The sequence below is a fragment of the Hymenobacter ruber genome (assembly GCF_054783255.1).
In genome coordinates, this window is the sequence record NZ_BAAGQX010000002.1 from 1 (window position 1) to 115,343 (window position 115,343).

Annotated in this window: 82 protein-coding genes and 1 tRNA gene; 44 read left to right on the forward strand and 39 right to left on the reverse strand. The window is 61.8% G+C overall.

Going from position 1 to position 115,343, the window contains the following annotated elements:
- Positions 1-973 precede the first annotated feature (973 nt).
- The 5 genes from ACYVM5_RS00770 to ACYVM5_RS00790 all read right to left on the reverse strand — a co-directional run bounded on the left by ACYVM5_RS00770 (position 974) and on the right by ACYVM5_RS00790 (position 5,928).
- Positions 974-2,242: an adenylosuccinate synthase gene (locus ACYVM5_RS00770; protein WP_460616275.1), complete on the reverse strand. Its 1,269-nt coding sequence runs from the start codon at positions 2,240-2,242 to the stop codon at positions 974-976.
- 107 nt (positions 2,243-2,349) lie between these two features.
- Entirely contained in the window at positions 2,350-2,700 is a 351-nt protein-coding gene (locus ACYVM5_RS00775) for an STAS domain-containing protein (protein ID WP_460616276.1), read from the reverse strand.
- A complete protein-coding gene (locus ACYVM5_RS00780; protein WP_198077036.1) occupies positions 2,697-3,167 on the reverse strand; it encodes a Fur family transcriptional regulator in 471 nt (156 codons plus the stop codon). The genes ACYVM5_RS00775 and ACYVM5_RS00780 overlap by 4 nt, the downstream gene beginning before the upstream one ends.
- A gap of 228 nt (positions 3,168-3,395) precedes the next feature.
- A complete protein-coding gene (locus tag ACYVM5_RS00785; protein WP_460616277.1) occupies positions 3,396-3,689 on the reverse strand; it encodes a CHY zinc finger protein in 294 nt (97 codons plus the stop codon).
- Between the two features lie 40 nt (positions 3,690-3,729).
- Positions 3,730-5,928 carry a RelA/SpoT family protein gene (locus ACYVM5_RS00790; RefSeq protein WP_460616278.1) on the reverse strand — a complete coding sequence of 733 codons (2,199 nt, stop codon included), beginning with the start codon at positions 5,926-5,928 and terminating at the stop codon, positions 3,730-3,732.
- Positions 5,929-6,068: 140 nt separating this feature from the next.
- Here ACYVM5_RS00790 and ACYVM5_RS00795 point away from each other — a divergent pair.
- The 3 genes from ACYVM5_RS00795 (at position 6,069) to ACYVM5_RS00805 (ending at position 8,419) form a co-directional block, all read left to right on the forward strand.
- A tRNA-Leu gene (locus ACYVM5_RS00795) sits at positions 6,069-6,150 on the forward strand.
- Between the two features lie 88 nt (positions 6,151-6,238).
- Positions 6,239-7,561 carry a trigger factor gene (gene tig, locus ACYVM5_RS00800; RefSeq protein WP_460616279.1) on the forward strand — a complete coding sequence of 441 codons (1,323 nt, stop codon included), beginning with the start codon at positions 6,239-6,241 and terminating at the stop codon, positions 7,559-7,561.
- A gap of 141 nt (positions 7,562-7,702) precedes the next feature.
- Positions 7,703-8,419, forward strand: coding sequence for a ClpP family protease (locus ACYVM5_RS00805; RefSeq protein WP_277881541.1), 717 nt, complete (start codon positions 7,703-7,705; stop codon positions 8,417-8,419).
- A gap of 451 nt (positions 8,420-8,870) precedes the next feature.
- Here ACYVM5_RS00805 and ACYVM5_RS00810 read toward each other — a convergent pair whose 3' ends face one another.
- A complete protein-coding gene (locus tag ACYVM5_RS00810; RefSeq protein ID WP_460616280.1) occupies positions 8,871-9,545 on the reverse strand; it encodes a GNAT family N-acetyltransferase in 675 nt (224 codons plus the stop codon).
- A gap of 350 nt (positions 9,546-9,895) precedes the next feature.
- Positions 9,896-14,095, reverse strand: a complete 4,200-nt coding sequence (locus ACYVM5_RS00815; RefSeq protein WP_460616281.1) for an ATP-binding protein — start codon at positions 14,093-14,095, stop codon at positions 9,896-9,898.
- Between the two features lie 403 nt (positions 14,096-14,498).
- On the opposite strand from ACYVM5_RS00815, the gene clpX reads away from it, so the two are divergent.
- Both clpX and ACYVM5_RS00825 read left to right on the forward strand, forming a co-directional pair.
- Positions 14,499-15,722, forward strand: coding sequence for an ATP-dependent Clp protease ATP-binding subunit ClpX (clpX, locus tag ACYVM5_RS00820; RefSeq protein WP_198068029.1), 1,224 nt, complete (start codon positions 14,499-14,501; stop codon positions 15,720-15,722).
- A gap of 140 nt (positions 15,723-15,862) precedes the next feature.
- On the forward strand, positions 15,863-16,207 hold the full coding sequence (locus ACYVM5_RS00825) for a hypothetical protein (protein WP_460616282.1): 345 nt from the start codon (positions 15,863-15,865) through the stop codon (positions 16,205-16,207).
- Positions 16,208-16,379: 172 nt separating this feature from the next.
- Here ACYVM5_RS00825 and ACYVM5_RS00830 read toward each other — a convergent pair whose 3' ends face one another.
- The 5 genes from ACYVM5_RS00830 to ACYVM5_RS00850 form a co-directional block, all read right to left on the reverse strand.
- On the reverse strand, positions 16,380-20,627 hold the full coding sequence (locus tag ACYVM5_RS00830; protein WP_460616283.1) for an IPT/TIG domain-containing protein: 4,248 nt from the start codon (positions 20,625-20,627) through the stop codon (positions 16,380-16,382).
- Positions 20,628-20,836: 209 nt separating this feature from the next.
- Complete coding sequence (lpxB, locus tag ACYVM5_RS00835) at positions 20,837-21,949, reverse strand: lipid-A-disaccharide synthase (protein WP_460616284.1); 1,113 nt, start codon at positions 21,947-21,949, stop codon at positions 20,837-20,839.
- 116 nt (positions 21,950-22,065) lie between these two features.
- Entirely contained in the window at positions 22,066-22,482 is a 417-nt protein-coding gene (locus ACYVM5_RS00840) for a 6-pyruvoyl trahydropterin synthase family protein (protein ID WP_460616285.1), read from the reverse strand.
- 84 nt (positions 22,483-22,566) lie between these two features.
- Positions 22,567-23,568 (reverse strand): FecCD family ABC transporter permease, encoded by a 1,002-nt coding sequence (locus ACYVM5_RS00845; protein WP_460616286.1) that lies wholly within the window; start codon positions 23,566-23,568, stop codon positions 22,567-22,569.
- Positions 23,568-24,476: an ABC transporter substrate-binding protein gene (locus tag ACYVM5_RS00850; protein ID WP_460616287.1), complete on the reverse strand. Its 909-nt coding sequence runs from the start codon at positions 24,474-24,476 to the stop codon at positions 23,568-23,570. Before ACYVM5_RS00850 ends, ACYVM5_RS00845 begins: the two co-directional genes overlap by 1 nt.
- Before the next feature lie 79 nt (positions 24,477-24,555).
- On the opposite strand from ACYVM5_RS00850, the gene rfaD reads away from it, so the two are divergent.
- Entirely contained in the window at positions 24,556-25,524 is a 969-nt protein-coding gene (rfaD, locus tag ACYVM5_RS00855) for an ADP-glyceromanno-heptose 6-epimerase (protein WP_460616288.1), read from the forward strand.
- Positions 25,525-25,683: 159 nt separating this feature from the next.
- Positions 25,684-27,051, forward strand: a complete 1,368-nt coding sequence (locus ACYVM5_RS00860) for an FAD/NAD(P)-binding protein (protein WP_460616289.1) — start codon at positions 25,684-25,686, stop codon at positions 27,049-27,051.
- A 53-nt stretch (positions 27,052-27,104) separates the two neighbouring features.
- Here the strand turns inward: ACYVM5_RS00860 and ACYVM5_RS00865 are convergent, their stop codons facing one another.
- The 4 genes from ACYVM5_RS00865 to ACYVM5_RS00880 all read right to left on the reverse strand — a co-directional run bounded on the left by ACYVM5_RS00865 (position 27,105) and on the right by ACYVM5_RS00880 (position 30,722).
- Positions 27,105-27,383 carry a hypothetical protein gene (locus ACYVM5_RS00865; protein ID WP_460616290.1) on the reverse strand — a complete coding sequence of 93 codons (279 nt, stop codon included), beginning with the start codon at positions 27,381-27,383 and terminating at the stop codon, positions 27,105-27,107.
- A gap of 167 nt (positions 27,384-27,550) precedes the next feature.
- Positions 27,551-28,558, reverse strand: coding sequence for an MDR/zinc-dependent alcohol dehydrogenase-like family protein (locus tag ACYVM5_RS00870; protein WP_460616291.1), 1,008 nt, complete (start codon positions 28,556-28,558; stop codon positions 27,551-27,553).
- 162 nt (positions 28,559-28,720) lie between these two features.
- Positions 28,721-29,596, reverse strand: a complete 876-nt coding sequence (locus ACYVM5_RS00875; protein ID WP_460616292.1) for a rhomboid family intramembrane serine protease — start codon at positions 29,594-29,596, stop codon at positions 28,721-28,723.
- Positions 29,597-29,873: 277 nt separating this feature from the next.
- Complete coding sequence (locus ACYVM5_RS00880) at positions 29,874-30,722, reverse strand: hypothetical protein (protein ID WP_460616293.1); 849 nt, start codon at positions 30,720-30,722, stop codon at positions 29,874-29,876.
- A 152-nt stretch (positions 30,723-30,874) separates the two neighbouring features.
- Here ACYVM5_RS00880 and ACYVM5_RS00885 point away from each other — a divergent pair, with 152 nt between their 5' ends.
- Positions 30,875-31,165 (forward strand): hypothetical protein, encoded by a 291-nt coding sequence (locus ACYVM5_RS00885; protein WP_460616294.1) that lies wholly within the window; start codon positions 30,875-30,877, stop codon positions 31,163-31,165.
- Between the two features lie 132 nt (positions 31,166-31,297).
- Positions 31,298-33,112, forward strand: coding sequence for a glycoside hydrolase family 10 protein (locus ACYVM5_RS00890; RefSeq protein WP_460616295.1), 1,815 nt, complete (start codon positions 31,298-31,300; stop codon positions 33,110-33,112).
- Between the two features lie 119 nt (positions 33,113-33,231).
- On the opposite strand, the gene ACYVM5_RS00895 is transcribed toward ACYVM5_RS00890, so the two are convergent.
- The 3 genes from ACYVM5_RS00895 to ACYVM5_RS00905 form a co-directional block, all read right to left on the reverse strand.
- A complete protein-coding gene (locus ACYVM5_RS00895) occupies positions 33,232-34,482 on the reverse strand; it encodes a hypothetical protein (RefSeq protein WP_460616296.1) in 1,251 nt (416 codons plus the stop codon).
- Between the two features lie 68 nt (positions 34,483-34,550).
- Entirely contained in the window at positions 34,551-36,104 is a 1,554-nt protein-coding gene (locus ACYVM5_RS00900; RefSeq protein WP_460616297.1) for a SusD/RagB family nutrient-binding outer membrane lipoprotein, read from the reverse strand.
- Between the two features lie 48 nt (positions 36,105-36,152).
- The gene (locus ACYVM5_RS00905; RefSeq protein WP_460616298.1) at positions 36,153-39,311 is read right to left on the reverse strand and encodes a SusC/RagA family TonB-linked outer membrane protein; all 3,159 of its coding nucleotides are present in this window, start codon (positions 39,309-39,311) and stop codon (positions 36,153-36,155) included.
- Between the two features lie 490 nt (positions 39,312-39,801).
- Here ACYVM5_RS00905 and ACYVM5_RS00910 point away from each other — a divergent pair, with 490 nt between their 5' ends.
- From ACYVM5_RS00910 to proC, 5 genes are all read left to right on the forward strand, one after another.
- Positions 39,802-43,005, forward strand: coding sequence for a SusC/RagA family TonB-linked outer membrane protein (locus tag ACYVM5_RS00910; protein WP_460616299.1), 3,204 nt, complete (start codon positions 39,802-39,804; stop codon positions 43,003-43,005).
- 89 nt (positions 43,006-43,094) lie between these two features.
- Positions 43,095-44,417 (forward strand): RagB/SusD family nutrient uptake outer membrane protein, encoded by a 1,323-nt coding sequence (locus ACYVM5_RS00915; RefSeq protein ID WP_460616300.1) that lies wholly within the window; start codon positions 43,095-43,097, stop codon positions 44,415-44,417.
- Between the two features lie 111 nt (positions 44,418-44,528).
- A complete protein-coding gene (nagB, locus tag ACYVM5_RS00920) occupies positions 44,529-46,448 on the forward strand; it encodes a glucosamine-6-phosphate deaminase (protein ID WP_460616301.1) in 1,920 nt (639 codons plus the stop codon).
- 206 nt (positions 46,449-46,654) lie between these two features.
- Entirely contained in the window at positions 46,655-47,836 is a 1,182-nt protein-coding gene (locus ACYVM5_RS00925) for an acyltransferase family protein (protein ID WP_460616302.1), read from the forward strand.
- Between the two features lie 178 nt (positions 47,837-48,014).
- Positions 48,015-48,815, forward strand: coding sequence for a pyrroline-5-carboxylate reductase family protein (proC, locus tag ACYVM5_RS00930; protein ID WP_460616303.1), 801 nt, complete (start codon positions 48,015-48,017; stop codon positions 48,813-48,815).
- A gap of 28 nt (positions 48,816-48,843) precedes the next feature.
- On the opposite strand, the gene ACYVM5_RS00935 is transcribed toward proC, so the two are convergent.
- The 3 genes from ACYVM5_RS00935 to ACYVM5_RS00945 form a co-directional block, all read right to left on the reverse strand.
- The gene (locus ACYVM5_RS00935; RefSeq protein ID WP_460616304.1) at positions 48,844-49,245 is read right to left on the reverse strand and encodes a GxxExxY protein; all 402 of its coding nucleotides are present in this window, start codon (positions 49,243-49,245) and stop codon (positions 48,844-48,846) included.
- A gap of 80 nt (positions 49,246-49,325) precedes the next feature.
- Positions 49,326-50,951: a 3-(methylthio)propionyl-CoA ligase gene (locus tag ACYVM5_RS00940; RefSeq protein WP_460616305.1), complete on the reverse strand. Its 1,626-nt coding sequence runs from the start codon at positions 50,949-50,951 to the stop codon at positions 49,326-49,328.
- A gap of 77 nt (positions 50,952-51,028) precedes the next feature.
- Positions 51,029-53,998, reverse strand: coding sequence for a glycoside hydrolase family 3 N-terminal domain-containing protein (locus ACYVM5_RS00945; RefSeq protein WP_460616306.1), 2,970 nt, complete (start codon positions 53,996-53,998; stop codon positions 51,029-51,031).
- 394 nt (positions 53,999-54,392) lie between these two features.
- On the opposite strand from ACYVM5_RS00945, the gene ACYVM5_RS00950 reads away from it, so the two are divergent.
- The 10 genes from ACYVM5_RS00950 (at position 54,393) to ACYVM5_RS00995 (ending at position 72,140) form a co-directional block, all read left to right on the forward strand.
- Complete coding sequence (locus ACYVM5_RS00950) at positions 54,393-56,609, forward strand: T9SS type A sorting domain-containing protein (protein ID WP_460616307.1); 2,217 nt, start codon at positions 54,393-54,395, stop codon at positions 56,607-56,609.
- Positions 56,610-57,151: 542 nt separating this feature from the next.
- Positions 57,152-58,012 (forward strand): T9SS type A sorting domain-containing protein, encoded by an 861-nt coding sequence (locus tag ACYVM5_RS00955; protein WP_460616308.1) that lies wholly within the window; start codon positions 57,152-57,154, stop codon positions 58,010-58,012.
- 185 nt (positions 58,013-58,197) lie between these two features.
- A complete protein-coding gene (locus ACYVM5_RS00960) occupies positions 58,198-58,746 on the forward strand; it encodes a hypothetical protein (protein WP_460616309.1) in 549 nt (182 codons plus the stop codon).
- Positions 58,747-58,988: 242 nt separating this feature from the next.
- A complete protein-coding gene (locus tag ACYVM5_RS00965) occupies positions 58,989-60,800 on the forward strand; it encodes a DUF885 domain-containing protein (RefSeq protein WP_460616310.1) in 1,812 nt (603 codons plus the stop codon).
- A 198-nt stretch (positions 60,801-60,998) separates the two neighbouring features.
- Positions 60,999-62,786 carry a DUF885 domain-containing protein gene (locus ACYVM5_RS00970; RefSeq protein WP_460616311.1) on the forward strand — a complete coding sequence of 596 codons (1,788 nt, stop codon included), beginning with the start codon at positions 60,999-61,001 and terminating at the stop codon, positions 62,784-62,786.
- Between the two features lie 130 nt (positions 62,787-62,916).
- The gene (locus ACYVM5_RS00975; RefSeq protein ID WP_460616312.1) at positions 62,917-65,172 is read left to right on the forward strand and encodes a M3 family metallopeptidase; all 2,256 of its coding nucleotides are present in this window, start codon (positions 62,917-62,919) and stop codon (positions 65,170-65,172) included.
- Positions 65,173-65,342: 170 nt separating this feature from the next.
- A complete protein-coding gene (locus tag ACYVM5_RS00980) occupies positions 65,343-67,682 on the forward strand; it encodes a S9 family peptidase (RefSeq protein WP_460616313.1) in 2,340 nt (779 codons plus the stop codon).
- A 146-nt stretch (positions 67,683-67,828) separates the two neighbouring features.
- Positions 67,829-69,847: a S9 family peptidase gene (locus ACYVM5_RS00985; RefSeq protein ID WP_460616314.1), complete on the forward strand. Its 2,019-nt coding sequence runs from the start codon at positions 67,829-67,831 to the stop codon at positions 69,845-69,847.
- A gap of 52 nt (positions 69,848-69,899) precedes the next feature.
- Complete coding sequence (locus tag ACYVM5_RS00990) at positions 69,900-71,396, forward strand: M28 family peptidase (protein ID WP_460616315.1); 1,497 nt, start codon at positions 69,900-69,902, stop codon at positions 71,394-71,396.
- Positions 71,397-71,501: 105 nt separating this feature from the next.
- Positions 71,502-72,140, forward strand: coding sequence for a flavin reductase family protein (locus ACYVM5_RS00995; RefSeq protein ID WP_460616316.1), 639 nt, complete (start codon positions 71,502-71,504; stop codon positions 72,138-72,140).
- Between the two features lie 80 nt (positions 72,141-72,220).
- On the opposite strand, the gene ACYVM5_RS01000 is transcribed toward ACYVM5_RS00995, so the two are convergent.
- Complete coding sequence (locus ACYVM5_RS01000) at positions 72,221-72,559, reverse strand: hypothetical protein (RefSeq protein ID WP_460616317.1); 339 nt, start codon at positions 72,557-72,559, stop codon at positions 72,221-72,223.
- A gap of 112 nt (positions 72,560-72,671) precedes the next feature.
- On the opposite strand from ACYVM5_RS01000, the gene ACYVM5_RS01005 reads away from it, so the two are divergent.
- Complete coding sequence (locus ACYVM5_RS01005; protein ID WP_460616318.1) at positions 72,672-73,820, forward strand: esterase/lipase family protein; 1,149 nt, start codon at positions 72,672-72,674, stop codon at positions 73,818-73,820.
- Between the two features lie 76 nt (positions 73,821-73,896).
- On the opposite strand, the gene ACYVM5_RS01010 is transcribed toward ACYVM5_RS01005, so the two are convergent.
- Positions 73,897-74,196, reverse strand: coding sequence for a hypothetical protein (locus ACYVM5_RS01010; protein ID WP_460616319.1), 300 nt, complete (start codon positions 74,194-74,196; stop codon positions 73,897-73,899).
- A 98-nt stretch (positions 74,197-74,294) separates the two neighbouring features.
- Positions 74,295-75,905, reverse strand: a complete 1,611-nt coding sequence (locus ACYVM5_RS01015; protein WP_460616320.1) for a hypothetical protein — start codon at positions 75,903-75,905, stop codon at positions 74,295-74,297.
- Positions 75,906-76,024: 119 nt separating this feature from the next.
- Between ACYVM5_RS01015 and ACYVM5_RS01020 the strand changes: the two genes are divergently transcribed.
- Positions 76,025-76,441: a thiol-disulfide oxidoreductase DCC family protein gene (locus ACYVM5_RS01020; protein WP_460616321.1), complete on the forward strand. Its 417-nt coding sequence runs from the start codon at positions 76,025-76,027 to the stop codon at positions 76,439-76,441.
- 330 nt (positions 76,442-76,771) lie between these two features.
- A complete protein-coding gene (locus ACYVM5_RS01025) occupies positions 76,772-79,240 on the forward strand; it encodes a reprolysin-like metallopeptidase (protein WP_460616322.1) in 2,469 nt (822 codons plus the stop codon).
- A 21-nt stretch (positions 79,241-79,261) separates the two neighbouring features.
- Here the strand turns inward: ACYVM5_RS01025 and ACYVM5_RS01030 are convergent, their stop codons facing one another.
- A complete protein-coding gene (locus ACYVM5_RS01030; RefSeq protein WP_460616323.1) occupies positions 79,262-80,506 on the reverse strand; it encodes a serine hydrolase in 1,245 nt (414 codons plus the stop codon).
- On the reverse strand, positions 80,506-81,621 hold the full coding sequence (locus tag ACYVM5_RS01035) for a mandelate racemase/muconate lactonizing enzyme family protein (RefSeq protein WP_460616324.1): 1,116 nt from the start codon (positions 81,619-81,621) through the stop codon (positions 80,506-80,508). Before ACYVM5_RS01035 ends, ACYVM5_RS01030 begins: the two co-directional genes overlap by 1 nt.
- 249 nt (positions 81,622-81,870) lie before the next feature.
- Between ACYVM5_RS01035 and ACYVM5_RS01040 the strand changes: the two genes are divergently transcribed.
- Positions 81,871-83,397, forward strand: coding sequence for a DUF2271 domain-containing protein (locus ACYVM5_RS01040; protein WP_460616325.1), 1,527 nt, complete (start codon positions 81,871-81,873; stop codon positions 83,395-83,397).
- Positions 83,387-84,058 (forward strand): PepSY-associated TM helix domain-containing protein, encoded by a 672-nt coding sequence (locus ACYVM5_RS01045; protein ID WP_460616326.1) that lies wholly within the window; start codon positions 83,387-83,389, stop codon positions 84,056-84,058. Before ACYVM5_RS01040 ends, ACYVM5_RS01045 begins: the two co-directional genes overlap by 11 nt.
- A gap of 74 nt (positions 84,059-84,132) precedes the next feature.
- On the opposite strand, the gene ACYVM5_RS01050 is transcribed toward ACYVM5_RS01045, so the two are convergent.
- Positions 84,133-84,699: a hypothetical protein gene (locus tag ACYVM5_RS01050; RefSeq protein ID WP_460616327.1), complete on the reverse strand. Its 567-nt coding sequence runs from the start codon at positions 84,697-84,699 to the stop codon at positions 84,133-84,135.
- Between the two features lie 502 nt (positions 84,700-85,201).
- On the opposite strand from ACYVM5_RS01050, the gene ACYVM5_RS01055 reads away from it, so the two are divergent.
- Positions 85,202-85,660 (forward strand): hypothetical protein, encoded by a 459-nt coding sequence (locus tag ACYVM5_RS01055; RefSeq protein WP_460616328.1) that lies wholly within the window; start codon positions 85,202-85,204, stop codon positions 85,658-85,660.
- Between the two features lie 117 nt (positions 85,661-85,777).
- Positions 85,778-86,107, forward strand: coding sequence for a hypothetical protein (locus ACYVM5_RS01060; RefSeq protein WP_460616329.1), 330 nt, complete (start codon positions 85,778-85,780; stop codon positions 86,105-86,107).
- 3 nt (positions 86,108-86,110) lie between these two features.
- On the opposite strand, the gene ACYVM5_RS01065 is transcribed toward ACYVM5_RS01060, so the two are convergent.
- The 4 genes from ACYVM5_RS01065 to ACYVM5_RS01080 all read right to left on the reverse strand — a co-directional run bounded on the left by ACYVM5_RS01065 (position 86,111) and on the right by ACYVM5_RS01080 (position 90,052).
- Positions 86,111-86,428 carry a putative quinol monooxygenase gene (locus tag ACYVM5_RS01065; RefSeq protein WP_460616330.1) on the reverse strand — a complete coding sequence of 106 codons (318 nt, stop codon included), beginning with the start codon at positions 86,426-86,428 and terminating at the stop codon, positions 86,111-86,113.
- 219 nt (positions 86,429-86,647) lie between these two features.
- Complete coding sequence (locus ACYVM5_RS01070) at positions 86,648-86,887, reverse strand: hypothetical protein (RefSeq protein ID WP_460616331.1); 240 nt, start codon at positions 86,885-86,887, stop codon at positions 86,648-86,650.
- A gap of 195 nt (positions 86,888-87,082) precedes the next feature.
- Entirely contained in the window at positions 87,083-87,466 is a 384-nt protein-coding gene (locus tag ACYVM5_RS01075; RefSeq protein WP_460616332.1) for a hypothetical protein, read from the reverse strand.
- A 111-nt stretch (positions 87,467-87,577) separates the two neighbouring features.
- Positions 87,578-90,052, reverse strand: coding sequence for a glycoside hydrolase family 31 protein (locus ACYVM5_RS01080; protein WP_460616333.1), 2,475 nt, complete (start codon positions 90,050-90,052; stop codon positions 87,578-87,580).
- A gap of 217 nt (positions 90,053-90,269) precedes the next feature.
- On the opposite strand from ACYVM5_RS01080, the gene ACYVM5_RS01085 reads away from it, so the two are divergent.
- From ACYVM5_RS01085 to ACYVM5_RS01105, 5 genes are all read left to right on the forward strand, one after another.
- On the forward strand, positions 90,270-91,664 hold the full coding sequence (locus tag ACYVM5_RS01085; RefSeq protein WP_460616334.1) for a glycosyltransferase family 4 protein: 1,395 nt from the start codon (positions 90,270-90,272) through the stop codon (positions 91,662-91,664).
- A 75-nt stretch (positions 91,665-91,739) separates the two neighbouring features.
- The gene (locus ACYVM5_RS01090) at positions 91,740-92,210 is read left to right on the forward strand and encodes a YdeI/OmpD-associated family protein (RefSeq protein WP_460616335.1); all 471 of its coding nucleotides are present in this window, start codon (positions 91,740-91,742) and stop codon (positions 92,208-92,210) included.
- Between the two features lie 174 nt (positions 92,211-92,384).
- The gene (locus ACYVM5_RS01095) at positions 92,385-94,256 is read left to right on the forward strand and encodes a glycoside hydrolase family 13 protein (protein WP_460616336.1); all 1,872 of its coding nucleotides are present in this window, start codon (positions 92,385-92,387) and stop codon (positions 94,254-94,256) included.
- Between the two features lie 93 nt (positions 94,257-94,349).
- Positions 94,350-95,648, forward strand: a complete 1,299-nt coding sequence (locus tag ACYVM5_RS01100; RefSeq protein WP_460616337.1) for a hypothetical protein — start codon at positions 94,350-94,352, stop codon at positions 95,646-95,648.
- A gap of 353 nt (positions 95,649-96,001) precedes the next feature.
- Positions 96,002-98,440 (forward strand): glycoside hydrolase family 2 TIM barrel-domain containing protein, encoded by a 2,439-nt coding sequence (locus ACYVM5_RS01105; RefSeq protein ID WP_460617429.1) that lies wholly within the window; start codon positions 96,002-96,004, stop codon positions 98,438-98,440.
- Positions 98,441-98,481: 41 nt separating this feature from the next.
- Here ACYVM5_RS01105 and ACYVM5_RS01110 read toward each other — a convergent pair whose 3' ends face one another.
- Positions 98,482-100,530: a 1,4-alpha-glucan-branching protein gene (locus ACYVM5_RS01110; protein ID WP_460616338.1), complete on the reverse strand. Its 2,049-nt coding sequence runs from the start codon at positions 100,528-100,530 to the stop codon at positions 98,482-98,484.
- Between the two features lie 146 nt (positions 100,531-100,676).
- Here ACYVM5_RS01110 and ggt point away from each other — a divergent pair, with 146 nt between their 5' ends.
- A complete protein-coding gene (gene ggt / locus ACYVM5_RS01115) occupies positions 100,677-102,428 on the forward strand; it encodes a gamma-glutamyltransferase (RefSeq protein ID WP_460616339.1) in 1,752 nt (583 codons plus the stop codon).
- 214 nt (positions 102,429-102,642) lie between these two features.
- Here ggt and ACYVM5_RS01120 read toward each other — a convergent pair whose 3' ends face one another.
- Together ACYVM5_RS01120 and ACYVM5_RS01125 are read right to left on the reverse strand one after the other, a co-directional pair.
- Entirely contained in the window at positions 102,643-103,014 is a 372-nt protein-coding gene (locus ACYVM5_RS01120) for a hypothetical protein (protein WP_460616340.1), read from the reverse strand.
- 103 nt (positions 103,015-103,117) lie between these two features.
- The gene (locus tag ACYVM5_RS01125; RefSeq protein ID WP_460616341.1) at positions 103,118-104,188 is read right to left on the reverse strand and encodes an NYN domain-containing protein; all 1,071 of its coding nucleotides are present in this window, start codon (positions 104,186-104,188) and stop codon (positions 103,118-103,120) included.
- A gap of 334 nt (positions 104,189-104,522) precedes the next feature.
- Here ACYVM5_RS01125 and ACYVM5_RS01130 point away from each other — a divergent pair, with 334 nt between their 5' ends.
- On the forward strand, positions 104,523-105,059 hold the full coding sequence (locus ACYVM5_RS01130; protein WP_460616342.1) for a GNAT family N-acetyltransferase: 537 nt from the start codon (positions 104,523-104,525) through the stop codon (positions 105,057-105,059).
- 23 nt (positions 105,060-105,082) lie between these two features.
- On the opposite strand, the gene ACYVM5_RS01135 is transcribed toward ACYVM5_RS01130, so the two are convergent.
- From ACYVM5_RS01135 to ACYVM5_RS01145, 3 genes are all read right to left on the reverse strand, one after another.
- Positions 105,083-105,724: a phosphatase PAP2 family protein gene (locus ACYVM5_RS01135; RefSeq protein ID WP_460616343.1), complete on the reverse strand. Its 642-nt coding sequence runs from the start codon at positions 105,722-105,724 to the stop codon at positions 105,083-105,085.
- Between the two features lie 42 nt (positions 105,725-105,766).
- Positions 105,767-106,510: a phosphatase PAP2 family protein gene (locus tag ACYVM5_RS01140; RefSeq protein WP_460616344.1), complete on the reverse strand. Its 744-nt coding sequence runs from the start codon at positions 106,508-106,510 to the stop codon at positions 105,767-105,769.
- Positions 106,511-106,597: 87 nt separating this feature from the next.
- Positions 106,598-107,623, reverse strand: a complete 1,026-nt coding sequence (locus ACYVM5_RS01145) for a YncE family protein (RefSeq protein ID WP_460616345.1) — start codon at positions 107,621-107,623, stop codon at positions 106,598-106,600.
- A gap of 184 nt (positions 107,624-107,807) precedes the next feature.
- Between ACYVM5_RS01145 and ACYVM5_RS01150 the strand changes: the two genes are divergently transcribed.
- From ACYVM5_RS01150 to ACYVM5_RS01175, 6 genes are all read left to right on the forward strand, one after another.
- Positions 107,808-109,268: an alpha-amylase family glycosyl hydrolase gene (locus ACYVM5_RS01150; protein WP_460616346.1), complete on the forward strand. Its 1,461-nt coding sequence runs from the start codon at positions 107,808-107,810 to the stop codon at positions 109,266-109,268.
- 135 nt (positions 109,269-109,403) lie between these two features.
- Positions 109,404-109,997, forward strand: coding sequence for a nitroreductase family protein (locus ACYVM5_RS01155; RefSeq protein ID WP_460616347.1), 594 nt, complete (start codon positions 109,404-109,406; stop codon positions 109,995-109,997).
- A gap of 97 nt (positions 109,998-110,094) precedes the next feature.
- Entirely contained in the window at positions 110,095-111,231 is a 1,137-nt protein-coding gene (locus ACYVM5_RS01160; RefSeq protein ID WP_460616348.1) for a redoxin domain-containing protein, read from the forward strand.
- Between the two features lie 14 nt (positions 111,232-111,245).
- Complete coding sequence (gene gloA2 / locus ACYVM5_RS01165; RefSeq protein WP_460616349.1) at positions 111,246-111,635, forward strand: VOC family protein; 390 nt, start codon at positions 111,246-111,248, stop codon at positions 111,633-111,635.
- Between the two features lie 167 nt (positions 111,636-111,802).
- Complete coding sequence (locus ACYVM5_RS01170; RefSeq protein ID WP_460616350.1) at positions 111,803-113,146, forward strand: alpha-amylase family protein; 1,344 nt, start codon at positions 111,803-111,805, stop codon at positions 113,144-113,146.
- A gap of 55 nt (positions 113,147-113,201) precedes the next feature.
- A complete protein-coding gene (locus tag ACYVM5_RS01175; protein WP_460616351.1) occupies positions 113,202-114,167 on the forward strand; it encodes an aldo/keto reductase in 966 nt (321 codons plus the stop codon).
- Positions 114,168-114,257: 90 nt separating this feature from the next.
- Here ACYVM5_RS01175 and ACYVM5_RS01180 read toward each other — a convergent pair whose 3' ends face one another.
- A complete protein-coding gene (locus tag ACYVM5_RS01180) occupies positions 114,258-115,280 on the reverse strand; it encodes a transglutaminase-like domain-containing protein (RefSeq protein WP_460616352.1) in 1,023 nt (340 codons plus the stop codon).
- Positions 115,281-115,343: the final 63 nt, after the last annotated feature.

The window sequence follows — 115,343 nt, forward strand, 5'->3', positions numbered from 1 at the left end:
TAGGCCTGCCGCTAGCGTTCATCCTGAGCCAAGATCAAACTCTCCATTGTAAAATTCTTCTACACCCATCCGAAGATGAGCTGATGTCGAGTGCTGACCTTGCTCACATATTGACATTATGGTCAAATTCGTTTCGCTTGGTTTGTTTCACTGTGTTTCTTCCGAAGAAGAAGCAGCAAGTAAAACACTTACTATTTTGTCTATTTCCGTCATTCAAAGAACGTGTGATACTTCCATTTGAAGTATCAGTGTGGGTTGTTTTTCAACCCGTTGTCGTTACAATTGCAGCGCTTTGTTCGTTTTGGGAGTGCAAAGGTAGCAATTTTTTCTGACTTTCAAAGTTTGAAGCGAAAAAATTTTAAATATTTTTCGCTCTGCTTTTCAAGTTTAGGCGCTTCCAGTTGAAGCGGGTTGCAAAGGTACGGCGACTTTTTTTGCTTTGCAAGGGATTCGAGAAATAAATTTCGAAGCTTGCGAGCGTGGCGAGGGATAGACAAGCTATTCCGGGCGGGAGTTCCGTGGCCTTTCAAATTGATTTGAAAACCTGCGTTTCCAGTTGCCCTGTGGTCCGTTTGACGTTTTGGGACTGCAAAGGTAGGAGGACTTTTGGGGGCGGCAAGGGGTCTTGTACGAAATAGATGAGAATGGGGTTGTAAGTAGCTGATTGATGGGTTGAAAAAATTCGTATTCGCCACTGAGAATGGCTAGCTGGTGGGTGGCAATGCGGAATATGAGGTGAGATGGACCATCCTGAATTGGGGTTTTAGCGGATTTCAAAAAGGGCTGAATATGGCTTGGGCTGTGTTTTGGGGTAGGTTGATTCCCTGATGAGGATTGATACTGAATGTAGGGTGGTGGTGCATTTACATGCAGAAAGCGCCGTGAAAAGGTTTTGCCAGAGTGGCAGTCCCTTATTCACAGCGCTTGTGGGGAGGAGTTGGGTGTATTGTTTACTTACCCTACAGTAGATAGACTAGCGGTGGAGGGTGCTGATGCGGTCAGGGCCGACGCTGACGATGCTAATGGGAACTTGCAGCTCTTTTTCGAGGAATTCGAGGTAGGCGACGAGGTTGGGAGGGAGTTGGGCGGCGTCGGTAAGGGTGGTGAGGTCGGAATTCCAGCCGGGGAGGGTGACGTATTCGGGGGTGACGGTGGTGAGCTCGCCGGGGTCGGGGAGTTGGGGGGTGCTGGTGCCGGTGGCGGTGTGGTAGTGGGTGCAGGCCTGGATTTCGGTGAAGCCGTCGAGGACGTCGGCTTTCATGAGGTGGAGCTCGGTGACGCCGTTGAGCATGATGGCGTAGCGGAGGGCGGGCAAGTCTATCCAGCCGGTGCGGCGGGGGCGGCCGGTGGTGGAGCCAAACTCGCGGCCAGCCTGGCGGATTTGCTCACCGACTTCGTCGTGGAGCTCGGTGGGGAATGGGCCGCTGCCGACGCGGGTGCAGTAGGCTTTGGTGATGCCGTACACCTTATCAATATGACGGGGGGCGATGCCGAGGCCGGTACAGGCGCCGGCGGCGATGGTGCTGGACGAGGTGACGTAGGGATAGGAACCGAAGTCGATATCTAATAAGGAGCCCTGGGCGCCTTCGGCGAGGATGCGCTTGCCTTGGGTGAGGAGGTCGTTGAGGAGGTATTCGGTGTCGATGAGCTGGAGAGTGCGCAGGAATTCGACGGCGGAGAAGAAGTCGGCTTCGAGGGCTTCAATTTCGAGCTCCTTATTATGATGGGCGGCGATGGCGGCGTGCTGGGCTACGGCTTCCTGGTAACGCTGTTGGAAATCGGGCAGGAGAATATGACTGACGCGGAGGCCGACGCGGCCGATTTTATCAGAATAGGTGGGTCCGATGCCTTTAAGGGTGCTGCCGATTTTGGTGTTGCCACGGGCTTCTTCGCTGATGCGGTCGAGGGCGCGGTGCGATGGAAGGATGAGTTGGGCTTTCTTGGAGATGTAGAGGTTTTTGGACCAGTCTACTCCCCTATCGGTGAGCTTTTGGAGCTCCTGGCGGAAGACAACGGGGTCGAGGACGACGCCGTTGCCGACGACATTGGTGATGTGTGGGTGGAAAATGCCGCTGGGAACCTGGTGCAGGACGTGCTTTACACCGTCGAAGAAAAGGGTGTGGCCGGCATTGGGGCCGCCCTGGAAGCGGGCTACAGCATCGTAGGTCGGTGCGAGGACGTCTACGATTTTGCCTTTGCCTTCATCGCCCCACTGGAGGCCTACTAATACGTCTACTGGCATGTGCTTGTGTGAAAACCTCACCCCTGGCCCCTATTCAAAAGAGAAATAGCCGAGCGGTGAATAATTAAAAATTGATTTGTTATCGGCTAGGACAAAAAAATGGCCGCCTAAATGGCGGCCGGGGTAAGCTGTTGGCGGGCGGTGGCTTCGTCGGGCGAAACGGTGAAGATGTTATTCAGCTTCGTGATGGCCAGCATCTTCTTGGGATGGTCGGCGGGGTTGATGAGGACCATTTCGCCGCCGCGGCTGCGGAATTTGGTGAGGAGTGAAACGAGGACGCCGATGCCGGTGCTGTTGATGTAGCGGATTTCGGAGAGGTCAACGGCGCACTGGTTGAGTTCTTCGCCGAGGTGCTGGTTGACGGATTGGAGGAGTTGGTCGGTATCGGGGCTGCCGATGAGGTCGCCGTTGAGGCGGACGAAGAGGATGCCGTTGTCGACGGTGCTGGTGGTGGTCATGCGTGGGGGTTTCGGGCGGCGGCCTGAGCGCGACAGTCGCCGCAGATGCCGTAAAGATTCAAAGAATGGTGCAAGATATGGAAGTTCAGCAGGTCGCCGACCATGGTTTGAATGCCGTGAATGCGGGGGTCGCAGAATTCCACCACTTTATGGCATTCGGTGCAGATGACGTGGTCGTGCTGGCGGTAGCCGTAGCTCTTCTCGTACTGAGCGAGGTTGCGGCCGAACTGGTGTTTGCTGACGAGGCCTTGCTCAACCAGGAGGTCGAGGGTATTATAGACGGTGGCGCGGCTTACTTGCAGGCCGCGCTCCTTCATGCCGGCGTAGAGTTCTTCGACGTCGAAGTGACCGGAGCGAGCGTAGATTTCTTCGAGAATGGCGTAACGCTCGCCGGTTTTGCGCAGGCCCTTATTTTCGAGGTGGGCGGTGAAGAGCTTGCGAACTTCGTCCAGCTTATCAGTATTCAGCGTGGCCTCGGAGGCCGGGCTGGGCGTGTGTTTGGCGGCGTAGCCGGTTTCGGATGAGCCGCCCGTACCCTGGCCGGCCGCATCGGCGGGGGCAATTGGGATAGAAACGTCGGGTGATTTACTCACTGTATATATAAGGTGTAAGTCGGCTGGACAAAGGTAGGGCCGTTCTGGCGGGTCACCTCACCCTTTGCCATTCTTCCTGAGGTGAGAGCAGAGCGTGTTAGGCTACTGCTCAAAATATAGATGGTAGTGATTGGCGCAACCGGGATTGAAAGCGGCTTGGCAATTCGGGCAGGTGCTGTCACAACTTAAGTAGCTGGCGATGCTTAAAGTTTGGTGGCAGTTGCCGCAGTAAATGGCCTGGGCTTGAAATTCGGTTTTGGACCAGACTTGGGCGGGATGGTCGGCGGCTTCATTGTGGCACTGGATGCAGGCGTAAAATTCGCCGCAGCATTTGTGTTGGATGGCGATGATGTCGCGCTCGGAATGATAGTGGGCGCACTGGGTGCGCTCGTTCACGCGGGTACCGTGGATGGTGATGGGTTGGGGGGCTTTCACTCTACGAATCGAACCGCTCAACCTGCAGTACGCCATCTACTTTTTTGAGGCGCTGGATGAGCTTGTTGAGGTGGTCGGTATCGTTGACAAAGACCATAATCTGGCCTTCGAAGAATCCATCGTCGGCGGTGAGCGAGATAGAACGCATGTTCACCTTGAGGCTGGTGCTGATGATGCGCGTGACGTCGTTGACGAGGCCCACGCGGTCGGAACCTTTGAGGCGGACGCCGGCGAGGAAGGCCAATTCGAGCTGGTCGGTCCACTTGGCGCGCACAATGCGGTTGCCGTAGTTCGACATGAGGTCGACGGCGCGGGGGCAGCTGGTGCGGTGGATGATGAGGCCCTGGTCGGTTTCGAAGCCGAACACGTCGTCGCCGGGAATGGGATTGCAGCAGCGGGCAATGCTGTAGTTGAACTTGTCGGTGTGCTCGCCGACTACGAGCATATCGGGACGCACGCCACGAATTTTCTGCACCTCGTTCTCGAAGGTTTTGGGCTCCAGGACAGCCGGCAGCGGCTTTTCGGAGGTGAAAAGCGACTCGCGGATGGCGCGGCCGTCAATCTGTCCCACAGCCAGGCGGTAGTAGAATTCCTGGGCGCTGGGCGCGTTGAAGTAGGCCAGCAGGCGGTTGAAATTGTCCTGCGTGAAAGGCACTCCAATAAGCTCTAGGCGTTTTTCGAGCAGGAAACGGCCGTCTTCGGCTTTGGCACGCTTGTCGTCGCGCAGAAAATCCTTGATTTTGGAGCGGGCCTTGGTCGTGATGACGTAGTTGAGCCACTCCGGCGTGGGGCGCTGCTTGTGCGAAGTCAGGATTTCGACTTGGTCGCCGTTGTGCAACTGGTAGCTGAGGGGCTCCAGCTTCTGGTTCACCTTGGCCCCAAGGCAGTGGATGCCGATTTGGGAGTGAATGTCGAAGGCAAAGTCCAGCGCCGTGGCTTTGTCGGGCAGAATCACCAGCTTACCCTTGGGCGTAAAGGCGTAAACTTCCTTCACGAACAGGTTCTGGCGGAATTCGTCCATAAATTCCAAAGCACTGGAATTGTTGGATTCCAGCATTTCTCGCACCTTGTTCACCCAACCTTCGAGCGAGCTTTCGGGCTGAATGCTGCCGGTGTCCTTGTATTTCCAGTGCGCGGCGTAGCCTTTCTCAGCAATGTCGTCCATGCGGCGCGAGCGGATTTGCACCTCCACCCACTGGCCGGCGCGCGACATGACGGTGGTATGCAGGCTTTCGTAGCCGTTGGCCTTCGGTGTGCTCACCCAGTCGCGCAAGCGGTCGGGGTTGGGCTGGTAGAAGTCCGTGACAATGGAGTACACCTGCCAGCAGGCGGCTTTTTCCTGCTCCGGCGGCACATCCAGAATTACGCGAATGGCAAACAAATCATACACCTCATCGAAGGTGATGTTCTGCTTCTTAATCTTCTTGAGGATGGAATAGATGCTCTTAGGGCGGCCTTTGATTTCATATTCAAATCCCTGCGACTTCAACTCGTCGTCAATCGGCTGCACGAATTCTTTGATAAAGCGGTTGCGTGCCGCCTGACTCTGGCGCACCTTGGCTTTCAGCTCATTATACGTCTCGGTGTCGGTGAATTTGAGGTACAAATCCTCCAGCTCACTCTTTATAGTATAGAGGCCGAGGCGATGAGCCAGCGGTGCGTACAGATACAGTGTCTCCGAGGCAATTTTCAGCTGCTTGTGGCGCGGCATCGAATCCAGCGTCCGCATATTGTGCAGGCGGTCAGCTATTTTAATGAGGATGACGCGCACGTCTTCGCTCAACGTGAGTAGCATCTTGCGGAAGTTCTCGGCCTGTTCGCTGGTGCCGTACTCAAATACGCCCGAAATCTTCGTCAGCCCATCAATAATGCGGGCTACTTTGGTGCCGAACTCGCGCTCGATGTCGGAAATCTCGGTGGGCGTGTCCTCCACTACGTCGTGCAGCAACGCGGCCACGATACTAGTCGTCCCCAGTCCGATTTCCTCCACCGCAATCTGTGCTACCGCCAACGGATGCAGAATATAGGGCTCGCCCGACTTACGGCGCATCTCCTTATGCGCCTCTAGGCTCTGATTAAAAGCCTTTTTGATAAGCTTGGTATCGCCATCTTTTAGGTACGGCTTGGCGGTGCGCAGCAGGCGGCGGTAGTGGCGCAGGATTTCCTGGCGCTCGGCTTCGGGAGAGATTACGGGAGGCATAATGGGTAAAGTAACAACGCTGGGGCGGAAAAGGTGGCCCCGCCAAGCCCTTCGACACGAGTTATACATAGACTTTGCACACAATGGTTTTCCCGAGTACCTTTGCGGGCCCGTAGCAAACGGCTGTGGCGCCCCATATTGCGGATATGGCGAAATTGGTAGACGTGCCAGACTTAGGATCTGGTGCCGCAAGGCGTGTGGGTTCGAGTCCCTCTATCCGCACTTTTATTTGATGCAGGCCTTCAGTCGTATAGGCTGGAGGCTTTTTTTTCAACCTTTCAATCTGGCCGGCAGCAGCTGGCTCCCTGTTTTGAACATTACTCTCGACAAGAACGACGAGCAGCTGACCGGGCTGCTGACCGTGAACCTGACCGAAGCCGACTACGCGCCCACCGTCGACAAGCAAATCAAAGAGTACAGCAAGCGCGCCCAGGTGAAGGGCTTCCGCCCCGGTATGGTGCCTGTGGGCATGGTGCGCAAAATGTACGGCAAAGGCATTCTGGGCGAGGAAATCAACAAAATGCTGGGCAAAGCGGTGGACTCCTACATCAAGGAGAACAACATCAAGCTGCTGGGTGAGCCCCTGCCCGTGCCGAGCAACGTCGATTTCGACACCGACAAAGACTTCGCTTTCCAGTTTGAGCTGGGCTTGCTGCCTGATTTCTCGCTGCCCGCCGACTTGGCCGTGGAGCGCCACCAAGTGAGCCTCGACGACGAGACGCTGGCCCAGACCAACGAGCAAATTGCCCGTCAGTACGGCGAGACGACCAACCCCGACGAGTCGGAAGCGGGCGACTACCTCTTCGGCAAGCTGAAGAAGGCTGGTGAAGAAGGCGAAGGCCGCACCATCCTGCTGCCCATCGCCAAGGTGACCGGCGACCAAGCCCAGTTCATCGGCAAGAAGGCTGGTGATGTGGTGACGTTTGACTTGCAGGCTGCTTTCAAGAACGACGCGGCTTCGATTTCGAACTTCACCGGCCTGAGCAAGAAAGAAGCTGAGGAAGCTACCGGCGACTACGAGCTGAGCGTGGAGAAAGTGAACCGCACGGCGGCCCCGGAAATGAACCAGGAGCTGTTCGACAAAGTGTTCGGCCCCGAGGCAGTGGCTTCGCAGGAAGAGTTCGATGCCAAAGTGCGCGAAACCATCCAGCAGAACTACGACCGCGAGAGCGAAGGCGCGATGAACAACAGCATCGTGGAGCAGTTGGTGAACAAAACCGACATCAAAGTACCCACGGAGTTCTTCAAGAAGTGGCTGGTGCGTGCCAACGAAGGCAAACTGACGCCCGAGAAGGTGGAAGAGCACTACTCCGACTACGAGAAGGAGCTGAAGTGGAGCATGATTCGCAACAAGGTGGTGGAAGAAGCCGGCCTGAAGGTGAGCAACGACGAGATTGTGGACCGCACGCTCGACAAAATCATGGGCCAGTTCAACATGCCGAACATGCCCGACGAGATGCGCGAGTCGATGCGCAGCTACGCCAACGAATACCTCAAGCAGGAGAACGGCAAGAACTACGTGAACGAGTACGAGGCCATTCTGGCAGAGAAAGTGCTGGAAAACCTGCGCGGCAAAGTTGTTGTTACGGACAAGCCCGTAACGGCCGAAGAATTCCGGACCCTGCACAGCTAACCCCTGCGCAACCCGATTTTTGGAAAAGCCCTTACGGAAACGTAGGGGCTTTTTTGTTGGGTTTCCAGCAACATTCGCTTTCTTCGTCCGTCTTACTAACCTCACCCGTGCGAGCGCAGGCCCGCACCCCATTTTTCTCCAATGAATCCATTACTGAATAGACAAGAATTCCGCAAGTTTGCCGTGAAAGGCCAGGGACTGAGCGGCCTGGGCGTTGACCAGTACCTGAACCACATGGAAGGTCAGGTGCGCAACGGCATGATGCTGCCCACCAACATGACCCGCTCGGTGATTGAAGAACGTCCGCAGAACTTCCGTGAAATCGACGTATTCTCGCGCCTCATCATGGACCGCATCGTGTTTCTGGGCACGGCCGTGGACGACTACATCGCCAACATCCTGACGGCCCAAATGCTGTTCCTGGAGTCGGCCGATGCCAAGAAGGACATTCTGCTGTACATTAACTCGCCCGGTGGCTCGGTGTATGCCGGCCTCGGTATATACGACACGATGCAATACGTGAACCCCGACGTGGCCACGATTTGCACGGGTCTGGCGGCTTCGATGGGCGCGGTGCTCCTCGCGGGCGGTGCTGCTAACAAACGCTCGGCCCTCCCCCACGCTCGGGTGATGATTCACCAGCCTTCGGGTGGTGCGCAGGGTCAGTCGTCGGATATCGAAATCACGGCGCGCGAAATCCTGAAGCTGAAGAAGGAGCTGTATGACATTCTGGCGCAGCACACCGGCAAAACCTACCAGGAAATTCACGACAACTCGGACCGCGACTACTGGATGCGTGCCGATGAAGCCAAAGAGTACGGCCTGATTGACGAGGTACTGGAGAAGAAGAAGGCTTAATCACGGATTCAGTCGGATTTCTTCGGATTTCACGGATTTTGTAGCCGACAAAAAAGCCCCTGCTGAATCAGCAGGGGCTTTTTTTGTCGGCAGATTTTTAGGCGCTGATAACAGCAAGCCGGAGCCGGACGGGAGCCGCATAATGGCCAGCCGGGCGCGATGGCTGGAGCGGGGTAGCGGTGAAAACCCACCCCGTACCCCAGGCCGGCGTGACGGTGGAAGCTAGAAATACTAATTGCAGATGTTGGGCTTGTGATTCCATGAGTGAGAGAAAAAAGCGTGACTTGCGCCATAAGTTTTTTTACTTGGTTGGCCTTAGCCTTGCGAAACCCTGCGGGCACCGCAGCACAAAGACAAGTCACTTAGTGTCAGATAAAACAGGACGTAAAAGTTTGTTCTCAATGGAAAGGGCAGTGCAACGTGTAGTAGTGGGGAAGCAAATACGACCAGTTTAGGCATGGCCTTCGCGCATGAGGCCCCAGTTGACGGGCGCTTCGGCGTCGTGGCCGGCAGAGCATTGGCCCGTGGTCTGGAAACCCAGCCGCTGAAAAAAAAGCAGGACTTCGGACCGTTGGGCATCGAGGTAGCACGGCGCGTGCGTGGCCTGCATGGCGGCCAGCGTAGCCTGCATCAGGCGGCGGCCCAAGCCATGGCCCCGGGCGGCGGGGCGTACGGCCAGCGCCAGCAGGTAGTAGTGGCTGGTGGCGGTGAGGCTCTGGCGGCGCAGCCACGCCGAGGCCACCAGAAAGTGCCGCAGCCGCTGAAACCCGGCCCAGTCGAGCCGCCACAGGGCAGCGGGCAACAAGCCCATGCGCAGCAACCGCCGCAGCGTAACAGCCGGATGGCTGGGCCCGAGCCACACGGCAATGGCGCTGGCATCGGCATTGGTATACACGCGGCCGTAGCGCAGGCCGAAGCGTAGCAACTGTTCCAGCAACCATATTTTCTGGCTTTTGGCATCGGGACCGGTGCAGCAGTATTTCAGTACGGGATGGTCGGCGCAGGCGGCTTCGAGCAAGGCCGTGGCCCACACCATATCGGCAGGCTCGAGGCGGCGGGCGGGCAGGGTCATTGCGGGGTGCATTGGCGCAGCGGCAATGAACGGGCGTGGTGAGGAGACGGGCATGAGTTTTTCCGGGATAGTCTCAAGAATAATTGCCGCTTACATTTCCCTTGATTGAGGGCAGAATGCGATGGTAAGTCCGGCCCGGCTATACGGATGTAGGCAAGCGCACCAAGAAGTGAGTAGCATTTTTTCATGGGGAAGTATTAATCACCAACCAGGCGGTGGCTGGTACGGTCAAAGCACGTTCTTCCCTCATCAGATGCGTTGCGCCGATGTTGCAAATGCGTTGGCTAACGTTGCAACACGTGCATAAACGTTGCAGAAAACGCCTATTTCATAAAACAGGCTTCGAATTATGCTACCCCGACCGCCCACGCAGTTGACAAGCCTATTATTTACAAGCCGATAATCTATTGAATTTTTCCAATAGAAATTCCCGCTTTGGCAACCTCGTCCCCTACTCCTACCCCCTGCCGAGCTACCGCGCTGGGGGGCAAGCCAAACTGCCGCGAGAAGGCAGTGGAAAAGGCAGCCGGACTACCAAACCCCACCTGGTACGCCACTTCGGCTACCGTGCCTACCTGCGCCTGCAGGAGCGCCAGCGCCCGGTTTAGTCGCGTGGTGCGGAGGCTCTCGCCCGGCGACTGCCCGGTGAGGGCCTTGAGCTTGCGGTGAATCTGGGTGCGGCTCAGTCCGATATCGGCCCCGAGCTCGTCGACCCCAAAAGATTCATCGGCCAGGTGGCGCAGCATCGATTCGCTCACTCGTCGCAAGAAATCCTGGTCGAGGGAAAGCTGGCCGGCAGCGGCGGCGGCATGCGCCGCCGCTTGCTCGGGCTCTAGGCTGGCCAGCGGAGCGGCAATGGGTGTCGCCGGAGCCACGGGGGTAAAATGCGCCTGCACCTGCCGGCGCAGCGCCAGCAGGTTGCGCACCTGCGCCCGCAGCTCGCGCGGGTTAAACGGCTTGGCCAGGAAACTATCGGCACCGGTTTCGAGGCCTTCGAGCTTGGCATCGGGGCCGGATTTGGCGGTGAGCAGCACCACCGGAATGTGGCTGGTGGCTACGTCGGCCTTCAGTTGGGCGCATACCTGGTAGCCGTCCAGGCCGGGCATCATCACGTCGCTCACCACGAGGTCGGGCACTTCGGCTCGAGCCAGGGCCAGGCCGGCATCGCCGGTGGCAGCCAGCAAGAGGCGGTAGCCAGCCGGAGCCAGCGTCACGCGGATAAATTCGCGCACTTCGTCATTATCTTCGATAACAAGCACAAGGTCGGGCTCAAAAGCACCCTGAGCTGGCGTATCAAATACCTGGCTATTAGAAACATGCTGTGGTAACACCTCTGTATAAGCGGGGCTGTGCGTGGTTGTGCCGGCAATTGAATACGGCGCCTCATGGGCCGCTGCGGTGGGCAGGCCGTGCGGCAATTGCACAGTGAAAGTGGAGCCAGCGCCCGGCTGGCTAGCAACGGCTACGGTGCCACCGTGCAGCACGGTGAGCTCGCGCACCAGCGCCAAACCAATGCCAGTACCAGTAGGCCGGGCCTCGCTGCCGGGGCTGCGAGCCTGAAAGAAACGGTTGAACAGGTAGGGTAGGTCTTCGGCGGCGATGCCCGGGCCGGTATCCTGCACGGCAATGCTGACACCACCGTTGGGGGCGGCAGCCGTGGCCGGCATCTCGGTTACCGCCACGGTTACGCGGCCATTGGCCGGGGTGAAGTGCAAGGCATTAGCCACCAGATTGGTGAGAATTTCGTCCAGCTTGCCCGCGTCGAAAACCAATGGCACCGGCTGCGCGGGCACCTGGCATTCCAGAACAATCTGCCGTCTGTCGGCCAGCACAGCAAAGGACGAAACTAGCTGGCGCACGGCCACCGCGACATCGCCCGGAGCCAGCGCCAGATGCAAGGCTCCAGCCTCGAGTTTGCTTAAATCGAGCAGCTGATTGATGAGGGTGAGCAGCTTGCGGGCATTGCGCAGCACTAGGCCGCCCTGGCGGCGCACGGCGGGGTCGGCCGGGTCGGTGGCCAGCACTTCGGCCGGTCCCAGAATGAGGGTGAGCGGGGTGCGAAACTCGTGGCTGACATTGGTAAAGAAGTCGGTTTTCACACGGTCCAGCTCCTGGAGGTGTTGCAGGGCCTGGCGCTCCAGCTGGCGGTCGGCCCGTTCCCGTTCCCGGTCGCGGGTGTAGGCGCGCACCCCGTACATTATGCAGGCAAAGCCGATGGCATACAGCAGGTAGGCCCACCAGGTACGCCACCACGGCGGCTGCACACTGAAGGCAAACACGGCTGGCTGCGGGCTCCACAAGCCGTCTTCGTTGGCGGCCCGCACCTCAAACTGGTAATCGCCGGGCGGCAGGTTGGTATAGGTAGCCGAGCGCGCCGCCGATGGGCCATTCCACCGCTGCTCGAAACCTGCCAGGCGGTACTGGTAGCGCACACGGCCGGGCGTGGTGAGGCTGGTGGCGCCGTAGTCGAAGGTGAGGTAATTGAGGCGGTGTGGCAGGCGGGCGTTGGGCAGCAGCACCGTGTCGTGCATGAACAAGCGGAGGCCGGTGAGCTGAGGACGCGGCGGCACGCGGTTGGGATGCGCCCCGGCGGGTGTGTAGCGCATCACGCCGGCCACGGTGCCGGCCCATAGCACACCGTTGGGCTCGGCCAACACGGCATTGATGCCGGTTTCCTGGCCAATGAAGCCTTCTTCGTGGCCAAAAAAATCCTGGCGACCGGTAGCGGGCGTGTAGCGCAGCAAGCCCCGGGTGGTGCCCAGCCAAACGGCTCCGCTGGCGTCGCATTGCACAAAGTAGGGGTTGTTGACGTGAGCGCCGGGAATATCCTGCAAAGCCACCCGGCGCAGCCCGGCGACAGGGTGCGCGGGGTCGTAGCAAAACATGCCTTCGCCAAAACTACTGAGCCACAACTGCCCGCGGCCGTCTTCGCTCATCGAAAAAATACTGAGGGGCTCGGCCCCGGCCGGCCGGGGGGCTACTGCGCGAAACCGCAGGCCGGGCAGCGCGCCCGGACGGGCCGGGCCGGTTTCCTGCGCTTCGAGCAAGCCGGAATTTTCGGTGCCCAACCAGATGGTGCCGGTGTGGCTGCGCAGCAGCTTCATTACGCGCCGCGCCCCGGCCAGGGTGGGGCCCACGTATTGCTGGTGCTGCGCGGTGGCGGGGTCATATACTATCAGGCCCTGGGTTTCGGTGGCCAGCCAGATGCGGCCGTGCCGGTCTTCGGTCAGGCTGGCTACCGTAGCGTCGCTCAGCTCCGGGATTTGGGCATTCAGCGAAACCCAGCGGGCCTGCCGGGGCTTCCAGATAGCGGTGCCGCCCTTGGTAGCACCGGCCCACACGTCGCCGTTGGCCCGCTCCAGCACGGCCCGGATGATGTTGTACGTATCGGGCTCGCGCTGGGGCAACACCTGGCAGCGAGTGGCCGGAAACGGCCCGGGATGCAGCAGCGCCAGGCCGTTGTTGGTTCCCACCCAATAGTCGCCGCTGGTCCCCCTGGCGCGGGCCAGGGCGTACACTTTGGCACCGGGCAACCCATCGGTGGTGCCGAACAAAGCAAAACGGGCATCGGGCGGGTACTGGGTCAGGCCGTTGGCGGAGGTGGCCCAGAGGTTGCCTTCGCGGTCGCGCAGCAGGTCGCCCCGGCGGTAGCTGTGGCTCACCAGGCCGGTGCCCGGCAGGCAGCGGGCTACCGGGGCCGTGGCCCGCTCCAGATAACTGAGGCCTTGGCCCGTGAGCGCCCACACCCGGCCGGCCGGGCCAGGCTCGGCCACGATTCGTAGTACTTTATCAGAACACAAACCCTGAGCGATGGTGTATTGGCGCACTCCACCGCCAGCGGCGGGAGTGTCGAGCACAAACAGACCGGCGCGCTCGGTGCCCACCCACAGGCGGCCGTCGGGCGCGGCATTCAGTCCCAGTACCGGCCCGGTGGTGAGGGCTGCCGCCAGCGGCCCAGGCAGCGCCCGAGGCTGGCCGGTGGCTTCGTCTACCAGCAGCAGCCCCTGGTCGGTAGCAACCCAAAGGGCCCCGGCCGGCCCCAGGGCAAGGGCATTGATGGCCGGCGGCTGCCCGCCCGGGCCAACGGGTAGTGGCACTCGCTGCACCAGTGGTACCGCGGGCCAAGTGCCTTGATTCTGCCCTTTGGGCCAGTACAGGCAGTACAAATCGCCGCCCCCGGTGCCCACCCACACCCGCTGCCGGGCGGCGGTGTTGCGAACCAGAATGGCGCGCACATCGGTAGGATAACCCACAACGCGGGGCGTTACGCGCTGCACACGCTCGGAGGTGGGGTTGAAATAGCAAAGGGAGCCGTCGCGCATGCCCATCCACAGGCCAGACGCCGGGCCAGGGTCGGCGGCCAGGGCCGTTACCCGCGTGTTGGGCATGCCCGATTGGGTAGTGAGCGAATGGAAAGCGTGGCCATCGTACCAGGCCGCCCCAACCTCCGATACCAGCCACAGCCGGCCCAGGCCATCCTGCGCCAAGGCGCTCACGCTGGTTTCGGGCAGGCCCTCGGCCAAGCTGAAGCTGCGCGAAGGCAGGGTCTGGCCCACGGCGGCTAAGCTGAGCAGTACGGCCAGGCAATTCAGCGCGGACCTCACCAGCCACCGAAAACGAGTGTACTCAAACCCCATATTAGCACCTTTTAATTCAGGAATCCAAATATGGTAGATTGCCAAATATATAGACGAATTTTGGAATTGGCTAACGGTAGTCAGTACCCATAAGCAAATGCGCGGCTGGCCTATCCGAAGCAACCATTAGCCTGCTCATTGAGTCGTTTAATCCTCGTACCAAAGCTCGTTCGGTAGTTGCCTGCCCGCTCCAAAGGCAGTAGCGTCTACTGTCTAATGTGCCCGATTCCGGGGATTGATGCGCGGCTGCGCAGCGGGCTCATGCGGAGGCGATGGCACCATTTTTCTACCCGCCGACGTTGGGCATGTCGTATCTTTGAGCCCGCTTGTTCTAAAACTTGCTCCTCCACCCTACTCTATTCCTCCCTCCGTGGCCGAAATATCCTGTTCCTTTTGCAATAAGAGCAAGCGCGAAGTCGCCGTCATGATTTCGGGCATCAATGCCCACATTTGCGAAAAATGCGTGGGCCAGGCCCAGCACATCCTCGATGAAGAGGCCAAAGCCCAGGACGCCAGCAAGCAGCCCAAGTTTAACCTCATCAAGCCCAAAGCCATTAAGGAGCACCTCGACCAGTACGTGGTGGGCCAGGACGAAGCCAAGCGCGTGATGGCCGTGGCCGTGTACAACCACTACAAGCGCCTGATGCAGAAGCCTCAGGACGACGAGGTGCAGATTGAGAAGTCGAACATCATCATGGTGGGCGAAACCGGCACTGGTAAGACTTTCCTGGCCCGCATGCTGGCCAAAATCCTGCAGGTGCCCTTTTGCATTGCCGATGCCACGGTGCTGACGGAGGCCGGCTACGTGGGCGAAGACGTGGAGAGCATCCTCACCCGCCTGCTGCAAGCGGCTGATTATAACCTCGAAGCCGCCGAGCGCGGCATCGTGTACATCGACGAAATCGACAAAATTGCCCGCAAGAGCGACAACCCTAGCATCACGCGCGACGTGAGTGGCGAAGGGGTGCAGCAAGCGCTGCTGAAGCTGCTGGAGGGCACCAACATCAACGTGCCGCCGCAGGGCGGCCGCAAGCACCCCGAGCAAAAGATGATTTCGGTGAATACCGAGAACATCCTCTTTATCTGCGGCGGCGCGTTCTCGGGCCTCGACCGCATCATCAAGAGCCGCCTGAACACCAAGCCAATGGGCTTTGCCAAGACGAACCTCGACGAGCAGGTGGATACGAAAAACTTCCTGCGCTACGTGTCGGCCCAGGACATCAAGAGCTTCGGCCTGATTCCGGAGCTGATTGGCCGCTTGCCAGTGCTCACCCACCTCAACCCGCTGGACCGCACCACGCTGCGCATGATTCTGACCGAGCCCAAGAACTCGCTCGTGCGCCAGTACAAGCGCCTGTTCGGCATGGAAAACATCGAGCTCAGCTTCACGGATGATGCGCTGGAATACATCGTGGAGAAGGCCGACGAGTACCGCCTCGGCGCGCGCGGCCTGCGCTCCATCTGCGAGAGCATCATGACTGATGCCATGTTCGAGATGCCTTCGGAGGAAGGCTCCGACGCGCTGCAAATCAACCTGAGCTACTGCCGCAGCAAGTTCGAGAAATCGCCGCTGCGGCATATGCGGGCAGCGTAGTTTTTTGGTACTGGATATTCAGTACTGAGTAGTCAGAATCTGACAATGGGAAGTTCGGTTTGGGCCGGGCTTCCCATTTTTGTTATTTCACTTGATACGCCAGCAGCATGGGTTTCTTCTCGTTTCTATTTAGCCGGCCCATGTTCATCGGCGACGCTATTTTTGGCCGACTTCAGCGGGAAAATCTGGACAAACGCACAGGCATTGCGTGGTTTGTCACCGAAGAACTGATTTTCGAGCCAACTGGCAACTTCATTGGATGCTACATCGATGCCACGGAAGCAGGCCTGACTCCGGAACAACAGTCTTTTTATCGGCACATTGAGCAGTGCTACGCAGAGTTGATTCCGCATCTTATTCCCATTATAGAAGCCGAGTTTCAGAATTGGCGACCAGATTTTCACATTAATGACTTTGCCACTGAGTTCTGTCTTACAAGCATTTCCATTCCAATAATAGATAAACAGTCACAACCTATTATGTGAGATTAGACCTTCGAAACCGTTCATGATGCCAACCACATGCTGACGTTCTACATGAGCGGAGATGATGCACTGCCCGGCATGCACTTGGATGATTTCCAATCGTGCATAAAAAAGGCCCGCCAATTGGCGGGCCTTTTTTATGCACGATTGGAAATCATCCAATCAAATTCAATTACTCCACCACCACGCGCTGGATGCTGGGGGCACTGCCTTCCGTTTGCACGGTGAGCAGGTAGGTGCCGGTAGCCAGGCCGTTGGTGGGCAGTTCAGTAGTGCTGCCGCTGAAGGTACGGGTAGCTACTAGCTGGCCCAGCACGTTGCGCAGGGTGATGCTGGCCTTAGCAGCCGGAGCCGTGAGGGCTACGTGCAGCGTGGCTTTGCCCGCTACCGGGTTGGGCCACACGCTGAACTCGCTCTGGTTAGCCCGGGCGGTGGCCAGGCCGGTGGTCACGGTGTACACGTTGGTGGTGGTGTTGGGGCCGCCAGCCGTCGTCACCACTACGTTGCCGGTGGTGGCACCGGCAGGCACGAAGAAGGTGATAGTGGTGCCATTCACAACAGTGAAGTTTGTAATGGCTACACCGTTCAGGGTGAGCGAAGTAGCACCCGTCAGGTTGGTGCCGGTGATGGTCACGTAAGTACCAACAGCCCCGGTGGAAGGCGTCATGCTGGCGATGGTGGGCGCCGGCGGCACTACCGTGAACAGTACGCCGTTGCTGGCACCGCCGGCAGTCGTCACGATGACGTTGCCGGTGGTGGCGGTGGCGGGCACTACAGCCGTCATGCTGGTGGCGCTGGTCACGTTGAACGAGGTAGCTGCTACGCCATTGAAAGTAACGCTGGTGGCACCGCCAAAACCAGTACCGGTGAGGGTAACCGTGGTACCGGTGGGGCCGCTGGGCGGCGCAATCCGGCTGATGGTGGGCACGGGCGTGGTTACCGTGAACAGCAGGCCGTTGCTGGCAATGCCATTGCCGGCGTACACCACTACGTTGCCGGTGGTAGCGCCATTGGGCACGGTCACGGCAATGGTCTGGGCATCAATTACCGCAACAGAAGCCGTGGCCACACCATTGAAAGTCACGCGCGTAGCACCAGTGAAGTTGGTACCGGTCAGTATCACCCCCGAGGCGATGGGGCCGGCGTTAGGCGTCAGACTGATGAGCGTGGGCGTGGGCGGCGGCGTGGCGCAGGTGGTGCTAAGCACAAAGTTGCCCGCTGCAATGGCGCCGCTGCCGCGGTAGCCGCTCACAAACACGTAATAGGTGGTGCCGAAGGCCGAGCTAAACGTAACCGTTGAGGCCAGCGAATTGGCGGAGCAGGTAGTAGCATCATCATTGGCACCCACGCAGGTGAACGCACCGCAAGTGCCCGAGTACACGAACAGCTTGGTGTCGAAGTTGGTAGCAGCATTGCAGGTCGATACCGTGATGTTGGCACCCGTGCCTACAATGCTGTAGAACACACCCGCACCATCCACGCTGATGGCCGTGCAGCTGCCCGTGGGGTCACCGGTAGCAGTAGAGCCAACGGTGGTGCCGGTGACCGACTGACCACAGGTCAGGGCAATGGCGCTGGAGCAGGCATCGTTCACCGGCGGCACCGTGAATGCCGTGGTAGAAGTGCCCGTGCCGCCCGGCCCGGTCACCGCAATAAAGCCGTTGGTAACCCCGGCCGGCACCGTCACCGTAATCTGGGTGCTCGAGTTCACCGTGAAAGTGGGAGCCACAGTGCCGTTGAAGGTCACCTGCGTAGCACCGGTAAAGTTGCTGCCGGTGATAACCACTACGGTGCCTACCACGCCGTTGGTCGGCGTGAAGGACGTGATAATCGGGGCTGGAATCACAACGAAGTTGGAGGTCGAGACGCCGGTGCCAACAGGCGTAGTAACGGCAATGGGACCGGTAGATGCACCAGCCGGCACGGTGGCCGTAATCTGGGTGCTCGAAACCACCGTGAACGTAGTTGCAGCAGTGGTATTAAACTTCACCTGCGAAGCCAGCGTGAAGTCGGTGCCGGTGATGGTGACCACCGTGCCCACCGGGCCGGTTGTGGGGGTGAAGCTAGTGATAACGGGCGGTGCGCCCACCACAAACGGCGTAGCCGAAGTAGCCGTACCGGTTGGGGCCGTAACCGTGATGGGGCCAGTGGTGGTACCAGCGGCTACGGTAGCCGTGAGCTGCGTAGCCGAAACCACCGTGAAGCTGGCGGCCGCCGTGCCGTTGAAGGCCACGGCCGTAGCGCCCGTGAAGTTCGAGCCCAGCACCGTTACCACCGTGCCAGCCAGGCCGCCGGTGGGCGTGAAGCTGGTGATGGTGGGGCCGGGAGCCGGCGTAGTGATGGTGAAGTTGGTGTTCGAGATGTCGAAGAAGTAGTTATCGGCAGCTTCTACCATGATGCGCGCCTGGGTCTGGTTGGCCGACAGGGTTGGGGCGATTACTACGGCCGAACCATTGTTAGGCACGGCGGTGGCCAAGGTGGTCGGGTAGGTCAGGCCGCCATCGAGGCTGAGAAGAATGTTGACCGTGGCGCAGCTAACGGGGGCATTGGTGGTGCCGGCCACGTCCCAGGTCACGGTTTGGGCCGCGCCGCCCGTCCAGGTTACGGCCGTGTTGGGGGCCTGCACCACAAAGGGACCGGAGGCGCTGCTCACGTTCAGGTTCACCAGCGAGCTGTAGTTCACGCCGCCGATAATGCCGGCGGGGCCGCTGTGCTCGTCGCGAGCCGTGCAGCGGAACGACAACGTGCGCGTTACGGTGGGCAGGCGCTCGCCGATGACAGTAGTATTGTTCACCAGGTCGGTCAGACGCGGGAAATAGCGGGTGCCGCTGGTCAGAGGCACGAAGGAGCGGAACAAGGGCACGTTCTGGCCGGCCACTTGAGCATCGTTAGGGGCTTGCTGAGCGCCGAGGTCCAGCTCTTCCCACATGTAGGTCAGGGCATCGTTTTCGGCATCGGTTGCCGTGGCCGTCAGTTTGAAAGGCGTACCTACGGGCAAGGTTTTGCCGCCGGCCGGAGCCGTTACCACAGGGGCCGTGTTGCCGGTAGCCGTGGCCGTGCTGCACGTAGTGCCATCGATGAACGCCCGCATTTCCTGGTAGTTACCGGTGTGGAAAGTCGGGTCCGAGTGTGGCTGCAAGTCATTGCTTGCCAAGCAGATACCCGCATAGGCCATGATGGTGGTGCCCGAACCGGGCTCCCAGGCCGTGCTGGCATTGCGGTTGCCGCCGGCGCAGCTGCCCGCATTCCCATTAAAGGGGTGATTGCCGGCAAACTGGTGGCCCATTTCGTGGGCTACGTAGTCGATGTCGAAGGCATCGCCCACGGGACTGGGCGAGCCCGTTACACCCTGGGCTTTGCGCGTGCCGCACACCACGCCCAGGCCGGCAATGCCGCCACCGCCGGTGCTCACAACGTGGCCAATGTCGTAGTTGGCAGTGCCGATAATGGCATTAATGTTCGACTGGTTCTGCGTCAGCATAGCAGCACCGTCGTTGTTGGTATAGGTCGTAGGCGGCTGCGGGCCGGTACCGCTCAGGAATACCAACTGGCTGTTGTTAGCAACCAGCACCATGCGCACGGCCAGCTCTTTTTCGTACACGCCCACCACGCGGTTCACGGTGGCTACTTCGCCGGCGATTACGCCGGCGGTAGTATTACCCTTCGTGAGGGCGTATTCTGGCGTGTTGGCCAGCGCCAGACGGTAGGTGCGCAGCTGCGGGCCGGTAGAAAGGGCCGTGGCGCTGCTGCCTGCAGCGGCCGTCGCCAAGCGAGTAGCGGCAGCCTGCTTATCAGCAGGAGTCAATTGAAAATCACAGCTGGGGATAGGACCGGCGGCAGCCGCCGCCCGGTTCATGTCCGTCTTGTAGAAGGCCAGGTAGTGCCGGGTATCGGCCCGGGTGACGGGGTCGATGTAGAAGCTTTTGCCCGCGCCAGTCAGCACCTGGGCGTGAAAGCCCTGAGGCGACAAATCGAGGCGTACCGAAGCCGAAGCATCATCCAGGCCCACGCCGGCGTAGGTCTTGATGGCCGGAAACTGGGCGGCCAGCGCAGGCTCCATAATGGGGGCTTCGCGCAACGCGAAGCGGCCGGTGCTGCCGTTGGGCAACGGCAGCGCCAGCACCAGCGGCGCAGCATCGGGCCGGGTTTCGAGCGGGGCCGTGGCCAGAGCCGCCCGCAGGCCGTTCACGTCCAGCGTGAGGGGTTGCGAGTGGAACAGTGCCGCCGAAAGTGGCGAAGCTGCCGCCGCGCTACGGGCTTCGGCATCAGTCTGAAAAAATTGGGGAGTAGCCTGTTGGGCCTTGGCCCCAAAGGTCAGGCCCAAGGCTAGCAGTAGGGTGCCTACCCGGCCACGGCTGCTACCAGCAGCAACGGTTGCGAGCCGTTGGGTGTTCGGCCAGCGAAAGTAAGGTTGTGTCATTAAAAGAGGGGTTGGTATAGATGGAGTAAATCTAAGGAATAACGCGTATTTCTCCGGCCGTTTAGTCGGCTAATCAGCTGATTTAGTCGACAATTCTATCCCTAACTGACGACATCCAATCTCAGTGCAGCTTCCAACGCCCCGTAAACACAAAAAAAGCCCCTGAAAATACCAGGAGCTTTTTCACAATAATTTGGCAATCCATAAGGTTACTTGTCCCGCAGGTAGCTCACCATCAGCTCGGCGGTTTTTTTAGCGGCCTGGTGCTGGCCTAGCTTTTCGCGTAACTCGGCGTAGCCAGCTTTCATGCGGCCCAGGTAGGCGGGGTCGGTGAGCAGGGTGCGCAGCTCGTCGAGCAAGTTGCGGGCCGTGAAATCACCCTGAATCAGCTCTTTCACCACCTCGCGGCCGGCAATCAGGTTTACCAACGAAATGTAGGGCACCTTGATGACCATCTTGCCGATGGCGTAGCTCAGCGAGCTGGTGCGGTAGCACACAATCTGGGGCACGTCGAAGAGGGCGGTTTCGAGCGTAGCCGTGCCACTGGTAACGAGGGCCGCCGTGGCGTGGCTAAGCAGGTCAAACGTCTGGTCGAAGACGAAGCGGATACCGTTGCGGTGGAAGTGCTTGTAATAGTTAGGGTCGAGGTTGGTAACGCCGGCCACCACAAACTGATATTCCTGAAACCCTGGCAAAATAGCAACCATCTCGTGCAGCATTTCCTCGATTTCCTGCTTGCGCGAGCCCGGCAGCACGGCAATAATGGGCTTATTAGGCTCGAGGCGGTTGCGCTCGTAGAAATCGGTGGTGGGCTGAAACTCGGCCACAGCATCGGCCGTGGGATTGCCGGTGTAGTCGACGGGATAGTTGAATTTCTGATAGAATTCCGTCTCGAAGGGCAGAATGACGTACATCTTATCGACGTAAGCCTTCACCTTTTCGACGCGCCCCTGGTTCCAGGCCCATATTTTGGGAGAGATGTAGTAGAACACCTTAATGCCCTGCTCTTTGGCAAATTTTGCCATCCGCATGTTGAAGCCGGCGTAGTCCACCAGAATCAGCACATCGGGCTTATAAGCCAAAATATCGGCCTGGCACTGCTTCAGGTAGCCTCGGAATTTGAGGATGCTGGTGGCCGCTTCCAGAAAGCCCATGATGGCCAGGTCCTGGTAGTGGCGCACCAGCTCGCCGCCTTCGGCCTGCATCATGTCGCCGCCCCAGTAGCGGAACTGCGCATCAGCATCCTGTCCGCGCAGCTCGCGCATGAGGTTGGCAGCGTGGAAATCGCCCGACCGTTCGCCGGCTATTAGGTAGTATTTCAAGGTATTATGTCATCCTGAGCGCAGCGAAGGACCTTATCACGTCCGGGCCGCATTAAGAAAGTAACTCTGGCGAAAGCAGCCGTGATAAGATGCTTCCTTCGTCAGCATGACACGCGTTAGCTGCCGTAATATTCCACGAAGTTGCGCGGCGTTTCGTAGAGTTTGATGCAGTGCAGCTTGGCCGGGGTGATGGCAGGCAGCTCGCGCTCGATGATTTGCCAGAAGGCGATGGCCAGATTTTCGGTGCTGGCCATTTGGCCGGCCATGAACGGCACGTCGAGGTTGAGATTTTTGTGGTCGACCTGCTCGGTAATGTGCGTGCGCAGCAGGTCGGACAGGGCCTTCAAGTCGACCACGAAACCGGTTTCGGGGTCGGGTTCGCCCTTCACCGTCACGATGAGGTCGTAGTTGTGGCCGTGCCAGTTGGTGTTGGCGCAGGGGCCGAACACCTCGCGGTTGCGCTCCTCGCTCCACTTGGGGTTATAGAGCTTGTGGGCGGCGTTGAAATGTTCCTGGCGGCTGATGTATATCATTCTAGTTGTCAGTTGTTAGTTGTCAGCTGTTAGTGTTAGTAGGATGCCACACGGCTCTAACAACTGACAACTAACAACTGACAACTAAGTAGTTTTCCGCAGCAAATATACGAAGAAGGGTACCCCGAACAGGGCCGTGACCAGCCCCACCGGCAGCCCGGCCGGCGGGTAGAGCAGCCGGGCCAGCAGGTCGCAGGCCAGCAAAAAGGCCCCGCCCAGTACCGCGCACACCAGCAGATTGTAGCGCCCCGTGGTGCCCAGCAGCCCCCGCGTGAGGTGCGGCACCAACAGGCCCACGAAGCCCACCGGCCCGCACAGCGCCACCACGCCACCCGTGAGGCCGGCCGCCAGCAGCACCAGCAGCCAGCGCCGCCGGGCCACCGGCAAGCCCAGCGCGGCGGCCCGCTCCTCCCCCAGCAGCAGCAGGTTGAGGTCTTTTTGCAAAAAGGTTAATACGAACAGGCTGATGCCCAACGCAACGGCCGGATACGGCAGCACGTCCCACCCGGCCCGCTCAAAGCTGCCAAACGCCCAAAACACCACACTGCGCAGGCTGCCCTCGGGCGAGGCCAGGAAGGTGAGCAGGCTGCCCACAGCCGCCGCCAGCGCCCCCACCGCCACCCCTGCCAGTAGCAGCGGTGCCGGCAGAATTTTGCCGCGCCGGGTGCCCAGTGCCACCACCAGCAACGTGGCCGCGAAAGCCCCCGCCAGGGCCGCCACCGGCGGCAAATACACGCCCATCAGCGTGAGCGAGGGCACCAGTACATATGCCGCAATGGCCCCCAGCGAGGCGCCGGAGGCCGTGCCCAGCAGGTAAGGGTCGGCCAGCGGGTTGGTGACTAAGGTTTGGAGCAGATAGCCGCTCACGGCCAGGCTAGCCCCGGCCAGCAGCGCCAGCAGCAGGCGCGGCAGGCGCAGTTGCACCAGCACCAGCTGGGCGGGGTCGGCGGGGTTGTAGTGCCGGAAGGTGTTCAGGATGAAGGAATACGACGTGGAGTAGCTGCCCACGCGCAGGCCCAGCACCACCAGCGCCAGCGTGAGCAGCAGGCCAATTATCAACCACAACGCAGGACGACGAACCGGCATCAACGAACGGGAATGGGCGGTTTGGATGGGCCCTGGTTTAGCAAGCCATGCAACTCCCGCACCGACTCGACCACGCGGGGGCCGGGCCGCTCCATGAGATTGCCGGTAATGGGGAACACGCGGCGGTTTTTATACGCGTTGATGCGCTTCAGCTCGGGGTAATTTTTGAAAAAGGTGCTGTCCAGTTTTTCAAAGGTGCCGCCCAGCAACACGTCGGGATTCAGCTTGAGCACGTACTCGCGGGTGAGGGCCGGGTAGGGCTGCGGAAAAGTCTCGGTAATGGCATTGCGACCGCCGGCGTAGCGAATCTCATTGGTGAACAGCGTATTCTGACCGTAGCAGTAAATGGGGTCGAGCCAGGTGATGGCCAGCACTTTAGGTGTTTTGGCGGGGCGGGCGGCCGCCAGCGTGAGCTGCCGGAGCTGCTGCCGGAGCGAGTCCGTCAGGTGCCGGGCCTGAGCGGAGCGGTCCAATAACCGGCCCACGTCGTCGATACCCTTGAACACGTCCTCGACGCGGCGGTAGCGCTGGAAATACACCGGAATGCCCAGGTCCTGAAGGCGCTTGGCATCATCGACGGAGGTGATGCCTTCGATGGTGAAAACCACGTCGGGCTTCAGCAGCACCAGCTTTTCCAGGTCGAGCGGGTAGTTATTCACCACCGGCTTGCGGTAGACGGCGGCCGGATAATCGTCCTGCGGCACGCGGCCCACGATGGTGGCGGTATCGGCCACGGCAAACAGCATTTCGGTCATGCTGGGGGCCAGGGCCAGCACCCGGCGCGGGTGGGCGGGTATTTTCATAGACCGGCCCAGGTCGTCGCGCACTTGCACAGTACCCGTTTTCCCGGCTTCAGATTGGCAACCCAGCAGCAGGGCCAGGGGTAAAAGCAGCAACAGAACACGCATGGCGCAAAGGTAGGCGGGCAGCCCCACGGCCCGGCGCGCCGGTTTACCTTTGCTCACCTCCGCTTCAATCTCCGCTCCTATGATAGTAGTCACCGGCGCGGCCGGCTTCATCGCCAGCTGCCTAGTTTCCCGCCTCAACGCCGCCAATTTCAACGACATCGTCGTGGTGGATAATTTCTCCATCGAAAAGAAGCTGCCCAACATCGAAGGCAAAAAGCTGCGCGAATACGTGGACCGCGAAACATTTTTCGACTGGCTCGATGCCAACCACGAGCAGGTGGAATTCATTTTTCACCTCGGGGCCCGCACCGATACCACGGAGATGGACCCGGCCGTCTTCGATGTGCTCAACTTGAACTATTCCAAGCGCATGTGGCAGGCATGCGTGAAGTACAATCTGCCGTTGGTCTACGCTTCCTCGGCCGCGACTTATGGCGACGGCACGCTGGGCTACACCGATAAAGATGAGGCGCTGTTCCCCCTCTATCGCCCGCTGAATCCCTACGGCGACTCGAAAAACGACTTCGACAACTGGGCGTTGCAGCAGGAGGAAAAGCCGTATTTCTGGGCGGGCTTGAAGTTTTTCAATGTCTACGGACCCAATGAGTACCACAAGGGCCGCATGGCATCGGTGATAATGCACGCCTTCCACCAGATTCAGCAATCGGGCTCGATGATGCTGTTCAAATCGCACAACCCCGACTACACCGACGGCGGCCAGATGCGCGATTTCGTGTACGTGAAGGACGTGGTGGAAGTATGCTTTTTCCTACTGAACCACCGCACTCACTCCGGCATTTACAACCTGGGCAGCGGCCAGGCCCGCACCTTCCTCGATTTGGCCTTGAACACGTTCAACGCTCTGGGCCGCACGGCCGATATCCAGTTCCGGGACACGCCGGAGGATATCCGCGATAAGTATCAGTACTTCACCGAGGCCGATATGAGCAAGCTCAAAAGCATCGGCTACGACCGGCCGTTTACGCGCCTGGAGGATGGTATCCAGGACTACGTGCAGAACTACCTTGTGCCGGGGCGGTATATGTAATTCTCTGGAACGTCATGCTCATCTGGCGTCCGCGAAGTCGAAGCATCTCGCGTGTGGCAGTAAATCAATCGATTGGGTTTACTCTCTCGGTAGAGATGCTTCGACTTCGCTCAGCATGACGTTCTTTTACTCCGCTCTATATTAATCCTAACTCCGCCTGTGCCCCACCTTGCTCGTCCCGTTATTACCATTGTGGGCGGCGGCTTCGCGGGCACGGCGCTGGTGTTGCAATTGCGGCGGCAGCCCGCACTGGCGGGGGCCGAAATCCATCTAATTGAGCCGCGCGAGGTGCCCGGCCCCGGCCTGGCCTACACCGCCCGCCGCCCCGAATACCTGCTCAACGTGCGTCCCGGCGGCCTCAGCCTGTACCCGGACGAACCCAACCATTTTGCCGACTGGCTGATAACCCAGCCCGAAAGCGCCGCCGGCCTGCCCGAATTCGCCTCCCGGGCGGCTTACGGCCGCTATCTGCGGGAAGAATTGGCGAAAGAATTAGTCACGGCCTCTGTGCGCTGGCACCAGACCACCGCCGTGGCCGCTCCGCTCCTGCCTGATGGCCGCCGCGCCGTGCAGCTGGCCGATGGTACGACTATCAGCAGCGACATTGTGGTGCTGGCGCTGGGCAATTTCCCGCCCCCGCCCCCCACCGGTCCCGACCAACGCTACCTCCAGCACCCCGGCTACCACGCCGACCCGTGGGCTGTGGGCAACCTGCGCCGCATTGGTCCCGATGAGGACGTGCTGCTCATCGGCTCGGGACTGACGGCGGTGGACGTGCTGCTGGCCCTGCGCCAGGATGGCCACCGGGCGCCCATTACGGTGGTGGCCCGGCACGGGCGCTGGCCCTCGGCGCATGGCCCGGTCATGGCCGCTTATCCCAGCTTTTATCCCGAGCTGGCGCACGAAACCACGGTAACCGGTGTGGTGGCGGTGTATAAGCGGCACCTGAAAGCCGGCGCCGCGCAGGGCCTCGACTGGCGGGCGGTGCTGGATTCGCTCCGGCCCGACCTCGGCCGCATCTGGGCGGCGTGGCCGCTGGCGGAGCAGCGCCGGTTTCTGCAGCATCTGGCGGGCTTATGGGCGGTGGCCCGGCACCGCAGCCCACCGCAGAATGCGGAGGCAGTGGCCGCGCTCACGGCCGCTGGGCTGGTGCAGCTGCACATTGGCACAGTGCGCGAGATTCTGCCCGAAGGCAACCGGCTACGGGTGGGAGTTCGATGCCACAGCCCGGATATCTGCTGGCACACCGCCGACCACGTTGTCAGCTGCGCGGGGCCGCTGCTGGACTATTCACGCATTGCCGACCCGCTTGTGGTGAGCCTGCGAGAGGCCGGCGACCTCACTCCCGACCCATTGCACCTCGGCCTGCTGACGGATGCCCACGGCGCGCTGCTGAACGCGACAGGCGCGGTTTCGCCGGGCCTGTTCACGCTCGGCCCCAGCCGTCGGCCGGCTTATTTTGAGTCGACGGCAGTGCCGGAGCTGCGGCAACAGGCAGCAGCGCTAGCAGCACACCTGGCGCAATAAAAAAGCCCTCAAAATAAAATTTTGGGGCTTTATAGGTCGGCTTGGGCTTGTGGTTAGGCGGCCATGTTTTGCTGGCCGGGATATAGCGGCAGCACGGTGGCTTCGTCGGCGAAGAAAGACGAGGCAGCGGAAGTAGCTGCGGGCGCGGCAGCCGTGTCGTTGGCATGATGGCGCAGGGCACGCATCAGCAAATAGCGGTATTTCTCGGCATCGGCCACGGCTTGCTCAATGGCATTCAGCGCGGCATCATAAGCCACCACGGGTTGCAATTCGCGGCGCGGGCGGCGGGCTTCAAACACTTGGTTTTCGAGGTATTCGGCGGCGGACTTCATGGCGAAATTGGCTTGTTTGGACTCGTCTTTTAGCGTACTGTATTAACCCAAAAACCTGCGTTTTCATTCCAAAAAATGCAGGTTTTACTGCTTTTATAACACGCAAAACGGGGGCTCGGATTCAGTGAATCCGAGCCCCCGTTTTATCGGTTCGGCCGACTTAATTATCAGGCAATTTTCAGCACTACTTTGCCGAATTGTGCGCCGGCATCGAGGCGGCGCAGGGCGGTTTCTCCTTCGGCCAGCGGAAAGACCTCATCAATCACCGGCACCAGCTTCTTCTCGCTCACCAGGGTCAGCATTTCTTCAAAATCCTGTTCCGTCCCCATGGTGGAACCCAGGATGCTGAGCTGCTTCCAGAATACTTTGGCGGGCGGCACATCGGGGATGCTACCCAGCGTGCCGCCGTAGAACACGATACGGCCGCCAGGCGTGGCCGCGTCGAGCAGCGCCCCGAAGGCCGCCCCCGCCGCGCTGTCGATGATGACATCGAACGCGCCGCCGGCTTGCTGGGTGAGGATTTTTACCCAGTTTTCGGCGTTGTAATTGATGCCGCCTTTGGCTCCCAGCGCTTGGGCGCGGGCTATTTTCTCTTCGGAGCTGGATGTTACCCACACCTCGGCGCCCCGGGCCACGCATAATTGCACGGCTGTGATGGCCACGCCGCCGCCCACGCCGGTCACCAGCACCCGCTCGCCGGGCTGCACCTGGGCGCGGGTGAAGGCCGCCCGGTAGGCGGTGAGGCCCGCCAGTGGCAGGGCCGCCCCCTGCTCATAGCTAAGGTGGGCCGGCAGCGGGCGAATGTATTGGGCCGGCAGGGTGATGTATTCGGCAAACGTGCCGGGGTCGGGCATACCGAGGACCACAAAATCGCGGGCCTGGGCGCGGGGATTATTGCCCCAGCGCAGGCCGGGGTTGATGAGGACGCGGGTGCCCACGGCCGGCGCATCGGCAGGCACGCCGGAGCCGTGAGCGGCTACTTCGCCCGCGCCGTCGGCCCCGAGGGTGCAGGGCAGCTTGATGCCAGCATACTTGCCCTGCTGGATGAACACGTCGCGGTGGTTGAGGGCGGCGGCGTGCAGCTTCACGAGGATTTCGCCGGGGCCGGGCGTGGGCGTGGGCACCTCGCGCACGGCGGCGGGCTGGTGGATGGCATCGAGCTGAAGTGCTTGCATGGATAGTTTTGGGGATTTTGATTAATGGCGAACGTTAAAAGAACGGTCATGCTGAGCGTAGTCGAAGCATCTCTACCGCACAAGTGATTCAATCGTTGCAACGCAGCGGTAGAGATGCTTCGACGGCGCTCAGCATGACGTGCTTATACCAGTACAACTCCGCTATAACACCTCCGATTTCTCCCCGCCCTTCAGCCCGATGAATGCCAGTGGGCCGGCGATGAACAAGCCCGTAGCCAGCCCGCCAAGGTGGGCTGCGTTGTCAATATTGCCGGTGAGGCCGGAGAGCAGGTTGCTGAGCACCAGATACAATACCAGGCCCAGCATGGCGCGGCGGTCGGACTTATCGAGCACCAGCTTCTTGCCAATGAGCAGGGCGAGCAGCAAGCCGTAGAGCCCGAAGATGGACCCGCTGGCTCCCACGGAATTAATGCCTTGGGCATTCCACCACAGGCTGGCCAGGCCGCCACCTACGCCGCAGGCCAGGTACACCAGCAGCAGGCGCAGCGGCCCTACCCGGTCTTCCACCAGCAGGCCCAGCAGCCAGAGCGAGAGGATGTTCAGCAGCAGGTGCGAGAGGCCGGCGTGCACAAACATGTAGGTGAGCAGCCGCCAGGGCTGGCCGTGCAGCGTGAGGTCGGTAACGTTGGAACCCCAGCGTATGAGCTGCGGCCCGGTGGGGTCGGAGGCCGACACGCCGCTGAGCACCATCAGGCCGAATATCAGCAGGCAGGCATCAATCAGCAGTGGGGTGGTTAGGAAGCGGCGCGACGGGATGAGCAGCCCGCGCAGCAAACTGCCCAGCAGCTGCGGCCAGGTTTCGGCTTCGGGTTTGGCGGGTGGCGGCGCGGGGCGCGTGGTGTCGGGCAGCAGGCCGCGCCGGTTGAGCTCGGCCACAGCGGCGGCTCCCACGGCGGGCGGGTAGCGGGCCGAGTTCTGGGCCAGGTACAGCAGCTCGGCTTCGGGCTTCTGGGCGAAAAGCTGGGCGGCCAGCGCGGCCGTGGAGCCGGGGACGTGGTCGGGGGGAGATGATTCCATGAGGAGCCGGACGCGGCAAGGAGTGCGCCAGCTTCCCCAACCGGCCAATTTGCCAGATGTTGGAGATGGGACGGCGAGACTCCCCTCCTTGGTAAGGAGGGGATGCCGGCGCGCAGCGACGGCTGGGGTGGTGGCACCACAGGGTGGCGTTGGGCGTCATTGAGCGACAACCAACTGGAAATAGCTGCTCAACGTGGCAGCCGCCAACAACCACCCCCGTTTCAGCTTCGCTGAAACATCCCCTCCTTGGTAAGGAGGGGAGTCCTGCCCTACCCGCCTACAGCCGCACCCGGCGCACGATGGTATTGTAGGGCTGGCCCGTGACCGGCGATTTCGGCAGCAGGCCCGAGAGCAGGTCGCTCACATCGGCGGCGCGCTTGCGGGTTTGGTCGTTTTCGTAGCTCTGGGGATTGTTGGCCACAATAAGCAAATCATTCAGACCTTCCTGCTGCTGCCGGGCCACGCGGGTCATGATGTCGAGGTGGTCGCTCATGGCGGGGCCGAACTTGTAGCTGTAATTCATCGCCTTATTCCACTGCTCCCAGGTGGATTCTACCGCCTGGATATGACCCGGCAGGGCCGCGTCGAGCTGGCCCCGGCGGGCCTGGTTCATTACGTATTCGGTCTGGGTTTCGGCCGTCCAGAAGCGCTTGGCCAGCTCGCGGTACTGGCGCAGGGGCATGGCCTCCTGGGCAGCAGCGGCGCGCTCGGCGGCCGGAATGCGCTGCACCTGCCGCTGCACGCTGGCCACCACGGCCGGCCCGAAATCGGGGATGGTGGAGGTGGCGACTTCCGTGAGGCGAGGTGGCGCTTTGGGCTTGGCCGGGGCGGTGGCGGCAGGTGCAGCGCTGTTTTTGTGGTTAATAAAATAGAAGAAGCCCAGGCTCAGAGTTAACACCACGATGATGCCCAGCACCAAAGGGTTAGCCTGCAAACCACGAGCTGCCGGTGCGTCCATTGCTACCGGTGCGGCGGGCGCGGGCTGGGGCAGGGCCACGCCCCGACGGCGCAGCTCGCGGCGGGCTTCGGCCACAATGTCGGGCTGGTAATGGTCGGGGTTTTCGACGAAGAACCGTAGCTCATCATCGGTTTTTTGATGGTAGAAATCGGAAATGGAATCAGCCATGACAGGCAAAAAAATTGAGTGAAAAGGAAACCTCCTGGCAAGATGGCAAACACCGCGCAATTGGCCGCGCCCAACCGTGCGAGCTGCCCGCCGTAAACCCGCCTACGAGGCTGCTACTACGCCTCCGCCATCCTTCATATTCCCTCACGACCATGCCCGACCCCACGCAAAACCCCACCGACCCGCAGCCCGACTACGCGCCCTCGTCCAGCACGCCCGACGAGACGTCGGAGCAGGATTCGACCACCAGCCCCACTCCCGATAAGGCGCCTGATGAGCAACCCCGCACGGGTACCACCATCCCCAGCAGCACCCAGCAGAACATGGGCGACGGCGCCGGTATTCGCGGCGACTACGGCGACGCGAGCCAAACCAACGGCCTCGAAGGCGGCCCCGATACGCCCGACCAGCCGATGACCGATACCGAACTGACGGGCTCCTAAGGCAAACCAAAATCAACAATGAAGAACGGTCAGGCTGCGTGCAGCCTGGCCGTTCTTCATTAAGCAGCAACCAGACTGCGGGGCTTAATGGCGTAATTTGCGGCAATTATTCCTGCTGCTGATTTCCCCTTGATGCGTCGTTTCCTTTCCGCTGGTCGGTTTTTGTTTTTCCTGTTGTTGCTGAGTGGCGTCAGCGGCTTGCTGCCCGCTCTGGCCCAAACCGAGGCCGACTCCACCGAGGCACTGCCGCCTCCCAAGCGCGAGTTGCGCGGCATGTGGATTGCCACCGTTGAAAACATCGACTGGCCCAACCAGCGCGGCGAGGCCCCCGAGCAATACCGCCGCGACTACCGCCGCCTGCTCGATGCCGGCCAGCGCGCCGGCCTCAACGCCGTGTTCGTGCAGATTCGGCCCGCGTCAGATGCTTTTTATAAGTCGGACCTGGAGCCCTGGAGCAAGTGGCTGACCGGCGTGCAGGGCAAGGCCCCGGCGGGCGGCGACGACCCCCTGCCCTTCCTCATCACCGAGGCGCACCGGCGCGGCATGGAGTTCCACGCCTGGTTCAACCCCTACCGCGCCACCATGGATTCGGTGACGCGCCGGCTGGCCCCGAACCACCCGTACCGCCAGCATCCGCAGTGGTTTTTGCGCTACGGCGGGCAGTTGCTCTACAATCCCGGCCTGCCGGAAGTGCGAACGCACATCACCCGCGTGATTATGGACGTGGTGCGGCGCTACGACATCGACGCGGTGCATTTCGATGATTATTTCTACCCCTATCCCGACCCGGGCAAGGTGTTTCACGACGAGGCCGCCTTCCGCGATTTCAACCCCGACAGCTTGAAAAAGCTGGGCGACTGGCGGCGGCAGAACGTCAACATCCTCATCCACGACCTGCACGACAGCATCCAAAGCGCCAAGCGCTGGGTGAAATTCGGCATCTCGCCGTTTGGGGTGTGGATGAACAAGTCGAAGGACTTCCCGCAGGGGTCTGATACGCGGGCCGGACAGCCTTCCTATTCGAATTTGTATGCCGACACGCGGCTGTGGCTGGAAAAGGGCTGGATTGATTACGTGGTGCCGCAGCTTTATTGGAGCACCAATTTCCGCCTCTGCCCCTACCCCGTGCTGGTGAAATGGTGGGCCGAAAACCACTTCGACCGCCACCTTTACATCGGCCACGGCACCTACCGGATGCTGGAAAGCACCCGCTCCGACACTACCTGGCGCAACGCCCGCGAGCTGCCCCGCCAGATTCGGACCAACCGCGCCACCGACGGCGAGGCCATCGGCAGCGTATTCTTCTCGGCCAAATCGGTGCTTACCAATCCGCTCCATACCACCGATTCGCTGCGGCAAGACCTGTTCCGCTACCCTGCCCTGGTGCCGGCCATGCCCTGGAAAGACGCCACTCCGCCCCTGCCCGTGACCAACCTCACGCTGCGCCGCCTCAGCCACTACGTGACCCTGAACTGGCAGTCCGGCCCGCCCGCCGCCGACGGCGACGCGGCCACCTACTACGTCCTCTACCGCTTCGAGCCCACCGAGGCCAGCACGCCCAACGACCCGCGCCGCATTCTGGCGCTGCCCCGGCCGGCCCCCGGCTTCCCCGCCACCTACGTGGACACCACGGCCGTGCCCGGCCAGGCCTACGCCTACTACGTGACCGCCGTGGACCGCCTGCACAACGAGAGCCGGCCCATGCGCGTCATCACCACCGGCCAGCAGTCGGCAGAGCTAGCCCTGGGCCAGGCCCCTGGCGGTGTACGTCCTCCGGCGGCTCCGCCCGTGGCCGCGCAGCCCGCCCCGGCCACCCCGCGCCCCAGCATTCGTCTCAACACCCCGGCCGATAAACCCGAGGCTTCAGCCCCGTTCTCGAAAGTCAAAATCAAGGAGAAGCCCGCGAAGAAAAAGGGCTTCTTTGCGCGGTTGTTTGGCGGCGGGTAGCAGACAGATATGAGCAGCATTGGCAGGCTATTGTTTCCCCAATAAAAACTACTGTCAAATGAAAAGAGGCCTTCCCCGCGCGGTGAAGGCCTCTTTTCATTTGACAAAAGCGTTGGCCGCTACAGCGACCGGTACTCAAACCGCACCCGGGCGCTGGCCCCGGCGCTGCCGGGCTTCACACTCAGAATGCGCAGGAGCATCACCTCCGCGCCGCGCACTTTCACGGCAAACACGTCGTTGGCCGCCACCGCTCCCACGTCGGCCAGGGCCAGCGTGGGGTTCAGGTAGAGGGCCGTGGCGGTGGTATTCACGCTGGGCGAAGTGTAGAACCCGGCTGCGAGCTGCGCCGCCGACAGGCGGTAGAAGCGCGTAGTGTTGGCTGCCGACAGCGTGACGCTACTACCGGTGCCGCTCAGGAATAGGTCTTTGGCAGTGGCGGGGTTGGCGGCGGGCTCAATGAGGCCGGTGCGCAGGTTGAATGCCAGCGAGTCGAGCGTCACGCCGGGGCCGCCGGCGATGCGGCCGGTGCGCAGAGTGGCCAGCGGCGTGGGGTTGGTCACGTTGATGGGCGGGGCCGTGATGGTGAGCGTCTGCACGGCGGCGTAGGCCTCAAAGATGAAGGTGACGGGCTGGCCGTTGGATTTGGGCGGAATGGTCACATCCACGGTGCGGGCGTTGGCTGCGCCGGTGGTGGGCGTGCGAATCACGCTGGCCCGCACCCGCGGCTGCGTGCCAATGCGGTAGAAGGTGGTGAGGCTGTCCACGCCTTTGAAGAGCAGGCCCGTGGCTGGCGGCACCGGCACGGCACCCAGCCCGCCTTTGTTGATGACAATGGGGTAGCCAATAACGTCGCCTTCACTCTGGGCCGTGGCCGTGAGGGCATTACGGAACACGGGCACCACGGGCGTGGTGGCAAATTCCAAGGTGGCCGGCGCGGCCACTGTGTAAGTGAAGCGGCGCAGGCGCTTGCCACCGTTCTGGAAGTTCAGGGTAACGTCAACGCGCACCAGTACGCCGTTGGGGGCGGTAGCAGGCACCACGTAGGGCAGCGCCTGCACCAGCAGGCCGCCGGCGGCATTGTAGGTGCCGTTGGCCGCGTAGGTGCCGGTCACGGTCGAGTCGGTTTTGCCCACCACCTGGTACACGGTCACATCGCGCAGTTGGTCGGCCTCGGCAAAGGACACGTAGAGCGGCACGGCATCGCCGGGGGCGTAGCGCGTGGCCAGTGGTACACGGGGCAGGCCCAGTCCCGCAAAGCCGGGCTCAGAATCGAGCTTGTAGTAAGTATCCAGCTCCTTTTTACAGCTGCCCAGTAGCAGGCCCAGCAGCGGCAGCACCAGCAGCAGGGTTTTCATTGAAAAATATCTCATATAACGGGAGGTTAAAGTCGTGAATGGGGAATGACATTGCGAACGCAGCGCCTTGGGGAATTCCGCCGCTAGGGGCGGTCGAACCACAGGGGCTTGGTGGCGTAGTCTTCGTTGGTCGTTGCGCCAGCATCAGCAAAAAGAGCGGCCACGGCGTTGGGATTCACGGCGACTTCGGTGGCACCGGGCAGCAGGCGGCGCGGGAATTTGCCGGGGGCCAGGGCCAGCGGAGGCGTGCTGCCGGTGTACTTCGGAAACATGAGGTTGACGTAAATGGCCGTGCTGAAATCCAGGCGGCGCATATCCGACCACGAATCCGGGTTCAGGAACATGGCGATGTACTTCTGCTCCATGATGGAACGCAACGTGAGCGCGGCCTCGGTCTGGGGCACAGCGGCGCTGGCCAGGTAGGCGTTAATCTGGGCATCGGTGATGAAGGGGAACGTGACGGTGGGCGGCGAGTAGGTACCGCCGCCGCTCATCTTCTTCATGTGCGCCCGGATGCCTTCTTTGAGGGCGGCCAGGGCGCGGGGCAGGTTGTTGGCCCGGAAAGCAGCTTCGGCCTCGATGAATTTGAGTTCGTGGTAGGTGATGGCCTCGAAGTAACCCAGGTCGCGGGCGTACCAGCCGCCGTAAAAGTCGGTGAGCGTGGAGCCGGGCGTGAGGTTGGCCGTGGTGCTGGTACCCACGCCGGGGTCGGTACCGGTGCTGTTGGTGGGTATCATCACCCCAAAGCGCGGGTCGACCACGCCCGAGAACGTGGTCCCGTTCAAGTACTTCACGATGTTGGCCGAGTAGGTAGCGCCACCGAAGTTGCCCCGCGTCACCCCGTAAATGTTGGTCGTGTTCGAGAGCGGGGCCACGGCCACCTGGAAGTTAATCTGGGCATCATCGGCCGACGAGGTGAAGGCTTTATCGCACAGCGCCAGCACGGCAGTGGGGTTGTAGCTGGTCTTTTTGGTGAGGTGCTGGGCCTGCCGGGCCTTCAGGGCGTAGGCTAGCCGACCCCATTTGGCAGGGTCGCCTTTGTACAGAATGTCGCCGCTTTCGCTGGGCGAGGTGCTGTAGAAAGCGCGGAATTCGGCGCTGGCGGGCTTGGCCATTTCCACCGCCCCCTCGTCGCAAAGCTGGTTGATTACGCCATAAATCTGCTCCTGCGGGTCGTATTTGGGCGTGAAGTTCGCCCCGCCCTGGTAGGCTTCGGAGTAGGGAATGTCGCCGAGCATGTCGGTGGCGTGGGCCAGCAACAGTGCCTGCATGATTTTGCCAGCCCCCACGTAGTAGGGCGAGCCTTCTTCCTGCGCCGACTTTATCATGCCCGGGATGTTGCCACCGGACTGAAAGTAGCTGTAGTTGAAAGTGTTGGTGCTGTTGGCGTTGGTCAGCAGAAACTGGTCGGCCCCGGCATTGGCGGTGCGGCTGGCCACGTACTGCGTGAGGTAAGGCAGGCGCAGCGAGGTAAACATCTGGGTCTGGATGCCGTTGGAAATAATGCCCGGCAGCAGGAAGTTGGGCGTCGAGACGACGGGGTTGTTGGGGTTGTTGTTCACGTCGAGAAACTTCTCGCACGCGGTGAGGGCGCCGGTGCTTAGCAGCAGGCCCAGCCCGATTATATATCGTTTCATTGGATGAGTAGTTAGGAAGTTGGCTTTCATACGAAGCAGCGCCAAGCCTTAAAAATTCACGCGCAAGCCCATGTCCACGCCACGCGTGCCCGGAACGTTGCCAAAATCGAAGCCGTTCGAGCCGCCGCCGCGCACGCCGGCACCGGCCGCCGCCGTTTCGGGGTCGCCGCCGGTGTACTTGGTTAGCAGCACCAGGTTGCGGCCGGTCACGCTGAACTCCACGCCTTTAATGAAGCCGGTGTGGCTCAGCAGCGTGGCGGGCAGCGCGTAGCTCAGGGTCACGTAGCGCAGGCGGGCCCACGAACCGTCCTCCACGAACACGGTGCCGATGCCGCTCAGGGTGCTGTAGTAGTTCTGGGTCAGCTCCACCGAACGGGTGTTGGGCGCGTAGGTGGGGTTGCCGGCGGCATCTTTGCCGGTTACTACCACGCCGTTGAACACCGCCTGCTTATAGCGGTCGAGGGTGCGCAACGAGGTGCCCACGCCGGTTTGGTACTGGTCGTTGCCGTTCACCACCACACCGCCTTTGCGGAAGTCGAGCAGCGCCGTCAGCGACAATGCTTTGTAGGTAAAAGTGTTGGTGAGTTGGGTGGTGAACTGCGGGGCGCGGTTGCCAGCATACACAGTGGGCGGTGCAGCCGTGCCTGTGGGGTAGCCCGTTGAGGCAATGATGGGCATGTTGTAGTACTGGCTGTTGGGGTCGGTCACGCGCACGAAGTCGGTGGCAGCCAGGCCCGTGATGGCGCGACCGGGGAACGCGCCGCCTTCGTGCACGTTGGTGATGAAGGCATCCGATTGCAGCACCACGGTGAGCGGGTACGGCAGTTCCTGCACAATGTTGGTGTTGTGGTAAAAGTTGGCCGTGATGTCCCAGGTGAAGTTTTTGCCCTTCACCGGCGTGCCGGTCAGCGAGATTTCCTGGCCTTCGTTGGTCACGATGCCGCCGTTGATGTACTGCAGGATGAAACCGGCCGACTGACTCACGCGGGGCGCGATAATCTGGTCCTTGGTGCGCGAATAATAGTAGTTGAAATCCAGGCCCAGCCGGTTTTTCAGGAACTGCAGGTTGATGCCGGCTTCGTAGGTGCGGGTGCGCTCGGGGCGCAGCAGCGGGTTCGAACCAAAGAAGTCGTTGCGGAAACCGCCGCCGATGTAGGTGTTTTGCGTCAGGGCCGACTGCACGCGGTAGGGCTGCGTGTCCTTGCCCACCTCGGCCACCGAGGCGCGCACCTTGCCGTAGTTCAGGATGTTGTTCTGCTCCAGGCCCAGCGTTTTGGTGAACTCATAGCCCAAACCGGCCGAGCCGTAGAGGAAGCCTTTGCCATAAATCTTGTTCTCGTCGGGGCGCGGCAGGGTCGAGGACTGGTCGTAGCGGCCCTGCAATTCCACGAATACCTGGTCGAGCAGCGTCACGCTCAGGCGGGCAAAGTTGCCGATGAGGTGACGCTTGGAGTCGCGCTGCAGGGCGTTGCGGTTCACGGTGTTGTTCAGGCCCACGAAGTTGGGGTTCTGGAACACGAGGCCGAGGTAGTCCACGGCCTGGTCCTTGTTCTCCTCAATGGAGTTGCCCAGCACCAGCGAAGAGCCAATCTTTTCGCCGAAGCTATGGTTGAAGGTGGCCAGCGTGGTGGCTGTCAGCAGGCGGAACTGGTCCACGGTTTCGGCAATGCCGCCGTTCTGGTTGCTTACCTGCGAGGTGCCCACGGCCCGCACCGACGTATTGCGCGAGGTGTACAAGTCGGTACCGATGTTGTGGCTCAGCGTCACCCATTTGAAGGGCTTGAAACTGAGCTGCACATTGCCGATGAAGCGGTTGGTACGGTCGGTCTGCGGGTTGTTGTAGACGGTCCAGTACGGGTTGTCGGCGTCGGCATCGATGCCATTGCCGGGGGCCAGCAGGCGGCGGCGGGTGCCGTCCGGGTTGAGGTAGTTGCTGGCATCGTCATCACGCGGCCAGTTTATCAAGCTCAGCAGGAAGCCACCCGACGACGTGCCGGCCGTAGTCAGCAGGCCTTGTCCCTGCAACGGCCGCAGGCCGCCCGAGGTGAGGTATTCGGCCGAACCGCTCACGCTGAGCTTGGGCGAAATAGCCGCCGTGCCCGACAAGCGCACCGTGCTTTTGTCGTAGTCGCTCTGGGGCACCACGCCGTTTTGCTGCAGGTTGGAAGCCGATACGAAGAAGCTGGCCTTGTCCGAGCCGCCCGACATGTTCAGGAAGTTCTGGAAGGCGTGGCCTTTCTGGAAGAAGTTGCCCACGTTGTCGTACACCGGCTCGCCGGGCGCAAAGCGCGGGCCCCACGACTGGCGCGTGGTGAGGTCGGCCAGGCCGTTGGAGCCGCGCTTGTACTGGTCCTGCATTTTGGGCAGGCGGCTCACCTCATCCACCGAATACTGGGTGCGGTAGTTGAGCGTGGTGCGGCCGGCCGCGCCTTTTTTGGTGGTGATAACCACGGCGCCGTTGGCGGCGCGCAGGCCGTAGAGGGCGGCAGCGGCGGGGCCTTTCAGCACCGTCATGCTTTCGATGTCCTCGGGGTTGAGGTCACCGGCGCGGTTGGCAGCGCCCACCGAGCGGCCCAGCAAGCCGTTGAACTGCGAGCCCGCGCCGGGCGCGGCGCTTTCCTGAAACGAGCTGTTGTCCATAATCATCCCGTCGATGACGAACAGCGGCTGGTTGTCGCCGTCGAGCGATGTGCCACCCCGGATAACGATGGCCGCGCCTTCGCCCGGCGAGCCGCCCGAGGAGGTGATGTTCACGCCGGCCACCTTGCCTTGCAGCGCGTTCACGATGTTGGTCTGGCGCGAATCGATGATGTCCTTGCTCTTCACTTCCTGCACGGCCGTCACCAGCTCGCGCTTATTCTGGGCAATGTTGTAGGCCGTCACCACCACCTCGTCGAGGCCGGTGGTACTTTCCTTCAGCGCCACGTCGATGCTACCGCTGGCATCCACCGTGCGCTCCTGCGACGTGTAGCCGATGAAGCTGAAGACGATAACCGCGCCCGGCGCGGCCGATACCGAATAGCGGCCGTCGGAGCCGGTGGTGCTGCCGGTGGTGGTGCCTTTCACGAGCACGGTCACGCCGGGCAGCGGGCTTTGGTCGGTGCCCGAGGTGACAATGCCCGACACGGTCCGGGCCGTCTGGGCCCAGCCGGGCGTGGCCAGCAGCAGGCCCAGCAGCAATAGCAATAGCCAGTATGTTTTCTTCATGGAAAATGGGATTAGGGTGAGAAATTGGGGGTGAGAGTCAATGAAAAGGCCGGAACCCGGCGCGGCGCGCGTTCAGGTTCCGGCCCCGGGCAAAGGCGGCGTGTGGCAACAACAGGCAGCTGCGCAAGACACAATAATCAGGAGAAGAAGGGTGGGAATGGAAAGGAGGCGTCAAATGTGCGAAATATTCAGGTAACATTCATCGAAAATCACGCGGCTGGAACGGCAGCAATTAGCACATTCTATTTCATAATTATTTACTTTTCAATATTTATCAGCACTATATCTACCCTCATTTCATGCTGATAATCAGAACAGACCATTTCGAACCGCTGCCCACGCCGTGCCCGGGGTGCTGCCAGCCCGCCCATGACGCGGGCCGGACCAACCAAAAACCATCTGGCCAGCAGCCTCACCGGGCTTAGGTAAAGATAAAGTTTTCACGATATTAGCCACCGCATCCTCACACTCACCTAATCTCCTCTTTCCCATGCGAAACACCTACTCATTGGGTAGCCCGAGCCTCCGCTGGACCGGGTTGCTATTCTTGATGCTGCTGGTGGCCCTCACGGCCGGCGCCCAAACGGCGCAGCGCTACACCCTGCAAGGCCGCGTGACCGACGCCGGCGGGCAAGGCCTGCCCGGTGCCACCGTGCTGCTGAACGGTACGACGCTCGGCGCTTCCACCGGGGCCGATGGCGGCTACGTGCTGGACGCCAGCATCGCGCCGGGCAGCTACACGCTCACCGTGTCGCTGATTGGCTACGCGGCGGTGTCGAAACCGCTCACGCTGGGCGCTAGTACTACCGTGACCACCGACGTGGCGCTGACGGAAGCGCGCCAGAAGCTGGACGAAGTGGTGGTGGTGGGCTCCACCATCAGCGCGCCGAAGCGGGAGCTGGGCAACGCCATCAGCACGGTGCGGGCCGAGGATTTGGCCCAGAGCGGCTCGGGTGGGCTGTTGAACTCCTTGCAGGGCAAGGTGGCCGGCGCGCAGATTACCCAGAACTCGGGCGACCCGGCCGGCTCGCTCTCGGTGCGGCTGCGCGGGGTGCACTCCCTGCAGGGCTCTTCGGACCCGCTGTATGTAATTGACGGCGTGATTGTGAGCAATGCCAGCACCAACGTGTCGCAGCTGGCGCTGAGCAACGACGTGGGCCAGGCCAACGTGGGCCAGAACCGCCTGGCCGACCTCAACCCCAACGACATTGCCAGCCTCAATATCATCAACGGGGCGGCGGCGGCGGCCCAGTACGGCTCACGCGCAGCCAACGGCGTGGTGCTCATCACCACCAAGCGCGGGCTGAGCGGCGCGGCGCGGGTGTCGGTATCCACCAGCTTTAATATGAATGAACTGCGGAAATCGGTGCCGGTGAATACCTACGGCAAGCAGTTCGGCTTTGCCGGGCTGCGGCTGTACACCATCGGGGCGCCCACCGCGGCCCAACTGGCCGCCAACCCCAATGTGACAACCACGACCATTAACCGGGCTGGCACGCCCAATTTACTGGCCACCAATTTGGTAGATGTGACGCGCTATAACTACTTCGACCAGATTTTCCGGACTGGCTACGGCACCGATAATGCGGTGTCGGTGTCGGGTGGCTCGGAGCGCACCCAGTATTATGTATCGGCCAATTACCTGAAGAATGAGGGCATTATCAAGGGCACCGATTTTACGCGCTACAACCTGCGGGCGCGGGTCGACCAGCGCCTCACGAACTGGGCCAAGGTATCGGCCGGCCTGAGCTACGTGAACAGCTTCTCGAACGAGAAGGCCAACGGCAACGTGTTCTACAGCCCGATTAACTCCGTCAACATCACCAACAACATCTACGACATCACCCAGCGCGACGCCTCCGGCAACCTGCTGGCCGTGGAGCCCACCCGCGTAAACCCGCTCTCGACCATTGAGGACATGAAATTTACGCAGAGCGTGAACCGCACCGTGAGCGACGTGCAGGTGAACCTGACCCCGTTCAAAGGCTTTTCGGCCGACTACGTGCTGGGCGTGGACGCTTACTCGCAGGTGGGCCAGAGCTACATCCGGCCCTACCCCTACCAGGCGGCGGCCGGATTGCCCGCTGCCCGCTACCCCTTCGGCTTCGCGGCCAACGGCAATAACGCCGTTATCCAACTGAACTCCGACATTAACCTGGGCTATGAGTACCAGTTCAGCGAAAATTTGAAGCTGAACCTGCGCGCCGGCTACAGTTACCAGTATGCGCAACAGGACTATACCACCACGCAAGGCCAGAACCTGGCCCCGTTCATCACCACGGTGTCGGGGGCGGGCAGCACCACCATTACTTCGGCCTACAACCTCGACCGCTACAACCTGAGCGGCTACTACGGGCAGGCCACCATCGGCTTCCGCAACCTAGCGTTTCTGACGGGCGCGGTGCGGCGCGACCGGTCTTCGAAGTTCTCGTCCTCAGAAACCAACCAGGTGTACCCCAAGGTGAGCGGCTCGCTGGTGGTGTCGGACTTCAGCTTCTGGCAAAACAGCACCTACGCCAACTCTTTTAATAGCCTGAAGCTGCGCGCCAGCTACGGTGAGGCCGGCAACCTGACCGGCCTCAATTCCTACGACCGGTTCTACCAGTTCAGCCCGGTGGGCTTTTTGGGCAAGAACACCATCACGCCGGGCACGCAGCTGGCCAACCCTGCTGTGAAGCCCGAGCGCATGGCCGAGCTGGAAGGCGGCGCCGACCTGGCTTTCCTGAGCGACCGCCTCACGCTGGGCGTCACGGCCTACTACCAGAAAATCAGCGACCTGGTGGTGCGCCGCAACCTGGCTCCAAGCTCGGGCGGCTCCAGCATTGTGAACAACGTAGGCACGATGGAAAACCGGGGCCTGGAAATTTCGCTGGGCGCCGTGCCTGTGAAGTCGACGGATTTCACCTGGGACGTGTCCTTCATTTTCAGCCGTAACCGCAACAAGGTGCTGAGCCTGCCCGGCTCGAACGGCAGCGTGCAGGCCATTTCCATTGATAACGCGGCCGGTGCGCCGGTGTATTTGCTGGAAGGCCAGCCAGCGGGCGTTTTCTATGGCTCGGGCTATGCCCGCAACCCCGATGGCTCGCTGCTGCTCACGCCCCAGGGCTTCGCGCAGGACGAGCGCACCGTGGGCCAGGCCGTGGGCGCGGTGGGCTTCACGCCGGCCCGCAGCAGCGACGGCCAGCCGCTATACGGCGGCACCTCCACCATCGCCAACGTGCTCATCGGCAACCCCAACCCGAAATGGACGGGCTCCTTCAACACCAACCTCACTTACAAAAAGCTGGGCCTGCACGTGCTGCTCGATGCCGTGCAGGGCGTGAGTGTGTTCAACGCCGACAAGCGCACCCGGCAGGGCGTGGGCCTCGGCGACATGGCCGAGCAGGAATTGCGCGGCAGCATACCGCGCGGCTCCATCTTCGCCATCTACAATACCCAGGAATTCCGCGTGGATGATGGTTCCTACGTGAAGCTGCGCGAAGTGGCGCTGAGCTATGCGCTGCCCACGTTTACGAAGTTCATCACCTCGCTGAACCTGTCATTGGTGGGCCGCAACCTGTATTCGTGGGACAAATACAACGGCTTCGACCCCGAAACCAGCGCCGGCGGGGCCTCGGATTTGCTGCGCGCCATTGACTTTGGCAATGTGCCAATTCCGCGCACTTACCAGGTTAAGCTGGCGGCTACATTCTAGGTGTAGCGCGGACTTTGTAGTCCGCGTGTGAGCCGTTCTGTCGCGGACTACAAAGTCCGCGCTACTTCCCACTTCCAGAATTCAACCTCATGAAGAAAATACTCACCCTCGCAGCCCTGGCCCTCGCGCTGGGCAGCTGCAACAAAGAATACCTGAACCCGAGCACCGCCAGTCAGCAGCAGGTGGTGACTTCCTCCGATGGTCTTATCACGCTTTGCAACGGCTTGCAGGCGCGCTACAGCACGGGCGGCTTCCTCAGCGTGCTCTATAACACGGTGGCGGCCGGCGGCCTCACCACCCGCGAGCTCAGCATCCTCAACGTGGGCAATATCGAGGAGTACAACGTCAGCCTCGGAGCCGGCAACCTCACCAACAGCAACGGCGTGGTGCGCAACCTCTGGACGCAGGCCAACCTGGTGAAATCCAACGCCGACCTGGTGCTGGCCAACGCCGGCAACGCCCCGGACGCGGGCACCCGCAGCGGCATCGTGGCTTACGCCAGCATTTTCCGGGCGCTGAGTATTGGCACGCTGGCGCAGTATTTCGAGCAGATTCCGCTGGCCACGCAGGAAAGCGCGCCGTTTGTGCCGCGCGTGGATGCGCTGCGCAACGCCGTGGCCCAGCTCGAAGCGGCGGCCACGCAACTGGCCGCCACGCCGGTTTCGGCTGATTTCAACGCCAAGATTGTGCCCGGCATCGACCTGCCGAATACCATTCAGGCGCTCATTGCCCGCTACAGCCTGGAGGCTGGCGACTACGACAAGGCTCTGGCCGCGGCCGGCCGCGTCGACCTCACCAAACGCTCGGTGTTTAACTTCGACGACAACACCCGCAACCCACTGTTCGAGACGTCTTTCGGGAACAAAAACGTATTCGAGCCCACCAACACCAGCCTGGGCCTCACCGGCGCGCTGGCCCCCGAAACCGGCGACAAGCGCCTGCCCTTCCTGCTGCGCATCACCCCGCCGCCAACTACGACGCAGAACCTGGGCACCGGCTTCTACACCGCCAACAGTGCGCCCATCCCGGTGTACGTGCCCAACGAAATGCTCCTGATTCGGGCCGAAGCCTACGCCCGCAAAAACGACGTACCCAATGCCGTGACGGAGCTGAACAAGGTGCGGACCAGCACGGCCGCCGCCGCTACCACCAGCACCGGCCTGCTGCTGGCCCTGCCCGGCGCGGCCCTGCCTCCCTATTCTGGCCCTCTCACGGTTGCCGACGTGCTCACCGACATCCTTCGCAACCGCGATATTGAGCTGGCCTTCCAGGGCTTCCGCCTGGCCGACAGCCGCCGCTTCGGCCGCCCCGCGCCGGGCACCACCGGGGCCGAGCGCAACCGCAATTTCTTCCCCTACCCCCGCGTAGAGCGCGAAAACAACCCCGCCACACCCGCCGACCCGGCCATATAAACATGTGGTGTAGAGACGCGTATTTGCGCCTCGTCGTTGAACGGCACCACCTGTGCGGCCTAACAACGACGAGACGCAAATATGCGTCTCTACTCCCTCTTTCCACCACCCATGAACCCGCCCAACTCCCACCCCGCCCCCATCGCCACCACGGTTTATGCTGATTCGGAGCAGGCTTCGGTCGCCGTAGCCGGCCAGATTGCCAACCTCATCCGTGCCCGCGCCGCCGAGGGCCGCCCCTGCGTGCTGGGGCTGGCCACCGGCTCCTCGCCCACCCGCGTGTATGAGGAACTGGTGCGCCTGCACCGCGAAGACGGCCTGAGCTTTCAGAACGTTATCAGCTTCAACCTCGATGAATATTACCCCATGGCGCCCGACTCGCTGCAGAGCTACGTGCGCTTCATGCGGGAGTATCTATTTGACCATGTTGATATAAAGCCGGAGAACGTACACATCCCCGATGGCACCGTGCCGCCCGAGCAGATTGCCGACTTCTGCCGGCACTATGAGGAGCAGATTCACGCGGCGGGCGGGATTGATTTGCAGCTGTTGGGTATCGGGCGCACGGGGCACATTGGCTTTAATGAGCCCGGCTCCGGCCCGGCCTCCCGCACCCGTCTCATCACCCTCGACCACGTGACGCGCACCGATGCGGCTTCGGATTTTTACGGCGAGGAAAACGTGCCGCGCCGCGCCCTGACCATGGGCGTGGGTACCATTCTCGAAGCCCGCCGCATAGTGCTGCTGGCCTGGGGCGAGGGCAAAGCCGCCGTGGTGAAACGCATGGCGGAGGGCGAAATCACCGACACTGTGCCCGCTACCTACCTGCAGCGCCACCCCAATGTGGAAGTGGTGCTGGACGAGGCCGCCGGAGCCGAGCTTACCCCGCGCAAAACGCCCTGGCTGCTGGGTCTGCCCTGCAACTGGCACGATGCCGCCCTGGTCCGCAAGGCCATCACCTGGCTGGCCCGCACCGTGACCAAGCCCATTCTGAAACTGACCGAGGAAGACTACAACGAAAACGGCCTCTCGGAGCTGCTGGCACAGTCCGGTCCGGCCTACGACATCAACATTCGCGTCTTCAACGAGCTGCAGCACACCATCACCGGCTGGCCCGGCGGCAAGCCCAACGCCGATGACACTTACCGCCCCGAGCGCGCCGAACCGTTTCCCAAGCGCGTCCTCATCTTCTCACCCCACCCCGATGACGACGTGATTTCAATGGGCGGCACCCTGCTCCGGCTGGTCGACCAGGGCCATGAAGTGCATGTGGCCTACCAGACCTCGGGCAACATTGCCGTGTTCGATGACGAGGCCATTCGCTTCGCCGATTTTGTGGCCGACTACGACCAGGCCTTCCACTTGCCCGCCGATGTACCGGCCGACAACCTCTACCACCGCGTAGCCGACTTCCTCAAAAACAAGCAGCCCGGCCAGGTCGACTCCGACGAGGTGCAGCAGATAAAGGGCCTCATCCGGCGGGGCGAGGCCAAGAGCGCCTGCCGCCTGGCCGGCATCCCCGATGCCAACGTGCACTTTCTGGATTTGCCGTTTTACGAAACCGGCCGGGTGCGCAAAAAGCCGCTGGGCGACGAGGACATTCGCATTACGATGGAGCTGCTGAACCGCATCCGGCCCCAGCAGATTTACGCGGCCGGCGACCTCTCGGACCCGCACGGCACGCACCGCGTGTGCCTGGCGGCCATCTTCGAGTCCATTCACCGCCTCAAAGCCTCCGGCACCGCTTGGCTGGCCGACTGCTGGGTGTGGCTCTACCGCGGGGCCTGGCAGGAATGGGACATCGACCAGATTGAGATGGCCGTGCCCCTCTCGCCGCAGGAGCTCACGCGCAAGCGCCGCGCCATCTTCAAGCACCAAAGTCAGAAAGACCGGCCGCTGTTCCCCGGGGCTGACCAGCGCGAGTTCTGGCAGCGCGCCGAGGCGCGGAATAGAACCACGGCGAAACTGTACGACCAGCTGGGCTTGCCGGAATACGAGGGCATTGAAGCGTTTGTGCGCTGGGAATTTTGAGGTAGTCGAACGGCAACTCCCCTCCTTACCAAGAAGGGGATGCTCGAGCCGAAGGCTCGGACGGGGGTGGTTATGGTCGTTGAATGACGACCAAACGATTTACTTCAATGATTCGGACGCCACAACCACCTCAGTTGCCTCTAGCGCGGCAACATCCCCTCCTTGGTAAGGAGGGGAGTTTTTTTCCATCCCTACTCCCACCCGCCATGCAACGCACCACTCAGGCCGCCCTCGAAACCACCGGCACCGTGCCCCTCGCGGAGGCCTCCCAGCCCGGCCGCCTCATCAGCCTTGACGTGTTTCGGGGAATTACCGTCATGGCCATGATTCTGGTGAACAACCCCGGCGACTGGGGCCACATCTACCCGCCGCTGGAGCACGCCGAATGGAACGGCTGCACCCCTACCGACCTCATTTTCCCGTTTTTCCTGTTCATCGTGGGCGTGAGCCTGGTGTATGCGCTGGATGGGGTGAAGCGCCAGGGCGGGCCGCAGGGGGCGGTGCTGCTGCGGGTGCTGCGCCGGGCCGGCGTGCTGTTCGGGCTGGGCCTGCTGCTGTCACTTTATCCGAAGTTTGACTTCTCGGTGGTGCGCATAATGGGCGTATTGCAGCGCATTGCGCTGGTATTTCTGGGGTGCAGTGTCATCTTTCTGAAGACCAGCTGGCGCACGCAGGTTTGGCTGATTGTCAGCTTTCTCATCGGCTACGCGGTGCTGATGCAGCTGGTGCCCGTGCCTGGCTTCGGCCCCGCCAACCTGGAGCCCGCTACCAACCTCGGAGCCTGGCTCGACCGCACCATCTTCACCGAAGCCCACCTCTGGAAAACCAGTAAAACCTGGGACCCCGAAGGCCTGCTCGGCACCCTGCCGGCCCTGGCCACCGGCCTGCTGGGCGGCCTTACGGCCCAATGGCTTCGCCACCGCGGCCCCGAGCCGGCCGCCAAAGTCGCCTGGCTGTTCGTAGCTGGCGGCGGTATCATCCTGCTGGGCCTGTGCTGGGCCCCGTGGTTTCCCATCAACAAAGCGCTGTGGAGCAGCCCTTACGTGCTCTACACCGGCGGGCTGGCCATGGCCGGCCTGGCCGCGCTCTACTGGATTTGCGACGTGCAGGGCCACCGCGCCTGGACGCGCCCGGCGCTGGTCTACGGCGTCAATGCCATCCTGGTGTTCTGCCTCTCGGCGCTGCTTTCGCGCACGTTCGGGCTATTTAAGCTGGCCCTGCCCGGCGGCAAAACGGGCGGCTTGAAGGAGTGGCTCTACGAATGGGGCATCGCCCTACATTTTTCGGACCCGCGCACGGCCTCGCTGGTGGGCGCGGTCACGCTCATCGTCATCTGGTATTTCATTCTGAGCTGGATGTACAAGAAGGGCGTGGTGCTGAAAGTGTGAGGGGTATTCATCTGTCATCCTGAGCGCAGCGAAGGACCTTATCACCGATGAACAGATTGCAGTAAACTCAATCGGCGCAAACGTGATAAGGTCCTTCGCTGCGCTCAGGATGACAGACGTTGACGGGTGATGACAGCCACTATGCCGTTCTTTGCCAGCTCAGACGGCATCAATAACAATGAAAATCCTCATCATCGGCGGCGGCAACATGGGCCTGACTTACGCCCGCAGCTTCGTGCGCGCCCACATCACCTCGCGGCTCGATTTGCGCCTGCTGGCCCGCTCACCCGAGCGGGTGCCGGCCCTGGCCGCCCACGAAATCGGCACCGTCTGGGGCTCGCCGGCCGAGTGCGTGCCGGGGGCCGACATCCTCATCCTGGCCGTGAAGCCGCAGGACTCCCCTGCCCTCTTTGCGGCGCTGAAGGGACTGGTGCAGCCGCAGCAGCTCGTGCTCAGCATCATGGCCGGGGTGCGGATTGACACCTTGCGCGAGGCCTTGGGCACGCCCAAAATCATCCGGGCCATGCCCAACCTGCCCGCCCAGATTGGCATGGGCATGACGGCCTTCACCAGCACCGACGAGGTGACACGCGCCGAGCTAGTGCAGGTGCAAAACCTGCTCTCGACCACCGGCAAGACGGTTTACGTCGAAAACGAAAGCGCCATCGATGCCAGCACCGCCATCTCGGGCAGTGGCCCGGCCTACGTGTACTACTGCATGGAAGCCCTGATGGCGGCGGCCGCCCAAATGGGTTTCAGCGGGGCCGAAGCCGAGTTGCTGGTGAGCCAGACCTTTCGCGGCGCGGTGGAACTCTACTCGCAATCGGGCCTGAGCTGCCAGGACTGGATTGCCAAAGTGGCATCCAGAGGCGGCACCACCGAGGCCGCGCTGGGCGCGTTCGGCGCGGGCGCGGTGCGCGAGGGCCTCATGGCCGGGGCCGGCGCCGCGCGCGACCGGGCCGAGGAGCTGGGCCGCTAGGGATTTTTCCCGCAGTGGGCGCAGGGGTTTACGCAGTGGGCGCAGTGTCGTTCTCGAGGCCGTTTACACGACGGTGCATATGGTCTTTGAGACGGTCAACGTTGAAGTTGATGAGCAGCCCGAGTTTGAGACCGGACAGTTTCAGATAAGTCGTCAGCTGCTTGAAGTGAACTTCTTGTAAAGCATCAACGGATTTCAACTCAATGATGACTTTGCCCTCTACCACTAAATCGAGTCGATAGCCCGTTTCCATATGAATGCCTTTGTAAACCATTGGCATTGGGACCTGCCGGGCCACTCGCAGGCCTTGTTGCCTCAGCTCATGCTCCAAAGCAGTTTCATATACTGACTCCAAAAGGCCCGGCCCTAAGTCCGTATGAATTTCATAGGCCGCCTTGCGAACCTGAAAAGAAATCTGGTTTTCATGCATAGCGCAAATCAAACCCGGATGAACAACACTGCGCTCACTGCGCAAACCCCTGCGCCCACTGCGGGAAAAATCCCGAACCCCTACGCCACCGAATACCCCGCAAAATCCTTGCGCAATTGCGTTTTCAGAATTTTGCCAGTGGCGGTGTGAGGCAGCTGTTTCACAAACTCCACGGCGTCGGGCTCCCAGAACTTGGCCACCCGGCCCCGGAAGAAATTCAGCAGCTCATCGGCCGAAACCTCCATGCCAGGGCGGCACACCACCACCAGCAGGGGCCGCTCGCTCCACTTGGCACTGGGCACGCCGATGACGGCGGCCTCGGCCACGGCGGGGTGGGCCACGGCCAGGTTTTCGAGCTCGATGCTGGAAATCCACTCCCCGCCCGACTTGATGACGTCTTTCGAGCGGTCGGTAATTTGCATGTAGCCATCGGGGTCGATGGTGGCCACGTCGCCGGTGCGGAACCAGCCGTCGGCCGTCAGCTCGCCGGGCGTGGCGGTACGGAAGTAGTCGCGCACCACCCACGGGCCGCGCACCAGCAGGTCGCCGAAGGCCACGCCGTCGTGGGGCAGCGCGTGGCCGTCGTCGCCCACAATCTTCATATCGACCCCAAACACCGCCCGGCCCTGCTTGGCCCGGATGGCCATGCTATCGGCCGGGCTGAGTCCGGCGTGTTTGCCCTTGAGACGGGCGGTGGTGCCAAGGGGGCTGGTTTCCGTCATGCCCCAGGCGTGCATGATGGTCACGCCCAACTCCTCCTCAAAGGCTTTCATGAGGGCCGGCGGGCAGGCAGCCCCGCCCACCACCGTCCGGTTGAGGGTGGTAAAACGGCGCTGGCCCTCGCGCATGAACTGCAGCAGTGCCAGCCAGATGGTGGGAACCCCGGCCGAGAACGTCACGCCTTCGGTTTCAAACAGTTCAAACAAACTGGCGCTGTCCATGCCCGCACCGGGCAGCACCAGCTTCGCGCCGTTGAGCGGGGCCGCGTAGGGCAGCCCCCAGGCATTAACGTGGAACATGGGCACCACCGGCATTATCACGTCCGAGGCCGAACAGCTTAGCGCATCGGGCAGCGAGATGCCCAGGGCGTGCAGCACCGTGGAGCGATGCGAATAAAGCACGCCCTTGGGCTGGTCGGTGGTGCCGGAGGTGTAGCAGAGCGAGCAGGCCGTGTTTTCGTCGAAGCTGGGCCAGTCGTAGGCGCCGTTTTCGGCCGCTAGTAAGTCTTCGTAGCTGCACAGGCCGGGCAGCTCGGAGGCGGCAGGCAGATGCTCGGGACCGGCCATGAGCACCCACTTTTCCACAGTGGGGCACACGGGAGCCAGACGCTCCACGAGAGGCAAAAATGTCAAGTCGAAGAACAGTAACCGGTCCTCGGCGTGGTTGATGATGAAGACGAGCTGCTCGGGAAACAGGCGCGGGTTGATGGTGTGGCACACCGCCCCGATGCCTGCTACGCCATAATACAGCTCGAAATGGCGGTGCGTGTTCCAGGCCAGGGTGCCCACCCGGTCGCCGTTTTCGATGCCGAGTTTCAGCAGGGCCTGGGCGAGCTGCTTGCTGCGGTGGTTGGCCTCGGCGTAGGTGTAGCGGTGGATGCCGCCCTCGGGCCGGCGCGACACAATTTCGGTATCGGAATGCCACTTGGCGGCGTGCTCGATAATTGTCGCCACGCGCAGCGGCTCGGCCATCATCAATCCTAACATAGGGGTACGGAGTGGGAATGTAGGGCCGTAAGGTAGCGAAAGGTGGCACATTTCCACCACGGCCACAGCCCTACAAACTACCGCGCCGCCTCAATAGCAAGTTGCAACAGCGAGCTCCGCACGCTCAAATCGCCCAGCTTATTATTCCGCCGCGTGGGGTGTACGCGGTTGGTGAGCAGCACCACCACCAGGTCCTTCTCGGGCTCCACCCAGAAGTAGGTACCCGTGAAGCCAGTGTGACCGTAACTGCTTTGCGAGGCGCTTTTGGCCGAGTTAACGGTCGGGTTAGCGGCGGGGCGGTCGAAGGCCAGGGCGCGGCGGTTGTCGGGGCAGAACTGGCACTTGGTCCAGTCGGCCAGCACGGTTTTGTCGAAGAGCTGCTGGCCGCCGTAGCGCCCGCCCCAGGCGTAGGTCTGAGCGAGCTTGGCCACGTCATTAGCATCGCCAAACAGGCCGGCGTGGCCCGAGAGGCCGCCCAGCAGGGCCGCGCCTTCGTCGTGCACCGTGCCGTGCACCAGCTGCTTGCGGAAGGCCGAATCAACCTCCGTGGGCACGATGCGCGCCACCGGAAAGCGGTTGCGGGGCCGGAAACCCAGCGTGGTCGCGCCCAGCGGCCCGTACACTTCCTTCTGCAAAAAGGCATCGAGCGGCAGCCCGGTACGGGCCTGCACCAGCGCCGGGTATAGCACAAACGACAAGTCCGAATACACGTAGCCCGGCTTCTCATTCAGCGGCGACTCCCCTATTTCCTTATAGATGCGGGCCGGCAGCTTCTTCCGCGCCCAGATGCCCTGGGCCACCGGCAACGGGAACCGAGCCGACGAATCGGCCCGGAAATAGCGGCGGCGCAGGTTGCCGTTTTTCTTCACCAATTCCTTCCAGAAAGGAATAAATGCTTTGAGGCGGGCCTGATGGGCCAGCACGTCGCGCATTTTCAGGTCGGCCTTGTTGGTGCCGCGCAGGAAGGGGAAGTAGTTGCCCATCGCACTGTCGGGGCTGAATTTATGGTCGGCCTCCAGGCGCATCAGCGCGGGCGTGGCGGCCATCAGCTTAGTCATCGAAGCCAGGTCGTACAGGTCATCATCCTTCACCGGGCGCGGCACCGATACGGGTTTGGCATCGGTCACTACGGCTTCTTTTTTCTTCTTTTTCTTATCAACCACCGCTTCGCTGAAGCCCGCATACGTCTGGTTGCCATAGCTTTTGCGGAGCACTACCGTACCGCGCCGGGCAATGAGCACCTGCGCCCCGGGAAACGCCTGCGCCGCCAGCGCCCGGCCCACCAGGCTGTCCACGCGGGCTTCGAGGCGGCCGTCCATGCCTACGTCTTCGGGGTTGGCGTAGCGCAGGCGGTAGCTGCCGGCTGTGCGCAGGCCGAAGCCGCGCGGGTACCGGTCGCTCACCGTCACGGGCAGCTTGCCCGTGGCCGCAATGCCGCCGAAAATGGCCTGGGCGGCCAGGTTTTGGGCATTCGGGCTTTCCTGGTAGGCCATGATGACGGCGGCGGCGCGGTCCAAATCCCGCACTTTGGCCACAGCGTAGGCCGAGCCGAATACGCTGAGCACCAGCGTTTGCTTCTGGTCGGCCAGCTCGCGCAGCAGCATGTTATCCTCGGGCGTGATGCCGAAGCTCGTGGCGGGCAGGCGGCCCAGACTTTGCAGGCTCACCAGAATGAGATTGTAGGGCTTGAGGGCGGCGCGCAGCTTCATCAGCTCATCGAGCGTGGCCGTGGCGGCGATGTGGAAATGCGCGGCCGGCGCGTAGTCGGCCACCGCTTTCTGAAAGTCGGTAGTATCGCGCGGCGAGCCGCCCAGCACCAGCGTGGCAATGCGCAATGTGTCGAGGCGCTGGAGCGGCAACAGGCTCTTCTGGTTGCGCAGTAGCGTGATGCTCAGCTCCGTGAGGCGGTGGCTGAGGTATTGCGCGTGCGGGCCGTTGAGGTCTTCGTAGATGTTTTTGGTATCGATGGGCCGGTAATGGTTGAGGCCCGACCACTGCTTGAGGGCCAGCACGCGGCGGCAATGCTCATCGATTTCCTTCTGCGAAATCCGGCCGCTATCCACGGCCACACGCACCATCTTCAAGGCCAGCGGAATGTTCTTGCTGAACTCCAGAATGTCGTTGCCGGCCATGATGGCCCGCACGTCGGCCTCGCCGGGCGGAAACTTGCTGATAACGCCGCGCATGTTCATGGCATCGGTGAAAATCAAGCCCTTAAAGCCCATCTCATCGCGCAGCATCCCCGTGATGATGGGCCGCGAAAGGGTGCTCGGCCCCAATACCGTGTCCAGGGCCGGCACGTTGAGGTGGGCCACCATCATGCCCCCCAGGCCCCCCGCGATGAGGCTGCGGAAGGGCGGCAGCTCCAGCGTATCGAGCCGGCGGCGGTCGACGCGCACGGTGGGCAGCGCGAGGTGGGAGTCGGCGTCCACGTCGCCGTGGCCGGGGAAGTGCTTAGCCACGGCCAGAATGCCGGCGTCCTGCATGCCGCGCATGTACTGGCGGCCGTCGCGGGCCACGGCGGCCGGGTTTTCGCCCCAGCTACGAAAGCCGATGACCGGGTTGGCGGGGTTGTTATTCACGTCCACCACCGGCGCGAAGTTGACGTGCATGCCCAGCCGCTTGAACTGCCGGGCCACCTCGCGGCCCATGTCGTAGAGCAGCGTGGTGTCGGTTTCGCCGCCCAGGCTCATTTGGTAGGGGAATTTCACCACGCTATCGAGGCGCATGCCCACGCCCCATTCGCCGTCCAGCGCCACCAGCAGCGGCACTTTCGATTGGCTCTGGTAGCGGTTCAGCAGATTGGACTGCCGCACCGGGCCGCCCTGAAAAAATATCAGCCCGCCAATGCCATACTGCTTGATGAGCGTCGAAACCGAGTCCTCAAACACGCGGGTGCGGTTGGAATACGCGGCCACCATGAAGAGCTGTGCGGCGCGTTGGTCGGGCGTGAGCACCCGCATCAGACTGTCGACCCAAGGCGAGTGCAGGTAGCGGGTGAAGGCCGGCGCATTGGGCGGCAACGGCGCTAAAGTCTTTTTTTTCACAGGCTTGCGCACTACAGCCTGCTGCTTGGAACGCGGAGTGGTGCGCTGTTGCGCACCGGCCAGTAGTGGGAAGGCAAGTAGCCAAAACAAGAACAGATACTTCATTAACAACAGGGACTGAGCGGCACAGGAGACAACCACACATACGTGGCGCTGCAAAAGTCGGCAGTTGAGCGGTATGAATCCGCAGCCGTCCGCTACACCCCGCCTCGGAATACACCAGGCAGCAGAGTTGATTAACTCAACAGCAAACAGTAAATACAATTAAATATCAAAAATATTTTATAATAAGAATAAATATTATTTACTTGTAATATATAACAAACCAGATACATCTATGAGCACAACTACAAAAACACCAGCCCGGCTGATGCTTAGCCATTTCAATTCGCTGATGCCCAAAGTTGCTTTGGTGCTTATCAGCTTTATGCTCTTGCTGTCGGCCACGGCGCAGGCCCAGAACACCTACTACTGGAGGGGCGCGGCGGGAGCCAACTGGAGTGCCTCAACCAGTTGGAACACCCTTGCCAATGGTACGGGCACGGCGCGCACCTCTCGCAATACCGGCGACGTGCTGATATTCAGCGGCGGTAGCTCCACCGCCACCATGGATTTAACAGAGACCATCAAGCAGCTGTCTTTCAGGAACAACGCCACGGTTACGCTCAATACCACCCAGGACGCAACCCGCAGCATCACCCTGGGCGGGGGCACGGGCGATGACTTCGTGGTAGACGCCGGGTCGTCGCTTACGGTGGTGGGCGTGGTGAGCGACTTCGATGACGCGGCCATAAATTTCATTTTGAATACTGGTGTAACGGCCAGCATTGCCGGGGGCGTAACCTTCACCAGCTCGGGCGGCAACAGCAGTTCCAACGCGTTCCACGAGTTTCGGGGCGGGGCCGGCTCGGTGCATTTTGTGAACGGCGGCGGCCTCTTCGTCACCGGCCGGATGAATGGAGACTCATTTGGCTCGACAACCGGTATGGCTGTTTTTGAAGCGGGGTCCACTTACCAGCAGAATGCGTCCAATTCCGATGACCCTTACGGACCCGCAACTTTTCAGGATGGCAGTACCTACCGCTACATCAATGGCAGCTTTGGCGGCACGAACCTAGCAGTTGACCGGACGTATGGCAACCTGGTCTACGAAACCGCCAACGACCGAACCATTGGGGGGGACATAAAACTACTCATCCGCAACAACCTGACCCTTAGCAGTACTGGCAACCTCTCGCTGAATGCGCGCGATACCGACGGCACCAGCATCGGGGGCAATATCAGCATTACCAACAACAACGCAGTACTCAGTTTCGACCCCAGCTCGACGCGGCCAGTTACGCTCAGCGGCACCACGGCCAAGACCGTCAGTGGCGTTGGGACGATGATTTTTGGAGAGGACGCGCAGCTTGAAATTGATAACCCGGCCGGGGTGACGCTCACGCGGCCCATCACCCTGGAAAGGGGCCTGATTCTGACCAACGGCTTGCTGACCACCAGCGCCACGGCCTTGCTCACGCTGGCCCCTAACGCCACGGTGACCGGCGGCAGCGCCACCAGTTTCGTGAATGGCCCGCTGGCCCGCATCACCCCGTCGGCTAATAGCACCACCCGCACCTGGGTTTTCCCCATTGGCAAAGGCGCGGCCTACCGCCCCTTCACGCTCCGGACCACCGACCAGAATTCGGCCGCTACCTATACCGTGGAGCAGTTTGAAGGCAACCCCGGACAAACGGTGACGGGCTTGTTGCAGCGGGTATCGTTCAAACGCGCCTACAGCATCACCTCGTCCAACGCTTCGGCCACCAATACCACCGCCACTGTTACTCTCACCTTCGCCCCCGACGACTACGTGAACGTACCCGGCACCTCGAACCTGGTGGTGGCCCGGCGGCAGGGCACCACCGGCGCCTGGAGCACCATGGGCCATTCGGCCAACACCGGCCCGGCGGGCGCAGCCGGCGGCCCCGGCGTCAGCGGCACCCTCACCTCCAATTCGCTCACGGGGTTCACCACCGGCTCCGCCACGTATTTTGCGCTGGGCGCGCTGAACCTGAACAATCAGGCCAACCCGTTTGCCACCGCCGTAAACCCGCTGCCCGTCGAGCTCACGCATTTTGATGCGGCCGCCAAGGTGCAGGGCATTGCCCTGAGCTGGGCCACCGCCTCCGAGAAAAACAGCGCCTATTTTGAGGTGCAGCGCAGCGCCGATGGCGAAAGCTTCCAGCGCGTGGGCAGCGTGAAGGGCCAGGGCACCAGCAGCAGCGTCCACGACTATGACTTTATGGACGGCCACCCGCTGGTGGGCCTCGCCTACTACCGCCTGCGCCAGGTCGACCTGGATGGCACCAGCACGTTTTCGCCGGTGGTCGCGGTGCAGATGCGCGGCGAAGTAGCCGTTTATCCCAATCCCAGCACGGGCACTGTATCGCTGCCGGCTACGATGGGCACCGTGCACTACCGCGTGTTCAATGCGCTGGGGCAGGTAGTGCTGAGTGGCCAGGCCACCGGCAGCGACCAGCTCGACCTACGCACGCTCGCCAAAGGCTCCTATTTTCTGGAGCTGACCGGGGCCGGCGGTAGCACCAGGCAGCGCTTGATACGGGAGTAGTCGACACAAGTAATTCGCATACAATGACTTTTATCGACCATTGCTCTGGTTTATTCGGCCATGCTTAGACGACTTTGCCAGAAATTGCACAAAATCAATTAAATATGACACCTATCGTCATCACAATATTAATTTATCTTTAATAGGCGAAGTATATAGCACACTTCCTATAACACAGGTGTACATTGCCAGCTTATAATTAGCTTTTCCCGTTTTTAAAACGAAAACAAATGACTCTTTTTACAGCTCGCCACTTCTTTTCTGCGAAACCTCTGCACTTGTTAATTGCGTTGTCCATGCTTGGCATAAGTGCTGCCGCGCAAGCCCAAACGGCCACGCAAAACTTCGAAACCACGTCGTCAGGTAATTATACATATACCACCACAGGGTCGGGGGCTTTTTTTGCGGCTCAGGCAGGTGGTACCCGGTCGTATGGGGTCAGTAATGGTACAGGTACGGGGCTGGTTACCACAACACTTAATTTCAAGCGGGTCAATTTCGACGCGACAACATCTAACGCTTTAACATTCAAAGTTGCCGCAGTGAGAAACAATGGCCAAGGCGGCCTCGATGCGAGCGGTTCGATTCAGGTCAATGTTGCGTATAACCGTTCTACTACGTTCGTCCCGACGCTCAAAATCCAAGGAACTGCTTCCAATCCTGCTTGGAATTTCACCGCTACCGGAACTGCAACTGCCAATGTTACTTCCACTACGCCAACCCTGACTACCGTTACGGCTGTCGATGGGGCTAGTGGACCGGCCACTGTCACCATTAACTTTAGTAGCGCCATTACCAACGCCTACGTGCAGATTGTGTTGAATGCTTCTGCCAAAACCGATTTATTGGTTGATAATATCACGGCCAGCACATTTACCTCGCTGCCCGTTGAGCTCACTCGTTTCGATGCCACCGCCAAAGGCGCGGGCGTGGCTCTAACCTGGGCCACCGCCAGCGAAAAAAATAGCGACCGGTTTGAGATTCAGCGCAGTGCCACGGGCGAGGTTTACGAAACCCTGGGCACGGTGAAAGGCCAGGGCAACACCACCATGGCGCACGACTATTCTTTCGTGGATAGCCGCCCGCTGGCCGGCACCTCCTATTACCGCCTGCGCCAGGTCGATTCCGATGGCACTTTCAGCTTCTCACCGGTGGCCGCCGTGCAAACCGAAGCCAGCACCAAAGTTGAGCTCTACCCCAACCCCAGCGCAAACCAGCTCATTTTGCCCGCCGGCGTGGGCGCGGTGCAGTACCGCATTTTCAATGCCCTAGGCCAGACTTTGCTCAGCGGCAAAGCCACCGACAACGACCGCCTCGACATCACCAGCCTGCCCAAAGGCCCTTTCTTTCTGGAAATGAGCGGCGCGACTGGCCGCCATACCCAGCGCCTGATGCGCGAATAGCTCGCGGCATTGGCTGGCCCTTGACATACCGCTGGCCAGTTCGCACAACCAAGCCCCGCCCCTACCCCGTGTAGCGGCGGGGCTTTTTTTGGGGTGTTGCGCAGTGACCCGCGATGTCGGCATTGCCTTTTTTGGCCTGTCAACGTAGAGGATAATTGGTATAACCGCCTTTCAACGTTTGTCTTATGCGTATTCCTGTTCTATCCATTGGGCCAGGCAAGCGGCTGCTGGCGCTGGCTGGCACCGTGCTGCTGGGAGCCTGTAGCGGCCAGGCCCCACTGGAGCAATCCAGTGGCGGCACCAGCCGCTCCACCGCCGTGCAAATGGATACCACGGCCACGCTGCCCACCGAAGCCTGCGGCCTGCTCACGCCCGGCGAGGTGACCAGCCTCACGGGCCGCCCCGTGCAGCAGCAGGCCCAGGGCGAGGCCTGCCGCTTCGTGGAAGCCGACCAGCCCGCCAGCCCCGATGCCGTGGTGATGGTTTCGTTCCGGCCCGCCGCCGCCTTTCAGATTGCCCAGGCCGGCAACGACCTGCGCCGCCGCAACATGGTGCCCGTGGCGGGCCTGGGCCGCGAAGCGTATTACGACGACAGCCACGGCGACCTCTACGTGCGCCTGCCCGACCGCACCCTCGTCATCGGGATGCCGCGCCGCGTGAAAGCCTACTCGCGCGAGCGCATTGCGCCGGAGCTGGGCCGCCTGGCCGTGGCCCGGCTCACGGCCAGGCGGTAAGACGCCAACTCCCATCCTTACCAAGGAGGGGATATTTTCGCGCCAGCGAAAATTGGGGTGGTTGTGGCATTAAACGACAGTTTTGGGTTACCAAGGAACTGGGTAAGTATTGATAAGGGCGTAGCGAATGTCTACGGCTCAACGCCACAACCACCCCCGTTTCAGCCAACGCTGAAACATCCCCTCCTGGGTAAGGAGGGGAGTGTGCCGTTTCGTAGCTTGCAGCATATTCCCATTCGCTCATGAAAAAAATTGCTCTGGCCGGCCTCGTCGCGGCCGCCCTTACCACGGCCTGCAACCAGACCAAAACCACCGAAACCGCTAGCACCAGCGCCGATGGCGCGGCAGCCGATACCACCAAAGGCATCAACGGCCTGTTTGCCAGCTTCTGGGAGCAGCAGTCGCGGCTCGACCCGCTGTCGGCCACGGCCCAGGGCGACAACCGCTTCAACGACCAGCTGCCCAACGACCAGACCCAGGCGTTCCGGGATACGTTGCGTACGTTTTACCAGGACTACCTGACGCGGCTGGGCAAGTTTGACCGCGCCAAGCTGGACGAAAACGACCGCATCAGCTACGACATCTTTCAGTACGACCTCAAGCAGCGGGTGGAAGGCTTGAAGCTGAATACCTGGATGATGCCGTTTCAGCAGTTCTGGGGGCTGCCCATCAGCATGGGGCAGTACGGCTCGGGGCAGGGCAACCAGCCGTTCAAAACCGTGAAGGACTACGACAACTGGCTGGGCCGGGTGCGCGGCTTCACGGTGTGGGCCGATTCGGCCATCGGCAACTTCCGGCGCGGCATGAAGGCCGGCGTGGTGCTGCCCAAGGCCTTGGTGGAGAAGATGATTCCGCAGGTGCGCGCCAAGGACATGCAGGTAACCGACGCGACCAAGTCGCTGTTTTACGGCCCCATCACGCGCTTCCCGAAGGACTTTTCGGACGCCGACAAAAAGCGCATTACCGAGGAGTACAAAAAGGCCATTCTCACGGAGATTGTGCCGACTTATAAGAAAATCGGTGATTTTCTGGCCAACGAGTACCTGCCCAAATCCCGCCCCACCAGCGGCATCAACGCCATTCCGGGCGGGCCGGAAATGTACCGCTACTACGCCAGCTACTGGACCACGACCGACAAAACCCCGGCCGAAATTCATGCCCTGGGCCTGCGCGAAGTGGCCCGCCTGCGCGCCGAGATGGAGCGCATGAAAACCCAGTTGGGCTTCAAGGGCACGTTGCGTCAGTTCTTCGAAAGCCTGAAAACCAACCCCAAGGCCATGCCCTTCAAAACGGCCGAAGAAGTACTGGCCGGCTTCCGCAAGATTCAGGCGACCATTGACCCCAGCCTGAAAAAGATGTTCGGCCGCGTGCCGAAGTCGCCGTTCGAGATTCGGGAAACCGAGAAGTTCCGCGAGGCGTCGGCGTCGGCCGAGTACAACCAGGGCTCGCCGGACGGCTCCCGGCCGGGCATTTTCTACGTGCCATTGTCCAAGCCGGCCGAGTACAACGTGACGCAGGGCATGGAGTCGCTGTTTCTGCACGAGGCCATTCCGGGCCACCACTACCAGATTTCCCTGCAGCAGGAAAACACCAGCCTGCCCAAGTTCCGCCAGTTTGCCGGCTACGGCGCCATGACCGAGGGCTGGGCCCTCTACTGCGAAAGCCTGGGCAAGGAGCTCGGCCTCTACAAAGACCCCTACCAATACATTGGCGCCCTGAGCGATGAAATGCTGCGCGCCGTGCGCCTGGTGGTAGACACCGGCCTGCACACCGGCCAGATGACCCGGGAGCAAGCCATTGATTACATGCTGGATAATACGCCCGACAACAAGGAAAACGACACGGCCGCCATCGAGCGCTACATGGCCATTCCGGGCCAGGCGCTGAGCTACAAAATCGGCCAGCTGAAGATTCAGGAGCTGCGCGCCCGCTACGAAAAGCAGCTGGGCAGCAAGTTCTCGCTCAGCAATTTCCATGATGAGCTGCTGAAAGACGGCGTGATGCCGCTGGCCGTGCTCGAAACCAAGATGGACGCTTGGGCAGCGAAGCAGTAGCGAGCACGACTAGTTGAACGTCATGCAGAGCGCAGCGAGGCATCTTGCCCGCCGCCACCAATTCAGTCAATTGGATTAGGTTGAGCGGTAAAGATGCTTCGCTGCGCGCTGCATGACGTTTTTATATCCTGCCTTTCCCTAAGGAAAACTGGACTATTTACAGCCATTTGTGTAGCTTGCCGGCTTACTTACTGGTTGATGAACAGATTTTTTGTTGCCTTACTGGCAATGTGGTGCCTGCTGGCGCACCCGGCAGGCTCCCAAACCTCACCCAACGGGACGGCCACTTCCGCGACTTTGCTGGCCGGCTTATTCAATTCGTACTGGGAAGACCGCGCTCGGTTGTTTCCGCTAATGGCCACGGCGCAGGGCGACAACCGCTACAACGACCGCCTGCCTAACGACCAGACCCGCGCCTTTCGTCAGCAGCAGACGCGCTTCTACCGCCGCTACCTCAATGACCTGCTGAACATTGACCGCGCCCGCCTCTCGGCCGACGACAAGCTCAGCTACGACATCTTTCAGTACGAGATGCGCAGCCGCCTCGAAGGCCTGCGGCTGAATAACTGGATGATGCCGTTTGCGCAGTTTTACAGCCTGCCCACCACGCTCAGCCAGCTGGGGGCGGGCACCGGCGCGCAGCCCTTCAAAACGGTGAAGGACTACGACAACTGGCTGACCCGGGTGGACAAGTTCCCGGTGTGGGCCGACTCGGCCATCGGCAATTTCCGGCAGGGCATGAAGGCGGCCGTGGTGCTGCCTCGTGTGCTGGTGCTGAAAATGGTGCCCCAGCTGCAAGCCCAGGTGACGGCCGATGCCGCTAAAAGCCTGTTTTACGGCCCCATCACGCACCTTCCGGCCAGCTTCTCGGAGGCCGACAAGGCCAGAATCACCAGCGCCTACCAGCAAGCCATCCTTACCGAGGTGGTGCCCACCTATCGCAAGCTGGCCGACTTTCTGAACACCGAATACCTGCCCCAGGCCCGCAGCAGCACCGGCCTGAGCGATGTGCCCGGCGGGGCCGAAATGTACCGCTACGACGTGCGCCTGATGACCACCACCGACCGCACCCCCGACGCCATTTACCTCACCGGTCTGGCCGAGGTAAAGCGCATCCGGGCCGAGATGGAGGCCGTGAAAAAGCAGGTGGGCTTCAAGGGCAGCCTGCCCGGCTTCTTCAGCTACCTGGGTTCCAGCGCCAAGTTCATGCCCTACAAAACGCCGGACGACGTGCTGAACGCCTTCCGCGCCATTCAGGCGCGCATCACGCCCAACCTGCCCAAGCTGTTCGGGCGCACGCCGAAGTCGCCGTTTGAGATTAGGCAGACGGAGGCCTTTCGCGCCGCCACGGCCTCGGCCGAGTACAACCGGGGCACGCCGGACGGCGCGCGGCCGGGCATTTTCTACGTGCCCATTCTCGATGCCACCAAGTTTAACGTGACCTCGGGCATGGAGTCGCTGTTTCTGCACGAAGCCATTCCCGGGCACCACTACCAATTGTCGTTGCAGCAGGAAAATACCAGCCTGCCCAAGTTCCGCCGCTTCGCCTCCTACCCCGCGTTCAGCGAGGGTTGGGCGCTGTACTGCGAAAGCCTGGGCAAGGAGCTGGGCCTCTACACCGACCCTTACCAGCGCATTGGTGCACTGGGCGATGAAATGCACCGCGCCCTGCGCCTGGTGGTAGACGTGGGCATGCACGCCAAAGGCATGAGCCGCGAGCAGGCCATCGACTACATGATGGCCAACGAGCCCATTTCGGAGCAGGCCGCCACGGCCGAAATTGAGCGCTACCTGGCCATGCCCGGCCAGGCGCTAGCCTACAAAACCGGCCAGCTGAAAATCCGGGAGCTACGCACCCGCTACGAAAAGCAGTTGCTCAAGAAATTCAACCTCAAGGCTTTTCACGATGAGATTCTGGCCGGCGGCTCCATGCCCCTGGCGGTACTGGAGCGGCGGATGGACGCCTGGGCCGCCCGGCAGCGGTAGCGTGATGTAGCGCGGACCTGGCAGTCCGCGCCCGCACGATTTTGCGAGTTGTTCGTGTTTCTGCCGGGGCCGCGGACTAAAAGTCCGCGCTACCTTGCTCCTTCTTTCGCATTCCCCGAACCTCGTTTCAATGTCGCAACCCACTTCCCGCCGGCGGCTGACCGGTTTTTTGGCCACGCTCGGCCTGGCCTTCACCCTGCTTCCCCCCCCCGGCATGGCTCAATCCTCAACTCCCGCCGCGTCGGCCACGGCCCGCGCCGACCAGTCACCGCTCCTTCAGCCCTGGGTCGGCCCGCACGGCGGCGTGCCGGCTTTCGACAAGGTAAAAGTTGCTGATTTCAAACCCGCGCTGGAAGCGGCGATGGCTGAGAATCTGGCCGAAATCAACGCCATTGCCACTAACCCGGCGGCCCCGACATTTGAGAACACCATTGTGGCTATGGAGCGCAGCGGGCAGACGCTGACGCGCGTTTCGGCCATTTACGACATCTGGAGCAGCACGCTCAACGATGCCGCCTTCAGCGCCGTGGAAACCGAAATGGCCCCGAAGCTGGCCGCGTTCTATGACCAGATTTCCCAAAATCCGGCCCTGTTCAAGCGCATCGAGGCGGTGTATAAATCGCCCGAAACCAAGAAGCTGACGGCCGAGCAGCAGCGACTGGTAGAAGTTGACTACAAGCAGTTTGTGCGGGCGGGGGCCAAGCTGGATGCCACGGCCAAGGCCCGCGTTTCGGCCATCAACCAAAAGCTGGCGGGGCTGTTCACCAATTTTTCGCAGAATGTGCTGGCCGACGAGGCCGACTCGGTGCTGGTGCTGAAAACCGATAAGGACCTGGGGGGCCTGCCGGCCTCGCTGCGCGATGCGGCCAAAACCACGGCCGGCACCCGCAAGATTGCGGCGGCGGGCGTCATCACCAACACCCGCTCCAGCATCGACCCGTTCCTGACGTACTCGGACCAGCGCCAGCTGCGCGAGAAGGCCTGGCGCATGTTTACGAACCGGGGCGACAACGGCGGCGCGCACGACAACAACACCATCATCACCGAGATTCTGCAGCTGCGGGCCGAGCGCGCCAAGCTGCTGGGCTACCCCACGCACGCCCACCTGCGCCTCGACAACACCATGGCCAAAACCCCGGAGGCGGCCATGGATTTGATGCTGAAAGTATGGACGCCGGCCGTGGCCCGCGAGCACGAGGAAGTGGCCGACATGCTGGCCCTGGCCAAAAAGGAAGGCGCCCCCGCCGGCTTCAAAATCGAGCCCTGGGACTACCGCTACTACGCCGAAAAGGTGCGCAAGGCCCGCTACGACCTCGACCAGAACGAGGTGAAGCAGTACCTGCAGCTCGACAAAATGCGCGAGGGCATGTTTTGGGTGGCCGGCGAGCTGTTCAATTTCGCTTTTGTGCCCGTGACCGACGTGCCCGTGTACCATCCCGATGTGAAGGTGTGGCAGGTGAACGACAAAACCACCGGCAAGCAGTTGGGCCTCTGGTACTTCGACCCCTACGCCCGGCCCGGCAAAAACTCGGGCGCGTGGATGAATGCCTACCGCAACCAGGAGCGTGTGGACAAGCCGGTGACCACCATCGTGTCGAACAACTCCAACTTTGTGAAGGGCAAGGACGGCGAGCCGGTGCTCATTTCCTGGACCGATGCCACCACGCTGTTCCACGAGTTCGGCCACGCCCTGCACGGGCTGTCGAGCAACGTGACGTACCCGACGCTCTCGGGCACCAGCGTGGTACGCGACTACGTGGAATTCCCCTCGCAGCTGCTCGAAAACTGGCTGGCTACCCCGGAAGTGCTCAACAAGTTTGCCCTGCACTACCAGACCGGCAAGCCCATTCCGCAGGCGCTGGTCGACCGCATCAACAAGGCCAGCTCGTTCAACGAAGGCTTTGCCACCACCGAGTTTCTGGCCAGCGCCCTTATTGATATGAAGCTGCACCTCGCCGGGTCGCAGAAGATTGACCCTGACAAGTTTGAGCGCGAAACGCTGGCTGGTCTGGGCATGCCTTCGGAACTGGTGATGCGCCACCGCACGCCTCAGTTTACCCACGTTTTCTCCTCCGATGGCTACTCGGCGGGCTACTACTCCTACCTGTGGTCGGTGGTGCTGGCAGCCGATGCCTTCAGCGCCTTCACTGAGGCTGGCGGGCCTTACGACAAGGCCGTGGCAGCCCGTCTGCGCAAAAACGTGTTTACCGTGGGCAACACCGTGGACCCGGCCGCCGGCTACCGGGCCTTCCGCGGCCGCGACCCAAAGATTGACGCCCTCATGAAGCAGCGCAACTTCCCGCTTGCCCCCGCCAAAACCGGCGGCAAGCTCGGCCCCGGCAAGCCGGTTGATGGACCAAACAAGGTGCCGGTACGGCGCAAGTAGCCGCCCGCTGGCGCCTAACGACAGCTTGGCGCTTCATTACACCCTCGAGAAAGCCCCGCTTTGGGGCTTTCTTTTTGCTTTCTCGCGAAGCCGGCAAGCAACCCATTCGGTCCAAATGCCGACCTTTCGCGCTTAATCATCCCACTCTTTAGCCTGCTCTTCCCAAGCCTATGCATAAGTACGTACCGGCCCTGCTCACGGCCGCGACCTTTTTCGTTTCAGCCGCCGCCTCGGCCCAGCAGCTGCCGGCCCTCACGGCCGAGGACTACGCCCGCGCCGAACGTTTCCTGAGCTATAATACCCAGGCGCTGGTGGACCACAGCGCCGGCCAGCCCAACTGGCTCGCGGGCGACCGGTTCTGGTACCGCACGCTCACGGCGCAGGGCAGCGAGTTCATCCTCGTGGACCCGGCCCGCAAAACCCGCACCGCCGCCTTCGACCAGGCCAAGCTGGCCGCTGCGCTGTCTGCAGCCACTGGCAAAACCTACGAGGCCAGCCGGCTGCCATTCCGCACGCTCACATTTTCGCCCGATGAAAAGACCATTTCCTTCGCTACGGGCGGCAAAAGCTGGAAGTACGACGTGGCCAGCGGCCAGCTGAGCCCCGATGCCACGCCCGCCGCCAAGCCAGGCCCCAATGCGGAAAACGAAATTGTGTCGCCCGACGGCAAGCTCGCCGCCTACATCAAGGACTACAACCTGTGGGTGCGCGACACGAATACCAACCAGACCACCCAGCTCACCACCGACGGTGCCAAGGATTACGGCTACGCCACCGACAACGCCGGCTGGACCACCAGCGACAAGCCGGTGCTGCGCTGGTCGCCCGACTCGCGCAAAATTGCCACCTTCCGGCAGGACCAGCGCAACGTGGGCGACATGTACTTGGTGACCACCAACGTAGGCCATCCCACCCTGAAAAGCTGGAAATACCCGCTGCCCGGCGACAAGGACGTTACCACCATCGAGCGGGTGATTGTGGAGGTGAACGGCCCGAAAGTGGTGCGCTTCCAGATGGCCCCCGACCAGCACCGCGGCTCGCTGTCGGACGATATTTCGAGCAGCGGCACCTTCGACGACGTGGACTGGAGCCCCGACGGCCGCGAACTGGCCTTCGTGTCGACCTCGCGCGACCACAAGGAGGAGAAAATCCGGGTGGCCGATGCTGCCACCGGCGCCGTGCGCGACGTGTTTTCCGAAACCGCTGCCACGCAGTATGAGTCGGGCCAGGGTGCTATCAACTGGCGCTACCTGCCCAAGAGCAAGGAAGTTATCTGGTATTCGGAGCGCGACAACTGGGGCCAGTTGTACCTCTATGACGCCGGCAGCGGCAAGGTGAAGAACCAGATTACCAGGGGCAACTTTGTGGTGACGCAGCTGCTGAAAGTGGACGAAAAGAAACGCCAGCTCTATTTCCTGGCCGATGGCCGCGAGCCCGGTAACCCCTACTTTACGCACCTCTACCGCATCGGCCTCGATGGCAAAAACCTCACGCTGCTCACGCCCGAGGCCGGCAACCACCAGGTGATGCTTTCGCCCTCGGGCAAGTATTTCGTCGACACCTACTCGCAGCCCGATAAGCCGGGCGTGACGGTGCTGCGCGGCACCGATGGCAAGCTGATTTCGACGCTGGAGAAAACCGACATTTCCCGCCTCACCGCCACCGGCTGGAAGGCTCCCACACCCATCACAGTGAAAGCCCAGGACGGCCAGATTGACCTGTACGGGCTGATGTTCACGCCCACCAACCTGGACCCGAACAAGAAGTACCCAATCATCAACTACATCTACCCGGGGCCGCAGGGCGGCGGCGTGGGCAGCTGGTCGTTTGCCTCGGCGCGGAATGACCACCAGGCGCTGGCCGAGCTGGGCTTTGTGGTGGTCGTCATCGAAGGCAGCTGCAACCCGCTGCGCTCCAAGAGCTACCACGATGCCTGCTACGGCAACATGTCCGAAAACACCCTCTCGGACCAGGTGACCGGTATGCGCCAGCTGGCCCAGAAGTACCCGTACATCGACCTGAGCCGGGCCGGCATCTGGGGGCACTCGGGCGGCGGCTACGCCACGGCGGCGGCCATGTTCCGCTACCCGGATTTTTTCAAAGTGGGCATCTCGGAATCGGGCAATCACGAAAACCGCAACTACGAGGACGACTGGGCCGAGCGCTACATTGGCCTGATGAAGACCAACGCCGACGGTACCACCAGCTACGACAACCAGGCCAACGCCGCCTTCGCTAAAAACCTCAAAGGCAAGCTGATGCTGGCCCACGGCCTGATGGACAACAACGTGCCGCCCTACAACACCCTGCTGGTGGTGGAGGCCCTCACCAAAGCCAACAAGAGCTACGACCTGGTGGTGTTTCCGAACGCTCAGCACGGCTATGGCGCCTACTCGCCCTACATGATGCGCCGCCGTTGGGACTATTTCGTGCAGAACCTGGCCGGGGCCACCCCGCCCCACGACTATGAGATGAAGCCCCACGCCGACCCGCGCAACGCAGTGCAATAGGCGGAATAGAGAGTAAAGGGAAGTCATGCTGAGCGCAGTCGAAGCATCTCTACCGCAGTGAGTAATCCATCCGATTGGGTTTACTATTGTGGTAGAGATGCTTCGACTGCGCTCAGCATGACGTTTTTTATTCAATCCCTGCGGCAATGAGAAGCCTCCTGCTCAAAACGGTTCCGACACCTTGGTTTCTCTGGCTGCTGACGCTGCTACTGCTTCAACCCTGCCTCAGCCAGGCCCAGCGCCGCTTCGAGCTGGCCGACATCAGCCGGCTGGTGAACGTGAGCGACCCGCAGCTTTCGCCCGATGGCAAGAGCATTCTGGTCGTGGTGTCGCGCCCCAACCTCGCCACCAACCGCCACGATGCCGAAGTGGCGCTGGTGGACGTAGCCACCGGCCGGCAGCGCGTGTTGGTGGCCGACCGGCCCACCGTGAAGCAGCCGCGCTGGTCGCCCACCGGCGACCGGGTGGCCTTCCTAGCACGTACCGGCGTGGGCAAGGACGCGCACACCCAGCTTTTCGTGCAAAACATGGCCTCCGGTGAAGTTCACCAGCTTACCACGGCCGTGGCCAATGTGCAGCTTTATAGCTGGAGCCCCGATGGCACTTCCCTCGCCTACTCAGCCGCCGATGCGCCGGCCAACGCGGCCGAAATAGCCCGGGGCAACGACAGTTTCGAGGTGGGCAACGGCAGCGTGACCCTTACCGCGCCGCCCGCGCCCGACCACCTGTGGCTGGTTTCGGCCACCGCTGGGCAGCCCGCCCGCCGCCTCACCAGCGGCCCGCTCAGCGTGCCCGACGACTCTTCGGCCCCCTTTACGTGGCACCCCAACGGGCAGACGCTGGCCTGCGTACTCCGCCCCAGCGCTCAGACCGGCGACCAGGAAACCGCCGTGTACACGCTGGACGTGGCCACGGGCTCGATGCGCGAGTTGCCCGGCAGCCCCCACCGCGTCGATTTGCCCGCCTACTCGCCCGATGGCCGCTGGCTGAGCTACCAGACGCCCCGCGAGCCGCCTTATTTCGAGTCGCTGGAATTTGACGTGGTGCCGGCGGCCGGTGGCCCCGCACGCCACCTCTGCCGCCCGCTCGACCGCAACCTGCAACGCGCCATCTGGAGCCCTGACAGCAAAAGCTTATTTGTGGGCGGCAACGATGGGCCCACAGTTTCCATCTGGCAGCTGGGGCTGAATGGCAAAAGCCAAAAGATGAAACTGGGTCCGGTGTCACCCAACGGCAGCTACTGGGTAGAAATGGCAGTAGGCCGCCGCAATGCCGTGGCCCTCACCGCCAACGAGCCGGGCCGCCCGGCTGAATTATACTACCTAGCCTCACCCACGGCTGCCCCGCGCCGCCTCACCGATTTCAACCACGAAACCACTGCGCTGGTCCTGGGCCGTATGGAAGCGGTGGAGTGGCAATCCGACAACCTGCGCCCCGATGGCATCCTCACCTTCCCGCCCGACTTCGACCCTGCCAAAAAATACCCGCTGGTGCTGATGATGCACGGCGGCCCATCGAACGCCTCGCGGGCGGCGTTTTATGGGCTGGGGCAGGCGGTGGCGGCACACGGCTACGTGGTGTTTCAGCCCAACTACCGGGGCAGCGACAATCTGGGCTACGCCTTCCAGCGGGCCATCCGGGATGATGCCGGGGCCGGGCCGGGGCGCGACGTGCTGGCCGGCATTGCCGCTTTGGAGAAGGGGGGATGGGTCGATACCAGCCGCATTGCGCTGTCGGGGGCTTCGTATGGGGGCTTTATGACGGCGTGGCTGATGGGCGAGTCGCGGCGCTGGCGCTGCGCGGTGGCGGCCGCCTCGGTAATTGACTTGCTCGACAGCTACAACCTGAGCGACAACAACATTGCCAATGCCGCGCACTACGGCCCTTCGCCCTGGCTCAGCGCCGACAACCTGGCGCACTACCAGGCGCAGTCGCCCATTTCGCGGGCCACGCGCTGGCGCACGCCCACGCTCATCCTGCACAATGTGGGCGATTTCCGGGTACCCATTGCCAACTCCTACAAGCTCTACCACGCTTTGCAGGACAACCACGTACCGGTGCGCTTCGTGGCCTTCCCGATTTCGGCCCACGTCCCGTCCGACCCCGTGCGGAGCGCCGAGTGGAACCGTCTGTGGCTGGACTGGCTCGACCAGTACCTGAAATGAATCCTGACGTAGAGCCTCTTAACAAACCCTGCTATCCTGAACTTCATCTCGCATGAAAAGACCTTTCCAAGCAGCTGCCCGCCTGCTCCTGACCAGCCTCGCGCTAGCCGCTCCCTTAGCTGTTTCGGCCCAAAAAAAGCCCGCCGCCAAACCGGTCAATGCCGAAAGCGCTATTCGCGAAGCGGACATCAAGCGCGACCTGTTTGCGCTGGCCGATGACCATTTTCGGGGCCGCGAGGGCGGCACACTCGATGAATTGAAAGCCTCGGTATGGCTCGCCGACCAGATTCGGGCCACCGGCATGCTGCCGGCCGGCGACGACGGCACTTACTTCCAGTGGTTCAACCTGCAACGCACCCGCCTGAGCAAGAGCAGTACGCTCCGCATTGGTACCCATGAGATTAAGCTGAACGAGGACGGTGCCGTAACGGCCCCCACCAATGCCAGCATCAACGCGCCGTTGGTGTACGTGGGCACCGCCTCGGCGGCGGAGCTGGCCAAAGTCGACATCAAAGGCAAGGCCGTGGCCGTGCAGATTTCGGGGGCACCAACGGACGGCATCAGCTACCGGCGCTACGTATTCGGCAAGTTTGCCGGGCAGGCGGGCGAGCTGGTGAAGGCCGGCGCGGTGGCGGTGGTATTCGTGTCGGATGCGGCGTCGCAGGCGCTGTACGACCATTGGAGCCACATTTACGAGCGCGGGCGCTACAGCCTGCCCGGCGCGGCCAGCACCAAAGTGGTGAGCACGCCGCCCGTGGTGTGGCTGCCCGCCAGCGCCGCCAGTTGGGTGCAGCAGGCCGGCCAGCAGTTCACCACCGAGCTGAAAGTGGAGAGCTTCCAGTACCCGTCGGTGAACATCGTGGCCAAAATGCCCGGCACTGATGCTCAGTTGAAAAAGGAGTACGTTCTCTTCAGCACCCACCAGGACCACGACGGCGTGCGCGCCCCCGTGGCCGGCGACTCCATCTACAACGGGGCCGACGACAACGCCACCGGCTGCGCGGCCCTGCTGGCCATCATGCGCGCCTTTAAGCAGCAGCCGGGGCGGCGCTCGGCGCTGTTCGTATATCAGGGTTCGGAGGAGCGCGGGCTGATTGGCTCGACCTACTTTTCGGCCCATCCCACGGTGCCGCAGGCCAGCATCGTGGCCGTTTTGAATGCCGAGATGATGGGCCGCAACGCGCCCGACAGCGCCGCCCTGCTGGGCTCGACGCCCCCGCACATGAATTCTTCCGACCTCGTAAAAACCGCGCTGGCGGCCAACCAGGCCGGCCCCCGGTTCAAGCTCGACACTGAGTGGGACAAGCCCACGCACCCCGAAGGTTGGTATTTCCGCTCCGACCACCTGCCCTACGCCCGCCTGGGCATCCCGGCCATCATGTACACCTCGCTGCTGCATGTCGACTACCACACACCGCGCGACGAAGCCCGCCGCATCGACTATGCCAAACTCACGCGCATGACGCAGTGGATGTACCTCACCGGCTGGGCCGTGGCCAACCGTACCGCGCCGCCCGCCCGCGAGCCCGGCTTCAAGCTGGAACGGTAGAATGCTTCGCTTGATGAGGAATGGGGAATTGAGAATGAACAATTTCAGGAACGCCTGCTTAATCCTTCGTTCTCAATTCCCCATTCCTCATTAAGCGAAGCTACCATGCGCCACCTCACCGCCGCCGACATCGCCGGCTTCGACAAAATATACCGCCTCAACCTCGTCAACGGCTTGCCGGGCTTCAAGTCGGCCAACCTGGTGGGCACGGCCTCGGCCGACGGCGTGACCAACCTGGCCGTGTTTAGCTCGGCCTTGCACCTGGGCTCCGACCCGGCACTGCTGGGCATTGTGACGCGGCCCACCACCGTGCCCCGCCACACCTACGCCAACCTTAAAAGCAGCGGCTGCTACACCCTCAACCACGTGCCAGAAGCCCTGGCCGCCCAAGCGCACTACACCTCGGCCAACTTCCCGGACTCGGTTTCGGAGTTTGATGCCTGTGGCTTCACGGCCGAATACCGCGACGGTTTCCCCGCGCCCTACGTGGCCGAAAGCGCCCTCAGCATCGGCCTGCGGCTACTCGAAGAGCACGCCATCAGCAACGGCACGGTACTGCTGGTGGGCACCGTAGAGCACGTGTACCTGCGCGCCGAAGCCCTACGCCCCGACGGCACCCTCGACCTCGTGGCCCTGGGCACGGCCACCATCTCGGGCCTCGATGGCTACCACGCCGTGCAGCCGCCCGTGCGCTTCGGCTACGCCCGCGTGGGGCAGCCGCCGGTGGCGGAGCGCCCGGCGTAAGCCCGCCCGCAATTTCAACGCAAAAAGCCCGCTACCGGAATGGCAGCGGGCTTTTTGCGTTCCGGGCAAACGCCGAAAAACTATTTTTTGGCCTGGGCCTGGTCGGCCGGGGCCATCTGGCCGCTGGCGGTTTGGGGCGAGGAAGCGCTGGCACCGGCCGGGGCCGAATCCAACTGCTCTTTCACGGTACCTTTCTTGATTGCCGTGGCCGAACCGGTGCCCGTGGCGGGCATTGCTTTGGGCTGGTTGTTGATGCTGTCGCGGTCCACGTCCGATTTGTGCCAGCCGGGGGCGTTGGTGAAACCGTGTTTGAACTGCTGGTTTTGGCCGGGGCTCCAGCGGTAATCGCAGGACGAGAGCGAGGCCGCCAGGGCGGTGCCCAGCAACAGGGCCAGGGCGGGACGAGTGGAAAGCTTCATGAAGTAATACTTGGGATTGGTGGTGCAAAGTACGTTGATTTAGGGCGGAAGGCCAACGCAATACCGGCGGCGGCGCTACTTTCGGGCAATACTGCACGTTTCCCGCCCGTCCATGTCCGATTCTGCCCCCAAACTGCCCTCCCGCTTCCGCCGCGCCCTGGGGGCCGTGGGGCGGGCTGCCCTGCTACCCGTGCGCGGGGCCAGCTACGTGGTGCGGGCCGGCCAGGCGCACCAGCATTTTTTCCTGCCCGTGCTCAACGGGGCCCTTGGCGACCAGCTGGCGGCCCGTTTCGACCCGCGCGCCATTCGGATGAGCTTCCGGCGCGGCGGGCAGGACGTGGCCGTGGCCGACCTGCGCCTCACCGAGCCGCACCAGAAAACCGTGGTCTACATCCACGGCCTGATGGGCGACGAGCTCATCTGGCAAACTGGTTTTCAGGACGCGCCCGGCAGCCGCCGCTACGGCCCGCGCCTGGCCGAAGAAACCCGCAGCCGCGCCCTCTACCTACGCTTCAACTCCGGCCTGCACCTTTCCGAAAACGGCCGCGAGCTCAACCGCCTCCTCACCGAACTGGTCGAAACCTACCCCGACGCCATCGGCGAATTGGTGCTGGTGGGCCACAGCATGGGCGGGCTCATTATTCGCTCGGCAGGCTATTACGCTCAGTTAAAAGTTAAGAGTGAAGAGTTAAGAGTTGAGGCAGAAGATGCAGCAGTACCTAATGAATCAACTCCTAACTCTCAACTCTTAACTCCTAACTCCCCTTGGCTGGCCCACCTGCGCTCCATCTTCCTCATCGGGACGCCCAATGATGGCTCGTGGCTTGAGCAGAGTTCGCACTTCACGGCCCGGCTGCTGGAGCGCATCAACCTGTTTCCCACCCGCTTCCTTAGCAAGGCCCTCAACCAGCGCAGCAACGGCATTAAGGACTTGCGCTACTCCATTTTGGTAGACGAAGACTGGCAGGATGCCCACGCCAACGACCTCACGCCGCCACGCACGCCCGTGCCGCCGCTGCCCGGCGTGCAATACCACATTCTGATGGGTTCCTGGCTGCGGGCCACCCGCCCCTCGGCCCTGCGCGAGTATTTTGGCGATGGACTGGTGGGCCACGGCAGTGCCCGCGGCCACGCCACTTTCGGCGATGAAGCCGCCCTGCCCGCCGGGGCCAGCGTGCGCACGGCCGTGTTCAGCCAGCAGCACCACGGCGGTCTGCTCACGCACCCGGAGGTTTTTCAGTACCTCAAACAATGGGCGTGAAACATAAATCTTCCAAAAGCGAAAAAGCCGTATCCCTCTCGAATACGGCTTTTTAACTGACGGTTAAAGTAGACAATCAGGTAGTGGTACCCGTGGTGGTACCGCTGGTGGTAGTGCCCGATGTGGTTCCAGTAGTTGTTGTGCCCGTGGTGGTAGTGCCGGTTGTCGTTGTACCAGTGGTGGTGGTGGTGCCGGTTGTCGTTGTGCCGCTAGTGGTCGTACCAGTGGTGGTTCCGGTGGTCGTGCCATCCGTGGTTGTTCCCGAGGTCGAACCCGAAGTAGTGCCGGCATTTTCTGACGTCGTACAGGAACTGAAGAAGCTAAGCGACGAGCACAGCAGCACGCCAGTCAGTACCGAAATCCATTTGCTTTTCATAGGAGTAAGGAAAAGTGGAAGAATGAAAATTGCCGGAGGCTTTCTTTTATACGGAAGTTAGCAGCGCGATTTATTCGGATTTTCATCCGGATAAATACTTATTCATCAAGAGCTTTTACATCCTTCTGAGTCGGTGCGGACTCTGGCTCGCAGTCGCAAAGCACCTCGCGCACCGGCTTTGCCACCCGGTAGTCAGGCAGCGAAACTTCTTTCATGTACACAATCGAAAGGTGGGTGAGCGGGGCGTGGGCCGGGTTTTCGTGCCAGATGCGCAGCAGGTAGTTGCAGTAGTAAGGCCGCATCCAGGCGTTGCTCACGAAGAGGTAATTCTCGGAATATTTGCGCCACCGGTCGTTCTTGAACAACGACACCACCGCGGCTGGCTTGGCATGGACGATGGGCGCCCCGCCCCGGTTCAGGTCGAGGTGGCGGTTGTCGGCGGTAGTGGCGTCGAAGAGGTACCAGCCGTCATCCTTGAACACTACGGGCGCAAACATGCCCCAGTGCTGGTCGACCCGAAACAGCAGCCCAAACCAGCGCGCCGGGGCCACCATCAGGCGGCCGGCGGGGCGCAGCACGGCCACATCGTCGAGGTTCCACCAGCACACGTAGGCCAGCGTCACGGCCACGAAGGCTTCGCGCACGGCGCGCACCCCCCGCCGGCTGCCGGCCGAAGGCTCGCGGGTTCGCTCCAGACGGAGGCGCCATGGCAGCGGCCAGGCCGGTAGGCGCGGGCGCCAACTGCCGGCCCGTGCCACGTGCGGAGCAGCCCGGCCCGTGAGCCAGTCCAGCGCTGTGGGCGGCAGCATGCCCAACAGCGAAGCCATGTTGATGATAAAAAACAGGCCCACGTAGAGCGTGAGGCTGATGCCGAGGTGAAACCCAAACAGCACGCCCACCACCAGCAGCCGCCACCACTTCACCCCCACCGGCAAAAACAGCGCGAACGGCAGGAGCAGCTCCATGTAATACGTGGCAAAGGTGAGGCCGCGCAGCAGGTCGGGGTGCGGATAGAGCAGGCGCCCGCCGGGCAGCAGCAGCTGGTCGAGGCTAAAGGCATAGTAAAGGGCAGTGCCGGTCTGGGTCCATTCGGGGCCGTTTTTGAGCAGCGCGGTGCACCAATACAGCAGCGCGATTTGCACCACGTAAGCCACCGTGGCGGCGCTGAAATACTCGAGCCGGGCGGGGGTCGGGCGGTTGCGCGCGTCCCAGCTCCACACCCGCCCCCAGGGCAGGAACATGCCCCAGAACAGCAACATCCGCAGCAAGTCATCGCCGCCCTGCCCGATGAGCGGGTTGCGGTTTTGCACCGACACCAGCAGCACCCACGAAGCCACCGTGGCCAGCCGCGTGTGGTAGCCCAGTAGCAGCGCCCCCGCCAGCCCCGCCGCCAGCAAAAACAGCCCCGCCTGCGCTTGCCACAGCCCACTGGCCGCGTGCAGCGAAAACTGATAGGCCGACCACAGATGCTCGTGCAGCGCCGCCAGCGGCAGCACGCCCATGTTGGCGTAGTGCGCCTCCAGGTCGGTGCTGCGAATGGCCAAATCGAGCAATACCACAGCTGCCGTAGCCATGCGCAGCAGCGCCAGCGCCCGCAAATCGAGCACGAACGGCCGGCGCAGCACGCCCCAAAAACCCACGGGACCGGGCGCGGAGGAAGGCGGTGCGGCGTCTGCAAGTAGTGGCGCGGGCGTCAGGGCTTGGTTCATAGTGGAGAATGGCTTGCCGGCATGTGGCCGGCAGCTAATTAACGGCCGGCTCCCGGATTGCGTTAACATTGGCCCGGCCGGCCCGTTTAGCATGGTGGCAATCCTCGCCGCCGCCTTCCATGCCCGATTCCGCTCCCGATACCATCCTGTTCGACGGCGTGTGCAACCTCTGCAACGGCTTTGTGCAGTTCGTCATTCGCCACGACCCGGCGGGCCGCTTCCGCTTCGCGGCCCTGCAAAGCGAGGCGGGCCGGGCCTTGCTGCTGGCTCAGGGCCTCGCGCCGGCCGCCGTCGCGGCCGAGCCGGAATCGGTGCTGCTGCTCAGCGGCGGGCGGCTATACTCACATTCCGCCGCCGTGCTGCGCATTGCCGAGGGGCTGGGCGGCGGGTGGCGGGTGGCAGCGCTGGGCCGGCTGCTGCCCGCCGCCTGGCGCGATGCCGTCTACCGCTTCGTGGCCCGGCACCGCTACCGCTGGTTTGGACGGCAGGAAAGCTGCATGCTGCCGACTCCGGCATTGAAAGCGCGGTTTTTGTGAGGCTACCGCCGAATGCATTACATAAGCATCATGCAAATACGGGCTTAGGACGACTGCTCTAAACGACTAAATATTTTGACTTTTTTCAATAAGTAAATATTTTATATAAACAATATAAATTCATTAATAAGCGAGTTAAAAATGTGTTGACTGACACATTCTTTCGTGTGTAGTGCCGGGGCAAGAGCCGGCCTTTTGATACAGTCACAGAATCATTTCGCTTTCTGACTTGTATTTTGCACCCCGTTACTCCTCATTCGGTGGGGCAGCATGCAATAGTGGTTTTGCACTGTATAATTATTGCACAATGCCCGACTATGCTTGACACATATGAATTTCAGATACGGTAAGGTTTCTTTTGCGCTGGTTGTTTCGCTACTGTTGGGTGCCCGGGTGGGCAGCGCCCAAACCCCGGCTCCGCTGTGGCAGCCCGCCCCGGCTCCGGCCGCCCGCAACGGCAACACCGTCCCGAAAACCGCCGGCAGCTGGTTTGCCCTCGATGCCCCGCAGCTGGCGGCCCGCCTGGCCAGTGCCCCGCCCGAAACCCGCCCCACCGCCGCCGTTACCCTTGAACTGCCCTACCCCGATGGCACGCTGCACCGCTTCGCCCTCACCAAAGTGCCGGTGATGGCCCCGGACCTGGCGGCCCGCTATCCGCAGATTCAGACCTACGCCGGGCACGGCCTCGACGAGCCCACCGCCTCCGTGCGCCTCGAAACATCGCCCGCCGGCCTGCACGCCCAGGTGCTGGACCTCACCAGCGCCCTCAGCATCGACGCCGACCCCGGCACCGCCAACCGCTACCAGAGTCATCCGGAGGCGCTGCCGGAGTTTGCCTGCCAGGCCTTGCCGGTACCTGGCCGGGCGCATCGGCCCACCGGGGGCACGCCGCCCGCGCCACCCGCGCCCTACGGTAGCCAACTGCGTGTGCTGCGCCTGGCCCTGGCCACCACCGGCGAGTTTTATCGCAATTCGGCGCTGGGCAACAATGACCCGGTCACCACCACGGCCCGCCTGGTCACGCTGGTGAATGCTCTGAACGCCGTGTACGAGCGCGAGCTGGCTGTACGCCTTGAGCTGATTGGCAATAACGACCTGCTCATTTACACCGACCCCGCCACCGACCCCTACACGAACAGCAACCCCGGCACCATGATTGATGAAAGCCGCGCTTCCATCAATACCGTGATTGGCAGCGCCAACTACGACATTGGGCACGTGCTGGGCTATTTGTCCGGGGGCTACTCCGGGGTAGCCTACGTGGGCGTGACGTGCTTCGACCCTTACAAGGGCGGTGGGGCCTCCACCGGGGCCACCCCCAGCCTGATGGCCGCCGTGGTGACGCATGAAATGGGCCACCAGCTCGGCTCGGAACACACGTTTAACGGCGACAAAGTGAATTGCAGCGGCGGCAACCGCAGCCCCTCGCTGGCCTATGAGCCAGGCGCGGGCAACACCATCATGTCGTACGACTCACGCTGCGCGCCCGACAACGTGGGGCCGGGCATCAACTACTTCCACGCCGGCAGCCTGAGCGCCATCGCATCTAGCCTGGGCACTGCCTGCGGCAGCTTTACGGCCACCGGCAACCAGCCGCCCAGCGTGAGCGTGCCACCCAGCAACACCTACACCATTCCGCTGGGCACGCCCTTCACCCTCACCGGCAGTGGCACCGACCCCAACGGCGACGCCCTCACCTACTCCTGGGAAGAGCTGGACCTGGGCAACGCCAGCGGCCTGGCCGGCGCGGCCACCGACGCTTCCGGCCCGCCGCTGTTTCGCAGCTTTGCACCCGTGGCCAGCCCGGCCCGCACGTTTCCGAACCTGACCTCGCTATTGGCCAACACGGCTTCACTGGGCGAAATCCTGCCCCAGGTAGCACGTACTCTTAATTTTCGCCTCACGGCCCGCGACAACCACAGCGGCGTGGCGGGCGCCAACGTGACCCTGGCTGTGGCCGCGGCCGGGCCCTTTGCCGTGACGGCCCCCAGTGCGGCCTTCTCGGCGACGGGCGGTAGCAATTATGCCCTTACCTGGAGCGTGCTGGGCACCGACCAAGCCCCGGTGAACTGCACCAATGTGCAGGTACTTTTCTCGACCGATGGCGGCCTGACCTTTCCCACTGTGTTGCTGGCCAGTACGCCCAACGATGGCACCCAATCGGTGCAGCTTCCCAATGTGAATACGAGCCAGGGACGCATCAAAATTCAGGCGCTGAACAACGTGTTTTTCGCCATCAATAATGCCAACATCACCCTAACGGCCTCCCTACCTGTGGAGCTAACGGACTTTACGGCCGAAGCCCACGGGCCCACGGCGCACCTGAACTGGCACACGGCTTCGGAGAAAAACAATGCCGGCTTTGCAATCGAAACTTCCAACGATGGCACGGAATTCCACCGCCTGGGTTGGGTGGCGGGCCAGGGCAGCAGCACGATGCCCCACAGCTATCAGTTCGACGATGCAGCGCTGGCCACCTACCCCGGCCCCACGGTGTATTACCGCCTCCGCCAGCTAGACAACAATGGCCCCGAAAGCCTGTCGCCGGTGCGAGCGGTGGCGGTGACCACCGGGGCGCTGGCCCGGTTGCAGGTGTGGCCCAATCCGGCTTCGGGTACTGTGACGGTAGCGGGCCTGGCGGCCGGCCAGCAGGTGCAGGTGCTCGACCTGGCCGGCCGGGTGCGGCTTGCGGCTACGCAGGCAGGTCGCGGCGCGCTTCAGTTGGAGCTATCGGCCCTGCCCCCCGGCCTGTATGTGGTGCGCGGCAACGGCTCCGCCGTGCGCCTGATGGTGAAGTAGCGGGCCATAGCAGGAACCTTATCAAGGGCGTTTTGACCGGAGCGCCCGGCGGCACTCTGCTTCGTACACCCGGCGGCCCAGGTCGCGCAGGAAGGGGAAGCCGATGGTGTCGTACTCGTATTTATCGTCGTTCAGCACGCCGTCGGCATTCACGTACAGCACCGCGCTAAGCAGGAATTCCACGCCGTGGGCTTCGTCCTGGATGTAGGCATTGTCGATGAGAAAGCCGTAGGCCTGCCCGATTTTATTGAACACGCGCACGCCCGGCGGCAAAGCGGCAATTCCGCCCCCGCCCAGCAGGTATTTGGCGTAGGTATCCGGGAATTGGGCCGGGGCGTAGCGTGGGTGGGCGCTTTCGCGCGGCAGCTGCGCCATGGCGGTGCGCAGCCGGACATAGTCGTCGGGCGCGAGATACAGGCGGCGGGCGGCGGGCACGGTTTCGGGAAACAGCATGGTGCGGAGCAGCCGCTGCTGGTCGGGCAGCGCGAAGGCATTTTTCTGGCTGAAATCCAGCGGGCCGGCCACTTGCTGGTCGCCCTTGATGTAGGCCTGGCCGATGGCTTCGCCGTGCAGGCCCAGCCGGGGCCACGGCCCGGCATAGTAGCCGGCTGGCTGGGCATAGAGCAGCTGCGTGGCCGCCGTGTCGGCGAAGAAGCGGATGGGGTTGGTATGGCGGCTGCCCGGCTCCTGGTCGCCCACCGACAAGCGGTTTACGAGGCGGGTGTGGCGCAGGCCCAGGCGGGCCAGCTCGCGGTTCAACTCTTCGGGCCCAACGAATTCATAGAGCCGGTTGAAGGCGTCGTTATCACTCACCAATAGAATCTTGCGCAGGTAGTTGCCCACAGTGGGCCGGCCGCCGGCGGCGCTGCTGTCGCGCCGCACCCGCGTCTGGCCCGCGAAAGCCGAGTCCGTGAGCATGGGCGAGTCGGGATTCAGTCCGGGGTATTGCGCGCTCAGGGCGCGCAGCTTTTGCAGGGCCAGGGCCACGGCGGCCAGCTTCACGGTGCTGGCCGGGTAGAAGTATTGCCGGGGCCGCACGTGGTAGCGGTAGGTGCGGAAATGCGGCTGCCCCGCCGCATCGCGCCGGATGCGGGTGTAGATAATTTGCAGGCGGTAGTGGTCGGGCCGGGCCAGCACGCGGGCCAGACCCACGGTATCGTGGCGCAGCACCTGGCGCAGGGCATTCGGGCCAAATTGTGCCTCGGCGGGCCGGCTCAGCAGGGCCAGCGCACCCAGTAGCGCCCCGGCAAAAAAGCTCCTCCGCATCAGAAATGGATTTGAGGCGCTTTCCGCAGCCATGCTTCGTCGATGCTCGCGCCCAGGCCGGGACCGGTGGGCATCTCAATCACGCCGCCGGGGCGGTAGCGGAAGCCGCCCACCACGGGGTCTTCCGTGAACATGAGCGGGGTGTCGAAATCGCAGTGGTGAATGGCGGGGTTGCTCAGGGCGAGGTGAGCGGCGGCCGTCATGCCCAGGCGCGATTCGAGGAAGCCGCCCACTTGCAGCGTGAGGCCGGCGGCCTGGCCCAGCTTCGCAATCTTTTGGGCGCGGTGAAAGCCGGAGGATTTGCCCAGCTTGATGTTCAGCATCTGGCAGGCCTGCAGCTGGATGAGACGGGCGGCGTCGTGCTCATCACCGCAGCTTTCGTCGGCCATGATAGGAATGGGCGAGGCGGCCCGCACCCGGCTCAGCTCCATGAAATGCTGGCGCAGGATGGGTTCTTCGCAGTGTTCGATGTTGAACTCGCCCAACGCTTGCAGCACGGCAATGGCGTTATCGGCCGTTTGCCAGCCCTGGTTGGCATCCACGCGCAGCGGGTGCGTAGGGCCGATGCCCGCCCGAATGGCCCGGATGCGGGCCACGTCCTCCTCCAGCGTCCCGCCCAGCTTCACCTTGATGGCCGGGAAGCCTTCGCGCTGAAACTGCTCGGCATCGGCCCGCATCTTCTCGGCCGGACCGAGGCTCACGGTCATGTCGGTGGTGAGAATTTTGTCATTTTTGCCGCCGAGGAATTCGTAAAGTGGCAGGCCGGCGTGCTGGGCGGCGATGTCGTGCAAGGCAATATCGAAGGCACTTTTGATGCTGCTGTTGCCGTAGATGATGCGGTCCAGCTCGGCCAGGCAGCCGGGCAGGTCCAGCGCGTCGCGGCCCTTCAGGGCCGGGGCAAAATACTGGCCCACCATGAAGCCGGTGTCCACGCTCTCGCCGTTGATGGTGAGGAAGGGGCTGCACTCGCCGTAGCCGACGTGGCCAGCGGCCGTGCGCAGCACCACCACGAGGTTTTCCACCGCCAGCAGCGGGCCGAGGGAAATAACAAACGGCTCGCGCAGCGGCACAAGCAGCTTGTAGATACTGATGGCTTGGATGGTGGTGCCGGACATGAAACAACGGGTTAGGCTACGAATAACGGCGCTTGGTCGACACAAAGCAACGCGGAGGCCCCGGGCGGTGGACTGCTGGCCTGCCTGGTCCTTCTTTTGCAGCGCGAAACCGCGTCATGACGAGCGTAGAGACGCATACTTGCATCTTGGCGTTGAACTCTTCAACACCGAGCCGCAAATATGCGTCTCTACCCCAATCGGCTTTTGCAACGGGCTCACACGACCAATTAGATAAATTTCCCTCCGACAATGAATGTATTTCAACGCCGCATCGCCGGCCTTTCGCTGGTGCTGGCCACCCTCAGCACCCCTGCCTTTCTGCCCCATCGCGCCAGCAAGCTCTACGTTTCCGACTACGAGAACGTGCTGGGCACCTCCTTCGAGATGAAGGTGGCGGCCGACGCGGCCCAGCCCGCCGCCCGCGCCGAAACCGCCGCCCTGCACGAAGTCGACCGCCTGAACAAAATCCTCAGCGGCTACGATGCCAACAGCGAGTTCAGCCGTTGGCTGCGGGCCGGGCAAAAGCCGGTGGCCGTATCACCCGAACTGTACGAAGTGCTGGACTTATTCGAGCAGTGGCGGGTGAAAAGCGACGGTGCCCTGGATGCCTCGGCCGAAACCGTGGGCCAGCTCTGGCGCACAGCGGCGAAGCAGAACCGCCAGCCTTCGGAAGCAGAAATCGCCGCCGCTGTGGCCGCCGTACACCAGCAACACTATATCCTGAACACGGAAAACCACACCGCTCAGCGCCTCAGTAGCGCGCCGCTGGTGCTGAACTCCTTCGCCAAGAGCTACATCTTGAACAAAGCCGCCGACGCGGCCCTGGCGACGCCGGGCGTGAATGGCGTGGTGCTCAACATCGGCGGCGACATTCTGGTGCGGGGCGAGCACTCCGAGCAAATCAACGTGAGCAACCCCCGGGCCGATGCCGAAAACGACCTCCCGGTGGCCCAACTGCAGGTGAGCGACAAAACCATTGCCACCAGCGGCGACTACCGCCGCGGCGAGCTCATCGGCGGCCACTGGTATTCGCACATCATCGACCCGCGCACGGGCCGGCCGGCCAGCGAGGTCATCAGCGCCACGGTGGTGGCCGATAAGGCGACCGATGCCGGCGCGCTGGCCACGGCCCTCAACGTGCTGCCGCCTGCCGAAGGCCAGGCCCTGGTGGCCGCCGTGCCCGGCGCCGAGTTCATGCTCCTCACCGCCGACGGCCAGCGCCTGGAAAGCGCCGGCTGGCAGAAGCTGGAGCGCCCCGCCGCCCCGGCCGTGACCAAAGCACCGGCCGCTCCCACCAAAGACAAGCCCTGGGACCCCAATTACGAAGTGGCCCTCAGCCTGGAGCTGGCCACGCCGGAAGGCGGCGGGCGCGTGCACCGGCCCTTCGTGGCCGTGTGGGTGGTCGACAGCAAGAAGAAGCCCGTGCGCCAGCTTGCGCTGTGGTACAACAAGCCCCGCTGGCTGCACGACATGAGCGCCTGGTACGCCGCCTACAATGACCAGTTTGCGGCCGGCAACAACAGCATCAGCTCCACCACCAGCGCCACCCGCCCGGCGGGCAAGTACACCCTGAAATGGGACGGCAAGGACGACCAGGGCACTCCCGTGCCCCAGGGCAGCTACACGCTGATGGTGGAAGTGGCCCGCGAGCACGGCACCCACCAGCTCATGAAGCAGGAAATCAACAGCAAGAAGCCGCAGCATTTCGACCTGCCCGCCAACGAGGAAGTGGCCTCGGCCGCCGTGGACTATCGCAAGAAAACCGATGGCCAGTAGTCCCGCGTCCTTCCCCCAGAAGCCCTTCGGTGCGGCTCCCACCGGGAGCCCGGCCGGCAAGCCGAAATCAGTAGCGAAGAAGCGCACGGCCTCGTGGTCGCGCTGGCTGCACGTCTATTTGTCGATGCTGAGCTTCCTGGTGGTGCTGTTTTTCTCGGTTACGGGCATCACCCTGAACCACGCCGACTGGTTCGACGGGCAGGAGGTGGAAACCAAGCGCACCGGCACCCTGCCCGCCGCCTGGGTGAACGTGCCCGACACGGCCCGCATCAACAAGCTGGCCATTGTGGAGCGGCTGCGCAGCCAATACGCCCTGCGCGGGGCCGTGAGCGAATTTCGGATGGAGGACGAGCAGTGCAGCGTTTCCTTCAAAGGCCCCGGCTACAGCGCCGACGCCTTCATCAACCGCAAGGATGGCACCTTCGAGCTCACGGAATTGCGCCAGGGCTTGGTGGCCGTGCTCAACGACTTGCACAAGGGCCGCGACAGCGGCGCGGGCTGGAGCTGGGTCATCGACCTTTCGGCCGGCTTCCTTACGCTGGTGTCGCTCAGCGGGCTGGTGATGCTGTTTTTCCTGAAGAACAAGCGGGTGCGGGGCCTGCTGGTGGCCGTGGTGGGCGGGGCACTGTGCTACTTGGCCTACGGGCTATTGGTACCGTAGGGCTGGCCCGTAGCGCAAATTATAGTTAGACAAACGGCACAGTAGCGCAAACCACAAGTTTGCGCTACTGTGCGTTATGCGGGCTGCGCATCGGTAGCCGCAGCCCGCCGAAAGAGCAGCGCCGCCCCTGCCCACAGCACCACAAACATGCCCGTCACGCCCAGTACCTGCGCGGTGTTCCAGGCTTCATCGGCTGTGGCCGACCAGGGCCGCCAAATGAGCAGGGCCAGCAGCGGCACTGCCACTTGCGCCAGCGCCGCCGCCGCCATGGTGCGGGCCATGCCCAGCGCCCGGAAGCGCGCCAGCAGCGCCCCAACGGCGGCCACGGCCAGTACCCCGGCGTAGAGCAGGTTGGCCGGGTTGTTTTCGCTGCCGATGAGCCCCACAGCTCCGTTCAGCCAGATGAGGAGGAACCCCGCCGCCAGCGCCAGGCCCACGCCCAGCCGGTAAGCGGTAGTGTTGGCCCGGCTCGCCACCAGCTGGTACATCAGCCCGGTGCCAAACACCAGCCCGCCGGCAAACACAAAGTCGAACAACGTCCAGTTTACTTCTTTCGTGAACTGCATGGCCACCAGCGGAATCAGCAGAAGGAAGACCGTGACCAGCGCCAGGCGCGTGAGGTTTTTGCTTTGCAGAGTCATGAGATTGGGAGGAATAAGGTGAGGTGAAACGCCTGAGTAAAGTCCTGACTAGTATTCTCCCTAAGTGGTGGCTAGCTACACGACAGGAGACGGGTTAGGTTGACTACACAAAGCAAGCAAAAGAACTTTGCATTTCAAAGCTATTTCAAAAAGACATTATTCCGTCCTGGGTTTTGGATGCGGGTAAGCTGTTGGAAAATGCCGCGCTGCTTCCTGTTCCGATGGGAGCCAACGCTCAGGCGCGGCCGGGATGAAAGTTGAGCAAGCCCCGCCTTCGCTTCGGAAGCGCCCACCAGCAAAGACGTGTGCTGAACCCGGGAGGTCGGTTGGGTTTCATTTCATCCCCCGCTCGCCGTGGCTCTGTTGTCCCGACAGCGGATTTATCGCGCTACCACGTCCGCTTTTCTGCTATTTCTAATAACAGCTTAGGCACGGCAACAAATACTCAATCAGGTCGTTGTTTTGATTCCATCCACTTTCAACAACTTTCTTCCGGAATCCCATGAAGCCACTTTACATCATCTGTCTCTGTGCGTCTGCCCTGCTGCTGGGTAGTTGCAATAAGGGTAGCCAAGACCCCGTACCGGTTTCCTCCGCCCCACGCATTGCGGTGCGCTATGTGGTGGATGGAATAGATACAACTTTTACGCTTGTGCAAATACGCACCTATCCTCATGCGAAACCGGACTCCACGGCCTTCTACAAAATACAGGCGATGATGCGATTCTTCGGTCCTCATGACTGGCTGGTACACAAGCTTCCCCCGGGCTACGACCTTACGGCTTCGCTCCTCGTTCCGCCGTGCGGTAGCCGGCGAAAGGTGATGCCTCCGGGCGCGAGCTACACGCTGGAAATTCTGGTAAATGAGCGAGTGCGAAAGTCCGTTAAAATAACCGCCGGCTCAACGATTTACACCCCACCTGTCCAAACCGACATTCGCCTGCAATCCACGGAATTATAGTCTTGCTTGCCGAGTCCACGCTTTCTGGCATGTGCACGCTACGGCCTTTTCGCAATTGCTTGGTTCACGATTATAACCCGCTGTTTCGGAGTGCAATACCGAAGGAGCAGAACCGCCATGCGGGATGCACTGGCCTCCTCCAAGGCTAAGTTTCCGGCGCGGCTGGGCGACCAGCAGGACGCCGCAACTGCCCGGGGACGCGCCGCCGACATGCGCATACGGGCCGGCAATGCCTTTTACGAGGAACCCATCGAACTCTGCGCCCTCAGCAAGGACTTATACGCCACCACCGACGCCCGCAAATACGCCCACTACGTGGTGACCACCCCGGGGCCGCCTCAGACGCAGCGGCCGGGTGGACGGAAACGAAACAGGGCACCCCGTGGGGTGCTCTGTTGTGGTTTTGGAGGGACGGTTGCTGCTGGGACCTTACAATTGGTTACGTAACATTCAAGGAGCGGCGGCATACGGATGGGCGGAAATGCGTAGGGGCATCTCGGCCAGGAGGTCTAAAATCTCTTCCCGCAGTTCGTCGGCAAGGGGGCTGTTTTCATAGCTTGCCTTGGCTTCTTCAGAGCTGAAGACCTCAATATTCCACACCACGTCGGGGTCATCGTCTTCCCGTAGCATAATGAACCGGTCGGATGCCCCGGACTTATGCATTCCGATAGTGGCTAACTCCAGTAGCCGGTCGCCAAAGCCCGGCTTGGCCCGCATCTTAATGATGTATGTGGGCTGATTTTGCAGGAGCGTTGCGGCTTCTTTCATCGTTTATGGAATTTTAAATGGGTTTGCTTAATGGCTGATTAGCCCTGATGGCTTAAGCAACGCAGTGAATGTCTTTCCCAGATAATACCTCAAGAAACCTAAGCGGCCGAAGTAGCTGGCGCAACCTTCCCTTTCCCACCACTGGCGGCACCACGTTCACGCGCACCTCGCCGAAGCCGACGGGCACCACGAGGCGGGGCCGGCGTCTGGTGATGGGGCTTATTTGGGCCGGACACGGTTGGGGCCATCGGCCGGGCGGCCGGAGCGCCGGAAGGCGGCGGTGTCTTTGATGAACGGCGCGCCATAGGCCTTGCCCTTCGGGGCGGCTGCGCCTTTGGGGCGGGGCAGCGGTTTTACCGGCGGGTTTTTGGGTTGGGTGGCGGGGGTGGTTTGCGCCTGAGCGGTCCAGCAGAGACTCAGCAGCGCCACGCCAAGCAGGCAAGCGGATACACTTTTCATAACGGGAGAAAGGATGAATGGCGGAATATACTGCCCCTGACCAGAACCTTCCTTCAATAGCCAACGCCTCGCCCGCCCGCGGCCTACGTGGCGACGGACACGCCCGCCCCGCCCGCCGCCCCGGGGCCGCCCCAGGCGGAGCGGTCGGATGGGCGGGAACGAAACAGGGCACCCCGTGGGGTGCCCTGTTGTGGTTTATTCCTCTTCAATTTGCACAGCCACTTTCTTTTCTTCCAAGTCTGCTATGAGGTCATCCAAAGTATGGTGCTGCCATCCAGTAAAGCTGGGGGCTAAAATGGTGCATAACTCCCCACGTTCATAAAGACGTATTTTCTTTTGGCGAATTCCTTTACCGACAAGTTCTTTCAGGTAAGTGGCTTCCAATTCAGAATAGGATACATGGTGTTCCTGCCATCTTTTTGCGAAGCTGAAAGTGTATAGCACCAGCGAATTATGATTGACCTGAATTTTATAGGTCCGCTTTTTTATAATTAAATACCACCCATACCAAGACATTAATACTTGCCGTAAGAAAGCATAGTGCTTGAAATGAAAACGAGGCTTGGGAGAGAAAAACAAGCACCAGCAAATTCAGAGCGGCAAACTCAATGGCAATTTTATTATAGCTGATTGTATACATCTGATTGGGCAGAACTAGAATTAGCGCGGACCTGTGTTACGCGCCATTGTTTATGAAGCCGGAGCAACATCCCCCTTCCCCGCTCCACTCGGCACCACGTTCACGCGCACCTCGCCGAAGCTGACGGGCACCACGAGGCTGGGCAGGGTGAGGCCCGTTTCCAGCGTGGCATCGGTCACTTTAGCAGCTTGGCCGTCGGCGGTTACTTCGATGGCGCCGGCCACGCCGTGCAGCACCACGCGGTAGGTGGCGTAGCTGGGCGCGTAGTCGCCTTCGATGGCCTGGGTGAGCACGAGGTCGGTGGCGGAGCCGGTGACGGTGAAGCGGCGCACGGTTTTGTGGCCTTCGAGGTAGGCGTAGCCCTCGCCGCCGTCGTCGTAGAGGACGCTCTCGGCGGTGCCGTTTTTGTAGTACACGTGCAGGGTGAGCTCGGTGACGGGGGTTTCGCCCACGTACTGCATCACCGGCTGCATGGGCACCACCGCGCCGGCCTTGATGAAGAGCGGAATGCGGGTGAGGTCGGCCGCCGCCCAGACTTCGCTGCCGCCGGCCTGGGGCGTGTCGGTCCAGTAGTAGAACCAGTCGCCGCGGGGCAGGTACATCCAGCGGCCGTCGGCGCCGGGCTGGGTGATGGGGCACACCAGCAGGTGGTCGCCGAGGCCGAATTCGGCCATGCGCAGGTAGGTTTCGGTGTCGTTCTGGTCGAGGAAGGTGAGCGGGCGCAGCATGGGCGTGCCCTTGGTGGCGTACTGCCAGAAGGCGGTGTACATGTAGGGCAGCAGGCGGTAGCGCAGCTCGATGAAGTGGCGGGCCAGGTCGGTCACGGTGTCGCCGAAGCTCCAGGGCTCCTGGTCGCCGTGGTCGCCGGAGCTGTGGGTGCGGAAGAACGGGTGGAAGGCCCCCAGCGCAATCCAGCGCGCATAAAGCTCGCCGGTGGGCGTATCCACGAAGCCGCCGATGTCGGAGCCGATGAAGCTGAAGCCCGAGATGCTCAGGCGCTGGCACTGGATGTTGGCCAGCCAGAGGTGCTCCCAGCTGGCGATGTTGTCGCCGGTCCAGCCCGAGGAGTAGCGCTGGCCGCCGCTGTAGGTGCTGCGCGTGATGGTGAAGGGCCGGTTGGGGTAGCTGAACTTTTTCACGCCGTCGTTGGTGGCGCGGGCCATCTGCATGCCGTAGATGTTGTGGGCCTTCTGGTGTGAGGCCCAGTGCCCGTCGTACTCGAAGCGCACATCAGGCGGGAAGGTGCCCTTCTCGAACACCGCCGGCTCGTTCATGTCGTTCCACACGCCCTTCACGCCGATGTCCTGAATCAATTCCTGAAACAGCCCCGCCCACCACTCGCGCACCCGCGGCGCGGTGAAATCGGGGAAGTTGCAGAGGCCGGGCCACACCGAGCCCTTCATCAGCGGGCCATCGGCGCGGCGGCAGAAGTAGTCGTTGGCCACGCCCTCCTTGTACACCGAATACTCGGGGTCAATCTTGATGCCGGGGTCGATGATGACGATGGTTTTGAAGCCATCTTCGGCCAACTCCTGCACCATGCGCTTGGGCTCGGGGAAGTGCGCCTTGCTCCACGTGAAGCAGCGGTAGCCCTCCATGTAGTCGATGTCGAGGTAGAGCGCGTCGCAGGGAATCTTGCGGTCGCGCAGGCCGCTCGTGATTTCCTTCACGTTGGCCTCCGGGAAGTAGCTCCATTTGCACTGGTGGTAGCCCAGCGTCCAGAGCGGCGGCAGCTCGGGCGGGCAGGTGAGCAGGGTGTATTCCTGGGTCACCTCCATCAGCGTGGGGCCGTAGATGAAGTAGTAGTTCAGCTCGCCGCCCTGGGCCCAGAAGCTGGTCACGTCGGCGCGCTCGGCCGCGAAGTCGAAGCTGGCCTTAAAGGTGTTATCGAAGAAAATGCCGTGGGCAATTTTCTGGTGCAGCACGTGGTAGAACGGGATGTTCTTATACAGCGGGTCGGAGCCCTTCACGTAGCCGTAGGTATCGGAGCCCCAGTTGGTGAAGCGCTTGCCGCGCAGGTTCATGTTGTCGGGCTTGTCGCCGAGGCCGTAGTAGTGCACGCCGGCGGGCACCTGCTTGCTCATCTTCACGATGTCGTTGCCGGTGTCGTAGTCGTACTCCCAGTGGAAGCCTTTTTCGTCGTCGCTCAGGATGGTACCGGAGCGGTCGAGCACGCGCACTTTCAGGTTTTCCTTCTGAATAATGCAGATGAGGCGGGCCGTGGTGAGGCGGTAGTGGTCGGGCTTTTCGCGGAACTCCACCAGCGCCGGGGCCATGCGGGCTGAGGCATCGGCGGGCACGGCGTAGGAGAAATCAGGGTTCAGCGGCCCGTCGGTGAGGTAGCGGAAGCGCAGGATTTTGTCGCTGAGGACGTGCAGCAGCAGACGCACGCCATTCTGGCAATTGAAGAGGAAGCGGTGGTTATCTAATTCATCAACGCGAATGACTTCGCCGGGATAATGTTCCTGGTGGCTCTTGGCCGCCAGGTCGTTCACCATGTAGTTATTTTCCTGAATGAAATTCATAAGTAGTTTCTAAGCAAAGGGCAAAGGCCGGGCAGCGCAGCGGACAACACCCGTTGGCCGGGCCGATGAGCGACGAATGAAGTTCGCAAGATACTTTTTTCTGGGACTGCCAGGCGGTTTTTTTCGACAAATGCGGCCCCGCTGCCGTAGCATTGGGAGTTGATTCACGGCCGAGCTTCATCCCCAGGCGTTGGCTGATTGAATTTCCTACCCCGCTGTGCCCATAACCCCGCCCGAATTTTCCGTCTTGCTCCTGGCCTGGGACGATGCCGACCCCACCGTGGCCGTGCTCGGCGGGGCGGCCTTGCCCCCCACCCTGCCGCTGGTGTACCAACTGGCCGCACAGCAGCCGGTGCTGGCGGTTTATCCGCACCTGCCGGCAGGTGGGGGCAGAAGTGAGCATGGCACTGCTAACGCACCAGAAACGCCAAAAGCGCCGGCGACAGATGCCTCTGTTGCTGCTTCAGAAACTCCCGTTGCGGCTAATGCCGTGGCGGTTTCGGCCGCTACAGAAGTTGCTGCTGGTGCGGCGGACACCTTAGATTCGGCAGTGGATGGGCCGGGCCTACAAGTTTTGCCTGCGTTGGTTTCGGGAATGAGAGTGGCCGCACCGGCGTTGCAATCGCGCATTATCGGGCTGGCTGAGCTTGAAGCGCCAGTACCGGCCGCGTCCCCCGCCTCGGCAACTCCGACGGCGCCTTCAGCTACTCCGCTCCCTACGCTGCCCGCAACTCCCAGCCGCAGCCAGTGGCCTACGGGCATTCATGCGCCCGCCCTGGCCGGCCAGTGGCAGGCACCGGCCGCACCGTATCTGGGGGCGGGTTCGGGTGGTTTTTTCCCGCCCCCGCCCCCGGCCCCGCCCCAGCCGCTGGCAGTAGCAAAAAGTGCAAGTGCGCCGCAAACGGCGGCAGTACCCGGTTTCAGGCAGCTGAACGGCACTGCTTCTGCCATCGCTGCCATTTCAGTTCCCACTATCAAGCCCCGGCAGAACCCACAGGCCGGCGACCTGAATTTCGACCCCGACCCGGAGCTGCCCGCCGTACAGCACCCCGCCGTTTTTCAGGAAACCACGGAAGAAGTTGGGGCAGGGGAAGCCGCCGATATTTCGGCTCCCGAAGACGACCTCGTGCCCAACATACCCGCTGCTGAGGCGGAAGTACCGGCAGTGGCAGCCCCCGCTCCTATCCCGGCCGAACCCGCCGTGCCCACCGTCCTCAAGCCCCGGCTCGACGGCCTGAATTTTCGCATGATTCAGTACGCCCGGCAGGCGGCGCAGCTGGTGCGGGGCCGCGCCGCCGATTTTGGGGTAATTTATGCGCCCAACTGGCCGGCGTGGCTGGCGGCGCTTGAAATCCGCGCCAGCTCGGGCCGGCCGCTGGTGCTCTACCTCGCCGGCCTGGCTACCGACCTGCCCAACCCCGCCGAACACGGCTACCAACTGGAAATGGAACGCATGGCCATGCGCCGCGCCCGCCTCATCCTGGTGCCCGATGAAGCCCTGCGCCGCCGCCTGCTGGCCTTGTACGAAGACGCCGCCGGCAAAGTGCGCGTGGTAGCGGCCGGCGACGAGGCCGCCGTGCAGCACGCATTGGGCGAAGTAGCCCTGGCCTAAGCGGCCGGTGGCTTCATCGGGGAATGGCTTACTTTGTTGAAACAAGCCTTTTTCAATCCAAAAAATCCGCTCCGTATGCAGCCTGAACACGAATTTGAAGCAGTTTTAGAAGCGGGCTATGGCGACGCGGGCGTGTTCGTCGTGATACCGTTTTCGGTGCCGGAAGTGTATGGCAAGCGCGGCCAGCTGCCGGTACACGTCACCTTCGACGGCTACCCCTACCAGGGCAGTGCCGTGCCCCTCGGCGACGGCCACCACGCCCTGCTCATCCTCAAGCAAATCCGTAAGGCCATCGACAAAACCATCGGCGACACGGTGCGCGTAACCATGCGCCACGACACGGCGGTGCGCAAAATGGAAGCCCCCGCCGACCTCGCCGAGCAGCTGGCCGCCAATCCCAAAGCCGCTGCCTATTTTGACAAGCTGGCCTACACCCACCAGCGCGAGTTCGTGCGCTGGCTGGAAGGCGCCAAGCGCCCCGAAACGCGCGCCCGACGTTTGGCCGAGACGGTGGAGATGCTGGGCCAGGGCCGCAAGCGCCCGTAGCTTTTCCCTTTGTCAACTAGAACGTCATGCAGAGCGCAGCATCTTTATCGGAGGAGTAAACCAGTTGATTGAATTGCGTTGCGCGGTAAAGATGCTTCGCTGCGCTCTGCATGACGGTCCAAAAATCAATATTGTTCAGAACTTCCTCTCGTCAGTTTCCCACCCGTTTTCGTCATGCAAAAGCGCTTCCTGCTGCCCCTCCTGGCCCTGCTGCTCCCAACCCTTTCCAATGCTCAAACCGCCAGCATCGACCGCGTGAACCCCACCAACTGGTGGGTGGGCATGAAGAACCCCAGCGTGCAGGTGCTCATTCACGGCCCTGGCGCGGGCACGCTGGCTTACAGCATCAATTACCCCGGCGTGAAACTGGTGAAAACCAATACGGTTGAAAATCCCAACTATGCCTTTCTTGACCTGACTATTGCTCCCACCGCCAAGCCCGGCAAGGTGCAGATTATCGGCAAAAAAGGCAGCCAGACGGTGACGCAGACCTGGGAAATCCGCGCCCGCGACAAGTCACCAAAGGGTCAGGGCGTGACCGCCGCCGACTTCATCTACCTGGCCATGCCCGACCGGTTTGCCAACGGCGACCCGGCCAACGACAAATTCGCCGACCTGCGCGACCCGAACATGGACCGCGCCAACCCTTTCTTCCGCCACGGCGGCGATTTGCAGGGCGCGGCCCAGCGCATCGGCTACCTCAAAGACCTGGGCGTGACGGCCGTGTGGTTCACGCCGGTGCTGGAAAACAACCAGCCGCTCACCAACGAGGGCGGCACCATGCGCGCCTCCTACCACGGCTACGGCTTCACCGACCAATACAACGTGGACCGCCGCCTGGGCGGCAACGCGGCCTACAAAAGCTACGTGCAGCAGGCCCACGCCGCCGGCCTCAAAGTGGTGCAGGACGCCGTGTACAACCACGTGGGCAACACGCACTGGATTTTGCAGGATTTGCCGATGAAAAGCTGGCTGCACCAGTGGCCTACCTACACCAACACCACCTACCGCTACCAGTCCATCACGGACCCGCACGGTGCGCCTTCCGACCGTAAAGTCACGCTCGATGGCTGGTTCGTGCCCTTCCTGCCCGACCTCAACCAGAGCAACCCCTACGTGGCGAATTACCTGATTGAAAACGCCATCTGGAGCGTGGAGAATTTCGGCATTGATGCCTGGCGCATCGACACGTACATGTATAACGACCAGCCGTTTATGAACCGCTGCAACGCGGCGCTGCTGGCTGAGTACCCGCGGATTCACATCTTCGGCGAGTCGTCGGTGAACAACGTGGTGGACCAGTCTTATTACACAAAAAGCAACATCAATTTCCCGTTCAAGTCGAACCAGCCGGGCACGCTTGATTTCGTCCTCGAAAGCGCCATGCTCGATGCCCTGAAGCAGCCCGTGAGCTACGATGGTGGCGTGCAGCGCTTCTACCAAACCCTGGCCCAGGACGCGGTGTACCAGGACCCCACCAAACTGGTCACCTTCCTCGACAACCACGACCACGACCGGTACCTGTCCGTCATTGGCGACGACCTCGACAAGTATAAAATGGGCCTGACCTGGCTGCTCACCACCCGCGGCATCCCGAGCATGTACTACGGCACCGAAATCCTGATGAAGAATTTCAAAGACCCCACCGATGCCGAGGTGCGCCGCGATTTCCCCGGCGGCTGGCCTGGCGACAAGGAAGACAAATTTACCGCCGCCGGCCGCTCCACCCGCGAAAACGAAGCCTTTGACTTCGTGAAGAAACTAGCCACCTACCGCCGCGACCACAAAGTGTTGCACGACGGCAAGCTGATGCAGTACCTGCCCGAAAACGGCCTCTATGTGTACTTCCGCTACGATGCCAGCGGCACGGTGATGGTGGCGTCGAACACTTCCGACAAGCCGGCCACGCTGCCCACCGCCCGCTTCGTGGAGCGCATGAATGGCTTCACGAAAGCCCGCAATGTGCTGACGGGCGAGAGCCTGAGCAGCATTGCAAGCCTCGCGCTACCCGCCAAAACCGCCGTGGTGTTAGAACTGCTTAAGTAGCCGGCGAAATGGCGCTGCTACGTTTTACGGGCCAACCAATCCGCTCGGCGAAACAGGTAAAACCAGCATTTACGGAGTGTGTATCCTTGTTTGATGGATAAGAAAGGTAAACTCAACGCTATTATCAGCTCCTGTGAACGCGTCTTCGGACGCGGGGCGGCCAGTAGCTGGAAGCATAGTGATTTTGTTGACCTGAGTCGTGAAATCCTGCGTGACACGAAAGTCAACATCAGCCCCAATACGCTTAAACGTATTTTCGGAAAGATTTCAGTAGACGACGACTACTCGCCGCAACAGGCTACGATTGAAGCACTGGATAAATTTGGCGGCTACTCTGCGCAGGAAATCAACCATAACTCGCCTGCCGATACGTCCCGAGTTCAGGCGTTTGTTCCGGCTGTTGAACCGGCTCCGGTTACTGCCCCAGAGCCTAGCACGGCCCACAAAACCTGGAGCTTAAAAGACCACAAAGCCGGGCTACTTCTGACGGCTACTATCCTGGTTATTCTGGGACTGCTAACGTCAAAACTCATCTGGCCTGGCAGCCAGTCTGCGGGCCGAATTCGTCTGACCGATACCGAAGGGACGCTGCCGGCAACTGCCTTTTTCAGCCTACAAGCTCCTCCCCGCAAAGACAGCCTGTTCGTTGATTTTGGCGACAAATCCTCGATGGTTTACGTGATGCCGGGCCAGGAAAACACGGCGCATAACTACTTGTATCCCGGCGTATTTACGGTGAAGTTGCGGACTCGGCAAGACACCGTTTCCACCACCAAGGTATTTGTCCGCTCCAATGGGTGGCTGGGCTTAGGCTTCAATCGTCCGCAGGATTTGCCCAGCCATTACTACGCCTTTCCGGCCGTGAGGACCGGGCCGGACAGCATGTTCCACATTGCTAACCGCGAACTGCACAAGATAGGACTAGACACCACCAGCCAGTTCTTCACCCGGCTTTGCAACTTCACCCCTATCGAGACAAACACAGACAATTTCGTATTTGAAGCCACCTTTAAAAACGAGAGCCAGGGCACTAGAATTTATTGCCGCAGCAGCCAGTTCCAGATAACAGGCTTCAATAATATCCTGCGTTTTAAGCTCGTGAACCCCGGCTGTAGCTACCGGATATTGAATGTGGTGAGCGAGCAGAATTTTCGGGGCAATCAAATAAACCTCTCTCAATTTGTGATTAATCCTGACCAATGGAACACGGTGAAATTGGTCAATAAGAACAAGCACGTTTCATTGTTCGTGAATAACAAATTGCTATTTACAGGCAGCTATAAAAAATCGCTGGGCAAAATAAAGGGGGTATTCCTGGAATTTGAAGGGAATGGCTACATCAAACGCTGCGAACTGACTACTCCCGAAGGAAGTCCCTTGTATCGTTTCTAAAAGGCTATAGAAACGATACGATGGCTGAGTGCTATACGCATCCGGCAGTTTGGCCCTGTTCGCATCACATCCGGGGCATTTTATACCTGGCTGATTGGCCAGGCATAGTTACCACTGAGTTCACACGAAGGATTTTTATTAACACAATCTATTGCATGTCAATGGATTGTACTGTCCATTGTTTTGGACAGACTTTGGTCAAGGGAGCATAGGAGCTTGGGGCAGGGCAATGGATAATTTTGACCATTCTCACTGCGGTATTCAATCGGATTAGCGGCAATTACTCCGCCGGTTTCTCAATTCCCACATCACTTCCTATGCCCACCCCTATATCCCTCGAAAGCCTGTGGCGGATGCCCAGAGCAGCGAAGTTGAAAAAACTGAAGACGGTATTCTTTCTAATTACAATCACGCTTTGCTTCACAAACTCACTTTTTGCCCAAAGCAATAAGCAGGATGTTAGAATAAACCAGCTTTTCAATTTTGGTTGGAAATTCCAAGCGGGCGACGTTTCAAACGCGCAAAACCAGACGTTCGACGACAGCAACTGGCGCAAACTGGATTTGCCCCACGATTTTCAGTTTGAGCAGCCCTGGGATAAAGACGCCAGCCGCGGCCGGGGTTTCAAAGCCATGGGCATCGGCTGGTACCGCAAAACCTTCAAAGCCGACCCCACCTGGAAAGGCAAACGTATTCTGCTCGATTTCGAGGGCATCATGCTCAACGGGAAGGTTTGGCTGAACGGCAAGGAAATCGGGAAAACGGACTACGGCTACCTGGGTTTTGAATCGGATATCGCCGACATTATCAAATATGATGGCGACAACGTAGTGGCGGTGCGGTCCTCGACGGGCGAAAACGGCAACTCCCGCTGGTACACCGGCGGCGGGCTATTTCGGGATGTGCATTTGGTGGTACGAGACAGCGTCTCCATTGCCCGGCACGGCATTTTTATCACCACGCCCAGCATTTCGGCGCAGCAGGCCGAAGTCAGCGTGCAGGTGGAAGTAGCGGGCATTCGGAACAAGCAATACGAACTGGAAATCAACACGAAGCTGTTTTCGCCCGACGGGAAGCAAGTCGCGGAAACGAAAACAATGGCGCCGCAAAAAGCGAAGCTGGCCACCGTTGAGGTTCTCTTGCCAAAGGTTACTGTTGCGAATCCGCAGCTGTGGTCGTGCGAAACGCCTAACCTTTACTCGGCCGAAGTGGCCCTGGTTTTGAACGGGAAAGTGGTTGACAAACTCACGAAACGGTTTGGCATTCGCACCATTGAGTTCTCCAAAGAATTCGGCTTGAAGCTGAATGGCAAGAAAGTTTTTCTGAAAGGCGTGGCCAACCACGACGACTTGGGGGCGGTAGGCGTGGCGGCTTACAAAACATCAATCGCCCGGATGATGGACCGGCTCAAATCCTTCGGCTTCAACCATATCCGCACCTCGCACAATCCTTATTCCGAGTCGTTTTTTGACCTGGCCGATGAAAAGGGCATTCTGGTAGTTGATGAGTTGTATGACAAATGGGGCAGCACCGTGGCTTGGTCCGGCAGCGCGCCCTGGACCGAGCTGTGGTTCAACAGCATGAAGGAGTGGATAAAGCGCGACCGCAACCATCCGTCGGTTATCATGTGGAGCTTCGGCAATGAGCTGCAGTTCCAGGAAGAACGGTGGGGCTTTGCCACCGGGGATTGGGGCCAAACCACCTACCGCATCATGGACGTGGTGGCCAAACGCTACGACCCGACCCGCAAAACCACCGTGGCCATGTACCCGGCCCGGGCGGGCGGGATTATCAAAGCCAACCCGGATTTCAAGGTGAAAGAGAACATTGTTCCGCCCGAACTCGCCACCATCACCGATGTTGCCAGTTTCAACTACGTCTGGAATGATTATCAAGAGTATCTGAAGCACGCACCCAACATGATTATCTACCAGAGTGAGGCGGTAACCAACGAGTTGGCCGCGCCTTTCTTTGGGATGGACCGCGATAAAATGGTGGGCTTGGCGTACTGGGGCGCCATTGAATACTGGGGCGAGTCGGACGGCTGGCCCAAGAAAGGCTGGAATTATTCCTTCTTCAATCAGTCGCTGGAGCCTTTCCCCCAGGCGTGGCTGACCAAAAGCATTTTCCAGGATGAGCCGGTCGTGCACATCGGGGTGGTTGATAACGAGGGCGAATCGAAGCTGTGGAACGACGTGATGGTGGGCCAAAAGGTGATTTCGTCGCACTGGAATCGGCAGGCAGGGAAAACGTACAACCTCTATACCTACACCAATGCCGACGAGGTAGAACTGCTGGTGAACGGCAAATCCATCGGGGTGCAGCAGAACTCGGCCGACGTCACGAAGCGCAATACCATCTTCTGGAAAGACGTGCCCTACACGCCCGGCAAGCTTACCGCCATTGCCCGCAAGGGCGGTAAAGAAGTAGCCCGGCACGAGTTGGAGACGACCGGCAAAGCCGTGGCCTTACAGCTGGAAACGGAAAACGCCGCCTGGAAAGCCGACGGCATGGACCTCCAGTATGTGCGCGTATACGCCGTTGACAGCAAGGGCAATAAGGTGGTGACCACGCCCGGGGAAGTCACGTTTGATGTCAGCGGGGCCGCCCGTCTGATTGCAGTAGACAATGGCAATCACACGAGCGACGACTTATTTGCTGGCAACAAAAAAGCGTTTTACAACGGCTTTGCCATGGCCATTCTACGGGCCGACCAAAAAGCAGGAAGCGTGAAGTTAAAAGTCACTGCGCCAGGTTTGAAGGGGGTTAATAAAATCTTGGCAGTAAAATAGCTTGCCGACCTACAAGCTTATTCAAGAGGGGGCGCTCAACGCTACTTACGAGCCAGTACCAGCGCCACCCGGCTCGGCACATACAGGCTGAGTTGGTGCTCATACGTCTCGTACTCGTAGCCCTCATCGGGCCGGTCGAAGCCGCCGAAACGGCTATTATCCGACGAGAGCACCACGCGGTATTTGCCCTCTTCCGTCACCCAGAAACGGTAGTCAACAAGGCTTTTTTCGACGTGGAAATTCACCACGAATACCAGTCCGGCGCGCTCGAATACCAGCACCTTGTTTTCCTCGTCGTGCTTCAATAAAACGGCCGGGCCAGCGCCCAGCAGGTGGCGAGCTTTGGCCAGGTGAATCATGGCTTTGTCGAACTCGCCGAGCTGGTGGTATTTCAGCTCGGGGTTGTCGCCCAGACTCCACTGGCGGCGGGCGAAATGGTAGCTCCAGTTGTTGCCCTCGCGGGGGAAATCGACCCACTCGGGGTGGCCGAATTCGTTGCCGATGAAGGTGAGGTAGCCCTCGCCGCCGGTGGCCAGCGTGACCAGGCGGATGAGCTTGTGCAGGGCCACGCCGCGGGCCGCGCCGGGGTCGCCGTCCATGACGTGCATGTGGGTGTAGATGCCGGCGTCAATCAGCCAGTGCAGCAGGGTTTTGTCGCCCACCAGGGCCTGGTCGTGGCTTTCGGCGTAGGCAATAGTTTTCTCGCCGGCGCGACGGTTGGTGAGGGTGTGCCAGAGGTCGCCGAGGGGCCAGTTTTCGTCGGGGGTGTGCTTGAGGAGCTTAATCCAGTAATCAGGAATGCCCATGGCCAGGCGGTAATCGAAACCCACGCCGCCTTCCTTGATGGGCCGGCACAGGCCGGGCAGGCCGCTCATGTCCTCGGCCACCAGGATGCTGCCTTTTTTGAACTCATGGGCCAGCGTGGTAGCCAACTGCAGGTACAGAATAGCGTCCTCATCGGCGGCCTCGCCGAAGTAGTTATCGTAGCCCATGAAGGCCACGCCCTCGCCGTGGTGGTGGTAGAGCATGCTGGTCACGCCATCGAAACGAAAGCCGTCGAAGTGGAATTCTTCGAGCCAGTAGCGCAGGTTGGAGAGTAGGAACTGCTGCACCTCGGGGCGGCCGTAGTCGAAGAGCTTGCTGTCCCAGCCGGGGTGGTTGCCGCGCTCGCCTTTGTGGAAGTAGAGGTTGCCGGAGCCGTCGAAATCGGCCAGGCCCTCGGCCTCATTTTTCACGGCGTGGGAGTGCACGATGTCGAGCAGCACGGCAATGCCGCGCCGGTGGGCTTCGTCGATGAGAAACTTCAAATCCTCGGGCGTGCCGAAGCGGGAACTGGCGGCAAACAAATTGGCCACGTGATAGCCGAAGGAGCCGTAGTACGGGTGCTCCATGATGGCCATGAGTTGCACAGTATTATAGCCGTCAGCCTCGATGCGGGGCAGGATATTTTCGGCGAATTCGCGGTAGGTGCCCACGCGGCTTTCCTCGGTGGCCATGCCCACGTGGGCCTCGTAGATGAGTGGCTCCTTAACGGCGGTGGCAAGCTTGAACTTCTGGTCGGTCCAGCGGAATTCGGTTTCGGGCCGCCAGATTTGGCCGGCGAAGTCCTTGGTCTGCTCGTCCTGCACGGCGCGGCGCAGGGTGGCGGGCAGGCGGTCTTTGCCCTGGCCGTTGGCCGCCACGTGCACCTTGAAACGGCTGCCGTGGCGCAGGCGTTGGTCGTATTCCGCATCGGGCAAAAACACCTCCCACACCCCGAAATCCAGCTTTTGCAGTGGGTTGGCGCCACGGTCCCAGCCGTTGAAATCGCCAACCAGCGACAGGTAGTCGGCCCCGGGTGCCCACTCGCGGTACACCCAGCCGCCACGCTTGGCGTCGTGGTTCAGGCCCAGCTGCTGGTGGGCGGTGGCATAGTTCAGCAGCGAGCCGTGGTATTGCTCGATTTCGGCCAAGCGGGCCTGCAGGCGGGCCTGGCGCTGGCGCAGCACCGGCTCGAAGGGCGCGAGCCAGGCGTCGTTTTTCACGAGGGCGAGCGGAGCCGGGCGGCGGGCTTTGGGAGCGGCGGAGGCAGTGGGTTTCGATGCAGCCATGATGCGGGAAGGTTTGGGCCAAATGTAACGCGCCGCCACTGCCGGCTTGGCGGCGGCGGGTGCTCGGCGGCAATTTATACGGACTGGCCGGCAATTTCGGCCCCGCAATAGCAATCCGCTGAAACATGGCGTTATTTTGCCCAATGATGAAATACCGTCTACTGACCATTCCGCTGGCGCTGCTGCTGGCCTGCTCGGCCGAGCGGCCGGTCACGTCCACCTCGCGGGCTTTTGAAGGGTCGCTGGGCACGCCGCCGCCCAAGGCCGCTGCGCCCAAGCTGGCCCGCTACGCCATGGTGGTATCGGCCCACCCTGAAGCGTCCAAAATCGGCACCCTGATTCTCCAGCGCGGCGGCAATGCCTACGATGCGGCTGTGGCCGTGCAGTTTGCCCTGGCCGTGGCCCTGCCCGTGGCCGGCAACATTGGCGGCGGTGGCTTCCTGCTCTACCGCGACCGCAACGGCTCGGCCGGCTCCCTCGATTTCCGCGAAACGGCCCCAGCCGGGGCTTCGCGGGATATGTACCTCGACAAGCAGGGCAACGTGGTGCCCGACCTGAGCACCGCCGGCCCGCTGGCCGTGGGCACGCCCGGCACCGTGGCCGGCATGGTAACCCTGCACAAGCAATTGGGCAAGCTTTCGTGGGCCACGCTGGTGCAGCCGGCCGTGGCGCTCGCCACCCGGGGCTTCCCGCTCACGGCCAAGGAGGCCGCTGGCCTCAACCGCACCCGTGCCGATTTTCAGAAGTATAATCCCGGCAACCCGCCGGCCTACGTGCGCCCCGGTGGCGGCGACTGGCAGCCCGGCGACACCCTGCGCCTGCCCGAGCTGGCCCGCACCCTCACCCGCGTGCGCGACCAGGGCCGCGCCGGCTTCTACAAGGGCGAGACCGCCCGCCTGCTGCTCAGCGAGATGAAGCGCGGCGGCGGCCTCGTGAGCCAGGCCGACCTCGACGCCTACAAAGCCAAGTGGCGTGAGCCCCTGCGCGGCCACTACCGTGATTACGATGTAATTACCATGCCGCCGCCCAGCTCGGGCGGCGTGGCCCTGTTGCAAATGCTGCAAATGCTGGAGCCCATGGACCTGGCCCAGGCCGGCTACCACACGCCCCTGGCCGTGCATTACATCACCGAGGCCGAGCGGCGCGTGTACGCCGACCGCGCCACCTACCTCGGCGACCCGGATTTCGGCTTCGTGCCCGTGCAAAAGCTGCTCGATGTGGACTACAACCGCCAGCGGGCGGCTTCCATGCGTCCCAAGGGCAGGGCCACGGCCAGCAGCGCCGTGGCGGCCGGCGCCAACCTGCCCGGCTACGAGAGCGACGAAACCACCCATTACAGCATCGTGGATGCCCTCGGCAATGCCGTGAGCTGCACCACCACCCTCAATGGGGCCTACGGCAGCAAAGTGGTGGTGCCCGGCGCGGGCTTTTTGCTGAATAATGAGATGGACGACTTCTCGGCCAAGGCCGGCGTGCCCAACTCTTACGGCCTGGTGGGCGGCACCGCCAACGCCATCGCCCCGGGCAAGCGCATGCTCAGCAGCATGACGCCTACCATCCTCACGCGCAACGGCAAAGTGGCGCTGGTGACCGGTACCCCCGGCGGCAGCACCATCATTACCAGCGTATTGCAAAGCATTCTGGGCATCGTGGACTACGGCCTGAACGCCCAGCAGGTGGTGACGGCGCCGCGCCTGCACCACCAGTGGCTGCCCGACCAGATTGAGGTTGAAGCCGGGGCGCTGCTGCCCGTAGCGCAGGACACACTGCGCGCCCGCGGCTATCACGTCAACCCACACCTGCCCTGGGGCCGGCTCGACATCATCCACATCCTGCCCGATGGCACCCTGGAAGGCGGTGCCGACCCGCGCGGCGACGATACGGCGCTGGGGTATTGATTAACGGTTAACGGTTAACGGTTAACGGTTAACGGTTAACGGTTAACGGTTAACGAAAGAACGTCATGCTGAGCGCAGTCGAAGCATCCCTACCGCAGGAGTAAATAATTACTATTGCGGTAGGGATGCTTCGACTGCGCTCAGCATGACGTTCTTGGTTTTGGGTTGCGCTCATCAAACCAGCAACCCAGACACTACTTAGCTAAGCCGCAGCTTAGTGCTGCACCACTTGCGAGGCGGCAATGTGGCGCAGGTTGCCGGCGGCCGCAATCAGCTTCTGGCTGAGCTCGCGGGCTTTGTCGCCTTCGCCGCTGAAGTTGTGGGTGGTGAGGGCGGCTTTGGCCGTCATCTCGCCGAGGTTCTGAAAGGCCTGGGCCATGCCGGCGGCGTTGTTGCCGCTGATGTGGTTGCGCAGGGATTCGAGCTCGGTCACCATGAGGCGAGTGGCGGGCTGGTCGATGCTGCGCAGGTGCTGAATCCAATTTTCGAGGTGGTTCAGGCCCTTGCCCGGGTCAACGTGAAAGCCTGCGTTGTTGACGTCGAACAACAGGCGAATGCTGGATTCTGCTTCGGAGATAAAGCTCATGAAACGAAAAAATAAGGGATGAAAAAGGAACGGGAACGGCCCAGGCGCGCGTCAGCCAGAGGCCGGCGCGCCGTTCGGCGGCCAAAGATAACCGGCGGGGCGGCTAGTTTTCGGTGCCGGGGTGGAGTTCCTGCACGTCGGGGTGGCTGTAGTTGACCACGATGACGGAAAACGGGTGCGGTTCGCCCTCGCGCTTCTCGATGCGGATGGTGCCGGCATCGCGCAGCTTGTTGAGCTGGTCGCGGCGCTCGTAGTCGGGCAGTTCGGGCAGCTCGTCAGTGAGCAGGCGCATGAACGGGCCCAGCCACAGCTCCGTCACGCGGCGCTGCTGCTTGGCTTCGAGCTTCTGAAATTCGGCCAGCATGAAGGCCAGGGTGCGTCGCTCCATATCGGTGGTCAGGCGGCGGACGGGGGCAAATTCGGGCACGTCGTCGCGCGACACAAACGGCCGGGGAGCTGCCGGCACGATGGGCCGCGGGGCGCTGGCCGACGGTACGGGCACTACTTTAGGCAAGGGCACCGCGGCGTCGCCCCCACTATCGGCGCGGGCGGCCAGCGCGGCGGCCGAGGGCACGCCGGCCAGGCCCTGCTCACGCAGGCGGCGGCTTTCCTCAATGGAGCGCTGGCGGTCGGCTCGGCGTTTTTCGAGCTGCTCCACGCGCTCAATCGACAGCAAATCGCGGGCGTCGATGAACTGCGCGGAGCCGATATTCTGGAGCAAATCGCCGGACACGGACTCGCGGAAGCCCGCCACCAGCACCTGCCGGGCCTGCCGGCGCAGGTGCTGCAGCACGGGAATGTAGTCGCGGTCGCCGGCCACAAGCACAAAGGTGCCGATGTCGGGCCGGGTGTACATCACCTCCAGCGCGTCGATGCAAAGCTGCATGTCGGCGGCGTTTTTGTGGTCGGTGCCCAGCACGTTGCGGGTGCTCACGCCCATGAGGTAGAGGGCGCCCTGGGGCGCGGTGGCCAGGCGCTCAAAGTCGGCGTAAGCGTAGCTGATGAGGCTATCGAGGCCCTTGTCGCTGAGCTGCTCGCGCAGGGTGCGCACAATGTCCAGGCAGATGTCGTTGAGGTCGGGCGGGTCGTGAAAGTGGTTTTTCAGGAAGTAATAGACGTTCTCAAAATCGATGAAAACGGCCGCGTAGGGGGATGCTGTCGGTTTGGGCAACATGGTGCTGAAATACTAAGTCCTATCACGAAAAAACAGCGCTGAGGGAAGACCAGAACATTTAAACAACACGCACCCTGTCAGCAATTGCGCCGGCTGTGGCTACCGGCGAAATGCGCCTGACGGGCTGATAAGCGAAGCCGTAGCTTACCAGCTTATCATTTACTTTGAAGGAATAAAGGTACGCAGCCGGGCCACTGGTTTAGCAACCACTGCGGCACTGGGGATGAAACCGCTCCGCTCCCAGACAGTTATCAGCGGGTGCGAAGCCGCAACCACCGGCCCGCATCAGCGGCTGATGCGGCCGCAGTACCTTCGCCGCTCCTCCCCTACTCCTATGCTGCCTTTCGATAGCGCCCGCCTGCATTTTCGCCCCCTCACCGATGCCGACACGGCCGGCATATTCGCGCTCGATTCCGACCCGGCCGTGCACCGCTACCTGGGCGGCATTGGCGGGCACATGGTGAGCGAGCCGGCCCAAAGCCTGGCCATGATTCGCTACATTCAGGAACAGTACACAGCCAACGGCATCGGGCGCTGGGCCGTGGTGCTGCGCGAAACCGGCGAGTTTATGGGCTGGGCCGGGCTGAAGCTGGTAGCTGGGCCCATCAACGGTCAGCGCGATTTCTACGACCTGGGCTACCGGTTTCTGCCGCGCTTCTGGGGCCAGGGCTACGGCTTCGAGGCCGCCCGGGCCTGGCTGGATTATGGATTTGAGGTGCTGCACCTGTCCCGCATCTGCGCTTACGCCGATGCGCACAACGTAGCGTCGCGCCGCATTCTGACCAAAATCGGCTTGCGCGAGGGGCCGGAGTTTCTGGTGGAAGGTATGCCGTGCGTGTGGTACGAGGCAGATGCGCCGCAGCAGGCGTAAGCACCAGACTTTCAGCAAATAGATTAGGTGCGGTAAATGCGCCGCGCCACCAGGTGCACCAGCACCACCCACGCCACGGCCGCCGCCCAGCCCGCCAGCACATCCGAGGGGTTGTGTACGCCCAGGTACATGCGCGCCCAGCCCACGGCCAGCGAAAACAGCGGCATCAGCCATGCCCAGCCGCGCGCCCGGCCGCCCCAGCACAGCAGCACCAGCGCCGTGGCAATGGCCGCCGTGTCCATGGCATGCCCGCTGGGGAAACTGAGCGTGTGCTCGGGCCGGATGCTGGCCCAAAGCGCCGGCCGCGGCCGCGCCACCAAGGGCTTGATAACCTGCGTGAGCAGCATCGACCCGCCCACCGCCGCAAACCACACCCACGCCGCCCGCCACTGCCGCCGTAGCAGCAGCGCCAGCCACACCAGCGCCCCGAGGCCCACCATCGGCCAGGTGTTACCCACGATGGTGAGGAAAACGGCTGCTTTATCGAGCGCCGGCATGGCGTGGTGATGCCAGAATTCGAGGATGGGAACATCCCAGGGCAAGCCGCCGGAGCGCACCACTGCCCAGACCAGCCACCCAAAAATCCCGACTGAAAATAGCAAAACCAACCGCAATGCCCCGGACGGCGGCGTGGAGCTGAAAACGGAACGCGGAGGCGAAAGCATGACGAGGCCGGGCTTAAACGGCGGCAAATAACAACGCGGGGGCTAGGCCGGGGTGCTTCGCGCTTCCAGCGGCGGCGATACCACGGTGGGCAGCCGCCGGTGCAGCGCCTCGCGCCAGAACCGTCGCAACTCGTGAAATTCGGGCGAAAACAGTACGTGCAGCCCCGCCACCCAGCCCACCGAGCCCGTCCAGCCGGCCAACACGTCGGAGGGGTAATGCACGCCCAGGTACATGCGGCTCCAGCCCACGGCCAGGGCAAACAGCGGCCCCAATACCCAGGCCAGCCAGTGGCCGCGGTGCCGCCACAGCAGGAAGCCCAGGGCCGTGGCTACGGCCGCCGCGCCCATGGCGTGCCCGCTCGGGAAACTGTAGTAGAAGGCCGGCTTCAAACTAAGCCACAGGGCGGGCCGGGGCCGGGCAAACAGCACTTTCACGAGCACATTCAGGGCCATGGCCCCGCCCACCGACAGCCCGAAAAACCAGGCCTGCCGGCGAGTGCCCCACACGGCCAACGCCAGCGTGAGAAGCACCGCCAAAATGCCCATCGGCAACGGGTCGCCGGCGGCGGTGAGGGCCAGCGCCAGCTTATCGAGCCCCGGCGTAGCATGGGCGTGCAGAAACTCCAGAATCTGTTTGTCGCCGATGAAGCCACCGGACTCCCAGATGTCCTCGGCCACGTTCACGAACACTACCCAAGGCAGCACCAGGCCGGCCAGCAGGGCCAGCAGCAGCATTTTATGAACTCGCAGGGCGTGGCGCAGGCGCGGCCAGAGCGTGGTGAACATGCAGCCGTATTGTTGGAATTGGTGAATGGTGAACTACGGAGCGAACAGCAAAAGCGCCGCCGTACTGCTTGCTCGCTTACCCGACCTCTACCGCCCAAATTCCAGCACCCGGAACGTGCCGGGCACAATGCTGGGTCGGGGGCGCGGGTTGTCGGTGGTGGGAACCGGCGTGGGGCCGTAATCGGCCGTGACGGTGAAGAGGTGGCCGGTTTTCGGGTCGAGGCTCATGGTGCGGGCACCCCGGGCGGTGGGCACATTGGCTACCACCGAGAATTTATTGGGCGCGTCTTCGTGAATGACCGTGAAGGTGCCCGAGCCGTTGGAGGTGATGATGTTGCGCGTGGCGGGGTCGAAAGCCGCGCCGTCGGTGCCTTTGCCAGTGGGCAGCACGGCGATTTGCTTGCCGGTTTTGCTGTCGGTCACCACCAGCTTTTCGTTGGCGCAGGCGCTGAAGAGGCGGTTGGTTTTGGGGTCGTAGGTCAGGCCGGTGGGTTCTTCGCCGGGAGCCAGCGGGAAGCGGTGGCGCACGGCCAGCGTCCTGGCATCGAAGGCCACGATTTCGCTCTTGTTTTCGAGGTTGACGAAGATGGTGCCGTGGCCGTCGCTCACGCCTTCCTCCACGTCGCCGCCCAGCTCGGCAGTGCCCACTACGGCCCCGGTTTTGGCATCGAGCACGGTGCTTTTGCCGCCATCGTTGCTGAAGATGAACACCCGTTGCGAGAAGGCGTCATACAGCAGCGCGTCGGGCTTGGGGCCGGTGGGAATGGGCGCGCCGATGGGTTTCAGGGTTTTCACATCGAACACAACGCAGGTATTGTTGCGCCCGCAGGTGATGTAGCCGCGATTGGTGCCCGGTACCATTTCAATACCGTGCACACCAGGCGTATCCATGATGGTGCCGATGACCTTGCGGGTCTTCAAATCGACCACTTCCACCCGCGTGCCGTGCGACACGTAGAGGCGCTCGCCGGCGGGATCTGCTTTCAGGTAGTCCCAGCCGCCCTCGCCGCCAATGGCAATGGTGTTGAGCAGATGGTAAGGCACCGTTTGGGCGGGGGCGGCGGGGCCGAAAAAGGTCAGGGCAAAGGGCGCGGCCAGCAGCAGGTTTTTCACGGGAGAAGGGCTTAGGATGAAACCGATGCGGCGAAGGTCGCGGCCGATTCTGTAGCTGGGCTGAAGCAGTTGTTGAAACGAAAAATGGACCGTCATGCGGAGCATTCTGCATGACGGTCTTTTGCATATGACGGCCTTCTTCGTGTGGCTTTCCGAATAATCGCCCCGCCTCTTACCTTGCGCCATGACCTACCCTGCCTCTTTCCGCCCGCTGCGGGCGCTGCTTTTGCCTCTGCTTCTGCTGGGGGCCTGCCAGTCCGGCACTCAGTCGAAGCCCGAAGCGGAAACAGCCGCCGCTACGCCTGCCGCGCCCGATTCGGCGGCCTTCACCATCCGGCATCCGGAGTGGGCGCGCCACGCTACCATCTATCAGGTAAATGTGCGGCAGTACACGCCGCAGGGCACGTTTCGGGCGGCGGAGGCGGACCTGCCGCGCCTGCAACGCATGGGAGTGGGCATCCTGTGGCTGATGCCGATAAACCCCATCGGCCGCAGCCACCGCAAGGGCACGCTGGGCAGCGCCTATTCGGTGCGCGATTACCGCGCCGTGAACCCGGATTTGGGCTCGCTGGCCGATTTGCAGCACTACGTAAACACCGCCCACAGCCTGGGAATGCACGTTATTCTGGACTGGGTGGCCAACCACACGGCCTGGGACAGCAACCTCACCACCGAGCACCCCGACTGGTATACCCGCGACAGCCTCGGCCATTTCCGCCCGCCCGTGGCCGACTGGCAGGACGTCATCGACCTCGATTACAGCAAGCCCGCCCTGCGCCAGTACATGACCGAAACCATGGCCTACTGGGTGAAAACCGCCGGCCTCGACGGGTTCCGCGCCGACGTGGCCGGCTTGGTGCCCACCGATTTCTGGAACAACACGCGGGCCGAGCTGGAGAAGATAAAGCCGGTGTTCATGCTGGCCGAGTGGGACGAGTTGTTCCCGCCCACCTTCATCTCGCGCAAGGAATTCGACCCCAACACCCGCCTGCTCGAAAAGGCTTTCGATGCCACCTACGCCCTGCGCCTGCACGGCCTGCTCGACAGCCTGGGCCGGGGCCAGAAACCTACCACCGAGCTGGCCCACTACTGGGCCGCCGAGCGGAAAATATACCCAACGGGCATCGACCTGATGACCTTCACCAGCACCCACGACATCAACGCCTGGGACGGCAGCGAGTACGAGCGCCTCGGCAAAAATGCCCTGCCCGAAGCCGTGCTCACCATGCTCTGGCCCGGCATCCCGATGCTCTACAACGGCCAGGAAGCGGCCATGAAGCGCCGGCTGCGCTTCTTCGATAAGGACACCATTCCGTGGGGCAATTATCCGCTGCAGGATTTTTACACCACGCTGCTGACGCTGAAAAAGCAGCACCCGGCGTTGGCCAATTTCGATGCTACAGCGAAGTTCGAGCTGCTGGCCAGCCCGCCGCAAACCGTGGTTTTTGAACGAAGCAAGGACAATACGGCCGTGGTAGTAATGGTTAATTTGAGCGATAAGCCGGCCCAGTTGCGGCTGCCCAACGGCTCCCTTTCTTACCAGGCCATTTTCCCTACCACCGGCCACCCCACCGAAGTAGCCGCCGCTGCCGTGGCGCTGCCGTCCCACGGCTTTCAGGTCTGGAAACAAGCGGCCATGAAGTGAGGCTGCGCTAATCAAATGCGGGAGCGGACTGTTCCAACTTGCGTACAATGTCCGGTTCGCCAGCACGGCGGCTTGTTGAGCAGTGCCAACGAAATACCCAAACGGCCTGGTTTTACCTCTGATTGTTTTCAACTCATGACCTCTTCCCTCTTCGATACCGAGCAAATCAACACCCTTATCCGCACGCGGCGCAGCACGTTCATCCCGCAGTTCGCACCCGGCCGGATTATCCCCGATTCTACCATCTGGCAGCTGCTCGAAAACGCCAACTGGGCCCCCAGCCATAAGCAAACCGAACCCTGGCGCTTCACGGTGTTCACGGGCGCGGGCCTCGAAAAGCTGGCCGTGTTTCAGGCCGATTTGTATGAGAAAACCGCCGGCCCGGCCTACAAAGCCGGCAAGCACGCCAACCTGCGCAACAACCCGCCGCAGTGCTCGCACGTCATCGCCATTGCCATGAAGCGCACCGAGACGCGCCTGCCCGAAATTGAGGAGATTGAGGCCGTGGCCTGCGCCGTGCAAAACCTGCACCTCTCGGCCCACGCCTACGGCCTGGGCGGCTACTGGAGCAGCGGCGGCATCACGTACACGGAGGAGGCCAAGGCATTTTTCGGCCTCGAGCCGGAGGATAGGCTGCTGGGATTTTTCCAGCTGGGCTACATCGACGTGCCCTCGGCTCCCGGCCACCGCGGTCCAATTGCCGAGAAAGTTCGTTGGGTGAGCGAGTAGCCGACTTATATGCCGATAGCGGCCGCATTGGCAATACCGAATGCAACTGTGGTCCGTGTAACAGCATCACTCCTCTGTCCAATCCTCAATCCTTTCCATGAAAAGCATCCTCTACAGTGCCTTGGTGCTACTACCAGCACTGGCCCAGGCCCAAACCCAGAATTACGTTCTGAAAGGAACCATAAATGGCCCGACTGACGCCACCCAGGCGTTTCTGCTGTACCCGGTGAACCAGAAAATGCGGGTAGATTCGGTACCCGTTAGCAACGGCCGTTTCGAATTTCGGGGCACCCTGCCCGAGCCGGTACGCGCAAATATCTCCTTCAGCCACCACGGCACGCCCTACAACCAATCGCGCGACGGACGCCGGGAGTTTTTTTATCTGGAAACGGGTACAGTTGCCGTGACGACGCCCGATTCAGCCACTAAAACCACCGTGCGCGGCACGCCGCTCAACGACGAGCACGCCCGCCTCAGCGCCCAGTTGAAGCCGCTGGAGGACCAGTACGGTGCCTTAAAAAAGGTGATTGATGCCCAGCCCGAAGTAGTCCGCCGAAGCCCGGCTTTCGCGCCGCAGCAAGCCAAGCTCGCGGCCATCGAAATCGCGCAGGAAAAGGTCCAGACCGATTACGTGAAGGCACACCCCGATGCCCACTACAGCTTATTCGTCTTATTCGGGTTGCTGCAAAACACCCCCAACGTGGCCCCCTATGCTTCCCTCTATCAGGGCCTGAGCGCCAACGTGCGAAACACCCTCCGGGGCCAACGCATTGCGGAGCAAATCAAGCGTTTGATGACGGTAGCCGTGGGTACTATGGCCCCCGATTTCACCCAAAACACACCTGACAATGTGCCCATAACGCTGAGCAAGCTGCGCGGCAACTACGTGCTGATTGACTTCTGGGCCAGCTGGTGCGGTCCCTGCCGCGCCGAAAACCCCAACGTCATGAAGGCCTACAACGCCTTCAAAGACAAAGGCTTTACCGTTCTGGGCGTGTCGCTCGACAACCAAAAAACCCGCGACGCCTGGGTGCGTGCCATCAAAACCGACGGCCTGACCTGGACGCAGGTTTCGGATTTGAAATCCTGGGATAACGCGGCTGCCCGGGCATACGATGTAAGCGCCATTCCACAGAATTTTCTACTCGACCCGCAAGGCAAAATCGTGGCCATCAACCTGCGTGGCGATGCCCTGCACACCACGCTCGGCAAGCTGCTGAACAAAGCCAACTAAGCCCTCATCTGCCCATGCTGCCCCTGCTCGGCCTGCACCACGTCGCCATTATCTGCTCCGATTACGCGGCCTCAAAGCATTTTTACACCGAAATTCTCGGACTGGAAATCCTCGCCGAAACCTACCGCGCTGAAAGGGTTTCTTACAAGCTGGATTTGGCCCTCAACGGCCAGTACCTCATCGAGCTTTTTTCCTTCCCCAGCCCGCCGCCGCGCCCCAGCTACCCCGAAGCCGCCGGCCTGCGCCACCTCGCCTTCGCCGTGCCCGACGTGGCCGCCGCCATCCGGCATCTCGAAGCGCACGATGTGGCCTGCGAGCCCGTGCGCGTGGATGAGCTTACCGGCCGCCGGTTCACGTTTTTCACCGACCCCGACGGCCTGCCGCTGGAGTTTTATGAGGTGTAGCGGCGCATACTTTCGTCTCGCGTTGAACAGTTATCGTAAAATGGTCCTACCGCGGGTCGTTCAATGACGAGACGCAAGTATGCGCCGCTACCCCGTTCAGGCATCTCCGGGCCACAACCACCGCTCTCAGGCCCGCGTAGCGGAAAACTCCACCGCTTTCCCTGACGATGCTCCACGACCACCCGCACGCCAACCGCTTCACCGTGGCCCACCCCGAATGGGCAGCCCACGCCACCATCTACGAAGTCAACGTCCGCAATTTCACCCCCGAAGGCACTTTTCAGGCCTTTGAGGCGCACTTGCCGCGGCTGGCCGCCATGGGCATCGGCATTGTGTGGCTGATGCCGGTGCATCCCATTGGCGAAGTGGGGCGCAAGGGCACGCTGGGCTCGCCCTACGCCGTGCGCGACTACTTTGCCGTAAATCCGGAATTTGGTACGCTGGATGACCTGCGCCAGTTGGTGCGAGCGGCCCATGCGCTGGGAATGAAGGTGATACTCGACTGGGTGGCCAACCATACCAGCCGCGACAATGCCCTGATTGCCGAGCATCCCAATTGGTACCAGCACGATGCGGCCGGCCAGCTGGTGCCGCCCGTAGCCGACTGGACCGACGTGGTGGCGCTGGATTACACCAACCGCGACATGCGCCACTATATGACCGAAGCACTGGCCTGGTGGATTCGGGAAACCGACATTGACGGCTACCGCTGCGACGTGGCCGGCCTGGTGCCCACCGACTTCTGGGACGAAGCCCGGCCCGTGCTTGATGCCCTCAAGCCGGTGTTTATGCTGGCCGAATGGGACGAGCTGTACCCCTCGGGCGGACTGACCTGGGAGGAATTCGACTCCGACACGCGGCTGCTTGAACAGGCTTTCAACATGGCCTTCGGCCTGCGCCTGCACTACCTGCTCGACCGCATTGCCGAAGGCCACGCCAAGCTGCCCGAAATCGACACCTACCTGGCGGCAGAGCGCGAAAAATACCCGCCCAGCGTGTACTTGATGCACTTCACCAGCAACCACGACGTGAACAGCTGGGACGGCACCGAGTACGAGCGGCTGGGGCCGCTGGCGCAACCCTTCGCCGTGCTCACGGCCCTGCTGCCGGGCATGCCCATGCTGTATTCGGGCCAGGAAGCGGGGCTGAACCGTCGGCTGGAATTCTTTGACCGCGATACCATCGAGTGGGGAAACTTCCCGCTGCAGGACTTCTACACCCGGCTTTTTCAGCTCAAAAAAAGCCACCCCGCGCTGCGCAACGGCGACCGGGCCAGCCACTTGCTGCGCCTGCCCGCGCCGCCCGCCGTGTACAGCTTCTGCCGGACCAAAGACACGGCCGCGGTGCTGTGCGCGGTGAATATCGCTGCTGAAGCGCAGCTGATTCCCGCCGTGCCGGGCCAGTGGCGCGACCTGTTCAGCGACGAAACCCTGACGCTTTTTGCCGGGGAGGAAATCCCGGTGCCGGCGCATGGCTGGCGCGTATTGGTGGCAGAGTCCGCCGCGGGCTAACCTTCGGGGTCGTTTTTCGGTTAGTGAGGCTTATTCCCTGAATCTTCAAACTGCTATGCAAACCCGTGAACTCGGCCGCTCCGGCCTTCAAATTTCGCCCCTGATGCTGGGTGGCAACGTCTTCGGTTGGACTATTGACGAAGCCACGTCCTTCGCCGTGCTTGATGCCTTCGTGGCCAACGGCGGCAATGCCATTGATACCGCCGACGGCTACTCGGTGTGGGTGCCCGGCCACGTGGGCGGCGAGTCGGAAACCATCATAGGCAAGTGGCTGCAGCGGCGCGGCCGGCGCGACGATGTCATCATCGCCACCAAAGTGGGCTGGGAGGTGAATGCCGACAACAAGGGCCTGAAAAAGGACTACATCCTGCGCGCCGTGGAGGGCTCCCTTAAGCGCCTGCAAACCGACTACATCGACCTGTACCAGTCGCACAAAGACGACCCTACCACGCCGGTGGAGGAAACCCTGGAAGCCTACGCCCAGTTGGTGAAAGAGGGCAAGGTGCGCGCCATTGGGGCGTCCAACTTCACGGCGGCCCGCTTGCAGGAGTCGCTGGACGCCAGCGCCAAGCACGGCTTCCCACGCTACGAAACGCTGCAAAACCTCTACAACCTGTACGACCGGGCGGATTTTGAGCAAAACCTCGCCCCGCTCCTGCTCAAAGAGAACATCAGCGCGATTCCCTACTACGGTCTTGCCGCCGGCTTCCTCACCGGCAAGTACCGCGACCAGGCCGACCTGCAAAAAAGCCCCCGCGGCGCCGGCGTCGGCCAGAAATACCTTAATGAAAAGGGCCTTGCCCTGCTCACCGCCCTCGACGCCGTGGCCGACCGCCAGCAGGCCACGCCCGCCCAGGTAGCCCTGGCCTGGCTGATGCAGGCCCCGGCCGTGACGGCGCCCATCGCCAGCGCCACCAGCGTGGGCCAGGTCACGGAACTGCTCGAAGCGACCGAGCTGCGCCTGACGGCCGAGGACCTGGAGACGCTGGAGCAGGACCAGCCGGTGAAGGCGAAAGCGTAGTTTATCTGAACAGTCAACAAGGAATGGTCATGCTGCGCGCAGCATGACCATTCCTTGTTTTGGCCATTTTCCTGCGGTTTCTGATTCTGTCTACTGCGCCGCGTTGTCGAAATACTCGTACTTCCGTGCTACTTCCAAGGGCTGGCCGTCGGCCTCGGCGTAGGGATACACGAAATAGTTGAGCGGCGGGCCGGCTTGCTTAGGAGTCAAGGTTACGTCGCGGCCGCGGGTGAACTCGACGCGGTTTTCGTCGTGGGCACCGAAGAAGTAGGCGCGCTTGTCCGGGTTCTTGGCGGCTTCGGAAGCATCGACGGGCACCCAGCCGGTTTCCGGGGTGAAGAACTCGGCCCAGCAGTGGTAGCCTTTGATTTCGCCGTGGCCGCGCTCGGCCGGCAGCGGTAGCCCGATGCTGAACCGGGCCGGAATGCCCAACGCCCGGCAGTAGCCAATGACGATGGCGTGGAAATCAGTGCAGTTGCCGCGGCGGGCGTCGCAGGCGTAGTAGATGTCGCCGCGGCCCCAGCCCTGGCCGGTTTTGTCGTATTTCACGGTGCTCACCACGTGCTCGTAGATGGCGCGGGCCTTTTCGAGCGGGGTTTTGGCGCCGGCTTTGGCCACCACTTCTTCGGCCTGCTCATGGATGTGCGGGTCGAGCGGCACGAGGCGGTCGGGGGCCAGCCAGCGGGCCAGGTCGGGGTCGGTTTTCTCTTTGGCGGGTTTGGCCGTGGGGGCGTTGGCGCGCAGGTTGAGGTGCTCACGGCGCGTAATCTGGGCCGTGAGCTTCACCACCAGCGGCGCGGTGGGCACGGTGGCGGGCTGCAGGTGCAGCATCTGATTGCCGAAAGCGCCTTTCTCGATTTTGTAGGGCACCGGCGACTCAATTTTCAGGTCTCGGATGTCCTGGTTGGCATCGGGATGCGGCAGCGGCAGCCACAAATTCAGGGTTTTGGTGCCGGCCGGTGGCACGGGCACGGTGGCCGTACTGGTGAGCACGAAAGTGCGGCTACGCGGCACGGCGGCCGGTTGGCCCGGGACACTAAGGCCCGGCAGGTGCGCGGCCGCGCCCAACAGCCCCACCCAAATGGCGGGGGAAATCAACAACGAAACGTTCACGGCAACGAGGCAACAAGTCGCTGCTGGCGGGCGTCGGCCAAGCTGGATTAGAATTGAAAATCA

Bases quoted from the DNA above. Each gene is read 5' to 3' on its own strand.
- ACYVM5_RS00770 (WP_460616275.1), bottom strand. From the start codon at position 2,242: ATGCCAGTAGACGTATTAGTAGGCCTCCAGTGGGGCGATGAAGGCAAA.
- ACYVM5_RS00775 (WP_460616276.1), bottom strand. From the start codon at position 2,700: ATGACCACCACCAGCACCGTCGACAACGGCATCCTCTTCGTCCGCCTC.
- ACYVM5_RS00790 (WP_460616278.1), bottom strand. From the start codon at position 5,928: ATGCCTCCCGTAATCTCTCCCGAAGCCGAGCGCCAGGAAATCCTGCGC.
- ACYVM5_RS00805 (WP_277881541.1), top strand. From the start codon at position 7,703: ATGAATCCATTACTGAATAGACAAGAATTCCGCAAGTTTGCCGTGAAA.
- ACYVM5_RS00810 (WP_460616280.1), bottom strand. From the start codon at position 9,545: ATGCCCGTCTCCTCACCACGCCCGTTCATTGCCGCTGCGCCAATGCAC.
- ACYVM5_RS00825 (WP_460616282.1), top strand. From the start codon at position 15,863: ATGTTCATCGGCGACGCTATTTTTGGCCGACTTCAGCGGGAAAATCTG.
- ACYVM5_RS00830 (WP_460616283.1), bottom strand. From the start codon at position 20,627: ATGACACAACCTTACTTTCGCTGGCCGAACACCCAACGGCTCGCAACC.
- ACYVM5_RS00840 (WP_460616285.1), bottom strand. From the start codon at position 22,482: ATGATATACATCAGCCGCCAGGAACATTTCAACGCCGCCCACAAGCTC.
- ACYVM5_RS00845 (WP_460616286.1), bottom strand. From the start codon at position 23,568: ATGCCGGTTCGTCGTCCTGCGTTGTGGTTGATAATTGGCCTGCTGCTC.
- ACYVM5_RS00850 (WP_460616287.1), bottom strand. From the start codon at position 24,476: ATGCGTGTTCTGTTGCTGCTTTTACCCCTGGCCCTGCTGCTGGGTTGC.
- rfaD (WP_460616288.1), top strand. From the start codon at position 24,556: ATGATAGTAGTCACCGGCGCGGCCGGCTTCATCGCCAGCTGCCTAGTT.
- ACYVM5_RS00865 (WP_460616290.1), bottom strand. From the start codon at position 27,383: ATGAAGTCCGCCGCCGAATACCTCGAAAACCAAGTGTTTGAAGCCCGC.
- ACYVM5_RS00870 (WP_460616291.1), bottom strand. From the start codon at position 28,558: ATGCAAGCACTTCAGCTCGATGCCATCCACCAGCCCGCCGCCGTGCGC.
- ACYVM5_RS00875 (WP_460616292.1), bottom strand. From the start codon at position 29,596: ATGGAATCATCTCCCCCCGACCACGTCCCCGGCTCCACGGCCGCGCTG.
- ACYVM5_RS00880 (WP_460616293.1), bottom strand. From the start codon at position 30,722: ATGGCTGATTCCATTTCCGATTTCTACCATCAAAAAACCGATGATGAG.
- ACYVM5_RS00885 (WP_460616294.1), top strand. From the start codon at position 30,875: ATGCCCGACCCCACGCAAAACCCCACCGACCCGCAGCCCGACTACGCG.
- ACYVM5_RS00890 (WP_460616295.1), top strand. From the start codon at position 31,298: ATGCGTCGTTTCCTTTCCGCTGGTCGGTTTTTGTTTTTCCTGTTGTTG.
- ACYVM5_RS00895 (WP_460616296.1), bottom strand. From the start codon at position 34,482: ATGAGATATTTTTCAATGAAAACCCTGCTGCTGGTGCTGCCGCTGCTG.
- ACYVM5_RS00900 (WP_460616297.1), bottom strand. From the start codon at position 36,104: ATGAAACGATATATAATCGGGCTGGGCCTGCTGCTAAGCACCGGCGCC.
- ACYVM5_RS00905 (WP_460616298.1), bottom strand. From the start codon at position 39,311: ATGAAGAAAACATACTGGCTATTGCTATTGCTGCTGGGCCTGCTGCTG.
- ACYVM5_RS00910 (WP_460616299.1), top strand. From the start codon at position 39,802: ATGCGAAACACCTACTCATTGGGTAGCCCGAGCCTCCGCTGGACCGGG.
- ACYVM5_RS00915 (WP_460616300.1), top strand. From the start codon at position 43,095: ATGAAGAAAATACTCACCCTCGCAGCCCTGGCCCTCGCGCTGGGCAGC.
- nagB (WP_460616301.1), top strand. From the start codon at position 44,529: ATGAACCCGCCCAACTCCCACCCCGCCCCCATCGCCACCACGGTTTAT.
- ACYVM5_RS00925 (WP_460616302.1), top strand. From the start codon at position 46,655: ATGCAACGCACCACTCAGGCCGCCCTCGAAACCACCGGCACCGTGCCC.
- proC (WP_460616303.1), top strand. From the start codon at position 48,015: ATGAAAATCCTCATCATCGGCGGCGGCAACATGGGCCTGACTTACGCC.
- ACYVM5_RS00935 (WP_460616304.1), bottom strand. From the start codon at position 49,245: ATGCATGAAAACCAGATTTCTTTTCAGGTTCGCAAGGCGGCCTATGAA.
- ACYVM5_RS00940 (WP_460616305.1), bottom strand. From the start codon at position 50,951: ATGTTAGGATTGATGATGGCCGAGCCGCTGCGCGTGGCGACAATTATC.
- ACYVM5_RS00950 (WP_460616307.1), top strand. From the start codon at position 54,393: ATGCCCAAAGTTGCTTTGGTGCTTATCAGCTTTATGCTCTTGCTGTCG.
- ACYVM5_RS00960 (WP_460616309.1), top strand. From the start codon at position 58,198: ATGCGTATTCCTGTTCTATCCATTGGGCCAGGCAAGCGGCTGCTGGCG.
- ACYVM5_RS00965 (WP_460616310.1), top strand. From the start codon at position 58,989: ATGAAAAAAATTGCTCTGGCCGGCCTCGTCGCGGCCGCCCTTACCACG.
- ACYVM5_RS00970 (WP_460616311.1), top strand. From the start codon at position 60,999: ATGAACAGATTTTTTGTTGCCTTACTGGCAATGTGGTGCCTGCTGGCG.
- ACYVM5_RS00975 (WP_460616312.1), top strand. From the start codon at position 62,917: ATGTCGCAACCCACTTCCCGCCGGCGGCTGACCGGTTTTTTGGCCACG.
- ACYVM5_RS00980 (WP_460616313.1), top strand. From the start codon at position 65,343: ATGCATAAGTACGTACCGGCCCTGCTCACGGCCGCGACCTTTTTCGTT.
- ACYVM5_RS00985 (WP_460616314.1), top strand. From the start codon at position 67,829: ATGAGAAGCCTCCTGCTCAAAACGGTTCCGACACCTTGGTTTCTCTGG.
- ACYVM5_RS00990 (WP_460616315.1), top strand. From the start codon at position 69,900: ATGAAAAGACCTTTCCAAGCAGCTGCCCGCCTGCTCCTGACCAGCCTC.
- ACYVM5_RS00995 (WP_460616316.1), top strand. From the start codon at position 71,502: ATGCGCCACCTCACCGCCGCCGACATCGCCGGCTTCGACAAAATATAC.
- ACYVM5_RS01000 (WP_460616317.1), bottom strand. From the start codon at position 72,559: ATGAAGCTTTCCACTCGTCCCGCCCTGGCCCTGTTGCTGGGCACCGCC.
- ACYVM5_RS01005 (WP_460616318.1), top strand. From the start codon at position 72,672: ATGTCCGATTCTGCCCCCAAACTGCCCTCCCGCTTCCGCCGCGCCCTG.
- ACYVM5_RS01010 (WP_460616319.1), bottom strand. From the start codon at position 74,196: ATGAAAAGCAAATGGATTTCGGTACTGACTGGCGTGCTGCTGTGCTCG.
- ACYVM5_RS01015 (WP_460616320.1), bottom strand. From the start codon at position 75,905: ATGAACCAAGCCCTGACGCCCGCGCCACTACTTGCAGACGCCGCACCG.
- ACYVM5_RS01020 (WP_460616321.1), top strand. From the start codon at position 76,025: ATGCCCGATTCCGCTCCCGATACCATCCTGTTCGACGGCGTGTGCAAC.
- ACYVM5_RS01025 (WP_460616322.1), top strand. From the start codon at position 76,772: ATGAATTTCAGATACGGTAAGGTTTCTTTTGCGCTGGTTGTTTCGCTA.
- ACYVM5_RS01030 (WP_460616323.1), bottom strand. From the start codon at position 80,506: ATGCGGAGGAGCTTTTTTGCCGGGGCGCTACTGGGTGCGCTGGCCCTG.
- ACYVM5_RS01035 (WP_460616324.1), bottom strand. From the start codon at position 81,621: ATGTCCGGCACCACCATCCAAGCCATCAGTATCTACAAGCTGCTTGTG.
- ACYVM5_RS01040 (WP_460616325.1), top strand. From the start codon at position 81,871: ATGAATGTATTTCAACGCCGCATCGCCGGCCTTTCGCTGGTGCTGGCC.
- ACYVM5_RS01045 (WP_460616326.1), top strand. From the start codon at position 83,387: ATGGCCAGTAGTCCCGCGTCCTTCCCCCAGAAGCCCTTCGGTGCGGCT.
- ACYVM5_RS01050 (WP_460616327.1), bottom strand. From the start codon at position 84,699: ATGACTCTGCAAAGCAAAAACCTCACGCGCCTGGCGCTGGTCACGGTC.
- ACYVM5_RS01055 (WP_460616328.1), top strand. From the start codon at position 85,202: ATGAAGCCACTTTACATCATCTGTCTCTGTGCGTCTGCCCTGCTGCTG.
- ACYVM5_RS01060 (WP_460616329.1), top strand. From the start codon at position 85,778: ATGCGGGATGCACTGGCCTCCTCCAAGGCTAAGTTTCCGGCGCGGCTG.
- ACYVM5_RS01065 (WP_460616330.1), bottom strand. From the start codon at position 86,428: ATGAAAGAAGCCGCAACGCTCCTGCAAAATCAGCCCACATACATCATT.
- ACYVM5_RS01070 (WP_460616331.1), bottom strand. From the start codon at position 86,887: ATGAAAAGTGTATCCGCTTGCCTGCTTGGCGTGGCGCTGCTGAGTCTC.
- ACYVM5_RS01080 (WP_460616333.1), bottom strand. From the start codon at position 90,052: ATGAATTTCATTCAGGAAAATAACTACATGGTGAACGACCTGGCGGCC.
- ACYVM5_RS01090 (WP_460616335.1), top strand. From the start codon at position 91,740: ATGCAGCCTGAACACGAATTTGAAGCAGTTTTAGAAGCGGGCTATGGC.
- ACYVM5_RS01095 (WP_460616336.1), top strand. From the start codon at position 92,385: ATGCAAAAGCGCTTCCTGCTGCCCCTCCTGGCCCTGCTGCTCCCAACC.
- ACYVM5_RS01100 (WP_460616337.1), top strand. From the start codon at position 94,350: ATGGATAAGAAAGGTAAACTCAACGCTATTATCAGCTCCTGTGAACGC.
- ACYVM5_RS01105 (WP_460617429.1), top strand. From the start codon at position 96,002: ATGCCCAGAGCAGCGAAGTTGAAAAAACTGAAGACGGTATTCTTTCTA.
- ACYVM5_RS01110 (WP_460616338.1), bottom strand. From the start codon at position 100,530: ATGGCTGCATCGAAACCCACTGCCTCCGCCGCTCCCAAAGCCCGCCGC.
- ggt (WP_460616339.1), top strand. From the start codon at position 100,677: ATGAAATACCGTCTACTGACCATTCCGCTGGCGCTGCTGCTGGCCTGC.
- ACYVM5_RS01120 (WP_460616340.1), bottom strand. From the start codon at position 103,014: ATGAGCTTTATCTCCGAAGCAGAATCCAGCATTCGCCTGTTGTTCGAC.
- ACYVM5_RS01125 (WP_460616341.1), bottom strand. From the start codon at position 104,188: ATGTTGCCCAAACCGACAGCATCCCCCTACGCGGCCGTTTTCATCGAT.
- ACYVM5_RS01130 (WP_460616342.1), top strand. From the start codon at position 104,523: ATGCTGCCTTTCGATAGCGCCCGCCTGCATTTTCGCCCCCTCACCGAT.
- ACYVM5_RS01135 (WP_460616343.1), bottom strand. From the start codon at position 105,724: ATGCTTTCGCCTCCGCGTTCCGTTTTCAGCTCCACGCCGCCGTCCGGG.
- ACYVM5_RS01140 (WP_460616344.1), bottom strand. From the start codon at position 106,510: ATGTTCACCACGCTCTGGCCGCGCCTGCGCCACGCCCTGCGAGTTCAT.
- ACYVM5_RS01150 (WP_460616346.1), top strand. From the start codon at position 107,808: ATGACCTACCCTGCCTCTTTCCGCCCGCTGCGGGCGCTGCTTTTGCCT.
- ACYVM5_RS01155 (WP_460616347.1), top strand. From the start codon at position 109,404: ATGACCTCTTCCCTCTTCGATACCGAGCAAATCAACACCCTTATCCGC.
- ACYVM5_RS01160 (WP_460616348.1), top strand. From the start codon at position 110,095: ATGAAAAGCATCCTCTACAGTGCCTTGGTGCTACTACCAGCACTGGCC.
- gloA2 (WP_460616349.1), top strand. From the start codon at position 111,246: ATGCTGCCCCTGCTCGGCCTGCACCACGTCGCCATTATCTGCTCCGAT.
- ACYVM5_RS01170 (WP_460616350.1), top strand. From the start codon at position 111,803: ATGCTCCACGACCACCCGCACGCCAACCGCTTCACCGTGGCCCACCCC.
- ACYVM5_RS01175 (WP_460616351.1), top strand. From the start codon at position 113,202: ATGCAAACCCGTGAACTCGGCCGCTCCGGCCTTCAAATTTCGCCCCTG.